This window comes from Streptomyces humidus, assembly GCF_014649655.1.
GTDB lineage: Bacteria > Actinomycetota > Actinomycetes > Streptomycetales > Streptomycetaceae > Streptomyces > Streptomyces humidus.
This window is the reverse complement of record NZ_BMTL01000026.1, coordinates 56,253-154,171: the sequence shown is the minus strand read 5'-3', so window position 1 is coordinate 154,171 and position 97,919 is coordinate 56,253. Positions and strand designations below refer to the sequence as shown.

Below are 97,919 nucleotides of genomic sequence, written 5' to 3'. Positions count from 1 at the left end.
GTACGGCGGCACGGTTCCGCTGGAGACGACCCTCTCCGGATCGGCGTACCAGCTCAAGGACCCCACGCGCGGCAACACCTACACCGGCGACGCGGCCGGCACGACCGACGTGACCCCGTTCACGGACGACGACAACCACTGGGGCACCGGCATGCCGGACGACCGCACGGCAGTCGCCGTCGACGCCCAGTACGGCAGCGACATGACCTGGGACTACTACAAGAACGTGCACGGCCGCAACGGCATCGGCAACGACGGCAAGGGCTCCTACAACCGCGTCCACTACGGCAACAAGCTGTCCAACGCCTTCTGGAACGACAGTTGCTACTGCATGACCTACGGCGACGGCGACGGTACCTACTTCGGGCCGATGGCCGGACTCGACGTGGCCGCCCACGAGATGTCCCACGGCGTGACCTCGAGAACCGCCGGACTGGTCTACTCGGGCGAGTCCGGCGGTCTGAACGAGGCGACGTCCGACATCCTCGGAACGCTGGTCGAGTTCTACGCGGCCAACGCGCAGGACGTCGGCGACTACCTGATCGGTGAGAAGGTCGTCCGCTCCGGCTTCGGCAAGGACGCCCTGCGCTATATGGACAAGCCCAGCAAGGACGGCAAGTCCGCCGACTACTGGAGCAGTTCGGTCGCCAACCTCAGCGTCCACTACTCCTCCGGCGTCGCCAACCACTTCGCGTACCTGCTGGCGGAGGGCAGCGGCACGAAGACGGTCAACGGGGTCACCTACAACTCCCCGACGTCCAACGGCTCGACGGTCACCGGCATCGGCCGCGACAAGCTCGGCGCGATCTGGTACCGCGCCCTGACGGTCTACATGACGTCCTCGACGAACTACGCCGGAGCGAGGGCTGCCACCCTGAGCGCGGCCAAGGACCTCTACGGCGCGGGCAGCACGGAGTACAACACGGTGGCGGCGGCCTGGAGCGCGGTCAACGTGAACTGAGCGTCACCCTGTGCCCGACGCGTCACGCGGCCGCTCCGCTCCCGAGTCCGGGAGCGGGGCGGCCTTCGACTGCTGGACCCCTTCGAGGGGCTCGGCCGGGCGGGTCGTCCGACGTGTCCCGCGGTAGCGCCCGCGGCGGGACGGGGCCGATCCTGCGGAGAGCTACGGCTTGGGCAGGGTGCACCCGGGGGCGGTCAGGTCGAGCCGGTTGCCGGTCGTGAAGCAGGCGGGTATCCGGTAGGTCTGCTGGCCGTAGTTGATGCCCCTGCGAACGGTGACGTTGCCCCGCTGGTCCACCTCGCAGGGATTGTCGCGTGTGCAGGACCCGCCGTTCTCGTTGCCGGTGTTGTGCACGGCGACGACCTCACCGGTGGACCGGTCGATCACCGGCGAGCCGGAGGTGCCGCTGCCGGTCTGGCAGGCGGCGGTGTAGCGGACCGAGTCCTTCCAGGTCCACTCGCCCTCCTTGAGGCGGTACACGAACCCGTCGACGTTGCAGTCGAAGAGCTTCTTCCAGGCGCCGGACGCCACGGTGACGGCGGTGCCGGCGGTCGGGTGCGTGTCCCGCACGGTCAGCGCCGACACCCCGTACGAGCTCCTGATCGCCGCGTAGGTGGTGGCGAGCTCGTAGATCGCCACGTCCGTGTCGGTCATCGTCGCGTATACGAGCTTGGGGGCGTTCAGCGTGGCGACCTGGGCGCCCGAGGCGTCGAGCAGGCCGACCGGCCGGTTGACCGGCCGGTCGGTGAGGACCTCGCCCGGGTTCATGAGACGGCTGCAGTGGCCGTTGGAGAGCACCAGCGCCGGGTCGCTGTCCACGGAGCCTGGGAAGCGGACCACCGAGCCGGAGCAGTTGCTGAGCGCTACGGTTCCGGCGAGGCTGACGGCCCCGACTTCCGGCTCGGCTGCCTTGACCGGGGGCTTGGCGTCGACGGGCGCCGCGACCGCGGGCGCCGCGCCCGCCCCTGCGACGGCCAGAGCGAAGATCGCGGCGACGAGAGGCTTTCTCACGTGGGGGGTCTCCTCTTATGACAAGGCGGCCGGAAACCTTCCGGCCGCCCACAGCATTGTCATGCGCATTGTTGACGTCGGGGTGTAAGAGATCAAGGGACGTCTTTCAGCCGCGAGAGCAGCGCGGACATCACGACATCGGCGGCCTTCGGACCCGGCTCGCGGGGAGCGCCCGCCTGCCGGCTCTCCAGGCGCCCCCAGGCGGACGGCGTCCGAGTCCAAAACCAGGTCGACGTGGATCAGTGCGGTACTCGATCATGTGTTCATGCCCCTGAGAGAGACCCTTGTCCGAGTCGACGCAGACCTGGCCGCCGGCCGGATTCCCGTCGCGCGCCAGCGTTTGCGTGGTCTCGTCTCGTCCTTCCCGTACGACCTGACGCTCCGTCGGCGTCTTGCCGAGGTGTACCGGCTGTACGGCGATGCCGCCGAGGCCGGACGCTGGATGTACCTCGAAGAGGACCGCAACCCCGACGAGACCGCCGCCTTCGAGGCGCGGTACGGGTCTCCCGGGTGGCGGATGAGGGCCCTCGCCTGGCAGGGACCAGAGGCGATGGCTGCCACCTCGTTCGCGGAGAGGCAACTGGTCGCGGTGCGGGCCGCCTGCGCCGAGGAGCTGGGGCACCCCGTCGACTGGGACGACCCCGCCTCCTACCGGGACGGCCCGGAGGAGGACGAGGCGCCCTCCGGGCCATGGACGGTCGGCGGTGCGCTGGCGGGCGTCGGCTGCCTGGTCGGAGTTCTTGCGTTCCTCGCGATCTGGGTGGCGGGACTCGTCGCCCTCTTGGACTGACCCGGGTCACCGGGGGCGGCGGGGAGCGCCGCTCGAAGTCCGGTGCTACGTCGAGAACCGCATCCCAGCCACTGGGGGATCGTTCCGTATGCCCGGGACAGCCCAGTGGGCAGTGGGCAGTGGGCAGCGGGCAGCGGGTCGGCTGGTCCTGGTCAGGCCGCCGCGGCGGTCAGGACGGTCTGGGCCGCCAGCCGCAGACTCCTGATCATCGGATTGGGGTCGTCCCTGCGGGCGGCCAGCACGACCTGGCTGGGGGGAGCGCCCTCGATCGGGACGGTGCGGAGGTCGGGCCGCAGTGAGCTACGCCGATCGCCGACCGGCAGCACGGCGATCGCCCTGCCACTCGCGACGAGTTCGAGTTTGTCCTCGTAGCTCTCGGTCGGCGGCACGCCGGCCCCGAGGATCCGGAGGGAAGTCCAGTCCGCGGTCTCGAACGCGCACGGCGCCGCCTCCTCGTCCGCCAGTTCTTCCGCGGTCACCGACGCGCGGTCGGCCAGGGGATGGCCGCGCGGGACCACGAGCATCCGGGGCTCCTGGTACAGCGGGGTGGTGAACACGTCGTCGGCGGCGAGCGGCAGCGGGGCCCGCGCGATCAGGGCGTCGACGCGCCTGTCGGACAACGCGCCGACGTCGCGGCAGCTCAGGTGGCGGGTGGCGATCTCGGCGTCCGGGTGACGGCGGCGCAGTTCCCGTACGGCGGCGGTGATCACCAGGTCTTCCACGTAGCCGATGGAGATCCGTCCGGTCTGTGCTTGTTCACGCACGGCCAGCTCGGCCTGGCGGGCGGCCTGCAGCAGGGCTTGGGCCCGGGGGAGGAACCTCTGGCCGGCCGGAGTGAGCCTGGCGCCCTGGGGCACGCGGTCCAGCAGTCGTTCGCCGAGATACCTCTCGAGCCGTTGGATCTGGCGGCTCAGCGCCGGCTGGGCCACGTGCAGGTCGGCGGCGGCCCGGCCGAAGTGCTGGTGCGCGGCCACCACGGTGAAGTAGCGCACCAGTCGCAGTTCCAGGTCCTGTCCGAGATCGTTCACCTTTCCAGCGTACGGGTCATGCCGTTTCGGAATGACGGGTTGCCGAACCGGTCTTGGACGGCCGTGCCGTCCCGGGCCTTGACTGAAGGAGCAACGTCTCCCCAGGAAAGCGACGGGCACGATGAAGGCGATCCAGTTCCACGAAGCGGGCGGGCGGAAGTTCTGCGGTACGACGAGGTGCCGGTTCCCGGGATCGGCCCGGGCGAGGTGCTCGTCCGGGTGCACGCGGTGGGCGTCAACCCGCCGGACCGGTACCTGCGTGAGGGGATGAAGGTCATGCCGGCGGAGATGAGGCCGGCGCTGGAGTTCCCCCTGATCCCCGGAACGGACATGTCGGGCGTGGTCCAGGCGGTCGCTCCGGACGTGCCGGGGTTCGCCGTCGGTGACGAGGTCTTCGGCATGCTGCGGTTTCCCGGCTTCGACGGCCGGACGTACGCCGAGTACGTGGCCGCGCCGGCCTCGGACCTGGCTCACAAGCCGGCCGGGATCGACCACGTGCAGGCGGCCGGGGCGCCGATGGCCGTGCTCACGGCCTGGCAGTACCTGATCGATCTCGGCCACGACGTGCCGTCCCCCTTCACCGGCCGGGTGCACCAGCCGGTGCCGATCACGTCCGGGACGACCGTGCTGGTCAACGGGGCCGCCGGTGGAGTGGGCCACTTCGCGGTCCAGCTGGCGAAATGGAAGGGGGCACACGTCATCGCGGTGGCCTCGGGCCGGCACGAACAGTTCCTGCGCAAGCTCGGCGCCGATGAGTTCATCGACTACACCAGGACGCGGGCGACGGACGTGGCCGGCGGTGTCGACCTGGTGATCGACACCGTCGGCGGTCCGGACAGCTCACGCTTCCTGACCGTGCTCAAGCGCGGTGGCACCATGCTTCCGGTGTTCTTCGCCCAGTTCGACCCGGAGGAGACGGCGCGTCTGGGCATCACGGTCTCGAACATCCAGGTGCGTTCCAACGGCCCCCAGCTCGCCGAGATCGGGGGCCTGTTCGACGCGGGCAGGCTCCAGGTCGGGGTGGACAGCACCTACCCGCTGCTCGAGGCGGGCAGCGCACACAGGCGAGCCGCGCTGGGCCACCTGCAGGGCAAGATCGTGCTGACGGTGCTCTCGTGATCGCCGAAGTCCAGCAGATCGGGGCCCTGGCCCCCGCACTCCTCGGCCCGAGGGTTCGGACCGGGCCCCGCGCCGCCGCGCGGGACCCGGGAGCGCCACGCCTCCCGTATCCCTCGGTGCGGCGGGCACTCGAACGGGAACGTGTCCCGAACCCTTACCTGCTCTTCGCCGGTAAGAGGGATGCCGGATGCACCCGGGAGGCCGACGTCGCCGGGAGGCGGGCGGACGCACGTCCGCTCGAAAGACGGCGGTGCGAGAGACGCTCCACGGGACACTCATGTCTTCATGAACGATCACAACGACGGCCCCGACCCTTCTCACCGCCGGCCGGACGGCGTGTCCGACACCACCGTGGAAGCCCTCGGGGCTCTGTCCAAGGCCCTGGAGACGACCGAACGCGCCCGCGGCCACCTGTACGCGTTCCATCAGCTGACCGGCGGCGCCGACCTAGAACTGGACCGCGCGGTCGCGCTGCTGGGCGAGGCCGGTCACGCGGACTGGGCCGGGCGCGTCCAGGAGGAGATCCTGGGCCGCAACGTCATCCCCGGGCACTGGACCTTCCAGATCGTCGAGGCCTACAACGACACCTACTACGAGCCGTTCAAAGCCCTCGAGAAGAAGGCCCGCCAGGAACTCGCCGGCGGCAGAGACCACCTTTACGAGGCGGAGCTGAAGGAGGCACGCCGGACCAGCGGACACCCGCACCACACTGCCGGGCCCGGCGCCTGCGAGTAGCGCGAACGAGGGGCCTCTCCGGCGCGTCCGACACATGGCTGCCGCCCTCGCCATGGACGACGCCGGCGTGGGGCAGCCGGTCGAGCGCGCCCCTGCGACCTGCGGCGCACCACGGCCCACCTGCCCGCCGAGGCCCTGGTGCGCGCGGCGGCGGCCGGGCAGGCTAGCTTGCTCGGATGAGTCTCCTTGATGATGTGGCCGAGCGTGACGGCTGGCGGTGCTGGGTGTGCGACGAACCGGTCGACCCCGACAAGTCGGTGAACGACCCGAGGGGGCCCAGTGTCGACAGCCGGACCGCCGACCGGAAGGCGAAGGTCGCCGAGCGGCTCGCGCACCGTGACTGCAACAGCCGCAAGGGCGCGGTGAAGGTCGTCATCGCCTGGCCGGACCACCTGTACGTGGTCGAACCCGCGCCGCTGATCACCGTTGCCGGGAGGCTGGAGCGCAAGGGGGGCCGCGAGATCGTGGGCCGCTGTCCGACCGCGCGGGACGCTCACGAGGCGGCGGAGTGGCTGGTGGACCGGTTCTCCCGACTGGTCCCGGGCCTTCCGGTGACCGCCGGTGTCGAGGCGGGCGGCGGCCAGTTCCTCGTCGTCCTGTCCACCGGCCGCCGCTGACCGGGGTTCGCCGGGGCGGGTGTGCGTGCGGAGGTTCCCGCAGGACGATCCGGTCCTGTCTGAGGGCCGCCGTCCTCCCCGCCCGCCCCGGTCCGGCCCGGGTTCCGGTCCACGGTGCACCTTCGTCCTGACGACGTGCCCGCGCAACGGCTGGGGTAAGGCGTGACTCGGTCGGCAAGAAGGTCCCCGACAAGAAGGTCCCCGACAAGAAGGTCCCCGACAAGCAGGTCCCCCACAAGAAGCTTCCCGACAGCGAGCCGAAGCCGCGGACGGGGTGCTTGCTGACGAGCCGCACGCGGCGGCGTGCCCGCCCGGATCCAGACCGGTACACCTCCAGGAGCCGGAAGAACTCCTCGACGGGTGTCGAGCCGTCCGGGGTCGTGCGCTCACCGGCCCAGGGCCGTCGACGGTCGACGAAGGTCGTCTCCCGCAACGACTTTCGGTGATCGGCACGGTGCCGCGCCGGTTCCTACCGTGTGCGAGGACAGCATCAAGACCGGTGGAGGGCGACCTGTATGACGGAGCGACGGAACGGGCGCGCATCGACGGCCGGCTCGGTGGCCCGACGCGGTACGAGACGCGTGCTGTGGGGAGCCGCCGTGGCGGCCGTCGGCACCGCGGCGATGACCGCCGTCACTCTGCCGTCCGACGCGACGGGCGCCGACCGTCCCGGGCGTACGGACGGCGCGTACCGGTCAACGCAGTCCGGCACACCCGCGCCCGGAGACAGGGCCGGGGCGGCCACCGCCGAACGCCCGGCTCCGGCAGGCGAGCAGCGGACCGGACGCGGGCCGTTGACCGAGACCGAGGTCGACCGGGCCAAGGCCCTGGCGCTGGGCCCCGGCCGGATGCCCGGCGCACGCGATGTCAGCGGCCGGAAGGGACCCGAGTACCTCGACACCGAACTGGCCGAGTCCGCCGTGCCCAGTGGTGACGAGGCCAGACGAGTCGACGTGCTCTTCTACGACTACGGTTCCGACCAACTGGTCAAGAAGACCGTCGACCTCACCTCCGGCACGGTGGAGAGCACCCGTACCGCCGGCGGGGTGCAACCGCCCCCCTCGGCCGACGAGACGATCCGCGCGGCCGAACTGCTGATCAGGAGCGGTCTCGGCGCGGGGCTGCGTAAGGACTTCAAGGCCGCCGCACGGGGCAGGGAACTCACCGGCGCCGCCCAGCTCACTCTTCAGGGAATCTCCTACAACACGGCCGAGCAGAGCGGTCCGGCCTCGTTGGCCGCCTGCGGCAGGCACCGCTGTGTGCGGCTCTTCACCCGGGTGAAGGGCGGTCCGTGGATCGACACGACCGATCTCGTGATCGATCTCAGCGACGGCAGCGTCCGCCGCATCCACGCCTGACGCACGTCCCCCGCATCTTCCCGCATCCGACGGAGAACTCACTCATGCGCACCCTCAGCGTGCGCCTGGCCGCCACCGCGGCCTCGGCGCTGCTCCTGCCTGCTTTCGTCCCCGGCGCCGGCGCGGTCGCCGCACCCCGCACCGCACCTCAGGCGGCCCCCGCGCCGTCCTGCGGGAACGGCGCCGCTGCCGTCGACCACCGGCTTCCCAACGGCACCACCTGGTCGATGTGCTGGCGCGTCAGCGACATCAAGGGCCTGGTGCTGGAGAACATCGCGTACCGGCCGAAGACGGAGGCGAACGCGCACAAGGTGCTCTCGTCGGCCGCTCTGGCACAGGTCAACGTGCCCTACGACTCCGGCACGACCGAGTACAACGACGTGTCCGACATCGGATTCGGCAACACCGCGATCGACATCGGGCCCGAGGAGTGTCCCGGCGGCACCATCAGCTCCGTCTACGTCCCGGGCAGCCGGCGTGTCGTCAAGGCGCTCTGTGTCATGACGAGGCCGCGCGGTTACGCGTACCGCAGCGACACGGGGGGCGAAGACGGCGAGAAGCAGGAGAAGTTCACGAAGCAGGGTGACGATCTGGTCGTCTTCTCCGTCTCCCAGCTCGGCTGGTACGAGTACGTCACGCAGTGGAACTTCTCCGACGACGGCACCATCACCGCCAAGATGGGCGCCACCGGGGACCTGTCACCCGGCGACTACAGCGGCGCGGGCACCGGATGGCCGATCGGCAAGGGCGACCGCGACCGTTCGACCAATCACTACCACTCCGTGCTGTGGCGGCTGAACTTCGGCCTCGACGGCTCCTCCAAGGCCGCCGTCGAGCAGTTCGACACCAAGGTCACCGGCCGCGGGTCGGGCTCCGCCGTTCTCACCACCACCAGGAAGTCCGTCACGAGGGAACTCGCCGCCAAGTCGGCCCCGCGGCGCTGGTGGCGCGTGGTCAGCACGACGGGGAAGAACGCCGACGGGCACCGGCGTTCCTGGCAGCTCGTCCAGGAAGCCTCCGACCCCTACGAGGCCCATGCCTACACCTCCAAGGACGTCTACTTCACCCAGTACCGCGGCTGCGAGCAGCTGGCCAGCGGAAACGTCGACCCCGCCTGTGCCTCCCGGGGCAAGTCGGTGGACAAGTGGGCCGACGGCGAGCGCCTCACCCAGCCCGTCATGTGGGTCAACGTGGGCTTCCACCACATACCCCGCGACGAGGACCAGACTCCGATGCCGATCCACTGGCAGGGCTTCCAGCTCGTGCCCCGCGATGTCACCGCGATGAGCCCGCTCACCCCGGAGGAGTTGTCCGGGCACAACGGTCGCGGGCACTGACCGACAGCAGGCTTCCCCACCGGCCGCGATCACGAGGAGCGCCTCATGGACCCCATCCGTCCTCTGCCCCGCCCTGCCGACGGCGAAGCGTCCGGGCCCAGCCGCACGGCTCCTGATCCGCCGCGTCGAAGGGCCGTCGTCAAGGCGGTGACGGCGGCCACGCTCACCCTGTGCGTCCCGACCGGCGTCGGCACGGCGTCACGGGCCGCCGCGGCGGTCGCCACCGGGCCGGCCGGAACCCAGGGGCCGTCCCGGGCGATCGTCACCGGCACCGACGCGGAGAAGCTGGTCCTGGAAGTGACCGCCGCCAACAAGGTGGTGGTGCGGCTGCCGAGGGTCGAGGTCGGCCAGGGCATCACCACCGCGGTCGCGATGATGATCGCCGAGGAACTGGACGCCCGCCTCGCCGACGTCGTCGTCCCGCTCGCCGACGCGCGGCCCGAACTGCCCGGTCAGTACACGGGCGGTTCCAGTTCGGTCCGCTCGTTGTACGACCCGGCCCGGTACCTGGCCGCCACCGCCAGGGCCCGGCTGGTGAACGCCGCGGCCCGGCGGTGGCACCTGCCCGCGCGGACGCTGCGCACGCGTGACACCACGGTGGTGGCACCGGACGGACGCACGGCCACCTTCGGATCCCTGACCGAGGCCGCCGCCCGGATCCGCACCCCGAGGCGTGCCACACCGAAGCCGGCGCGACTGCACCGGATCATCGGCCACCCGGCGACCCGCATCGACGCCCAGGACCTCGTCACGGGCAGGGCGAAGTACACCGGCGACCTCTCGGTGGCCGGGGCGAAGCCGACACTCGTCGCCCGGCCCCCGACGCTGCTCGGCAGTCCCGTATCGGTCGACGACTCGGCCGCCCGCGCCATGCCGGGCGTCCTGGCGGTCGTCAGGACCTCCCACGGTGTGGCCGTGGTCGCGGAGACGTTCCACCACGCCTTCCAGGCCCGTGACGCGCTGCGGATCACCTGGGCCCCGGGCCCCCTGGGCGCGCTGTCCGACAAGCACATCCGTGCCCGGCTGCGGGACGCGGTGCCGTCGCTCGGTGCTCCGCCGCGCGGATCGGTCCAGGTGACGGGCGAGTTCGAGTTCGCTTTCGTCAGCCATGCGCCGATGGAGGTGCTGACGGCGGTGGCGGACGTGCGCGCCGGCCGCGCCGAGATCTGGTTCTCCTCCCAGACCCCGGTCTTCGCGCAGGAGGAGATCGCGTCGGCTGTCGGGCTGCCCGCGGCGGCGGTCCGTGTGCACGTCGTCCGGGGTGGCGGCTCGTTCGGGCGCCGGCTGACCTGTGAGGCGGCCGTCGAGGCGGCCCGGATATCGAAAGCGGCCCGCCTGCCGGTGAAGCTGATGTGGAGCCGCAGCGACGACATCCGGCACGGCCGGATGCGGCCGGCCAGCCACCACAGGATCCGGGCCAGTCTCGCCGGAGGGAAGGTGGTGGCGTTCGCCCACCGGGTCGCCGAGGTCGGCGAGTCCTCCGAAGGCGCTCGGGCGACGACGCGGAGTCTTTCGGCGATCGCCGCGGGGCCCGCGGGCGCGGCGGCGACTGCGGCGGGTGACGAGGGTCTGTACGCCTTCGGCGCGCTGTCCGTGCGGTCGGGCGGGGTCGGGCTGCCGATCCCTGTCGGCGCATGGCGTGCGGTGTCCTCCGGAACGATGCGGACCGCCGAGGAGATCGTCGTCGACGAGATCGCCAGGCGACTGGGCGAGGACCCGGTCGCGTTCCGGTGCGCCACCCTCACCAGCAGGGCCGCGGTCCGGGTGCTGGGCAAGGTCGCCGCCGCCGGCCACTGGGGCCGGCCCTTGCCGGCCGGTGTCGCGCAGGGAGTCGCCGTCCACGAGGAATACGGATCCTGCGTCGCCTGTCTGGCCGAGATCGACGCCAGTGACCCGCGCCACCCCCGGGTACGGAGGGTGGTCATGGCCGCCGACGTCGGCACGGTCGTCAACCCGCGTGGTCTGCAGGCCCAGTTGATGGGCACCGCGATCGACGGGATCTCCACCGTCCTGAGCGCCGGCCTGCACATCGACCGGGGGGCGGTGCGCGAAGAGAGCTTCACCGACTTCCGCTACGCCCGCCAGCGGCACAGTCCGACGCACTTCGAGGCCCATGTCATGCCCTCCCACCGCAGCCCTGGCGGGGCCGGCGAACTGGGCGTGCCGGCGGCGGCCGGAGCCGTCGCCAACGCCTACGCCCGCGCCACCGGCACGCGCCCCCGCCGCTTTCCCGTCGACTTCTGAGAGAGGGCCGATGCCTCGCTACTCGTTCGTTCTCAACAAGCAACCGGTGACCGTCGAGGCGCCGGCCGACATGCCGCTGCTGTGGGTGCTGCGCGACGTGCTCGGCGTCACCGGCCCCAAGTACGGCTGTGGCATCGGGGTCTGCCGCGCCTGCACCAGCCATATGGACGGCTCTGAGATCCAGCCCTGTGTGGTGCCCGTCGCGGACTGCGCCGGACGCCGGGTCACCACCATCGAGGGACTGGCCGACGGCGACCGGCTGCACCCGGTGCAGAAGGCGTGGCTGGAGTGCGACGTCGCGCAGTGCGGCTTCTGCCAGCCCGGACAGATCATGGCCGCCGTGGCACTGCTCGACAGGACACCTCAGCCGACCGACGACGACATCGACCGGATCGAGAACGTCTGCCGCTGCGGCACCTACCCACGGATCCGGGAGGCGATCAGAAAGGCGTCCGCGGACGTCGCCTCCGCACCCGTCGCCCGGGAGTAGGAGGGCGGACCGATGAGAGAACTGGCTCCGCGGCTGGTGGAATGGGCCGCGGCCGGCGACACCTGTGCCGTGGCCAGCGTGATCGCGGTGACGGGCAGCGCCCCACGGCGACCGGGGGCCGCACTCGCCGTGGGACCTGACGGCGCGGTGGTGGGCAGCGTATCCGGAGGCTGTGTGGAAGGAGCGGTGTACGAACTCGCCCAGCGGGTGCTGGCCTGCGGGACACCGGAACTGGCGCATTTCGGCTACTCCGACGAGGAAGCCTTCGCCGTGGGGCTGACCTGCGGTGGCGAGCTGGAGGTGTTCGTCCAGGCCGTGCCCGCGTCGACGGGGCTCGCGCAGACTCTCGGCGTCGCGTGCCGGGCGGTGGCGGACGGTCGCCCGGCTGCCCTGGCCCGGGTCGTGTCGGGCCCCGAGCGGCTTCGGGGCCGGGCCGTCGCCCTGGCCGGCGGTGAAGCGTGTGGCACCACCGGGGATCTGTCGCTGGACGCCGCTGTCCTCGCGGACATCCGCGCGAGGCTGGACACGGGCCGCACCGATGTCTGCACCCACACGGCGCGCGACCCGTCCGGCGACCACCGTGTCAGGGTGCTGATCGAGTGCTGGCCGCCGTCCGCCCGGCTGCTGGTCTTCGGCTCGACCGACTACGCCGCGAAGGTAGCCGCGATCGGCTCGTTCCTCGGCTACCGGGTCACCGTCTGCGACGCACGCGCGGTCTTCACCACCGCCGGACGGTTCCCCACCGTGGACGAGCTGGTCGTCGACTGGCCCCACCGGTACCTGGCGGTGACGGAGACCGACCGGCGCACGGCCGTGGTCGTGGCCACGCACGACCCGAAGTTCGACATTCCGCTGCTTGCCGAGGCGCTGCGCAGACCGTTGGCGTACGTGGGGGCGCTCGGCTCCCGCCGCGTCCACGCGGACCGGGTACGCCGGCTGCGGGAGTCGGGGCTGACCGACGGGCAACTGGCAGGGCTGCGTTCCCCCATCGGCCTGGACATCGGGGCGCTCACCCCCGAGGAGACGGCGGTCGCGATCGCGGCCGAGCTCGTCGCCGCCCGGGGCGGCGGCAGCGGTCGGCCGCTGTCAGCGGTGGAAACCCCGATCCACCCGTCGGTCCTGAGCCGCCCGTGAGCGTGCGAGGTCCGTGACGCGGCCGGCCCGGCACGGCCCCCGCACGCTCACGGCCTCGTGGAGGGAGGGGAGACCGCGCGACCGGGCGGTGGAGGGGGTCACGGCCGCGCGGGGCAGGCGCGGGCCGGCCACCGGGCCGGCACCCGGCGGGCGGGCGCGCGATGCGCACGGCGCATGCTCTGCGCTGCCGACGGGCGACTCCGCGGGCAGGGCCGGGCCCCGTCGGCGGGCGCCCCGCGCCAGGGACACTCTCTCCGAAGCCGCGACGACCGCCGAAAGTCGCTGTGGCCGACGACTTCCGTCGACAGCCGTCGGCTCGCGGCGGCAACTATGGTGAGCGGGTGAGTGCGCTGTCCCGAGCCTTTCGTGCTCTGCCGTGGAGAAGGAGGAGGCTCGTCCCGACGTTCGGGAGCAGCGGGGTCCTGGAGATCGCGGCTGCGGTCCTGCTGGCGTCGGCCGAGACCTGGCTGGAGGCAATGAGCGACGACGACGGGCAGAGGTGGCTGGTCCTCCTGCCGCCGGCCGTCGCCTTGATCTTCCTCCTGCGGCGCCGGGCGCCCGCCGTCGCCCTGATCGCCGCGGCCGCGCTGTGCTCAGGCCTGGGCGTGGGCAGTGTGCTGCTCTTCGTCGTCAGCTGGTCGGCCGGGCAACGGATCCGCAGCGCGGCACGTGCCGCGGCTGCCTTCCTCGGGGCCTTCGTCGTGTACGCGGCCCTGAACCTGTGGTTGTGGTGGCCGCAACCGGTCGCGGAATACCTCATATTCGTCTGCCTCGCGTTTTCGGTGATCGCGGTCCTTCCGGGGATCGGGAACCACTACTGGACCCGGCGGTTCGCCGTCTACCGGGCCGTCGAGGATCACAGGGCGCGGTTGCTGAAGGAGGCGCAGACGCTGAGCGACCAGGTTCGGATGCGGGAGCGGCAGCGCATCGCCCGGGACATGCACGACAGCCTCGGTCATCAGCTCGCCCTGGTCGCCCTGCACACCGGTGCACTCGAAGTCGACCAGCAGCTGACGGAGTCTCAGCGTGAGGCGGTCATGGTGCTGCGGCAGGCGTCGACGGCCGCGATGCAGGAACTGCGCGCGGTCGTGGCGATTCTCAACGACGGGGCGAGCGACAGGGACCGGCCCGAGATCAAGGGAGTGGCGGGTATAGAGAGCCTGGTCCTGGCGGCAGCGGCGAACGGCGGACAGGTGCGCCTCTCGCGTTCCGGACCCTGCCGGCCCCTGGCGCCGGCGGCGGATCACGCAGCGTACCGGGTGGCGCAGGAGGGGCTGACCAACGCGTACAAACACGCGCCGGGAGCCCCGATCACCGTCAGTCTGCGCTACGAGCCGGACTCGTTGGTGGTGGAGGTGGCGAACGAGGCGAGGGCGCGGCGGACCGGTGGCCGCAGAGCCGTGGTCAGCGGTGGGCAGGGACTGTCGCGACTGCGGGAACGTGCCCTGCTGGTCGGCGGGATGCTGTACGCCGGTCCCACGGGGAGCGGAGGGTTTCGGATCGCGGGGATGTTTCCGTACGCTCCCGGGCGGTCCCCGAAGCCTCTCGCCGTCGGCCGGGAAGCCGAGCGCCCCGCCCCTCCCGGGGCCGCCGACAGTCAGGAGAACAGATGATCCGCGTGCTCATCGCCGACGACGAGCCCCTCATCCGGGCCGGCATCAGAATGATCCTGGCCTCGGCGCAGGACATCGAGATCGTCGCCGAGGCCGTCGACGGTCGGGAGGCGGTCGAACTCGCGGGCAGGCACAGGGTGGACGTGGCCCTGCTGGACATCCAGATGCCGCGCATGGACGGACTCGCCGCCCTCGCCGAACTGCGCCGGACCGTTCCCGCGGCACGCGTGCTGATCCTGACGACGTTCGGGCAGCGCGACAACGTGCTGCGTGCTCTGCAGGACGGCGGATCGGGGTTTCTCCTGAAGGACTCGGCCCCCTGCGAGCTGATCGGAGCGGTACGGGCTGCGGCGGCAGGCGCGGCGTTCCTGTCGCCGCAGGCCACGAGGCACGTGGCGGATTCGGTGAGGGAACAGGCTCCCACCCGCCGTGGAGAGGAGGCACGGCGCCGGGTGGCGGCCCTGACCGAACGGGAGAGGGACGTGCTGGCCCTCCTCGGGGAAGGCCTGTCCAACGCGGACACGGGTCGGCGTATCCACATGAGCGAAGCCACGGTGAAGACGTATGTGAGCCGCATACTCGCGAAACTGGGGTGCGAGAACCGTGTCCAGGCCGCGCTCGCGGCCCGCGACGCCGGTCTTGCCGCGCCGGCCGACGGCGAGGTGGCGGGGTGACCGCGCCGTTGACCGGAGCGGTCGACTCCGGCGGCTTCGGTCCGTGAGGGGCGTGCCTCGCCTCGCCGCAGCCTGGACCGCCGCGGCACGCGGCCCGGCGGGGGCGGGCGATCCGCCGCGGATCAGGGGCCGGATCAGGCCAGTAGTGGGCTCGGGCCACCGGCGGACCGCAGAAGCGTTAGCGTGTCATGTCTATGACAGCTTCATGGAGGTGACGTTGCCCATGAACCGATCCGCCCTCCACGCTTCGGCCCGTGCGGGCCTCGCGCTGGGTGCGGCCCTGGCGTCGACGCTGCTCTGCACCCCGGCGACCGCGGCCGCGCACGGTGAACGGGCCTGTCCCGTCGTGTACTTCGACCTGGGGGAGACCCTGGTGCACACCGCCGACGACGGCAGCACCACCTACCTGCCCGGGGCGGCCTCGTACCTGCGGACCCTGCGGGAGCGTCACATCAGGGTCGGCCTGATCACCAATGTCCCGCCTTCCTGGGGCGCGACCGACGCCGAGCGCGCCGCCCGGCTCCGGACGGAGGTCGACGCGGCGTGGCGAGGTCCGGCGGCTTTCGCCTGGGCGGACTTCGGCGACCGGATCCGTACGCCGCGCACCGAGTCCGAACGCAAGCCGTCCCCGGTCCTGTGGCAGCGCGCCAGATTGGACTCGGGCGGCTGCCGGGTCGCCTACCAGGCGGAGACGGCGCAGGAGGTGTCGGTGGCCTCCTCGCTGGGCTTCGTGTCGTACCAGGTCGGTCTGCCGCACCGGCCCGTGTTCCTGCCGGCGGGACTGGTCGATCTGCTCGGCCGTCGCCTCGGCTGAACGTCGCCTCAGCCGACGGTAGCCGTAGCCGTAGCCGTAGCCGTAGCCGTAGCCGTAGCCGTAGCCGTAGCCGTAGCCGTAGCCGTAGCCGTAGCCGTAGCCCTGGCCCTGGCCGGGCCCGTCCGTCGTCGTGCGACCTTGCTCTGGGGCGTACGACGACGGACCGGCTCCGACGCCACGGACACCGTTTCGGCGCCGGTGAAGGGCTGGCCCGCCGGTGGCCCCGCCGGTCCGGTGAGTCAGGTCGTTCGTGGCCCCCGTGCGGCCCGGTCCGGTTCGAGGGCCTCCTTGCCGTCGACGTCCCCCGCGTTCGCCAGGCCGGGCGCACCCTCGCCCGCCGCCGACGCGGTGCCGCCGGCTCCCGCGCGGCCGCTGCGGCCGCCCGCTCGGGGTTCCCGGCCGTCACGGGCGACCGCGCCGCTGCGCAGCAGCAGTTGGAAGCCCCCCAGCAGCACTGCCGTGGCCAGCGCGCTGTGCCAGAGCAACGCGTCCAGATGCCCGGCCGACAGGTACGCGCCCGCGGCGATCGCGGCCAGAGCGCACACCGCGCGGTCCACGATGCTCTCCACCGACAGCAGGGTCGCCCGCGGCGCGTGCGCGGGGATCGCGTCGTTGACCAGTTTGCGCTGGACGGGGAACGCGAACCCGGTCGCGGCGGCGAACAGGCAGAGGAGCACGACGACGACCCACGGCCCACCAAGGGTCATGGCCGCCAGGGTGCCCGCCAGCGCGAGGCTGAGGACGGACACCCAGGCGACCGGCGGCAGTCTGCGGCTGATCCATTGGGGCCGCGCGGACGCCACCGCCTCCGCCACGGTCATCGCGGCCAGCACCCCACCGTGCGAGGCCTCGCCGATGCCGTGGTCCAGCAGGATCGGCTGGAAGAGGTTGACCTGGCAGATGCGCGACAGCGTGAAGACCGCCACGCCCTGCACCATCACCAGGGCCAGCCACGGGGAGGAGGCGACGCAGCGCAGCGCGGTCCCCGCGTCCCGCAGGAAGGCGCCGCCCCGGCGCCCGCCGTCACCCCGGCCGGTGTCCGCTCCGGCTTCCGCCCCCGCGAGCCGGGGGAGCAGCAGGGCGCAGACGAGGGAGCCTGCCGCGCTCGCGGCGCTGAGCACGTACGGGGCGGGGTGCGCGAGGGCCGTCAAGGGCCCGACCAGCGGCCAGCACGCCACCTTCGCCGCCAGCCCCAGCGCCCGTGCGGTGCCCTCCGCCCGCAGGTAGTGCTCCTCGCAGCGTTCCGCCCGCAGCCCGTCGTACAGGTAGGCGCTCGCCGCGCCCGAGGTGAGCGACCGGCCGGCGGCGATGGCCAGGAAGTGGAGCAGGAACCCCGCGTAGGAGGCGCTGACCACCGGGGCCAGGTTCGCGGCCGTCATCACCACCGCGCCGGCCCGCAGGCAGTTGCGGGTGCCGATCCGGTCGGCGATCAGCCCGGTGGGGATCTCCAGCAGGCAGAAGGCCACGTAGTAGATGCTCTGGATGCCGAAGATCTGTCCGTCCGAGAGCCCGGCCTCCTTCTGGTAGGCGTAGAACACCGGCATCCACCACAACAGGTTGAACAGCAGCTGGAAGCCGTAGTTGAGCCGGATGATCCGGTGGGCGGCGCCGGTCAGGCCCCCTGCCGCTCCGGTGCCGGGGCGCGGCCGGCCAGGACGCGCCCTCACAGCGCGTAGGGGCGGATCTGGACCAGCCGGAAGTCGCCCCGCTCGGTCATCAGCCACTCGATGTCGAGGGGCTTGTCCACGTCGGCCTCGCTGAAGTGGGACTGCAGGAGCCGTCCGGTCAGGGACAGGTCGGCGAGCCGGGCGCGGACCGCGGCGGACAGCCCCTGGCCCCACGAACCCAGCGCGACGGTACGGCCGCCGCCCTCCACGGTGTTGTACAGGTACTGCTGCGGCAGCACCGTCCCGTCGACCACCTGCTCGGGCGAGCCCGGGGAACAGTTGAGGTAGACGTTGCGGAAGTCGTCCCGGCGGGTCGGGTTGCAGGTCACGAGGACGCCGCCCAGCGTGGCGGGCACGTACTCCTGGATGATCACACCCATGTAGGTGTCGTCGAGGGAGATGCCGACCTGGTGGCGCAGCCGTACGCTGCGGGGCGACACGAGGGAGGCCCACACCTGGCGTACGGCGTCGAGGAGTTCACCCGTGCCGTGGACGGTGGTGACGGAGTCGTAGACGCCCGCCGCGGAGAACCCGGGCAGGTCCTCGGCGTTGGAGGAGGAGCGCACCACCAGCCGTCCGCGCGAGGCCGCCGCCTCGGGGAAGGCCTGGTCGATCTGCCGGGTGACCGCCTCGGGGACCGGGGTGTGCCGGATCAGGTGCTGCAGGTGCAGGCACAGCGAGTCCAGGACGTCGGTGGCGTCGAGTTCGAGCGCCATCTTCAGCTTGCCGATGCCCTGCTGGAGGGCCGGCGAGGAGACGAGGAACCGCTGCTGGAGCGCGAAGGGGAGTGCGACGCCCTCGGGGGCGCCGACCGCCTCCGCGACGAACTCGGCTGCTCTGAAGCGAAGTTGCTCGGCGGTGTAGGCGGTGGAGGTGAGGCCGAGGCGCGCGGCGAGGTGGCCGAAGAGGTCCTCGCGCGGCGGACGGGGCCGGCCGTAGAAGGAGGTCAGGTCCACCGTGCGGCTGTCGAGGACGTGGTGCAGCTCGCCGAGGTTGGCCGCCTTCGTGCCGTAGCGGTCGCGGTCGGCACGGCGCAGCCGGTGCAGGGACAGCACGGGGGCGTCCTCGAGGAGCGGCGGTTCGAGGCGTATGCGCTGCTGGTGCCAGGCCGGCGCCCGCAGGCCGGGTTCGTGGTCGAGGCGCCGCAGGGATATGTCGTCCTCGTCGACCCGGTAGCGCACCCACGTGTCGTCGAGGCCCTCCTTCTCGACGAGTTGCTCCAGGTCCTGGACGATCGCGTTCGGGATGCCCCATCCGGACGCGAGGACGTTGGTGTGCGAAAGGGGCGTGATGGGCGCGGTGTTGATGAAGCCGGCGACCCGCGGCACGTCGTCGGGCAGGCAGGGCATCGCCACGATGTCCGCCCAGCCCAGCCCGGCCTCCGCCGCCGTGTACTCCTCGGCGGTCCGGAAGAACCGCAGCCGTCCGGTGGCCTCGCCGGGGTTCAGCGGAGTGCGCTCCCGGGAACCGAACAGCTCGTGGCTCAGGATGCGGGGCACGCGCTGTTCGCTGATCGCCGACAGCTCCTCCTCCTGCCCGTGGTTGGCGGGCTTGAGCAGCAGCGGCAGTCGGCTGTCGACCCTGACCCGCACGAACTCGTAGAAGTACGCGAGGAGTTCGCCATGCATGGTGTCGGCCTCGGTCGTCTCCAGGACGAGGAACGGCCGCTCCCTGCCCTCCTCCCGCTCGGTGTGCAGGGACAGCACACCGAGCAGGAACCGACGCTCGGGATCGGTGTAGACGGAGGCGTTGAACGCGTCCAGCTCCGCGTCCAGCGCGGCCAGATCCATCCCCAGCACCCGGGTGGCGACGTAGTCGACGTGGAAAGGGTGCGCGCCCGTGTCGAGCAGGTGCCAGGTGTTCTCCGCGCGGTCGACGACGACCTTGAGGTAGGGATGACCCGCCAGGACTCCCGACAGCGTCCGGAAGAGCGGCAGGGAGAGGTTCTCGCCGACGACCGTGCGGTCCGTGCCGGGCTCGGCGGCACCGGAGGCACCGGCGGTCAGGTGGGCGCTCATGCGGAAGCCTCCTCGCGCTGCGCGGCGGGCAGCACCCGGGGCAGCGCGTCCACCAGGGTTCGGAAGTCCCGCAGCACCGTCCGCGGGTCGGCGGCGGAGAGCAGGCACAGGGCCGCCATGGTGTTGGCGCCCCCGGCGGGGTCGTAGACCGGCACGACACTGCCTTCGGGCAGGGAACTCTCCGCCACCACCGACAGCTCGCTGTCCGGGCTCAGCGGCACGCCCGACGCCACCACGGGGAAGTCCCAGATCCTGCGGTCCTGCCAGGCCTCGCCGCGGCCGTCGACCGCGAGGACGACGAGGGAACCCGCCGCACCCCGGGCCTGCGCCGGTGTCAGAGCCTGCTCCGGCCAGGCGACAGGGCGTCCCAGGAGGTGGTCGACGAGCATGCCCACCAGGTCCGGTCCGAAGACCTCCTCGATCTGCGGCACCGTCATCGCGCCGCCGAACCGGGCGGCGGTCTCGATGAGCCACATACGGCCGTCCGGGCCGAGCTTGATCTCGGTGTGCGTCCCGCAGTCGCGCAGGCCCAGTGCGTCGACGGCGCGGCGCGCCAGGTCCACGACGCGGTCCTGCGCGTCGGGCGACAGCGGGGCGGGGGTGATGCCTGCGCGTTCGGTGAAGGGCTCGACGGTGGGCATCCGGCCGCTGAGGCAGACGGGACGGAAGACACCGTCCGCCACGACGCCCTCGACGCTGAGGTAGTCGCCCCAGCCCGGCTCGTCGAACCAGTCCGCCGCCGTGCCGCTGACGATCTCCTCGACGACGAAGTCGGCTTCCGCCTCGGCGACATGCAGCTCCGCGAATCCCAACTGGGCGGACTCCGCCATGACCTGGCGCGAGCGGGCCCAGGCGGCGGACACGTCGCCGGGGGAGCTGATGATCTGGTGGGCGGTGGATCCCGCGCTCCAGGCGGCCTTGAGCAGCAGCGGGCAGGACAGGGAGTCCACCGCCGCCCGCAGATCCGCCTCCGTGGCGACGGGACGGAAGGCGGGCTGCGGCAAGCCGCTGCGCTGCCAGGCGCCGCGCATCAGCCGCTTGTCGCGCGCCAGTGCGGCGGCCGCGCCCGCGCCCGGCAGGCCGAGCTTCTCGCAGGCCTCGGCGACGGCCACGACCGCGTACTCGGAGAAGGTGATCACGGCGTCCGCGCCCACCTCCCGGGCACGCGAGACGATCAGGGAGACCAGGTCGGAGCGGCCCGCGTCGCCCGGCGTCGTGACCGAGGCGCACAGTCTCCCGACGGAACCCGCCACGGCGGGGGGAAGAGCGCTGAGCGCCAGCAGGTGCACGTCCGCCCTCGCAGCCGTCCGGGACAGGACATGGCCGAGCGGTGGACCACCCTTGGCATGCACCAACAGCACCGTGCTCACAGAAATTCGTCTCCGTTCACCTGGTCGGCAGGGGCCGTCCGCGGCACCGTCGGTGCGGTGACGGGCCCGGGGATCGCATGCGGGGACGGCGTCCTGCGTGTCCGCTCGCCCGCACACTCCAGGGGACCAGGCTGTGACCGTCCACATCGCCGCAGAGGGCGCCCGCGACTCAGGCAAATGCCTGAGTCGCGGCGGTGAGCCGCAGACCGTCGGACCCGGAGCCGGGCCCGGGCGACAGGGCGAGCGGGGCCGCCGTCCCCTCCGGCAACTCGGCCGGGAATGGAGCTTGTGCCGTTCCGGGCGGGAAATCCGACCTCATGTGACTGTGCGTCAGTCAGTCGTACACGGACGGAGACCGTTGTGGGCGAGCCGAGCCTCAAGACACTGCTCGAGAACCTTCCCGTGTTCTGGAGGGAAGTCGACGAGCCGTGGCAGGCGGGGGAGGGGGACGCCGGCGGGACCCGGCAGGCAGGGGAGTCGCAGGCCGGCGGCCCCGCCGGCCCGGGCGGCTCACAACGGGCCCCGGACCGGCGGCAGCGGGAAGCGGGTCTCGCGGTGCCCCGCGACTACGCCGCCTTCGCGGACCTCGTGGACCTCGCCCCGGCGGCCGCCTTCATCCGGGACCGCGACGGACGCTACCTGTGGGCCAACCACGCCTACGCACACCTCTACGGCACCGTTCCGCAGCAACTGGTCGGCAGATACATCGAGGACTTCGACCCCCCTGCCGAGGCCGACCGGTTCCGTGCCCTTGACCAGCAGATACTCGCCCGGGGCACGCCCGTCCGGCACACTCTGCGCTACCTGCGTCAGGACGGCAGCACGGGCCGCGCGGTCGGCCACCGCTTCCCGGTGCGGGAACGGTCCCGCACGTGCGTCGCCGGCATCTACGTCGACATCACCGACCACCTGCGGGCCACCGAGCAGCGTCAGGAGGCCGAGGAGAACCTGAGCGCACTGCGTGACCACAGCGGGCTGCCGTGCGCCCTGTTGTCGGCGAACGGGCGGGTGATCGAGGCGAGCGTGGCGGCCGCCGAACTGTTCCACCTCGGCCTGCCCGACCTCGTGGGCCGCCGCGCCCACACGCTGCTGGCCCCCGGGCCGGGGCCCGACCTCGACCGGTTGCACCGCCGCTGGAACAGTCTGATAGCCCGCCGCACCCGACGTGTCGAGACCACCGCCGTGCTCGTCGACGCCCATGGACTGCAGCGGCGGGCGGAGCTCCACCTGACGACTATCGGCCATTCCGGCGGCCGGGCGCGGCACGTCTGGGCCGTGATCACCCATCAGAGCCTGGCCCACGAGGCCCACCCGCCGCTCACCGCCGCGCAGATCCGCATCCTGTCGCTGCTGGCGCAGGGCAGCAGCAACAGCGACATAGCCGCCTCGCTGAGACTGTCGCGGCAGACGCTCGACTACCACCTCAGCCGCCTGCGGCACCTGCTGGGCGCCGCGACCCGACCGGCCCTCGTCGCCCGCGCCTACGTCCTCGGCATACTGGCCCCCCACGCCTGGCCCCCACGCTCGGCCACGGCGGCGCATCCCCTCAGCACCGCCTGACGGGCATCTCGCCGACGACCGGTGACGTCGGTTCCGCCCGGTCGATCACCGCCTCGACCATCGGGCTCCTGTTCCGGAGCCCGATGGTCCGGGCGATGCGTTTCATGCGGTCTCTCCCTCCGCGGCCGGGGTGGTCCGGCCGGGCGTGGGGTCGAACGGTGTCCGGTAGCTCGGTGTGTTGGTGCGCAGGCGGAGCCGCAGGACGAGCCGGACGCGGGTGGACGCGGGCAGCCGCACGGTCAGGAAGTCGCTGTCGCAGGCCTGCTCCGTCTCGGTGACGACGGGCTCGGTGTGGCCGTAGTCGTACAGGTCCCCGATCCATCCGTCGTCCTCGCAGGTCGTGTACCGGACGGCGGCGATGGTGTGCTCGGCGAAGGCGCCGGCCTGGACGATCACCGTGCGATCCGTCTCGGGAGAGAGGTTGACCAGTTCGACGGTGGTCGCCTCGGGGTCGATGGAGGTGACCAGGGCGGCCACGTCCGGGGGCAGGCCGGCGCGGCGGGCCTCGGCGTCGTGATAGCGCAGCCGGGCCTGCTGCAGACCCCCGCCGTACAGCACTTGGGGACCGCCCCAGGTCAGCTGTACGAGGGCCTCGGTGACCACGGGGTTGCACAGCTGCCACACGTGGATGTCGGCCTCGTCCACGTCCAGGTCACGGTAGCGGTCCATGCGCCGCAGGCGGTGGTGGACCTGCGCCTGGGCCGCGGCGAGGATCCGCTCGGGATAGCCGGGGTCGTCGCCAGCCAGGAAGGCGAACCAGGCCTTCTCGTGTCCGGATTCCTCCTTGGAGCGGAAGGGCCGCACGGTGCGCCAGTCGATGCCGTCGGCCTCGCGCAGCCGCTCCAGCCGGGCGCGGTCGGCTTCGGAGGCCGTGTGGTGCCACAGGGCCACCGGGACGGGCGCGGTGGCCGGGTTGTGGTCGAACCAGCCCGAGTCGTTGTGGCGGAACGGCAGGTGCGGTGTGGGTGTGTGGACGTCCGGGCCGAGTTCGACCGCCCACTTGGAGGGGAGACTGGAGTCCGCCTCGGTGTGGGGCATCACCTTGGCGTGGCCGATGAGGGTGTCGAGCGAGGTCGTGACCATGGAGAGGTAGTCGTCGTCACCGGTGGCCGTGGCCGCCGCGAGCGCCGCCACACAGGCCGCGTGGCCCACGCTGTGCCAGCCGTGCGGCCAGGACCAGCCGTAGTGGCCGCCGTACCAGCGGCCCTCCAGCAGGCCTCCGACGACGCCGTCCGGGGCGACGTTGTCGGGGACGAGGCCGCCGTTCGCCTCGGTGCGCTCGCGCCACGCGCCCACGTACGCGACGATCCAGTCGCGGTAGCGATCCTCGCCGGAGAGGATCCAGGCGTTGAGGACCAGCCCGGCCGCGGCGAGGTTGACGGCGGTGTCGCCGACGCCCGTCCGATCACGCATCTGCGCGCCGAGACGCGGATCCTCGGAGAGGGGGTACGGGCCGCCGTCGGCCTCGGGGATCCAGTCGAGCGGGAACCCGTATGTCTGCGCTTCCTCGGGCAGCCACGGGTAGACGTCGCCGTCGAACAGGCCGGTGCGGTCGGGGTCGCTGCCGTTGTGCGGACGGGTGATGATGCGGTGCTCGGGGTCGTAGTTGCCCTTGGCGGGGTCGACGTACAGCTGGGCGAAGCGCAGGGCGCGTCCGGCCCAGCGGTCCGGAGCGGCCATGCACAGGAAGTACAGCAGCAGCAGGCTCTCGCCCTGGTGGAACCAGTCGTAGCCGCGCTCGTACTCGTCGCGCAGCATGCCGAGTTCGGTCAGCTGCCGGGTCACGCCCTCCCAGTGTTTCTCGCCGGCGGGCAGCAGGTCGTCGGCGCCGCCGAGGAGGTACAGCTGGGGCCAGTTGAAGAACACCTCGTAGAAGTCGTCCGCACCGTCACGGGTGGTCAGCGGTCCCGAGTAGTTCAGTCGTCCGTCGGGGCCGGTGAAGTCGCGGGCGAAGCGCCGCCAGGAGTGGTCGAGGAGGTCGAACAGCGCTCGCTGGGCCACGGCCCAGCCGGGTGGTTCGAGCAGCGGCACGCCTGCCTCGATCCCGGGCGGCGGGACCGGGTGGCCGCGGGGGGAGTCCTCGGCCGGGGTGACGTCGGGAGAGTCGGAGGGCATGGGGTCTCCGTTCGGGGTGGACGGCGGGACACCGTGCGCCGGGGACGGCGGCAGGGCCGGGCCGCTATTCCTTGGTGGCGCCGGCGAGCATCCCGCTGACCAGGAAGCGCTGGGCGAAGAGAAAGACGATCAGCACGGGTGTGATGGCCAGGAGCGTGGCCAGTGCGAGCTGCGGGCGCTCGATCGCGAGGGTGCCGACGGCCGGGTTGAAGGACGGCACATTGCTGAGCAGGCTTCCCACGCCGACCTGGACGGGCATCTGGTCGCTCTCGGGGAGCATCACGTACGGCAGGAAGTAGTTGGTCCAGTTGGCGACGAAGCTGAAGAAGCCCACGAGAGCGATGACCGGCGTCGCCAGCGGCAGAGCGATGTGCCGGAACACGCCGAACTCCGAACAGCCGTCCATCCGGGCCGCCGCCAGCAGGTCCCTCGGCACGGCGGTGCTGAAGTAGATGTACGTCAGGTACACCCCGAACGGGTAGAACGAGTACGGCAGGATGATCGACCACATCGTGCCGATCAGGTGCACCGCGTTGATCTCCAGGAACAACGGCACCACCAGTGTGGCGGTCGGCATGAGCATCACGACCAGGGTCGAGACCAGCAACGTGTGCCGTCCGCGGAACTCGGTCATGGCCAGGGCGTATCCCGCAGGCACGGCCACACACAGGGTGATGACCAGTGAGATCAGCGCGTACGAGGTGGAGTTGCCCAGCCACTGCAGGACGGCGTTGTCCTGGAACGCGGTGAGGCGGTCCCAGTTCGTCCTGAAGGCGTGCCAGGAGCCGAAGGACAGCGGGCTGCCGTGCACGAGCTGCTGGTCGGTCTTGGTCGCCGCGAGGACGAGCCACAGCACCGGCAGCACGAAGAACACCGTGAAGACGAGGAGTACGGAGCCGGTCAGCAGGCGGGGCACGAGGCGACGCGGGGCACGGGGGCGCCGCCGCTGACGGGCCTGGTGGTGGGCTCGGCTCATGGCGTTCGGTTCCCGTTCCGTGCGTGGCGGGGCGGCGGCCGGTCCGGCAGGGGTCTCAGTCGGCATCGAAGAACCTCGACCGCGCGACGAAGACGGCGGCGGCCGACACGCTGACGACCAGGAGCTCCACCGAGACCGCGGCGGCGCCGTTGACGTTGTTCATCTGAAAGGCGAAGTCGTAGGTCAGCTGGTTGAGCGAGTAGTCGCGTCCGGCCACGCCCACACTGGCGAGGGACAGCAACTGCGGCTCCACGAAGAGCTGGGCGCCGCCCGCGAAGGCCAGGATCACCATGTACACGATCCACTTGCGGAGCATGGGGATCTGGACGCGCCAGGCGGTCTGCCAGGCGCCCGCGCCGTCGATGCGCGCGGCTTCCATGACGTCCCGGGGAATGTTGTCGAGCGCCCCGTGGATGACGACGATCCAGCCGCCCGCGCCGGTCCAGAACGCGATGATCGTGAAGAGCAGGGGCAGGTTGCCGGGCGCGATCACCTCGCCGAAGGTGTGGAACCCCAGCATGCCCAGCAGCGAACTGACCGGGCTCACCGCCGGGTCGAGCATGAACAGCCACACCAGCACACTCGCGGCGCCGGCGAGTGCTCCGGGGATGTAGAAGAGGAAGCGCAGGGACTTGCTGACGGCGCCTGAGGCGAGACGGTGCAGCAGCAGCGCCAGGGCCACCACGAACACCACGAGTGAGACCAGCCAGAACAGGAGATAGAGCGCGACATGGCCGACGGCGTCCATGAAGCGGAAGTCCTGCGCCGTGTCGATGAAGTTGGCGAAGCCGGTGAACGTTCCCCCGGCGTCGGTGAAGGCGAAGTAGACGGCGTATCCGGTCGGCAGGATGCCGAACGCGATCAGCAGGAGCACGTAGGCGGCGACGAAGGCCGTGCCGGCCCGGCTCTGCCGGGCGGCGCCGCGACGGCGCCGGGCGGCAGAGCCGGCCGGGGAGTGGGTGAGGGTCACTGCGCGACCTTGTATCCGTTGGCCCGGGCGTACTTGACGATGGAGTCCTGCCAGGCCGGCAGCATCGAGACGATGGACTTGCCCTGGGTGATGCCGGGCTTGACGGTGGCGGCCCAGATCGCCTCCTGGCTGAACCGGCCCGAGCCCCACTCGGGCCAGACCTGGGAGGAGGCGGCCGCGAGCGCGCTCAGGTCGCCGGCGAAGTATCCGGAGGCCGCCTGTCCCTTCAGCCAGGCCTCGGACGCGGGCGCGTAGGCGGGGAAGCCGGGCGCCTTCTCCCCCTGGTAGGCGTTGTCGGTGGTGACCCACTTGAGGAATTCGGTGGCGGCCTTGATGTGGGTGGAGTGCCGGGACAGCAGCCAGGTACCGCCGCCGACGTTGCCCGTGGACGGAGCGTTCTCCCCCTGCCACTGCGGGACGGGAGCGGCCGCTATCTGCTTGGCCGGAACCTTGAGGGTGTCCTTGAAGACCGCGCCGCCGTACCAGGCCGGGCCCGGCATGAGCAGGACCTTGTCGGCCTGGTTCTTGCCGAAGTCGGTGCTGAAGACGCCGCTCGTGGACATGGACTTGTTCTTGATCAGCACGTCCAGGAGCCCGGCCATCCTGGTGCAGGCCTCGCTGGTGGTGTTCACCGAGACGGACTTGGGCCCGGTGATGTGGTTGGCGCCGCACTTGCCCGCCCACAGGTAGATCTCGGGGGTGAAGGAGTCGCCCGCGTCACCCACGAGATAGCCGGGGTGCTCCTCGGAAACCTTCTCGCCGAGTTGCCGGTACTCCTCCCAGGTCGTGGGCACCGTGTAGCCGAACTTCTTCAGCAGCGGGGCGTTGTACCAGAGCACCGCCTGGGAGAGGTCGTTGCGCAGACAGTAGAGGGTGCCGTCCACCGTGCAGACGTCGTTGGCGCCCTTCGAGAACCGGCCCAGGGTCGACTCGGGGATCAGGCCCTTGTCGAGCGGAGCGGCGAAGTCCGCGTCGACCGCCCAGGAGGCCTCGTTGTTCTGCGAACTGAAGACGACGTCCGGCCAGCCCTTGCCGGTGCGGTTGAAGAGCTGGACCTTGGTCTGGAGGTAGTTCGAGCCGTTGGCGTCGCCGTCGTAGCTGACGATGTCCAGTTTCACGTCCGGGTGCAGTCGCTGGTACTGCTCGGCGGCCTCCATGCGGGTCGCGTCCACCCAGACGGTCAGCGCACCGTCCTTCTGGGGAACCTGGGCGAAGCCGTCCTTGGTGGTCGTACTGGCGGTACCGCCCCCGCAGGCCGTCACGGTGAGCAACACGGTGGCCGCGCACCCGGCCAGTAATTCCGTATGCCGCTTGCCGAGCGTTCTCCTCGGGCTGGGCGAAAGCTTGCGGACGGTCATGAGTGACTCCACTGGGTTTGCGGGTGCCCCGAGCAGATGGGCAGGCGGCGCACGGATGGGGCGACGCCGGGGCCGTCCCGGGCGGGCGTCGGACGCTTGGAAGGCGGCTGATGTGCTGCGGACTCGGAAGAAATTAGCCGCCTTATCAAGGGGTGCGTCAAGAGTGTGTGCGACGTTCCTTGGGCAGGTCCGTAGCAGCACGAAGAGTTTTCGGTCGGTATCAAGAGAAAGATCCCTTTGTGTATCCGGGATTCTGAGTTTTTCCCCGCGAGGAGCGACTGAAATGAGTAGGACTTATCAGGGGGGCGTTACGATGCTCTCGGCTCCACAGCGATCAGTCGCGTCGGCCGCGGCCACCCGGGAGGCAACACAGATGGACGACACGTCAGCGATCGAAGTGGCCTTGCCGGCTCAGGGCCCTTCCGCTGCGTCCGCGGCGGCGAACGGCTCGGAGGAGAGCCGCGGCTACCGTCCGGGGTACGAGATCGTGGCTGAGCGGATCCTCGAGTACATCGCCGAGGAGCAGTTGGCGGTGGGTGACCGGCTGCCCACGGAGATCGACCTGGCTCAGAGGCTGGACACCAGCAGAGCTGTGGTGCGGGAGGCCGTGAAGATCCTTTCGGCGCTGGGCCGCGTGCGGGCCCACAAGGGCAGGGGCCTGTTCGTCGCGGACGACGAAGGCATGCTCGTCACCAGCCGTTGGGGAGGGTTCTTCCGTCCCGTCGACATCGACCACGTGCTGATGCTGTTCGAGTTCCGCCGTGTCCAGGAGATGTCCGCCAGCAGTCTCGCGGCCACCCGCGCCACACCTTCGGAACTGCGCACCATCGAGGTGGCCACGGAGCAGTGCCGGCACGGCTTCGTCCACGGCCTGGTCGAGGTGTTCAACCAGGCGGACGAGGACTTCCACGCGGCCGTGTCCGCGGCCTCGCACAACACCTTCCTCGTCAGCGCCGTGCGGGACGCACGCCGTCTCCAGCGCCAGTGCAGCGCCATCGGTATCCATGACAGGCTCGGTGAGAACACCGGGGCAGCCGTCGAGGAACACGAGGCGATCTTTCGCGCCATCCGTGACGGCCGCCCTGAGGAGGCCGCGAAGGCCACCGCGGCACACCTCGACAGAACCCTGGAGGACTACCGGCGCGAGATCCAGCGCCGCCTGTTCGGGTAGCGCCGTCGCGCCCGCACGCCCGGGGACCGCCGGGGCGGACTCGTGGACAGTCCGGGTGATGGTGGAGCGGTCCACCCCGTAGAGCAGGGCCGGAGCCGCGTGCGGGAGCCGGAATCGCAGGAGGCCACGGTGTTGCGTGACAGCAACACCCGACCGGTGCCGCCCTGTGCATGCCACGGCAGAAGCCTGATCGTGTCAGCACGCCGCTCCGTCGTGTTCCGGCCCCGGTTCAACCCGGGCCGGGGAGGCCGGAGAGCAGAGCCGCGGCAGCTCTGTCGAAGGGGGCGATGCTGCCCTCGGCGCGACACAGGATGTGGGCGCCTTCGAGTGTGACGATCATGAGGGTGGCCAGATCAGCGGCCTGGGACGTGCTCATTCCGGTGTCGGTGAGTTTTGCGGCGAGCTCGCCGCCCCAGCCGGTGAACGCTTCGGCCGCGACAGTGAGCAGGCTGCTCTGGTCGGCGATGGCCGCACCGCCGTCGACGGTGACCGCCGCGATTGCACAGCCGCCGCCCCCCGCGGACGCCTGTACCACGGGACGGACGCTGTCAAGGAACGCGTCCACGACGTCGCGTGACGTGCGGCCCGGCAGTTCGCGCAGGTGGCCGCGGACGTCTTCTGCGTTGCGGCGGGCTGCTTCGAGCGCGAGTTGCTGTTTGCCACCCGGGAAATGGTGATAGATCGCTCCGCGTGCGGCACCGCTCTCGGCCAGCACGTCGGTGAAGGACATCGCGGCCAGGCCGTGGCGCTGAAGCAGTCCGATCGCTGCGCTGATCATGCGGGACTTCGTGTCCGCGGCCACCGCCACCTCCTTGACTAGTACGGCCATCCTAGTGCATGCTCACCCCGTTATCACTAGTACGCACGTACTAGTGGCGTGGGGCTGGACAACCCCTGAACCGGAGGTTCGAGATGGGCAAGACGTTTCTCTACACAGAGATCCAGGCCGCAGTGCCGTTCGATCAGTTCGACTGGCACCAGATCAACGCGGCGCTGAAGACCGCACCCGGCCTGATCCGCAAGACGTGGCTGTCCGGTATCGGAACTCACACCGTCGGTGGCTTCTACGAGTTCGACAGCGCCCAGAACGCCCTGGCCTTCGCTCAGGGCCCCTTCGCCGAAGAGGCTCGCCGGACCGGAGCCCCGGCAACGACACGCCTGTTCGACGGCGACATCGTCAAGGACGCGAGTATCGACCTGAACTCGCCCTACTACGACTGACACCGCGGATTGCCGCCGAGCCGGCTCTGAACACGCCTCGCTCCGCCGCCGGGGCGGGGCGGCCTCAAGCGGAAAGTCATCTCGATGAACATCACGCGTCACCCCGAGAACACCGTGAGCTGGATCGACCTCGGCACCCCCGACATGGGGACGACGACGGCGTTCTACACCGCGCTGTTCGGCTGGACCGTCGCCCGGCCGGACTCCCACGGCTACCGGCTCTGCACGCTGCGCGGACATCTCGTCGCGGCCCTGGGGCCGGCCGAGGACGCAGGCGCACCCTACTGGACGACCAACGTCACCGTGTCGGACGTCCGAGCCACCGCCACCCGCTTCACGAACCTGGGCGCCCGGATCATCGTGGCACCGACCCAGGTCGGGACGCTCGGCCACGCTGCCGTCGTGATCGATCCCGTCGGCGCACCACTGTCACTCTGGCAGCCCGGAACACATGACGGCATGCAGCTGAACCGCGAACCGGGGACCTTCGGCCGCATCAGCCTTCTCACCGACCACTGCGCGGAGGCCGCCGCTTTCTACCGACCAGCACTGCGCTGGAACTCCGACCCCCAGCACACCGAGTTCCTGTTGCCGGACAACTCCGCCGCCCCCACCGGCAAGCCGCCAGGGAAACCGACGGCGCAGCGATCACTCTGGCTGGTCGGTTTCGCCAGCGACAGACCCGCCGCCGACGCCGAGCGGGCCCGACAGCTCGGTGCGACCGAAGTGCGCCGGAACTCCGACGGAGACCTCGTCATGCGCGATCCCACCGGCGCTCTGTTCGGCCTTGCCCAGCACGTCCGACAGTCCCGCCCCGCCCGCTCCGGGTGACGGCGCCCTGGGCGGCGACCGCGTCGTCCAGCACGGTGGAGTCCAGCGCCGGGCGGCTTCGACCGACCCGGCCGGGGGTCGGTCGAAGCCGCCGACGGCACGTGGTCGTTCCTGCTTCTCGCCGGAGGCGAAGCGGGAGTGACCAGGGCGACGATGATGATCGCGCAGTTGAGGAACTGGTTCCACAGGGTGAGGGACGGCGCCGGGGCCGCCGGTCATCGGGCGGCTTCCTTGACCTGCTGGCAGCGGGCGCAGTAGCGGGCCTGTGGCACGATCATCAGCCGCTCGCGGGCGATGGTGCCGCGGCACAGGTGGCAGGCGCCGTAGCGGCCCTGGTCCATCCGCTCGAGGGCCGCTTCGACGTCGTCCAGAACCATGCGGGCGGAGGCGGCGAGTTTGACGCGGACCTCGATCTGGGAGGCGGCCTGCCGGTCGAGGAACGCGTCGGCGCGGGCCGTGGCGGCGGCGGAGAGCTGGTGCAACTGCTCCTGGCGGAACAGACGCTGTTCGTTCAGGTTCTCGCGCAGTGCGGCGACGTCGTCGATCGACAGGTCGGCGTCGAGGTCGTCGATGATCCGGTGGTTCACCAAGGCACCCCCTGGGCGAGGCGGGAGAGGGACGTCGTACGGGTGGTCGTCAGGTGGCGTGGCGCTGGCAGGCGACGCAGAACGGTGTGTAGGGAAGGATCTCCAGGCGTTCGACCGGGATCGGCCTGGAGCAGGTGCGGCAGATGCCGTAGCTGCCGTCCCGGACGCGGGCGAAGGCTGCCTCGACCTCGGCGAGGACTCGCCGGACGGTGTCCTTGTGCAGGGACATCACCTGTCCCTCCGCGCCGGGCCCGGTCTCGCCGAGGGCCCGCAGCTGGGTGAGGCGGGAGGCACGTTCGTGTTCGAGCCGCTGGAGGGCCTCGCGTGCCGTCAGCCCTTCAGGGCGGGTTCCGGACCGGGGCGTATCGAGTGACATGGCGATTCCTTCATTCCACGTGAGGTGGGGTGCGTCGGGCGGGGCAGCCGTGGGGGCGAAGGCCGGGGGAGGGTCACGGCGGCTGGTTCACGGGCTGGTCCATGCCCCTACCGTGGCCGCTGTGCCGCACGAAGCCCATCGGGCGTGATACCCATCTGTGGCAGGGTGCGGGGCCCATCGAGAGGTGGGAGGGCCGGGAGCGGGAAATGGGCATCGGAGCCCATCGACGGCGGAGCCGGCAGCGGGCAGCCTGGAGGACAGGCCGGTCAGGACCACTGGACGCAGCTGAGGTTCGAGATGCTTGGTGACCGACGGTGAAGACAGAGTCGTGTCACATGGAGAGGCGTTGTTGCGGTGTCCCTGTTCTGGCGGATCTTCGCGCTGAACGCGGTCGTGCTGGGCAGCGCCACCGCGCTGCTGCTGTGGGCCCCGGTGACCGTCTCGGTGCCGGTGGTGCTGACCGAGGCGGGCATCCTTGTGGGCGGCCTGGTGGTCATGCTGGTCGCCAACGCCGCTCTGCTGCGGATCGGTCTGGCCCCGCTAGACCGTCTCACACGGCTGATGACCACCGTCGATCTGCTGCGGCCCGGGCAGCGGCTGCCGGAAGGGGGCCGTGGTGAGACCGCTGAACTGATCCGCACCTTCAACGCCATGCTGGAGCGTCTTGAGCACGAGCGGGCGTCCAGCAGTGCCCGCGCCCTGTTCGCGCAGGAGGCCGAGCGGCGCCGTATCGCACAGGAACTCCACGATGAGGTGGGTCAGAGCATGACGGCGGTCCTGTTGTCGCTGGAGCGGGCCGCTGACGAGGCGGACGAGCCCCTGCGCGGTGAGTTGCGGCAGGTGCAGGAGATCACCCGGGGGAGCCTGGACGAGGTGAGGCGTCTCGCGCGCCGGCTGCGGCCGGGTGTGCTGGAGGACCTCGGTCTGGTCAGCGCGCTGACCTCGCTGACGGGTGAGTTCGCGACCCACGTCGGGCTGCGGGTGGTGCGCGGCTTCGAGGCCGGCCTGCCGGTGCTGGACCAGCAGACGGAGCTGGTGCTCTATCGCGTCGCCCAGGAAGCCCTGACCAACGCGGCTCGTCATGCCGAGGCCGGCCAGGTCGAGGTGAGCCTGCGTCACACCGGCGAGGCGGTGGTGCTGGCGGTGGCCGACGACGGCCGCGGCACCGGAGCCGCCCGCGAAGGTGCGGGAATGCGCGGCATGCGTGAGCGGGCCCTGCTGATCGGGGCCACCCTGGACGTCATCTCCCAGCCGAAGGCCGGTACGACGGTCCGGCTGACCGTGCCTCTCCTCAGGAAGCAGCCATGACCACGCCTCACACATCCGTGATCCGCATCCTTCTCGCCGACGATCACGCGCTGGTCCGTCGCGGTGTGCGGCTCATCCTGGAACGGGAGCCGTACCTCGAGGTCGTCGCCGAGGCCGGGGACGGCGCCGAGGCCGTCGAGCTGGCCCGCACCCATGAGGTCGACCTGGCGGTGATGGACATCGCCATGCCCCGGATGACCGGCCTGCAGGCCACCCGGGAGCTCCTCGCGCTGAAGCCCGGGGTGCGGGTTCTGATGCTGACGATGCACGACAACGAGCAGTACTTCTTCCAGGCGCTGAAGGCCGGGGCCGGCGGATACGTGCTGAAGTCGGTGGCCGACCGCGACCTGGTGGCCGCGTGCAGGGCCGCCATGCGGGACGAGCCGTTCCTGTACCCGGGGGCGGTGACCGCGCTCATCCGCAACTACCTCGACCGGGTCCGTCACGGCGAGGAGCCGCCCGAGCAGGTGCTGACCGCGCGCGAGGAGGAGGTTCTCAAGCTCGTGGCCGAGGGCCACTCCTCCAAGGAGATCGCCGAGATCCTCTTCATCAGCATCAAGACCGTCCAGCGGCATCGGGAGAACCTGCTGCACAAGCTCGGCCTGCGTGACCGGCTGGAACTCACCCGTTACGCGATCCGCGCCGGACTCATCGAAGCCTGAGCCCGCTGACTCCTCGGGGATCCGGCCGCCCACTCCCCGGCCGGGGCCTCGATGCTCCCGCCCCTGCCGGCGGACCGCCGCCGACCGGGAAGGAAGAGCGGGGATGGCCTGCTTCGCGCCCACTGCTCCGCGCACGCGGGGCTGCGGCTCGGCAACGGTGTGGCCCGTGTTGCTCGCCGTGCTCGCCGTACTCGGCGTGCTCGCTCTTCTGCCCGGCTCGTCCGCCTCGGGCGGTGAGCACTCCCGTGCAGCGAGGGCCGCGGTGGCCGCCGCCGAGGCAGCGTCGTCGCACAGCGCGTCGTACGCGGACAGGGCGGACCCTGCGGTCTCCACCGTTTCCGTCCGAGGCCATCGGGCCGGCGCCGGCGAGCGTCATGCTCCGCCGGGTTCCGCCCCGGGCGCGTCACTCGCGCCGGCAGCCACCACCCTGCGGCTCGCGCTGTTCCCGCCCTCGGCGAGAGGCTTCCCCACATCGGAGCAACCGGCACATCTCCACGGGGTCCGGGCGCCACCCGCGCCCTCCGGCATCTGAACCCTCACCTCTTCATCCCTTCCCGACCGCGGTCGCTGTCCTGGCCGCGGTGTGCCCGCCGGAGGCCCGCTGTGCCCGCTGTGAACCGATCTCCGCACATCAGAGGGCTGATCGCCCTCGCCGTCGTCGCCCTGTCCCTGTACGTCGCGCTCACCGTGCCCGTCCACCTCGGACTGGACCTGCGAGGCGGTACCCAGATCACGCTGGAAACCCGCCCCGCCGGCGCCGCTGACGCCGACAGCGACGCCACGGACCGCACCGTGGAGGTGCTGCGCGGCCGCATCGACGCGCTCGGCGTCGCCGAACCCGCCATCGCCCGCTCCGGCGCGGACCGGATCGTCGTCGAACTGCCCGGACTGCAGGATCCCCGCAAGGCGGCCGACGTGCTCGGCCGCACCGCCCAGCTCACCTTCCACCAGGTGCTCGGCACGGCCGCCGAAGCCGACCAAGTGCCCGGGCCATCGCCCGAACGGTCCGGCGAGCGGGTGCTGGCCGACGAGTCCGGTCAACGCCTGCGTCTTCAGGCGGCTTCACTGACCGGCAAGGACGTCGAGAAGGCAGGCGCCCGCTTCGACCAGCAGACCGGCGCCGGATGGCACGTCACCGTCGACTTCAAGGGACCAGGCAAGCAGGGGTGGGCCCGCCTGACCGGCGAGGCCGCCTGCCGTGCGGCAGGAGATCCGGGCCGCCGGGTCGCCATCGTCCTGGACGACAAGATCATCTCTTCGCCGCGGGTCGATCCGTCCGTCGCCTGCCGGTCCGGCATCAGCGGCGGTTCCACCCAGATCACCGGCGCCTTCGACGACGCCGAGGCCAGGGAGCTGGCACTGCTCATCAACGGGGGCGCCCTTCCGGTACCGGTCGAGACCGTCGAGCAGCGCACCGTCGGACCCACCCTGGGCGCGCAGGCCATCACGGCCGGCGCCTGGGCCGCCGTCATCGGAACGGCTTCGACGTCGTTGTTCATCATCGTCGTCTACCGGATCATGGGAGTCCTGGCGACCGTCGCCCTGGCCTGCTACGGCCTCATCTCCTACGCGGCCCTCGCCGCGCTCGGCGCCACCCTCACGCTGCCCGGCCTCGCCGGTTTCGTCCTGGCCATCGGAATGGCGGTCGACGCCAACGTGCTGGTCTTCGAACGCGCCCGCGAGGAGTACGCCTCCCGTCCCCGCGCCACCCCACGGTCGTCCCTGGCCGCCGGATTCCGCAGGGCCTTCAGCGCGATCGCCGACTCCAACATCACCACCCTCATCGCCGCCGGTCTCCTGTTCTTCCTCGCCTCCGGCCCCGTGCGCGGGTTCGGCGTCACACTGGCCATCGGTGTCCTCGCCTCCATGGTCAGCGCCCTCGTCATCACCCGCGCCCTGACCGACTACGCGGTCGCCCGCCCTTTCCTGCGTCGCCGCCTCCGCTTCACCGGCATCGCCCACACCGGTGCCGTCCGCGACCGCCTCAGCCGCAGCAGGCCGAACCTTCTGCGGCACCCGCGCCGATGGCTGGCAGCCTCCGCCGCCGCCCTCGTCCTTGCCGCCGCCGGGATCGCCGTGCGAGGCCTCGACTTCGGGGTCGAATTCACCGGTGGCCGCCTCATCGAATACAGCACGGCCGCCCCCGTGGACGCCGACCGGGCCCGCGCCGCGCTCGCCGACGCCGGATTCCCCAGGGCCGTCGTGCAGACCTCCGGCGAGAACGGGTTCACCGTCCGCACCCACCACCTCAGCGAAGCCCAGGCGGCGACGCTCACCGACACCGTCACCGACCTGGCACGCGATGCCGACAAGGTCCGCGACGAGGCCATCGGGCCCAGCCTCGGCGAGGAGCTCCGCCGCGGCGCCCTCATCGCCCTGGTCGTCGCCCTCGGCGCGCAGCTGCTGTACCTGGCGGCACGCTTCCGCTGGCTGCTGGGAACGTCCGCGGTCGTCGCGCTCGCCCATGACGTCGTGATCCTCGTCGGCGTCTTCGCCTGGCTCGGCAAGCCCGTCGACGGCGTCTTCCTGGCCGCGCTGCTGACCGTCATCGGCTACTCCGTCAACGACTCCGTCGTCCTCTTCGACCGGATCAGGGAACTGGGCCGGAGCGACCGCGAGGAACCCTTCGCCCGCATCGCCGGCCAGGCACTGCTGCAGACCCTGCCCCGCACCGTCAGCACCGGCATGGGCGCCGCCCTCATCCTCACGGCACTGGCCGTCCTCGGCGGCGACACCCTGACCGACTTCGCACTCGCCCTCCTCATCGGCCTCGTGGTGGGCACCTACTCCTCGATGTTCACCGCCACACCGCTGGCCGTCGAACTGCACAAGCACGGCCGGGCCGGAGACGTCCCCGCGATCAGGGCAGCGCACGCGAACGACACCGCGGAGGGCCGGTCCTGTCACCCGTGACGCTCTCTCCGGTTGCTGGGTCCGAGCCGGTGTGATGCCCAGGAGTCCTGGAGCGCCGGGCGAGGGTCCGGGCGGCCGGCATGGATGCGTCGGAACTGCGCTCCGCCCGTTCCGGCAGAGCGCAGCCCCTCCGCGACGGCTCGACCGCTCGTGGGGAGAAGCGACGCGATCGTCGCGCCGGAAACGGTCGACTCAGGTGAGGGAGACGGCGGGGGGAAGGACGAGGACCTTGCCGGAGAGTGCGCCTTCTGCGGCCTCCGCATGCAGCGCCGGCAGCTCGGCCAGCGGCACCCGTCGAGCGATATCGACGTGCAGCGCTCCGGAGTCGACCAGCGTCACCAGCCTCGCCAGCTGCGCGGCGTCGCTGTTGACGAAGAGGTTGACGCCGTGCACGTCGCGTTCCTCGTCGGAAGGCGCGGGCATCCACACCGTCGTGTTCACCACGATGCCGCCGTCGCGGGCCACGGAGGTCAGCGCGGCCAATTGCATCGGTTCGACCGGCGCGAGGTTGAGCACGACGTCGACCAGCGCGGACAGTTCGGGGACCCCGTGGCCGAACACCTCGTCGGCACCCGCCGTCCTGACACGTTCACTGCTGCGCGGCCCGGCTGTGGCGATCACATGCGCGCCCGCGTGCTTGGCCAGCTGCACGGCGTAGCCGCCGACCGCGCCGCCCGCACCGTTGATCAGGATCCGCTGACCGGCAGTCAGCTTGGCGTGGTCGAAGAGGGCCTGCCAGGCGGTGAGCCCGACCAGCGGCAGCCCGCCCGCATCGGCAAGAGGGATGCTCGCGGGCGCCGTCGTCAGGAGGCCGGCCGGTGCGAGCACGTACTCCGCCGCCGCGCCGGCGCCGGTCATCGGCAGGAAGCCGACGACCTGGTCACCCGCCCTGACCCGGTCCGCGCCCTCGCCGAGCGCGTCGACCGTGCCCGCGACGTCGATGCCGGGGGTGTGCGGCAGGGTCACCGGGATGGGGCCCTGCATGAAGCCCGCGCGGATGTTGCCGTCGACCGGGTTGAACGACGTCGCGGCCACCCGGATCCGGACCTCCCCGGCAGCGGGGACCGGCTGTTCCACGTCCTCGTAGCGCAAGACGTCCGGAGCGCCGTACTCATGGAAACGCACTGCTTTCATGGCACATGCCACCTTTCAAGGTGAATCGATGATTCGAATTTGAAGCATTGTGAGGCCCGGGCACGCCTCGGATTCGAGACATGCCTTCAGGTGTGTGAGGGTTGACCCGCTAAGCGGCGGTCAGAAGCCGAAGCTTGCCGTGGCTCGGGGAACCGGGCACGGCGGTGAACACCAGCAGCGTCTGACACTGCTCCGGATCCAGCAGCATCTCGGCGTACAGCTCCAGCTCCCCCAACTCGGGGTGCAGGTAGCGCTTGAGGTCGTGATGATGGGTCACACCCACCTCGTGCAACCGCCAGATGTTCGCGAACTCGGAACTGACCTCCAACAGCGCCGCGACGATCTCCCCGGCCCTCCCGGTGGGATCCGCCGTGTACGCCTCCCTGATCTCCGCGGCGAAGACCCTGCCCCGAACCGGATGGTCCTCGACGGGGTACAGGCCACGGACCCGCGGATCACCGGTGAACCAGCGGTAGACCAGGTAACGGGACATGCCCGAGTACCGGGTGTAGTCACCGAGCAGGGCGACCGCCGGACGCGTCTGCAGCAACGCCTCGCCCAGCCGTGACAGCACGATCGCGGGCACGTCCGAGAGGCCGGCGACGATCCGCATCATCGTGGGACCGACGTAGTCGTCCCGCAGGATCCGCCGCGGCGCCGGTACCCCGCCCAGGACGAACAGATGGTCACGCTCGCTCTGGTTGAGGCGCAGCGCCCGAGCGAGCGCGACGAGCATCCGCTCCGACGGCGCCGGGCCTCGCTGCTGCTCGATTCGGCTGTAGTAGTCGGCAGACATCCCGGCCAGCGCCGCCACCTCCTCGCGCCGCAGCCCGCCGGTACGGCGCCGCTGCCCGCGGGGAAGCCCGACATCCTCCGGCTGCAACGCCTCCCGACGCGCTCGGAGGAAATCCGCCAGCAAGGCCCGGTCCATCGTCCTGTCTCCTCTGTTCGACAGGACAATCTTGACGCGAACGGGAAACCGGATGAAGGGCAGTTCCAACCGCGGACAAGTTGTCCCTGGCTGAGGGTCGAGTAACCGACAGTCAACTTTTTCCCGTCCTCGGCTATCCTGCGAAGGACTCCCCGCGGGCTGTGCAAGGCTCGCCGGAGCCGGCTTCGTCCGCGGGCCAGGCGACAACTCGTCTGACGGAGGCCCGTGTTCTCCTCCCGTACCCCGATCGTGCCCGATGGCCTTCCCGGATCCTGAAGGAGCATGAATTGCGTGTGAACGTGCGCGTCGGCCGGCGTCCGCAACTGACGGGGTTTCGCGCGGTGGCAACAGTCGCGGTGTCCGCCGCCCTCGTCGTGCCCCTCGCTGCTGCCCCGACGAGTGCGAACACGATCCATGAGAGTGCGGCGGTCCGCGAGAGTGTGGCGGTCCGCGACAGTGCGGCCGCCGGCCCGCGGACGCTCGCGGCGTCCCGACAGCAGCGCACTGTGGAGACACGCGCTCATCTGCGGCAGCTGGCGCGGAAGTTGGTGGCAGAAGGCGTGCCCGGGGTGATCGTGCGGGTGGACGACGGTCACGGCAGGCCCATCGAGATCTCCGAGCAGGCCGCCTGGACGAAGAAGGACCACCGGCTCCGGGCGGACGACGAGGTGCGGGAGGCGTCCAACACCAAGACGGTGATGGCCACCCTCGTCCTGCAACTGGTCGCCGAGCACAGACTCGCCCTCACCGACCCGGTCGACAAGTGGCTGCCCGGCAAGGTGCGCAACGGCGGAGCGATCACCCTGCGCATGCTGCTCAACCACACCAGTGGGCTGTTCGACTACACCGAGGACCCCGCCCTCGCACCGGCCCTCACCGGCCGCGACTCCCATGTGTGGACGTCGGCGGAGATCCTGAGCCTGGTGAGCGGACACCCGGCGCTGTTCGAACCCGGCGCCGAGTGGTCGTACAGCAACACCAACTACATCGCGATCGGCGCCGTCCTGGAGAAGGCCACCGGCAAGAACCTTGCGTCGCTGGTCCGGGACCGGATCACCGGACCCCTGGGCCTCCGGCACACGTTCTACGCCACCGGCTCCGCCTGGCACGACCGGCACGCGCACGGCTACGAACCTGACGCCGCCCACATGCCACCGGACGTCCCCGACGAGTTCAGGAACTACGCCGGACCGCAGCACGACGACCACGTGGACGTCACCGGCGACTACGGCACGGCCGCCGGCGCGGATGCCGCGATCGTGTCCACCGCCGGTGACTGGTCCCGTTTCTACGGCGCGCTGATGTCGGGCCGCCTGCTTCCCGCCGCCCAACTGGCCGAGATGCGCACCACCGTGCCGGAGGGCGGGCCGGGGGACCCGGACGAGCTCGGTTACGGGTTGGGCATCGAGACGGCGAAGACCGACTGCGGCACGGTCTGGGACCATGTCGGCGTCGTCCCGGGCTACGCGACCTACAACGTCACCGACGCCACCGGCCGTCGCACGGCAGCCTTCTTCTTCGCCACGTCCACTCTCGGCAGGCAGGCGCACCAGACCGGCGCGGCCCTGATGGACGCGGTCCACTGCGCCATGTTCGACTGACCCGCGCGCCTTCGTGGAAGCCGCCCCCGGCTCGCGACGTGAAGCGCCCGTCAAGGCGGTCTCAACTGGACTGATCGGGAACAGAGTCGGCACTCGACGCGGACTGCGCCTCCAGGACCGGAACCTCCGTGTCCGGGTGTCCGGTTCGGCGGGGGACTCATCCCCGTCGCCGGTGCCTGGCTTGCCGGCCCCGTGAGTCACAGGAACTCGCTTCGGTAGGCCGAGGCCAACTCGGCCGCGCGGCGACGGCGCTCGGCGAGCTCGTCCTGCGTCAGTCGGGGCGGCGGCGCGTCCTTGCCCTCGACGACATCGCCGATACGGGTGAAGTACTCGTCCTGGCCGGCAGGCGTGCACATGCACAGCATGCGCGCCGGCGCACCCGATGCGTTGCGGAAGTGGTGCGGCGCGTTGGCGGGGATGTTGATCGTGGACCCGGCCCGTACGCTGTGCTTCTCGCCCCGGAAGGTGAACTCGATCTCGCCCTCGAGGATCGTGAACATCTCCTCGAAGTCGTGCCGGTGCGGCGGCGGCCCGCCGCCGTCGGGGACGCGCATGTCGATCAGGCAGTACCGGCCGTTCGTCTGCCGGCCGGTGACCAGCATGGCGTAGGTGTTGCCCACCAGGGAGATGTACGTCGTGCTGGGGTCGTCGGGGTTCGCCACGGTCAGCGCGCGGGACGGGTCGTCGTCGGGGATCATCGGGTTCGTCTCCTTCAAAGGTCGGTCAGGTGAGGATCAGAGGGAGCCGTCGACCGTCGCGTCGACCTGCCGGGCGGACAGCCCGCGCGGCTCGGGCATCCGCCGCGGCCCCTCTGTCCGACAGGAAGATCCTGGCGCGAACCGGCGACCGGATGAAGGGCGACTTCATCCGCGGACACGTCGTCCCTGGCTCGGACCTGAAGGGTGCGGCCATCCAGGCGGGGCCCACTGCCCGAGGCGGCGGGCCTGTCGCTGGAACCCCCATCCGACGCCGCAGACGGTCCCGCGGCCCGGCCGACGGGTCGGGAACAGGAGGCTCGGCGGAGAAGACCGGATACGCGACGGTGAAGGCGTGGTGGGCGTGGTGGGCGTGGTGGGCGGGGTGCTGCCGGGGGTCCGGCCGTGCGCCGGCAGTGAAGCGCCGCCCCGCATGCTCGCGGGCCCGGCTCGCGGGACCGGCGTGTCCTCGTGCGACACTCGCTGCCATGTTCGGCGTCATCGATCTGCCCACCTATCTCGCAGGCCTCGTCCTGATCGTTCTGCTGCCCGGGCCGAACTCGCTGTACGTGCTGTCCGTCGCGGCCCGCCGGGGCGTCCGTACCGGTTATGCGGCCGCCGCGGGCGTGTGGTGCGGGGACGCCGTGCTGATGACGCTGTCGGCCGCCGGAGTGGCGTCGCTCCTGCAGGCGAACGCCCTGCTCTTCGGGATCGTGAAGTACGCCGGCGCCGGGTATCTGACCTGGCTGGCCGTCGGGATGCTCAGAGCCGCGCGGACGATGTGGCGGGCCCGGCGGGAGCCGGCCGCGCGGGATGCGCAGGCCGAGGCGCCCGCGGCGGTCGGGGAGAGGCCGTTCAGGCGCGCGCTCGTGATCAGTCTGTTCAACCCGAAGGCGATCCTGTTCTTCGTCGCGTTCTTCGTGCAGTTCGTGGACCCCGGGTATGCCTACCCGGCCCTCTCCTTCGTCGTGCTCGGCGCGTTCGCCCAGCTGGCGAGCTTCCTCTATCTGACCGCGCTGATCTTCAGCGGCACGCGACTGGCGGCAGCCTTCCACCGCCGGCGGCGCCTCTCCGCGGGCGCCACGACCGCCGCCGGCGTGCTCTTCCTCGGCTTCGCCGTCAAGCTCACCCTCGCGAGCGCCTGAGCCCACGGCTGCGGCGTACTCGTCCGACGGACGCCGCCCTTGATCCAGCCGCTCTGTATGCCTGCATCGCAGCAGGAGGCAGCCTGACCGCGGCCCTTCAGGCCGCGGCGGACGACGGGCGCGAGGACGACACGTGCGAGGAGCCGCGCATCGTGCTGCCCACGGATCCTTGACCCAGGGTCGGCGCTCCACCATGCTGTGTTGCGGTACATGCGATGAGTATCGCGATGTGAAACTCGAAGTCAGCTCTCGAACCAGCCGAGGAGTGGCCATGGCTCACCAGGTCCGCGGTGTCGTCGCGCGGGGCAAAGGCGCCCCCGTCAGCCTGGAAACGATCGTCGTGCCGGACCCGGGCCCGGGTGAGGCGCTGGTGAAGGTCGAGGCCTGCGGGGTCTGTCACACCGACCTGCACTACCGGGAGGGCGGCATCAACGACGACTTCCCCTTCCTGCTCGGCCACGAGGCGGCTGGTGTGGTGGAGTCCGTGGGCGAAGGGGTCACGGATGTCGCCCCGGGTGATTTCGTCATCCTCAACTGGCGTGCGGTGTGCGGTACGTGCCGAGCCTGTCGGCGCGGGCGCCCCTGGTACTGCTTCAGCACCCACAACGCCGTCCAGAAGATGACCCTGCTCGACGGCGCCGAGCTGTCTCCGGCGCTGGGCATCGGCGCGTTCGCGGAGAAGACGCTGGTCGCCGCCGGTCAGTGCACCAAGGTGGACCGGGCCGCGTCGGCGGCGGTCGCCGGCCTGCTGGGCTGCGGGGTGATGGCCGGCATCGGCGCCGCGATCAACACCGGGAACGTCGGCCGGGGCGACTCGGTCGCCGTCATCGGCTGCGGCGGGGTCGGGGCCGCCGCTGTCGCCGGATCCGAACTCGCGGGCGCGGCGAAGATCATCGCGGTGGACATCGACGACCTCAAGCTGGAGACCGCCCGGAAGCTGGGCGCGACCCACTCGGTCAACTCCCGTGAGACGGACCCGGTCGAGGCGATCCGTGAGCTGACGGGCGGCTTCGGCGCCGACGTCGTCATCGAGGCGGTGGGCCGCCCGGAGACGTACAGGCAGGCCTTCTACGCCCGCGACCTGGCCGGGACGGTCGTCCTGGTCGGCGTCCCCACCCCGGAGATGAAGCTCGAACTGCCCCTGCTCGACGTGTTCGGGCGCGGCGGCTCGCTGAAGTCCTCCTGGTACGGCGACTGCCTCCCCTCCCGCGACTTCCCCATGCTCATCGACCTCTACCTCCAGGACCGCCTGAACCTGGACGCCTTCGTGACGGAGACCATCCGGCTCGACGAGGTGGAGAAGGCCTTCGCGCGCATGCACCAGGGCGACGTCCTGCGTTCCGTCGTGGTCCTGTGACGGCTCACGTCCGACGGTTCACGTCCGGCGGCTGATGTCCGGCGGTTGATGTGCGACGGGGGTACGGGGACACGTGGGACCACGCCCCGGCACCCCGGCTTTGTCGTGCGGTACGCGACCTTCCGGAGTCCGTGAGGCGGCCCGCCGAGAGGCCGGGGCGCCGTTCGACGGAACGGCTCTGATTCCCCTACACCCGGAGTGGCGCTTCAGATGACTCGCAACGCACCTGCCGAGGACCCCGGAGACGCCCGGCTGCGGGTCGGTCCTCCGAAGGAGTACGCCGCCGGCCTCCCCGCGGTCACCTCGTCGCTCCGCCACGTCGGAGAGCAGATGGGGGCCCGCCGGGGCCTGCTCACCCTCCTCCGCGTCAACCAGAAGGAGGGCTTCGACTGCCCGGGCTGCGCCTGGCCCGAGCCGGAGCACCGGCACCGGGCGGAGTTCTGCGAGAACGGCGCCAAGGCGGTGGCCGAGGAGGCCACCGTGCGCCGGGTCACCCCGGACTTCTTCGCCCGGCACACCCTGGAGGACCTGCTCCCCGCCGGCGACTACTGGCTCGGCCAGCAGGGCCGTCTGACCCACCCCGTGTACCGCTCGGCCGGCGACGACCGCTACCGGCCGATCTCCTGGGACGAGGCGTTCGGCGTGATCGCCCGTGAACTCGCCGCGCTCGACCACCCCGACCAGGCGGCCTTCTACACCTCCGGCCGGGCCGGCAACGAGGCCGCGTTCGTCTACCAGCTCTTCGTCCGCATGCTCGGCACCAACAATCTGCCGGACTGCTCCAACATGTGCCACGAGTCCAGCGGTTCGGCACTGACGGAGACCATAGGGATCGGCAAGGGCAGCGTCACCCTGGACGATCTCCACGACGCCGACCTCGTCCTCGTGGTCGGTCAGAACCCCGGCACCAACCACCCCCGGATGCTCTCCTCGCTGGAGACCGCCAAGCGCCGAGGCGCCCGCATCATCGCGGTCAACCCTCTTCCCGAGGCCGGGCTGCTGCGGTTCAAGAACCCCCAGCGGCCGTCCGGCGTCCTCGGCGGCGGCACCCGCCTGGCCGACCGGTTCCTGCAGATCAGGCTGGGCGGGGACCAGGCGCTGTTCCAGGCCTTCAACCGCATGCTGCTGGAGGCGGAGGACGAGGCCCCGGGCACCTGTCTGGACACGCCCTTCATCGACCGGTACACCCACGGCTTCAAGGAGTTCGCCGAGCACGCCCGCAAGGCTTCGTGGGACGAGATCCTGACGGCCACCGGCCTGCCGGAGGAGGAGATCCGGGGCGCGTTCCGCGAGGTGCTCGCCGCTGAGAAGATCGTCGTCTGCTGGGCGATGGGCCTGACCCAGCACCGTCATTCGGTCCCCACCATCCGCGACGTCGTCAACTTTCTCCTGCTGCGTGGCAACATCGGCCGCCCGGGCGCCGGCCTCTGCCCGGTGCGCGGCCACTCCAACGTGCAGGGCGACCGCACGATGGGCATCCACGAGAAGCCGGACGACGCGTTCCTGGACGCGCTCGGCGCCGAGTTCGCTTTTCTGCCCCCCAGGCGCCACGGTCACGACGCCGTAGAGAGTATCCGCGCCATGCGCGACGGCGACGTACGGGTCTTCGTCGCCCTCGGCGGCAACTTCGTCGCCGCCGCCCCCGACACCGACCTCACCGAGCGGGCGCTGCGCAACTGCCGCCTCACCGTCCAGATCTCCACCAAGCTCAACCGCTCGCACGTCATCGCCGGGGAACAGGCGCTCATCCTCCCGTGTCTCGGCCGGACCGAGGCCGACCTGCGGCCGGCCGGGCCCCAGCTGGTCACCGTCGAGGACTCCATGGGCATGGTGCACCTCTCCCGAGGCCGACTGACCCCCGCCTCCGAGCACCTGATGAGCGAGGTCGCGATCATCTGCCGGATCGCGCGGGCCGCGCTCGGGGAAGCGGGCTCCCATGTGCCCTGGGAGGAGTTCGAGAGGGACTACGACAGCATTCGCGACCGCATCGCCCGGGTGATCCCCGGCTTCCAGGACTTCAACCGGCGGGTACGACGGCCGGGCGGGTTCGCGCTGCCCCACCCGCCCCGTGACGAACGCCGGTTCACCACCGCCACGGGGCTGGCCAACTTCACCGCCAACCCGCTGGAACGACCCCATGTGCCGCCCGGGCGGCTGCTGCTCCAGACGCTCCGCTCGCACGACCAGTACAACACCACCGTCTACGGCCTGGACGACCGCTACCGCGGCATCCACCAGGGCCGCCGGGTCCTCTTCGTGCACCCCGACGACCTCGCCGACCGGGGCCTGGCCGACGGGGACCTCGTCGACATCGTCAGCGAGTACGACGACGGCGTGGAGCGCCGGGCGCCGGCCTTCCGCGTGGTGCCCTACCCGACGCCCCGCGACTGCTGCGCCGCCTACTTCCCCGAGACCAACGTCCTGGTTCCCCTGGACTCCACGGCGGCGGTCAGCAACACCCCCACCTCGAAGTCGATCGTCGTCCGCCTGGAACCGGTCCCCGCTGCCTCGCCCGAGGGGATCTGAGGCCCGACGGGAGAACGGGGCGCCTCCTCGCCCCGCAGTCCGCCGCCCCGTCCCGCATCCTGTCCGCTCCGCCGCCCTGTCCGCTCCGCCGCCCGGTCCGGAGCGGGCCGGGACCTGCCCGGAGGCGAGCCGCGTGGGGCGGCGCGCGGTGACGCGCTCGGTCGCCCTGCCGGCAGTGGCGGCCGGGCTTCCGGCCGGGCCTTTCGCGGCCCTCTCCGGGCTCGCGTGCCTGTCCGCGCCGCGCGGTTGCCTCGAGGCGACCCGACACGCTTTCGTTGTTCTATGTGAGGTGAGTTTTGCATGTCGCAACGACTTGAGTCACTCAGAGGGGCCTCTGAATGCCTTGACAAGGGTTCTGGGCGACTCCAGACTGATGTTGCGCTTACCGCAAACCGTTTCGTTATACGCACCGAGGTGTCATGATGATTCCCGCGTGCCGTCTCGCGGATCTCCCGCGAGGCGAGGCCTTCCGGCTCGACGTCGACCCGCCGGTCTCGGTGTTCCACACCGACGACGGCGAGCTCTTCGCCATCGACGACACCTGCACCCACCAGGACGCCTCGCTCGCCGACGGCTGGCTGGAGGGCTGCGAGGTGGAATGCCCCCTGCATGCCTCCAAGTTCGACCTGCGCACCGGTGCGGTCGACTCGCCGCCGGCGAAGCTGCCGGTCCGCACGCACGAGGTCGCCGTCGAGAACGACATGATCTACGTCCGGCTCTCCACCGAGGCGCCGAACCTGCCGCCCTGCGTCTCCGCCCGGCTCGCCGGGGGTCCCGCGTGAGGACCGTCGCCGTGGTCGGCGCCTCCCTCGCCGGACTGTCGGCGGCGCGCTCGCTGCGCAAGCAGGGCTTCGACGGGCGCCTGGTCGTCATCGGGGACGAGCTGCACCGCCCTTACGACAGGCCCCCGCTGTCCAAGGAGTTCCTGGCGGGCGCCCTCGGCGAGGCCGAACTCGCCCTGGAGGCGGAGGGCGAGGACCTGGCGGCACAGTGGCTGCTCGGCGCCCGCGCCACCGGCCTCGACCACGTCGCGCGCGCCGTCCGTCTCGCCGACGGACGCGAGGTGCGCGCCGACGGCTTCGTCATCGCGACCGGCGCCGTGGCGCGCACCCTGCCCGGCTCCGCGGGCCTCGCCGGAGTGCACACCCTGCGCACCCTGGACGACGCCCGCGCCCTGCGGGACGAACTGGCCCGCGGCGGACGCCTGGTGGTGATAGGCGGCGGTTTCATCGGCGCCGAGGTCGCCTCCACCGCGTACGCCCTCGGTCTGGACGTGACCGTGGTGGAAGCGGCCCCGACCCCGCTCGCCGGGCCGCTCGGCGCGGCCATGGGCGCCGTGGTCTCCGGCCTCCACGCGGACCACGGTGTGCGGCTGTTGTGCGGCGTCGGGGTCAAAGGGCTGAGCGGGGAGAGCAGGGTCGACGCCGTTCTGCTGGAGGACGGCCGCTCGCTCCCCGCCGACCTCGTGGTCGTCGGCGTCGGCGCCCACCCGTGCGTCGGCTGGCTGGAGGGTTCCGGCATCGCCCTCGACAACGGCGTGAAGTGCGGCGCGGACGGCCGTACCAGCCTCGCCGGGGTGGTCGCGGTCGGCGACTGCGCCAACTGGTACGACCCCCGGGCCGGCCACCACCGCCGCGTGGAGCACTGGACCGGCGCGCGCGAGCGCCCGGAGGCGGCCGTCGCCACCCTGCTGGCGGGGGGTGCGGTCGAGCCCGGCGTACCCAGGCCGCCGTATTTCTGGTCGGACCAGTACGGCGTTCGCATCCAGTTCGCCGGCCACGCGGCCGAGGCCGACAGCGTCACCGTCGAGGCGGGCACGGCGGACGACCGCGACGTCCTCGCCGTCTACCGGCGCGACGGCCGTCCGGTCGCCGTGCTCGGGATGAACCAGCCGCGGCTGTTCATGCGGGCCCGCAAGCAACTGGCCGCCGCCGTGTCTTGACGGCGCCCCGGCGTCACCCCATGCTGCGGTAGCCCACAGCGCGCAGCGTTGCTCCATGCACAACGCCGCCCGGAGCCGTTCCTCCCGGCGTACGAATGACCCCTTCGCGACGTTCACCGAGGAGTGACACGTGACCTCGAGCAGCCTGCCCGACAGCCTGATCGCCACTCTTCCCGGCTCCTCCTACACCGATCCGGCGGTCTTCGCCCAGGAGCAGGAGCGCATCTTCGAGGCCATGTGGTTCTGTGTGGCCCGTGGTTCCGATCTGGCGAAGCCGGGTGCTTTCCGCACGTTTCAGGTCGGGCGGGAGAGTGTCCTTGTGACCCGGGCCCGGGACGGTTCGGTGCGTGCGTTCTTCAACGTCTGCCGGCACCGTGGGGCCAGGCTCTGCACGGAGGAGTCCGGTGAGGTCAAGCGGGCTTTCCAGTGTCCGTACCATGCCTGGACGTACGGTCTGGACGGCAGGCTGGTCGCTGCGCCGAACCTGACGTCGATGCCGGACGTCGACCGGACCGCGTACGGTCTGGCCGGCGTTCATGTGCGGGAGTGGCTCGGTTATGTGTGGGTGTGTCTGGCCGACGAGCCGCCGTCGTTCGAGGAGGAGGTGCAGGGCGCGGTCGTGGAGCGCCTGGGTGACGTCGAGTCGATCGAGCGGTACGGCGTCGGCGGTCTGTCGGTCGGGCGGCGGATCACGTACGACGTGAGGGCGAACTGGAAGCTCATCGTCGAGAACTTCATGGAGTGTTATCACTGTGCGACGATCCATCCTGAGCTGACCGAGGTGCTGCCGGAGTTCGCGGACGGGTATGCCGCTCAGTACTACGTGGGTCACGGGGCGGAGTTCGGTGAGGAGGTGCGGGGGTTCACGGTCGACGGTTCGGAGGGTCTGGACCGGATTCCGGGGGTGGCGGAGGAGCAGGACCGCCGTTATTACGCGATCACGGTGAAGCCGCAGGTGTTCGTCAACCTGGTGCCCGATCATGTGATCTTCCACCGGATGTATCCGATGGCGGCCGACCGTACGGTCGTCGAGTGTGACTGGCTGTATCTGCCGCACGTCGTGGAGAGCGGCAAGGACGTCAGCCGGTCCGTGGAGCTGTTCGACCGGGTCAACCGTCAGGACTTCGAGGCCTGTGAGCGCACCCAGCCCGGCATGAGCTCCCGGCTGTACACCGGGGGCGGCGTGCTGGTGCCCAGCGAGCACCACATCGGCGCCTTCCATGACTGGGTGAACGAGCGCCTCGGCACTCCTCAGGGGTGATTCAGCCGAGGAAACCCATGCGGTGACTGATCTCGGCCGCGCCCTCGACCAGCACCGGGGACAGTTCGTGCAGCCGCTCCTCGGTGAACCGGTAGGAGGGCCCGGAGGCGCTGAGGGCGGCGACGACCTCGCCGTCCCGGTTGCGCACCGGCGCGGCCATGGCGTGCAGGCCGATCTCGAACTCCTCCAGCGTGAAGGCGTAACCCCGCTCCCGGGCGGTGACGAGGCCCTTCTCCAGCTTCGTCCTCGCCGTGACGGTGTGCGGGGTGACCTTCTTCATGCCCGCGGCGGACAGCAGCTCGGCGCGCTCCTTCTCCGCGAGGTGGGCCAGCAGGATCTTGCCGCTCGACGTGGCGTGCAGTGGAGTCAACTGGCCCACCCAGTTGTGCGCGGTGACGGCCCCCGGCCCGCGCACCTGGTACAGGTTGATCGCGTACCGCTCCTGCATGACGGCGATGTTGACGGTCTCGCCGATCTCCTCGGCCAGCCGCTCGCACACGGGACGACCCTGCTGCGTGATGTCGATGCGGCCCGTGACCGCGCCGGCCAGGCGCACGATGCCGAACCCGAGCCGGTACTTGCCGCGCTCGCCGGCCTGCTCGACGAGGCCGCGCGCCTCCAGGGCGCCGAGCAGCCGGAAGGCCGTCGACTTGTGCACCTCGATCTCGGCAGCCACCTCGCTGACCCCGGCTTCGCCGCGCTGCGCGAGGATCTCGAGGACGCTGATGGCGCGGTCCACCGACTGCACCCCGCCCGTGGGTGAACCCGACGCTTCGGCGCCCACACTGTAGTTGCTCATAGTGCAACTATATGCGCAGTATACAACGCGGCTGTAATCGACCGGTCCGAAACGAAGTTCCATAAGTTGCGCCGTTCGCAACCTGGTGCGTATGGCGCTGCCAGGTCTAGCATGCCACGCATATCTACGGCGCGAGTGAGACGAGGCACCATGGCTCCTGTGCAGTACGACTTCGTCATCGTCGGTGGTGGTTCCGCGGGCAGTGCACTGGCAAACAGGCTGTCCGCCGACCCGGCGAACCGGGTTCTGGTCCTGGAGGCGGGCCGGTCGGACTTCCCGTGGGACGTCTTCATCCACATGCCCGCGGCGCTGACCTATCCGATCGGCAGCCGCTTCTACGACTGGAAGTACGAATCCGAGCCGGAGCCCCACATGGGCGGCCGGCGCGTCTATCACGCGCGCGGCAAGGTGCTGGGCGGGTCCAGCAGCATCAACGGCATGATCTTCCAGCGCGGCAACCCCATGGACTACGAGCGCTGGGCCGCCGACCCCGGGATGGAGACCTGGGACTACGCGCACTGTCTGCCGTACTTCCGGCGCATGGAGAACTGTCTCGCGGCCGAACCCGACGACGAATTCCGCGGCCACGACGGCCCCCTCGTCCTGGAACGCGGCCCGGCGACGAACCCGCTCTTCGGGGCCTTCCTCAAGGCCACCGAGGAGGCCGGCTACGCGCCCACCGACGACGTCAACGGCTTCAGGCAGGAAGGCTTCGCCAAGTTCGACCGCAACGTCCACCGCGGTCGCCGGCTCTCGGCCTCGAAGGCGTACCTGAAGCCCGTCCGCAGCCGGCCCAACCTCACCGTCACCACCCGCGCCCTCGTCACCCGTGTCCTCTTCGAGGGCAAGAGGGCCGTCGGCGTCGAATACCGGCGCGGCAAGGGCGCCCCCAAGCAGGTCCGGGCCACGGAGGTCATCCTCTGCGGCGGCGCGATCAACTCACCCCAGCTGCTCCAGCTCTCCGGCGTCGGCAACGCCGAAGAACTCAGGTCCCTCGGCATCGACGTCGTCCACGACCTCCCGGGCGTCGGCGAGAACATGCAGGACCACCTGGAGGTCTACATCCAGTACGCCTGCACGCAGCCCGTCTCCATGCAGCCCTACCTGGCGAAGTGGCGGGCGCCCTTCATCGGGCTGCAGTGGCTGTTCCGCAAGGGCCCGGCCGCCACCAACCACTTCGAGGCCGGCGGGTTCGCCCGCAGCAACGAGGACGTCGACTACCCCAACCTGATGTTCCACTTCCTGCCGATCGCGGTCCGCTACGACGGCTCCGTGCCCGCAGGCGGCCACGGCTATCAGGTGCATGTCGGACCCATGTACTCCGACGCCATCGGCTCGGTGAAGATCAAGAGCCGGGACCCGAGGGAGCACCCCGCCCTGCGCTTCAACTACCTCTCCACCGAGCAGGACCGCCGGGAGTGGGTCGAGGCGATCCGGGTGGCGCGCAAGCTCCTCAACCAGCCCGCGCTCGCCCCCTACAACGGCGGGGAGATCTCGCCCGGACCGTCCGTCGAGTCGGACGAGGAGATCCTGGCCTGGGTCGCCAAGGACGGTGAGACGGCCCTGCATCCGTCCTGCACCTGCAAGATGGGCACCGATGAGATGTCCGTCGTGGACCCCACCAGCATGCGTGTGCACGGCGTGGACGGGCTGCGGGTGGTCGACGCCTCCGTCATGCCGTACGTGACCAACGGCAACATCTACGCACCGGTGATGATGATCGCGGAGAAGGCCGCCGACCTGATCCTGGGCAAGCAGCCCCTGGCCGCCTCGAAGGCCGCGTACTACCGCCATCGTGACATCCAGAAGCAGGCGGAGTAGACGTTGGCCGCCGCAGGGCTGCGCGCGCTGCTGAGCACGGTCCGCTACGAGGTGCTGCCGGCGAGGGCCACCGAGGAGAAGGTCCTCGCCCACGTCCCGCGCGACGTCGTCGTCACCGTGACGGCGTCACCGGTCAAGGGCCTGGAACCGACCCTCGACCTCGCCGGCCGGCTGGCCGCGCACGGGTACCGTACGGTCCCGCACGTCCCCGCCCGGCTGCTGCGGGACGACCTGCACCTGAAGGAGGTCGTGGACCGGCTGCGCGAGGCGCGCGTCGACGACGTGTTCGTCCCCGCGGGCGACGCCGACCCGCCGGCCGGGCCCTACCACGGGTCGCTGCCGGTGCTGCGCCGGCTGAGCGAGCTGGGCGGGCCGTTCGCCCGGGTCGGGGTGACCGGATACCCCGAGAGCCATCCGCTCATCCACGACGACGTCACCGTCCAGGCGATGTGGGACAAGCGCGAGCACGCCACGTACATCGTGAGCAACCTCTGCTTCGACCCGCGGGTGCTCGGGGACTGGCTCCTGCGGGTGAGACGCCGGGGGGTGACTCTGCCGGTCCACGTAGGCGTCGCGGGGCCCGTGCAGCGGGCGAAGCTGCTCGCCATGGCGACGAAGATCGGGGTGGGGGAGTCGGCCCGCTTTCTGACCCGGCACCCGTCGTGGTTCCTGCGCTTCGCCGCTCCCGGCGGCTATGCGCCCGAAAAGCTGCTCAGCCGCGCGCGCGACGCCCTCGCCGACCCCGGGTCCCGGGTGGCGGGGCTGCACCTGTTCACCTTCAACCAGATCGCGGAGACGGAGCGGTGGCGGCGGGCCCTGCTGGACCGCCTGGAGGACTGAGCACACTCCCTCTCCCACGTCGCCGGACGCCGGACGCCGGACGGGCCCTCGGGCCCGTCCGGCGTTCGTATACGGACGTCGCGGTGTTCAGCGGAAGACGACGGTGCGGTTGCCCTCGACCATGACACGGTTCTCGCTGTGCCACTTCACCGCGTGCGCGAGCACCTGGGCCTCCACGTCCCGGCCGACCGTGACCAGCTCGCCGGGGTCCAGCGAGTGGTCCACCCGGACCACGTCCTGCTCGATGATCTGGCCCTCGTCGAGGTCGGACGTCACGTAGTGCGCCGTCGCGCCGACGAGCTTCACGCCGCGGTCGTAGGCCTGGTCGTAAGGGCGTGCACCCTTGAAACTGGGCAGGAAGGAGTGGTGGATGTTGATGGCGCGGCCGTCCAGCTCCTTGCACAGGTCGTCGGAGAGGATCTGCATGTAGCGGGCCAGCACCACCAGGTCGATGTCGAGGTCACGGACCAGTTCGAGCAGCCGCGCCTCGGCGTCCGGCTTGCTGTCCCGGGTCACCGGGACGTGGTGGAAGGGGACGTTGTACGTCTGCGCGAGCTTCTCGAAATCCCGGTGGTTGGAGACGATCGCGGGGATCTCGATGTTGAGCGCGCCCGCCCGTTGGCGGAAGAGAAGGTCGTTCAGGCAGTGCCCGAACTTGGACACCATGATCAGGGTCCGGGTCGGCGTGGAGGCGTCGCTGAGGGACCACGAGATGCCGTAGGCCTGGGCGACGGGGCCGAAGCGGTACCGCAGGCTCTCCAGGCCGACGTCCGGGTCGGAGACGTCGAAGTGGACCCGCATGAAGAACCGGCCCTGAAGTCGGTCGTCGAACTGCTGGCTTTCCAGGATGTTGCCGGAGTTCCTGACGAGGAAGCCGCTCACGGCGTGAACCAGCCCCGCGCTGTCGGGGCAGGAAAGCGTCAGGACGAACTCACGGCCAGGTTGCGGTCGAGGGGACATGGGCGGCCTCCGTCGGTGCGTATTGCACAACAAGGTGAGCGATACGCAACATGGTCGGCTCGGCGCCGCCTGCGGTCAAGGGTGGGCGGTCAAGTGGCCGCATGTCCAAATCGTCATCCCTGAACATCTTGACGTTCGCCTGGTCAGCCGACAGGGTGTTCCATCACAAGCAATCGGGTGCACGATGCGCAACGAATTTCAGTCGGAAGGCTCGGCGCGTGGCAGACCTGTATGTGAATGGCGAATGGCGGGCTCCGGTGGCCGGTGGTCACCGCGAGATCCGGTGTCCCGCTGACGGCACGCTCACGGCGACCGTCTCGGAAGGGACGCGACCCGACACCGAGGCGGCCATCGCCGCGGCCAGGGAGGCCTTCGACGCCGGCCCCTGGCCGGGCACCCCCGAGCGGGAGCGCGGCGCACTGCTGCTGCGCACCGCCGACATCATCGAGCGCGACGCCAAGGGCTTCGCCCGCGCGGAGTCGCTCGACACCGGCAAGCGGGTGGTGGAGAGCGAGTACGACATCGCCGACGTCGTCTCCTGTTTCCGCTACTACGGCGGTCTCGCGGGCACCGACGCCGGCCGGGTGATCGACACCGGCCGCGACGACGCCGTCAGCCGGGTCGTCTACGAGCCGATCGGGGTGTGTGCACTGATCACTCCCTGGAACTACCCGCTCCTGCAGGCGAGTTGGAAGGTCGCCCCGGCGCTGCTGGCCGGCAACACGATCGTCCTCAAACCCAGCGAGCTCACCCCCTCCACCTCCGTCCTGCTGATGCGGGCGCTGGAAGAGGCCGGGCTGCCGGCGGGCGCCGCCAACCTCGTGCTGGGCGCCGGGCCCGAGGTCGGCGCGCCGCTCTCCGAGCACCCGGACGTCGACATGGTCTCCTTCACCGGCGGTCTGGCCACCGGCAGGCACATCATGGCCACCGCCGCCGCGACCGTGAAGAAGGTCGCGCTCGAACTCGGCGGCAAGAACCCCAACGTCGTCTTCGCCGACGCCGACTTCGAGACGGCTGTGGACTTCGCCCTCACCGCGGTCTTCCTGCACTCGGGACAGGTGTGCTCGGCCGGCGCCCGCCTGATCGTCGAGGACGGCCTGCACGACCGTTTCGTCGACGAGGTCGTCCGGCGCGCCCGGCTCATCCGGCTCGGCGGCCCCTACGACCCCGAGGCCGAGACCGGTGCGCTGATCTCCGCGCAGCACCTGGACAAGGTCGAGGCGTATGTCGCGGCCGGCCTCGCCGAAGGCGCCGTCCTGCGCTGCGGCGGCGAACGCCCCGGCGACCCCGCGCTGGCGGGCGGCCACTACTACCTGCCCACCGTTCTCGACGAGTGCCGACAGGACATGCGTGTGGTGCACGAGGAGTCGTTCGGCCCGGTGCTCACCGTGGAGCGCTTCAGCGGCGAGGACGACGCCGTGCGCATCGCCAACGACACCGAGTACGGGTTGGCCGGCGCGGTGTGGACGCAGGACGCCGGCAAGGCGCAGCGGGTCGCCCGGCGGCTGCGGCACGGCACCGTGTGGATCAACGACTACCACCCCTATGTGCCGCAGGCGGAGTGGGGAGGTTTCGGGCATTCGGGTGTGGGCCGGGAGCTGGGACCGACCGGCCTGAACGAGTACCGAGAGCCCAAACACATCTGGCAGAACATCCAACCCCGGCCGCAGCGCTGGTTCCGCGGCTGACCGCCGAAAGAAGGCCGAACATGACCACCCAGACCGAGGTGCCGCCGCGGCGCGGCACGCCCCAGGACTCGGGTCCCACCCCGGTCATCTCCGTGCGCAGGCTGTGGAAGGTGTTCGGGCCGAAGGCCGACCGGGTGCCCGGGTCCGAGGAGTTGTGCGGGCTCACCCGCCGCGAGCTGATGGACCGCACCGGCTGCACCGCCGCCGTACGCGACGTGAACTTCGACGTGTCGCCCGGCGAGGTCTTCGTCGTCATGGGCCTGTCCGGCTCCGGCAAGTCCACCCTCGTGCGATGTCTGACCCGGCTGATCGAGCCCACCGCGGGCGAGATCGTCTTCGAGGGCGAGGACATCCGCCAGGCCGACGACAGGCGCCTGCGCGATCTGCGCCGCCGCAAGTTCTCCATGGTCTTCCAGCACTTCGGGCTGCTGCCGCACCGCCGGGTCGTCGACAACGTGGCCTTCGGCCTGGAGATCCGCGGCATGAGCAGGGCGGAGCGCGTCCGGCGGGCCCAGGAGGTCGTCGAACTCGTCGGCCTCGCCGGCTACGAGAAGTCCTACCCCGACCAGCTCTCCGGCGGCATGCAGCAGCGCGTCGGGCTGGCCCGCGCGCTGGCCGGCGAGCCGGACGTGCTCCTCTTCGACGAGCCGTTCTCGGCGCTCGACCCGCTGATCCGCCGTGACATGCAGAACGAGGTCATCCGGCTTCACCACGAGGTCGGCAAGACGATGGTCTTCATCACCCACGACCTCTCCGAGGCCCTCAAGCTGGGCGACCGCATCCTGATCATGCGCGACGGCAAGATGGTCCAGTGCGGCACGGGCGACGAACTCGTCGGCGCCCCCGCCGACGACTACGTCCGCGAGTTCGTCAAGGACGTGCCGCGCGGCGACGTGCTCACCCTGCGGTGGATCATGCGGCCCGCGGAGGACGGCGACGCCCTGGACGGCCCCGAGCTGGGCCCGGACGTCGTGGTCAAGGAAGCCACCCGGGCGGTGCTCGCGGCCGACAAGCCCGTCAAGGTCGTCGAGAACGGCAAACTGCTCGGCATCGTCGGCGACGAGGAGATCCTCGCCGTGGTCGCCGGACAGGAAGGCGGCGCCCGATGACCGTCGTCGTGGAGAAGACCGAGCCGCCGGGCAAACCGGAGGCGACCCGGCCGGGGCCGGAGCCGGCCCCGGCCGGGGAGGCCCGCAGGATCGGCCGCCCCCTGGTGATCGGCGCGATCCTGGTCGTCTGGCTGGTGCTCTTCGTCGTCCTGCGCGGCAGGCAGACCCTCGCGCTCGCGGCGGCCGACCTGACCGATCTGCACCGGTGGTTCAACGACGTCAACGACTCGATCGGCGCGAACCGCAACTCCAACCCCCTGTTCCTGTACTTCTTCAACGAGATCCGCCTGGTCATCGACCACCTGGTCACCTTCGTGCAGGAGTTGATCTCCCAGCCCTCCGCCGGCCGCCCCCTCCCGCAGATCGGCTGGCTCGGCGTCGTCGGCATCGCGGGTTACGTCTCCTGGGCCTTCGGCAACTGGCGGGTCGCCCTGCTGGCCGTGGCGGGCTTCACCTTCCTGGGCCTGCAGGGCCTGTGGCAGGAGAGCATGGACACCCTGGCGCTCACCGTCTCCGCGGTCCTCGTGGCGCTGTTGTTCGCGATCCCCCTGGGGGTGTGGGCGGGGCTGTCCGACCGGGTCAACCGGGTCGTCACCCCCCTGCTGGACTTCATGCAGACGATGCCGACCTTCGTCTATCTGGCCCCACTGACCCTGTTCTTCCTCATCGGCGGAGCCTCCGCCACCATCGCCACGGTGATCTACGCGGCGCCGCCGGCGATCAGGATCACCGCGCACGCCATCCGGACCGTGCCGGAGACGACGGTGGAGGCGGCCGACTCGCTCGGCGCGACCCGCCGGCAGGCCCTGCTGAAGGTCCTGCTGCCGATGTCCAAGCGGACCGTGGTGATGGGCGTCAACCAGACCATCATGGCCGCCCTGGCCATGGTGACCATCGCGGCCCTCATCGACGCTCCCGGCCTCGGCAAGACCGTCGTCCAGGCGCTGCAGTCGCTCGACGTGGGCACGGCCTTCAACGCGGGCCTGTCCATCGTCGTCATGGCGATCGTCCTCGACCGGGTGACGACCGCGGCCAGCACCCGCGAGGAGGAGGCCCGGCGTTCGAAGAACCGGTTCCTCGCCTGGCGGCGGCCGCTGCTCGGCGCGGGAGCGGTCCTCACGGCCGTCCTGGTCTTCATGTCGCACACCTATGTGTGGGCGGCCGAGTTCCCCGGCGAGGGAGGCTTGGGCAGCTCCATCGCGGGTGCGGCGGACACCTCGACGACCTGGGTGCAGGACAACCTCTCGGGCGTCACCAACACCGTCCGCGACCTGATCACCAACGGACTGCTCAACCCGTTCCAGTCGCTGCTCACGGACTCCCCCTGGTGGCTCGTCGGCGCCGTGCTGGTCGCGCTCGGCGTCGTCCTGGGCGGCCGCCGGGCCGGGATCACCACCGCGGTGTGCGTGGGACTGCTGGTCGCCACCGGGATGTGGTCGGACAGCATGACGACCCTGGCCTCGACCGTGGTCGCCACCATTCTCGTGATGCTGCTCGGCATCGGCTTCGGCGTCTGGATGGGCCGCAGCCGGCTGGTGGACCGCGTACTGCGGCCGAGCCTGGACGCGGCACAGGTCATGCCGCCGTTCGTCTATCTGGTGCCGTTCCTCGCGCTCTTCGGCGCGACCCGTTTCACGGCGATCGTCGCCGCGATCGTCTACGCGGCTCCCGTCGCAATAAAGATCATCGCGGACGGGGTGCGGAACGTGCCCGAGACCACCGTGGAGGCGGCCACCTCCGCCGGGTGCAACACCTGGCAGATCATCACCAAGGTCCAGCTGCCGATGGCGCGCGGCGCCCTGACTCTCGCCACGAACCAGGGCCTGATCTACGTGCTGTCGATGGTTGTGGTGGGCGGCCTGGTGGGCGCGGGCGCCCTCGGCTACGACGTCGTGGCCGGTTTCTCGCAGGGCCAACTGTTCGGAAAGGGGCTCGCCGCTGGGCTGGCCATCGTCCTTCTCGGAGTCATGTTCGACCGGATCACTCAAGCAGCGGCGCGGCGTGCCGGCGCATAAGGAGAAACTGATCATGGCAAGGCAAGCAAGACGATGGAGAGCCGGCGCGGCCGGCGCAGCGGTCCTCGGCCTCACCCTCACCGCCTGCGGCGGTGCGAAGGTCGGGAGCAGTTCCTCGGACGCCGGCGGTTCGAGCGGCTCGGGCAAGTGCGGCGCGTTCAACCTCGCGGTCAACCCGTGGGTGGGCTACGAGGCGGACGCGGCGGTCGTCGCGTACGTCGCGCAGCACGACCTGGGCTGCACGGTCACCAAGAAGGACCTGAAGGAGGAGATCGCCTGGCAGGGGTTCGGGACGGGCGAGGTGGACGCCGTCCTGGAGAACTGGGGTCACGACGACCTGAAGAAGAAGTACATCGACGGGCAGAAGACGGCCGTCCCCGCCGGTTCGACCGGCAACAAGGGCATCATCGGCTGGTACGTGCCGCCGTGGCTGGCGAAGGCCCACCCGGACATCACCGACTGGAAGAGCCTGAACAAGTACGCGGCCGAGTTCAAGACCTCCGAGTCGGGCGGCAAGGGCCAGCTCCTGGACGGCGACCCGTCGTACGTCACCAACGACGAGGCTCTGGTGAAGAACCTGAAGCTGGGCTTCAAGGTGGTGTACGCGGGCAGCGAGACGGCGCTCATCCAGGCCTACCGCAAGGCCGAGAAGAACAAGGAATGGGTGATCGGCTACTTCTACGAGCCGCAGTGGTTCCTGTCCGAGGTGCCGTTGGTGAAGGTGAACCTGCCCCCGTACAAGGCGGGTTGCGACGCCGACGCGGAGAAGGTCGCCTGTGACTACCCCGTGTACGACCTGGACAAGATCGTCAGCGCGAAGTTCGCCAAGTCCGGCAGTCCCGCCTACGACCTGGTGAAGAACTTCAACTGGACGAACGACGACCAGAACACGGTGGCCAAGTACATCGCGGTCGACAAGATGACCCCGGAGGCCGCGGCGAAGAAGTGGGTCGACGCCAACCGCGCCAAGGTGGACGCCTGGGTCAAGTAGGAGCGCGGACCGGAAGCGGGAATCCGGTCGGTTCATGCCCGGTGGGCGGTGTGCGCGGGATGCGCGCCGCCCACCGGGCATCGCCGTGTTCCGGCCTGTTTTCCCGAGGTCTCGGGACCCTTGACACCCACCTGCGCGGAAGGCACATTGAGTTGCGCAACCTGAACCGCGTTGCGTAAACAGCAACTCGATCGGCACGGCTGATCAACAGACGGAGGTGCGGCGATGGCGGGACCCCGAGTGGTCATCATCGGAGCGGGAGTCGTGGGCGCGGCTCTCGCGGACGAGATCTCCGCGCGAGGCTGGACCGAGGTGACCGTGGTCGACCAGGGCCCGCTGCCCGCCACCGGCGGCTCCACGTCACACGCCCCCGGCCTGGTCTTCCAGACGAACTCCTCCAAGACGATGACCGAACTGGCCCGGTACACCGTCGAGAAGTTCTGCTCCCTCGACGTGGACGGCAAGCCCTGCTTCCTCCAGGTCGGCGGTCTCGAAGTGGCCACCACCCCCGAGCGCCTGACCGAACTGCGCCGCCGGCACGGCTGGATCACCGCCTGGGGCATCGACGCCCGCCTGCTCACCGCGGACGAATGCCTGCAGCAGCACCCGCTGGTCAATCCCGCCAAGGTCCTCGGCGGCCTCCTCGTCCCCACCGACGGCCTCGCCAAGGCCGTCCTCGCCGTCGAGGCCCAGATCCGCCGGGCCACCGAGCGCGGCGTGACCTTCCTGGCCCGCCACGAGGTCCTCGACGTCCTGACGGCCGACGACGAGGTCACCGGCGTCCTGACCGACCAGGGCGAGATCCCGGCGGACATCGTCGTGTGCTGCGCCGGCATCTGGGGCCCGAAGATCGCCCGCATGGCCGGGATGAACCTCCCGCTGACTCCGCTCGCCCACCAGCTCGCCTGGACCGGCCCGATCCCGGCACTCGCCGGTCAGACCGAGGAGGCGGTCCGGCCGATCCTGCGCCACCAGGACGCCGACCTCTACTACCGCGACCGCTTCGACGGCATCGGCATCGGCTACTACGGCCACCGCCCGATGCCCGTCACCGCCGACGAGATCCTCTCCGTGGAGGAGGCCGACGGCATGCCGTCGGTCCTGAAGTTCACCGAGGACGACTTCGCGGACGCCTGGACCGAGACCCAGGCGCTCCTCCCCGCCACGAAGGAGGCGAAGGTCGAGGAGGGCATCAACGGCCTGTTCTCCTTCACCACCGACAACTTCCCGCTCCTCGGCGAGTCACGGGACGTCAAGGGCTTCTGGGTCGCCGAGGCCGTCTGGGTCACCCACTCCGCCGGCGTGGGACGCGCCATGGCCGAATGGCTGGTCGACGGCTACTGCTCCTCCTTCGACCTGCACGAGTGCGACCTCAACCGCTTCGAGCCGCACCAGCTGTCCCCGGAGTACGTCCTGGCCCGCGACTGCCAGAACTTCGTCGAGGTCTACGACATCATCCACCCCCTCCAGCCGCCCGGGGACCCGCGCCCGATCCGCACCAGCCCCTTCCACGCCCGCCAGCAGGAGCACGGCGCCGTCTTCCTGGAGGCGAACGGCTGGGAGCGTCCGCAGTGGTACGAGGCCAACGCCGGCCTCGTGGACGGCCGCAGCATCCCGACCCCGGGCGACTGGGCCGCGCGGTTCTGGTCGCCGATCGTCGGCGCCGAGGCCCAGGCCACCCGCGAGACCGTCGCGATGTACGACATGACGGCCCTCAAGCGCCTGGAGGTGAGCGGCCCCGGCGCCGCCGACCTCCTGGAGCGCCTGTGCACCGGCAAGGTCGCCAAATCCGTCGGCTCGGTGACCTACACGCTCTTCCTCGACCACGACGGCGGCATCCGCAGCGACGTCACCGTGGCCCGGCTGGCCCGCGACACCTTCCAGATCGGCGCCAACGGCAACCTCGACCTGGACTGGATCACCCGCCACCTCCCGGCCGACGGCACGGTCCAGGTCCGCGACATCACCCCCGGCACCTGCTGCATCGGCCTGTGGGGCCCGCTCGCCCGCAAGGTCCTGCAGCCTCTCACCGACGCCGACTTCTCGGGCGAAGGACTGAAGTACTTCCGGGCCAAGACCGCCTACATCGGCTCGGTGCCCGTCACCGCCATGCGCCTGAGCTACGTCGGCGAACTCGGCTGGGAGCTCTACACCACCGCCGACCAGGGCCGCAAGCTCTGGGACACCCTCTGGGAGGCGGCCCGGCCCCTCGGCGGCGTCATCGCCGGCCGTGGCGCCTTCAACAGCCTGCGCCTGGAGAAGGGCTACCGCTCCTTCGGCACCGACATGACCTACGAGCACGACCCCTACGAGGCCGGCGTCGGCTTCGCCGTCAAGCTCGACAAGGACGACTTCATCGGCAAGGCCGCGCTGCTGCGCCGCAAGGAGAACGTTCGCCGCAAGCTGTCCTGCCTCGTCGTCGACGACCCCCGCTCGGTCGTCCTGGGCAAGGAACCCGTCTTCGACGGCGAGCGGCCGGTCGGCTACGTCACCAGCGCCGCCTACGGCTACACCATCGGCAAGGGCATCGCCTACGCCTGGCTCCCGGCCGAGCTGACGTCCCCCGGAACTGTGCTGCACATCGGCTACTTCGACCAGCGCGTCGAGGCGGTCGTCACCGAGGAACCCCTGTTCGACCCCACCATGTCCCGCCTCCGTGGCTGATCCCCGGCCACGGCCGACGAGGGAAGGAACACCGCCGGTGAACGCACAGTTGCTCGACGGCAGGGCCACCGCCGCCGACATCCGCCGCGAACTCACGGAGCGCGTGGCCAAGTCGACCGCCACGTCCGGCCGCCCGCCCGGCCTCGGCACGGTGCTGGTCGGCGACGACCCCGGCAGCCGCGCCTACGTCGGCGGCAAGCACCGCGACTGCGCCCAGGTCGGCATCGCCTCCATCCGCCGCGACCTGCCCGCCGACGCCACGCAGCAGCAGGTCGAGGACGTCATCGACGAATTGAACGCCGACCCGGCCTGCACCGGCTACATCGTCCAGCTCCCGCTGCCCCGCCACCTCGACGCCAACGCCGTCCTGGAACGCATGGACCCGGCCAAGGACGCCGACGGACTGCACCCCGTCAACCTCGGCCGGCTCACCCTCGGCGTCGACGCCCCGCTGCCGTGCACCCCTCGCGGCATCGTCGAACTCCTGCGGCGCCACGGGGTACCGCTCGACGGCGCCCGGGTCTGCGTCGTCGGCCGCGGCATCACGGTCGGCCGCCCCATCGGCCTGCTCCTCACCCGCCGCTCCGAGAACGCCACCGTCACCTTGTGCCACACCGGCACCAAGGGCCTGGCCTGGCACACCCGCGAGGCCGACATCGTCATCGCGGCGGCCGGCTCGCCAGGGCTGATCACCAAGGACATGCTGCGCACCGGCGCGGCCGTCCTGGACGTCGGCATCACCCGCACCGAGCAGGGCCTGGTCGGCGATGTCCACCCGGACGCCGCCCAGGTCGCCGGCTGGATCGCGCCGATGCCCGGCGGGGTCGGTCCCATGACCCGCGCGATGCTGCTGGCCAACGTCGTCGAGGCCGCCGAGAGGAACGCCACCGCCCTATGAACGCGCACGTCCCCCAGCACCCGCAGTATCCGTACCTTTCGGAAGACGGAGACGTCCGATGAGCCCCCGCACCCCCGGCGCAGACCTCCCCGAACACCCCGACTGGCTGTGGCGCGACCCCGAGCCCAAGAAGTCGTACGACGTGGTCGTCGTCGGCGGCGGCGGACACGGCCTGGCCACCGCCCACTATCTGGCGAAGAACCACGGCATCACCAACGTCGCCGTGCTGGAGAAGGGCTGGCTCGGCGGCGGCAACATGGCCCGCAACACCACGATCATCCGCTCCAACTACCTGTGGGACGAGAGCGCCGGCATCTACGAGCACGCCCTCAGACTCTGGGAGGGACTGGAGGAGGAGCTCGACTACCCGATCCTCTTCTCCCAGCGCGGCGTGCTGAACCTCGCCCACAGCCTCCAGGACGTCCGCGACAGCGTGCGCCGCGTGGAGGCCAACCGCCTCAACGGCGTGGACGCGGAGTGGCTCGACGCCGACGGCGTCAAGGAAGTCTGCCCGATCGTCAACATCTCGCAGGACGTGCGCTACCCGGTCCTCGGCGCCACCTACCAGCCGCGCGCCGGCATCGCCAAGCACGACCACGTGGCCTGGGGCCTGGCCCGCTCCGCCGACGCGGCCGGCGTCGACATCATCCAGAACTGCGAGGTCACCGGCCTCGACGTGGTCGGCAACCGGGTCGTCGGCGTCCGCACGACCCGGGGCCGCATCGCGGCCGGCAAGGTCGCGCTGTGCTCTGCGGGACACACCTCGGTCCTCGCCGCCATGGCGGGCATCCGGCTCCCCGTCCAGTCCCACCCCCTGCAGGCCCTGGTCTCCGAGCTCCTGGAGCCGGTGCACCCGACGGTCGTGATGTCCAACGCCGTCCATGTGTACGTCAGCCAGGCGCACAAGGGCGAGCTGGTGATGGGCGCGGGCATCGACGCCTACAACTCGTACACCCAGCGCGGCGCGTTCCACATCATCGAGGAGCAGATGGCCGCGGCCCTGGAGCTCTTCCCGGTCTTCGCCCGCGCGCACGTCCTGCGCACCTGGGGCGGCATCGTCGACGTCAGCCCCGACGCCTCGCCGATCGTCGGGCTCAGCCCGGTCGACAACCTCTATCTCAACTGCGGCTGGGGAACGGGCGGTTTCAAGGCCACCCCGGGCGTCGGCTGGGTCTACGCCCACACCATCGCCCACGACACCCCGCACGCCCTCAACGCCCCCTTCTCGCTCGACCGTTTCACCACCGGCGCGCTCGTCGACGAGCACGGCGCGGCCGCGGTGGCCCACTAGGGAGCCCAACCATGCTGCTGATCCCCTGCCCGTGGTGCGGGCCCCGCGACGAGGCCGAGTTCCACTACGGCGGCCAGGCCCACGTGGCCTACCCCGAGACCCCCTCGGCCCTCACCGACGAGGAGTGGGCCCGCTACCTCTTCTTCCGCGAGAACACCAAGGGCCCGTTCGCCGAACGATGGAGCCACGCGGCGGGCTGCCGCCGCTGGTTCAACGCGGTCCGCGACACCTCGACGAACGAGATCCTGTCGGTGTACCGCACGGGCGAGGACCGCCCCGCGACCCCCGACGCGAAGCCCGCGCTCTCCGCCCGCCCGGCGTTCGGGGACGAGACCGTCCGGGCCGCGGGGGAGTCCGCGGGCGCGGCTCCGGCGATCGTGGCCGAAGGGGCGCAGCCCCTTCAGGACGGGGCGGGCGGGGGCGGGAGGATCCAGCCGTTCCGCCACCCCACCCGGGGCCGGATCGACCGCGACACCCTCCTGACCTTCACCTTCGACGGCACGCAGTACCAGGGCCACCGGGGCGACACCCTCGCCTCCGCCCTCCTCGCCAACGGCGTCATCCAGGCGGGCACCAGCATCAAGCTCGGCCGCCCACGGGGCGTCTTCTCCGCCGGCGTCGAGGAGCCCAACGCCGTCGTCCAGATCGAGGAACCCTTCCCCGAGCCGATGCTCCCCGCAACGACCGTCGAGCTCTACGACGGCCTGGTCGCCACGAGCCTCCCCGGTCAGGGCCGCCTCGCCACCGAACCCGACCCGGCCCGCTACGACGCCGTGCACGCGCACTGCGACCTCCTGGTCGTGGGCGCGGGTCCGGCCGGGCTCGCCGCCGCGGCCGCGGCGGCGAACAGCGGCGCCCGCGTCATCCTCGCCGACGACCAGCCGGAGCCCGGCGGCAGTCTTCTCGGCACGGCCGAACACCTCGACTGGGTGGGCGAGACCGCCGTCCTGCTCGACGCCGCCCCGGAGGTCCGGGTCCTGCGCCGCACGACCGTCTTCGGCTACTACGACGACAACCACCTCCTCGCCGTCGAGCGCCGCACCAACCACCTCGGCGGCGCGGCCCCCGAGAACGTCTCCCGCGAACGCGTCTGGCGCATCCGCGCCCGCCGCGTCGTCCTCGCGACCGGCGCCCACGAGCGCTCGCTGGCCTTCCCGGACAACGACCGCCCCGGCGTGATGCTGGCCTCCTCGGCCCGCACCCACGTCAACCGGCACGGCGCCCTGCCCGGTCGCCACGCGGTCGTGTTCACCACCAACGACAGCGCCTACGCGGCGGCCCTGGACCTCGTCTCGGCAGGCCTGGCCGTCGCGGCGATCGTCGACACCCGTGCCGAACCGGGGGAGTGGGCCGAGCACGCCAGGGCGGCCGGCATCGAGGTCCTGGCCGGTCACGCCGTCACCGGCACGGAGGGCGAGTCCCGCCTCACCGCCGTGACCGTCGCCCCGTACGGCGAGTCCGCCGGGCAGCGGGAGTTCGCCGCCGACCTGCTGCTGGTCTCCGGCGGCTGGAACCCGGCCGCGCACCTGTTCAGCCAGTCCGGCGGCAAGCTGCGCCACGACGAGACCCTGGGCTCCTTCGTGCCCGACACCGGTCGTCAGGCCGTCGAGGTCGTGGGCAGCGCGAGCGGTGTCCTCGACCCGGCCGCCGTCCTCGCCCAGGGCGCCGCCGCCGGCGCCCGCGCGATCGAGGCCGAGGGGTACACACCCGAGGCACCCCGCCTGCCCGCCGTGCCGGCACAGCCACGGCCGACCCCGGCGATGCACGTGTACGTCGTCCCGGGCGAGTCGGACGCCCCCCGGTTCGTCGACCTCCAGCGCGACGTCACGGTGGCCGACCTGGCCCGCGCGACCGGCGCCGGCCTGCGCTCGGTGGAGCACACCAAGCGGTACACCACGGCCGGCACCGCCAACGACCAGGGCAAGACCTCCGGCGTGCTGGCGAGCGGTGTCGTCGCCGAACTCCTCGGCGTGGACGTCTCGTCCCTCGGCACGACGACCTTCCGCCCGCCGTACACACCGGTCTCCTTCGCCGCCCTCGCCGGCCGTGACCGCGGCGTGCTCAGCGACCCGGTCCGCACGACCGCGCTCCACGAGTGGCATGTCGGGCAAGGGGCGCTCTTCGAGAACGTCGGCCAGTGGAAGCGCCCCTGGTACTACCCGCGGGACGGCGAGGACATGGAGGCCGCGGTGCTGCGCGAGTGCGCCGCGACCCGCGAGGGCGTGGGCTTCATGGACGCCTCCACCCTCGGCAAGATCGACGTGCAGGGGCCGGACGCCGGTGTCTTCCTCGACCTGCTCTACACGAACATGATGAGCACCCTGAAGGTCGGCATGATCCGCTACGGCGTCATGTGCCGCCCGGACGGCATGGTCTTCGACGACGGCACGGTCATCCGAGTCGACCGGGACCGCTTCCTGGTCACCACGACGACCGGCAACGCGGCCGCGGTGCTGGACTGGATGGAGGAGTGGCTCCAGACCGAGTGGCCCGAACTGAAGGTGCACTGCACCTCCGTGACCGAGCAGTGGGCCACGGTCGCCCTGGTCGGCCCGAGGTCGCGAGAGGTGATCGGCTCCCTCGCGCCCGAACTCGCCGTCGCGAACGAGGACTTCCCGTTCATGGCCTGGCGTGAGACGACCGTCGCGGGCGTCGGGGCCCGGGTCTGCCGGATCAGCTTCTCCGGCGAACTCGCATACGAGATCAACGTGTCGCCGTGGGAGGCGCTGACCGTCTGGGAGGCCCTGTACGAGGCCGGAGCCCCGTACGGCATCACCCCGTACGGCACCGAGACCATGCACGTCCTGCGCGCCGAGAAGGGCTACCCGATCATCGGCCAGGACACCGACGGCACGGTCACCCCGCAGGACCTCGGCATGGGCTGGGCGGTCTCCAAGAAGAAGCCGGACTTCATCGGCAAGCGCTCGTTCGCCCGCGCCGACACGGTGCGCCCCGACCGCAAGCACCTGGTCGGCCTCCTCCCCGAGGACCCGGCCGCCTTCCTGCCCGAGGGCACCCACCTGGTGGCCGACGTCGAACTGCCGGCCCCGCCCGTCCCGATGCTCGGCCACGTCACCTCCAGCTACCGCAGCGCCGCTCTCGGCCGGACCTTCGCGCTCGCCCTGGTCAAGGGCGGCCGGGACCGCATCGGCGAGCGGCTCTACGCCCCTGTGGGCGACCGAATGGTCCCCGTGACCGTCGCGAGCCCCGTCCTCTACGACCCCGAGGGAGCCCGCCGCGATGGCTGACACCGCCCTGACCTCCCGGCCCCGCAGCCCGCTGTCCCGGGTCGCCGACCGGCTGGCCGCCGCCACCCGCGCCTCCCGGGGCCTCATCCGGCTGGCCGAACTCCCCTTCCTCACACAGCTCGACGTGCGTGTCGACGCCAAGGGGGCCGCGGCCGACGCCATCGGCCTCGCGCTGGGCCTGCCCCTGCCGCTGGAGCCCGACACCGTCGCCCGCGCGGGGGAGCTGACCGCGCTCTGGCTCGGCCCCGACGAGTGGCTGCTCGTGGGACCGCCGGGCCGCGAGCGCGAACTGGAGAACCGGATCCGGGAGGCCGCGGGTGCGGAGCCGGTCTCGGTCACCGACGTCTCCGCGCAGCGCACCACGGTCCTCGTCGCCGGCGGAGGAGCCCGTGACCTGCTGGCCCACGGCTGCTCGCTGGACCTGCACCCGCGGGTCTTCGGTTCCGGCCGCTGCGCCCAGACCACCTTGGGGCGCACCCAGGTCGTCCTGGTCGCGCGCGAGGAGCCCGGCTCGGGTTTCTGGGTCCTGGTCCGTTCGTCGTTCGCCGGATATCTGGCGGACTGGCTGCTCGACGCGGCGACGGAGTACGTCTGAGTCACCCCGGCGGGGGCGACCCCGTCCCCCTGTGGGAGCTCCGGCGAGGGGCTCCCACAGGGCTGTGTGCGGCAGGGAGGCGACCACGTCCTGCCCGCGCGGTCCTGTCAGCGCGTCGAAAGCCGCACACCAGTGATCGTCACGGCCCCCGCCGTCGAGGCGCCATCGCATCCGGGAACTCCGGACCCGTGTCCGCAGGGGCTTCCCCGGCCCGGCCGGACGCCGGTCATGGGCGTCGTGAACGTCACGCCCGACTCGTTCTCCGAGGGCGGGCCGTCGTTCGCCGGACATGCCGTCGTGGCCCACGGGCTCGCCCTGTCGGAGCAGGCCGCGGATCCCGAGGCGTTCGCGAGGCGGGGCGGCGCCGGCGGGAACCGGTCGCCCGCACGGTCGCACGGCCGCTCCCGTCCGGGGGAGAGCGCGCCTCAGGAGGGGGAGCGGACAAGTCGGCGCGGCCGACCTCTTGACAGTGAGTGCCGCCAAGGAGACAGTTTGCTCATCGTTGCTCATGGCGATGATGGTTGCGCTATACGAAACTCAATGGCCGGTGAACGATGGCTCGGCCACGGTCTCCGGCCGGGCGCCGACGAAGACACTCCCGCCCTTCCTCGCCGGCAGCTCCGGGGAGCGACCGGCGTCCTCCCGCCCTCCCGCACATCCGGCCGAAGCACGGATTCGGCCGCCCCCCGACGAGGAGATCGACCGTGACACACGAGGTACGCGCCGTCGTCGCCCGCAAGAAGGGCGCCCCGGTCTCGGTCGAGACCGTCCTGGTGCCGGACCCCGGCCCCGGAGAGGCGCTGGTGCGGGTGCAGGCCTGCGGTGTCTGCCACACCGACCTGCACTACCGGGAGGGCGGGATCGGCGACGCGTTCCCGTTCCTGCTCGGCCACGAGGCCGCGGGCGTGGTGGAGTCGGTCGGGGAGGGCGTCACCGACGTCGCCCCCGGCGACTTCGTCATCCTCAACTGGCGAGCCGTCTGCGGCGACTGCCGTGCCTGCCGCAGAGGCAGGCCCTGGTACTGCTTCGCCACGCACAACGCCACCCGGCCGATGACCCTGGCCGACGGCACCCCGCTCTCCCCGGCCCTCGGCATCGGCGCCTTCGCAGAGAAGACCCTGGTCGCCGCCGGACAGTGCACCAAGGTGGACCCGATCGCCGCGCCCGCTGCCGCCGGCCTCCTCGGCTGCGGTGTGATGGCAGGGTTCGGCGCCGCGGTCAACACCGGCGGCGTAGGACGCGGTGACTCCCTCGCGGTGATCGGCTGCGGCGGGGTGGGCATGGCCGCGATCACGGGCGCCAAGGTCGCCGGCGCCGGCCGCATCATCGCCGTCGACGTCGACGAGCGGAAGCTGAAGTGGGCCGAGCGGTTCGGCGCCACCGACACCGTCGACTCCTCCAGGACCGACGCCGTCGAGGCGATCCGCGAACTCACCGGCGGCTTCGGCGCCGATGTCGTCGTGGACGCGGTGGGCCGCCCCGAGACCTTCAAACAGGCCTTCTACGCCCGCGACCTGGCCGGCACCGCCGTCCTGGTGGGCGTCCCCACTCCGGAGCTGACTCTCGAACTGCCCCTGCTCGACGTGTTCGGGCGCGGCGGCGCGCTGAAGTCCTCCTGGTACGGCGACTGCCTGCCCTCCCGCGACTTCCCCGCCCTGATCGACCTCTACCTCCAGGGCCGCTTCGACCTCGGCGGGTTCGTCACCGAGACCATCGGCCCGGACGACGTCGAGGCCGCGTTCACCAAGATGCACCACGGCGACGTCCTGCGCTCGGTGGTGGTCCTGTGAACGCCCGCGTCGAGCGCCTCGTCACCTCCGGCACCTTCGAACTGGACGGCGGCGCCTGGGAGGTCGACAACAACGTCTGGCTGATCGGCGACGACGAGGAGGTGCTCGTCGTCGACGCCGCGCACGACGCGGACGCGATCGCGGCCGCCGTGGGCGAGCGCCGCCTGGTCGCCGTCGTGTGCACGCACGCCCACAACGACCACGTCAACGCAGCCCCCGCCCTGGCCGCCCGCCACGGCGCGCCCATCCTGCTCCACCCGGCCGACACAGTGCTGTGGAAGATGGCGCACGGCGAGGAGGCGCCCGGCTTCCGGGAACTGCTCGCGGGCGAGACGCTGACGGTCGCCGGCGTCGAACTGACCGTGCTCCACACCCCCGGCCACTCGCCCGGCGCGGTCTGTCTCCACGCGCCCGAGCTGAACGCCCTGTTCTCCGGCGACACCCTCTTCCAGGGCGGTCCCGGAGCCACCGGCCGCTCCTTCTCGGACTTCGGCGACATCATCGCCTCCGTCCGGGACCGGCTGCTGAGGCTCCCCGCCGACACCACCGTCCACACCGGTCACGGCGAAACCACCACCATCGGGGCCGAGGCGCCCCACCTCGACGAGTGGATCGCCCGCGGCCACTGAACAGCCCGCCATCTCTTCCGAACACCCCGAAGGTGACCCGATGACCCTCACGAATCTGCCGCCCAGCCTGATCCCCACGCTGTCCGGCGAGTACTACACGGACCCCGCCGTCTTCGCCCAGGAGCAGGAACGGGTCTTCGAGGCCATGTGGTTCTGTGTGGCCCGTGGTTCCGATCTGGCGAAGCCGGGTGCTTTCCGCACGTTTCAGGTCGGGCGGGAGAGTGTCCTTGTGACCCGGGCCCGGGACGGTTCGGTGCGTGCGTTCTTCAACGTCTGCCGGCACCGTGGGGCCAGGCTCTGCACGGAGGAGTCCGGTGAGGTCAAGCGGGCTTTCCAGTGTCCGTACCACGCTTGGACGTACGGTCTGGACGGCAGGCTGGTCGCTGCGCCGAACCTGACGTCGATGCCGGACGTCGACCGGACCGCGTACGGTCTGGCCGGCGTTCATGTGCGGGAGTGGCTCGGTTATGTGTGGGTGTGTCTGGCCGACGAGCCGCCGTCGTTCGAGGAGGAGGTGCAGGGCGCGGTCGTGGAGCGCCTGGGTGACGTCGAGTCGATCGAGCGGTACGGCGTCGGCGGTCTGTCGGTCGGGCGGCGGATCACGTACGACGTGAGGGCGAACTGGAAGCTCATCGTCGAGAACTTCATGGAGTGTTATCACTGTGCGACGATCCATCCTGAGCTGACCGAGGTGCTGCCGGAGTTCGCGGACGGGTATGCCGCTCAGTACTACGTGGGTCACGGGGCGGAGTTCGGTGAGGAGGTGCGGGGGTTCACGGTCGACGGTTCGGAGGGTCTGGACCGGATTCCGGGGGTGGCGGAGGAGCAGGACCGCCGTTATTACGCGATCACGGTGAAGCCGCAGGTGTTCGTCAACCTGGTGCCCGATCATGTGATCTTCCACCGGATGTATCCGATGGCGGCCGACCGTACGGTCGTCGAGTGTGACTGGCTGTATCTGCCGCACGTCGTGGAGAGCGGCAAGGACGTCAGCCGGTCCGTGGAGCTGTTCGACCGGGTCAACCGTCAGGACTTCGAGGCCTGTGAGCGCACCCAGCCCGGCATGAGCTCCCGGCTGTACGCCGGGGGCGGCGTGCTGGTGCCCAGCGAGCACCACATCGGCGAGTTCCACACCTGGCTCCAGAACAAGCTCGACGTCGGACCCGCACGCTGACCCGTCCCCGCCCCTCGCACCCCCGTCCGCCTGCCGCTCCGGTCACCCGCACGCTCGTCCCCGCCGCCGCGGCCACCGTGTCCTGAGCGCCCGCTCGGGAGCGTCCCGCTTCTTCTCCTCCCTCCGCAACCCGCACAGGAGACCGCTGATGACCCTGCTCAACCAGTCCCTGCACGACCTCGACCCCGAGGTCGCCGCCGCCGTCGACGCCGAGCTGAACCGCCAGCAGTCCACCCTGGAGATGATCGCTTCGGAGAACTTCGCTCCGGTGGCGGTCATGGAGGCCCAGGGCACGGTCCTGACCAACAAGTACGCCGAGGGCTACCCGGGCCGTCGCTACTACGGCGGCTGCGAGCACGTCGACGTCATCGAACAGATCGCCATCGACCGCCTCAAGGACCTCTTCGGCGCCGAGTACGCCAACGTCCAGCCGCACTCGGGCGCGTCCGCGAACCAGGCGGCGCTGTTCGCCCTCGCCCAGCCGGGGGACACCATCCTCGGCCTGGACCTGGCTCACGGCGGCCACCTCACCCACGGCATGCGTATCAACTTCTCCGGCAAGCAGTTCGGCGTCGTCCCTTACCACGTCGACGACTCCGGTCTGGTCGACATGGACGAGGTCGAGCGGCTCGCCAAGGAGCACCGCCCGAAAGTGATCATCGCGGGCTGGTCCGCCTACCCGCGTCACCTCGACTTCGCCGCCTTCCGCCGGATCGCCGACGAGACCGGCGCGTACCTGTGGGTGGACATGGCCCACTTCGCCGGGCTGGTCGCGGCCGGACTGCACCCGAACCCGGTCGAGTACGCGGACGTGGTCACCTCCACCACTCACAAGACCCTGGGCGGCCCCCGCGGCGGCATCATCCTCGCCCGGGGCAAGGACTTCGCGAAGAAGCTCAACTCGTCGGTGTTCCCCGGCTTTCAGGGCGGTCCGCTGGAGCATGTCATCGCGGCCAAGGCGGTCTCCTTCAAGGTCGCGGCGAGCGAGGAGTTCAGGGAGCGCCAGCGGCGCACCGTCGAGGGCGCGAAGATCCTCGCCGAGCGGCTGACGGCGCCCGACGCCCGTGCGGCGGGCATCGACGTGCTGTCCGGCGGCACGGACGTGCACCTGATCCTGGTCGACCTGCGCGACTCCGAACTGGACGGACAGCAGGCCGAGGACCGCCTCCACGAGGTCGGCATCACCGTCAACCGCAACGCCGTCCCGAACGACCCGCGTCCGCCGATGGTGACCTCGGGCCTGCGCATCGGCACGCCGGCCCTGGCCACCCGCGGCTTCACCGCCGAGGACTTCACCGAGGTCGCCGACGTCATCTCCGAGGCGCTGAAGCCCTCGTACGAAGCCGAAGCCCTCAAGGCCCGGGTCACGGCACTGGCCGACAAGCACCCGCTCTACCCCTGCCTGTGACCGACCCTCCCGGAGGGCGTGCCGTCACCGACCGACGACCCCTCGCAGGGGGCGTTCCGTCACCGGCCGGCACACCCCCGCCGACTCCACGGAGCGTGGCGTGGCAATCAGCGTCTTCGACCTCTTCTCCACAGGCATCGGCCCGTCCAGCTCGCACACCGTGGGCCCGATGCGCGCCGCCGGGATGTTCGTCAGGCGGCTGAAGCAGGACGGGACACTGGCCCGGACCGCCGCCGTTCGGGCGGAGTTGTTCGGTTCCCTCGGCGCCACCGGACACGGCCACGGCACCCCCAAGGCGGTGCTGCTCGGCCTGGAGGGCAAGGAGCCGCACACGGTCGACGTGGCCCGGGCCGACCTGGACGTCGAGCGGATCCGCGCCACCGGACGCATCCGTCTGCTCGGCGAGGAGATCGGTCCCGCCCACGAGATCGGCTTCGACGCCTCGGCCGACCTGGTCCTGCACCGCAGACGGTCACTGCCGTACCACGCCAACGGCATGATCCTCTTCGCGTACGACGCCGACGGCGTCCCCCTGCTGGAGAAGACGTACTACTCCGTGGGCGGCGGCTTCGTCGTCGACGAGGAGGCCGCCGGCGCGGACCGCATCAAGCTCGACGACACCGTGCTGCCCCATCCGTTCAGCACCGGGGACGAACTGCTGCGGCTCGCCCGGGAGACCGGCCTGTCGGTCTCCGCGCTGATGCTGGAGAACGAGAGGGCCTGGCGCACCGAGGCGGAGATCCGCGCGGGCCTGCTGGAGATCTGGCGCGTCATGGACGCCTGCATCTCCCGGGGGCTCGGCCGCGAGGGCATCCTCCCCGGCGGCCTGAAGGTCCGCCGCCGGGCCGCGGCGGCCGCCCGCGCGCTGCGCAGCGAGGGCGACCCGCAGGCCCGCGCCATGGAGTGGATCACGCTGTACGCGATGGCGGTCAACGAGGAGAACGCGGCCGGTGGCCGGGTGGTGACGGCCCCCACGAACGGCGCGGCCGGCATCATCCCCGCGGTCCTGCGCTACTTCATCGAGTTCGTCCCGGGCGCCGACGACGACGGCATCGTCCGCTTCCTGCTCGCCGCCGGCGCCATCGGTCTGCTCTTCAAGGAGAACGCCTCCATCTCCGGCGCCGAGGTCGGATGCCAGGGCGAGGTCGGTTCCGCCTGCTCCATGGCCGCCGGGGGCCTCGCCGAGGTCATGGGCGGCAGCCCCGCGCAGGTCGAGAACGCGGCCGAGATCGGCATGGAGCACAACCTCGGCCTCACCTGCGACCCCGTGGGCGGCCTCGTCCAGATTCCCTGCATCGAACGCAACGGCATGGCCGCGGTGAAGGCCGTCACGGCCGCCCGTATGGCCCTGCGCGGCGACGGCCGCCACCATGTCTCCCTCGACAAGGTGATCAAGACCATGAAAGAGACCGGCGCCGACATGAAGGTCAAGTACAAGGAGACCGCCCGCGGCGGCCTCGCCGTCAACGTCATCGAGTGCTGAGCGCCGGAGGGCACCGGCTGAGGCCTCGACGACAGAACGGGGGAGCGAGGCCAGGGGCCGGTGCACCGCCCGCACGTCGTCGCGTTCACGCATGATGGAGCCGGCCGCGGGCGAAGAGCGGGTACAGGGGACGACGAGAGACCGGACCCGGCGTCCTGCCGGTCCCGGCCTCGGATCACGGCGCCGACGTCGCGCCGGACCCGTTACGGGCGGGAAAGGCCCGGACGCCTCCGAAGAGGCCGCCGCCACAGCCGGGTCGACGAGCTGATCTCACACGGTCGACTCGGACGCGTCAGCTGATCCTCACCCGCGCAACTCGTCGTCGATCAGACCGTTCTGGGCCTGCCTGCCTGCCTGCCTGCCTGCCTGCCTGCCTGCCTGCCTGCCTGCCGAGTCAGGGGAGGCGTCGCCGGACGCGTTCAGGACCACTCCGCACGTACGGAGCGCCGAGGACCCTTCCCCTCCTCGGCCATGAACACCGCGCCTTCCGAGCCGGCGAGCCTGGCGACCGCGAGACCGATGACCTGAAAGAAGCTGGAAATCCTTAAATCCGGAAATCCGGAAATACTGACGCCATGCAGGGAGAACGGTGAGAGGGAGGACCCTCCGCATCTGCTGACGTCGCTGACGAGCCGGGAAGCGCCATGTGTGCGGGAATGGATGTGGCCCTTCCCGGCCGCCGCCACATGATCGTCGCAAGGGCACCCCGTCGCGATAGGGGCGAACGGCCCATGTTTCAGCCTGCAGTCGGGACCGAACGGCCCTTCTTCGCGCCGCAGGCAGTTCGGCTTCGACGGAGGGCGACGCCCGGGTCGCGCGCTGCTGTCCACAGGCGGACCAGAAACTTCGACCACGAGGGGTCCGTGCCGGTGAGCTGGGCTCTCGAACGACACATGCCGCAACGGTGCGAGAGCACGTGCGCATGGCACACACCGGCGTATTCACCCGCTGCGGGCTGTCCTGAGAAGACCGGCCGGTCGATTTTACGAACCCATTGCGAATCCGAGAGAATTTTCTGAGGTCCGTATCCGTACTCCTGCGCGTGCGGGATCCGATTCGGATCAGGAGACACGGTGCTCGTTTCACGGAAGGTCGCGGGAACTCTCTTCCTCGGCGGTGGGATCGCCTTCACTCTCGGCTCACTCCTCTACCCCTCCATGCTCGGGGTCCAGAAGGTCAGCAGCGCACCCGACCGGGTCATCGCCCGCCCGGCGACCGGGCCGTTGACGGAAGCCGACCGGGACTTCGTGGTCGAGGTGCGGGCGGCCGGGCTGTGGGAGTACCCCGTCGGTCAGATGGCGGTACAGAAGGGCACGACCAAGGCGGTCAAGACCGCCGGGGAGCACCTGATCGCCGGGCACGGCTCGCTGGATGCCGCCTGCCGCGGCGTCGCCGGCGAGTTGGGCATCACGCTGCCCAACCAGCCCTCGCCGCAACAGCAGGGCTTCGTCGCCCAATTGAACGCCGACACCGGCAAGCAGTTCGACGCCGACATGGCCACCATCCTGCGCGCGACACAGGGCCAGATCCTCTCCACGATCGCGAGCGTCCGCACCACCACGAAGAACTCGCTGATCCGTGCCCTGGCCGACAAGACCAACGACACCCTCATGGACCACATCACGATCGTGGAGAAGACCGGCCTGGTCGACTTCGACAAGGCCCTCTCCCAGTCGGCCAACCCGCCCGGCCTCCCGGCCCAGGACACCACTCCACCGCCCCCGGTGGCGGGCCAGCCACAGGTCGTCCTCCCCCCGGCGGCGAACAGCAAGGTCTCGCCCGGGTCCGTCGGCGGGGAGTGAGGACACCGGCCGAACTTCCTGCTACCGAACTCTTGCCCAGTGCTCCACCCTTCAGGGCGGAGGTGTAGGGCATCCTGCCCCTGGCGGCCCGGAGGGCCGCAGATTCATGGCAGGATCGCCTTGTCCGACGACGTAGTTGTCGGATCTACCGCCGGACGGGCGGGATGTCAGGCCTGCGGAGGCCGTGTAAGACCGATCCTCACCGGTCGGCAGTGGCCCGTGAAACAGGAACCCGAGGTGGTACCGCGTAGCGGTACGGACCGGAATCTCCTGCCCTCGGGCAGGGGAGGGCGTCAAGGCCAGGCCGTCATGCCCGGCCCCAGCCGCCCGCCACGCTCCGGCGGCGCGCGGCTGATCAGTACCTCTCCGGGCGGCGCCACCGCCGTACCGGCGGTCCGCGAGCAAGCTGGTTGAGCGACTCGGCACCGGGGTCGCACTCACCGCCTGCGAAGAGCGGCTGTTCCTGCGCAGTGGCGACGCCGGGGGCCGCTCGGCGGGGAACCTGGAGATCTTCTTCGACCGGGAAGCACCGCAGAGCGTGGTCACTCTCTTCGATCGCTCCTGATGCCCCGGTCCGGTTTCGCGACCTTGTCGCGGACCCGGAGGGGTACAGGTACGGCCGTAGCGCGATCAGCGGGGGTGGCGTGCACTCCTGAACATCGTGCGGTGGCCGCACAAACACCGTTGCGGTACTGACCAACCTGGTATCGGCACGTGCGACGCTGCGATGCCGACGGTGACACGGCCGGAGTCCGAGGGGAGCATCGGGATGCCACGCGGGGAACGACCGCTGGACGACGACCGCGGTCCGCTGGTGGCTCTGGCCGGGGCGCTGCGGGAGTTACGGGTCGAGGCGGGCCGGCCGACGTACCCGGAGTCGGCACGACTGACAGGCTTCTCCTCCTCGACGCTGTCGGCCGCCGCGGCCGGCCGTCACCTGCCCAGCCTGCCGGTGCTGCTGGCCTTCGTCCGCGCCTGTGGTGCCGAACTCGGGCCGTGGGAGGAGCGCCGGCGTGCCAACAGCTCACGGCTGCGGTGGTCGGCACCGTGCGCGGGGGCCGCGGCCGCCCCGAGATCGACCTCACCGCGGTCGATCATGTCGGCGACGGTGTTGCGGCTGGCCTGCCGTACGGCGAGCCGGATGCCCGGCAGCCCCGCGGTGGCGGCCAGCAGGCGGGGCAGCAGCGCCGCTTCCAGATCATCGGACATGCCCAGAGTGAAGGTGCGCTGGGCGGTGGCCGCGTCGAATCGGTCCCGGTCGGTCACCGCACCGTGGATCAGCCCGAGGGCCGGCTCGATGCGGCGGGCGAGTTCGATGGCGCGCGGTGTGGGCACGATGCCGCTGCGAGTGCGGGTGAACAACTCGTCGCCGAAGAGTCCGCGCAGTCGGCCGAGGGCGGCGCTGGTGGCGCCCTGGCTCAGGTGCAGCGCGGCGGCCGCGCGGGTGACACTGCGCTCGCGCATCAGGGCGGCGAAGACGATCAGCAGGTTGAGGTCGGCCTTCCTGAATTCGGTTTCATAAATGTCGATCATCGCAAAGATTGGTTTGCCAGATGGTGTGCGGGGTTCCTACCGTCGACGGCATGACTTCTGCCTCTCCTCATGAGTCCCGCCGCACCGTGACCGTCGCCGTCGCCCAAGCGGCCGCTCCGTTGTTCGACACTGCGGCCGCAATGGCCCGGGCCGAAGAACTCATCCGCGAGGCCGCCCTCCGGGGCGCCGAAGTCGTCGTCCTTCCCGAGGCGTTCCTCGGGGGCTACCCGAAAGGACTGGACTTCGGCGTCACGGTCGGCAGCCGCACACCGGACGGCCGTGATCTCTTCCGCCGCTACCACGCAGCCGCCATCGAGGTCCCCGGCCCGGAGACCGAAACACTGGCCGTGCTCACCCGGGAGCTCGGATGCCACGCCGTGGTCGGCGCGGTCGAACGCCAGGGCGGCACCCTGTACTGCGTCGCGCTCTTCTTCGGCCCCGACGGCTACCTGGGCCTGCACCGCAAGCTGATGCCCACCGCCGCCGAGCGTTACCTGTGGGGGCAGGGCGACGGATCCACTCTCCCCGTCATCGACACCGGCACCGCCCGTATCGGCGCGGCGATCTGCTGGGAGAACTACATGCCGCTGCTGCGCACCGCGATGTATGCCAAGGGCGTGGATCTGTGGTGCGCGCCGACCGTCGACGACCGCGACGCCTGGCAGGCCACCATGCGGCACATCGCCCTGGAAGGCCGCTGTTTCGTCCTCAGCGCCAACCAGTACCTGCGGCGCGACGCTCTGCCGGCGGATCTCCACCCAGTCCAGGGCGACGGACGGGACACCGTCCTGATCGGTGGCGGCTCTGTCATCGTCTCCCCGCTCGGCGAGGTCCTGGCCGGGCCGCTGCGTGACGGCGAGGGAATCCTGACCGCGGAACTGGACCTCGACGACCTCACCCGCGCCCGCTTCGACCTTGACACCACCGGCCACTACGCCCGCCCCGACGTCTTCACCCTCCATGTCGATGAGTCCCCCCGCCCCACCGTCACCGCCAGTTGACCGCACCGGCAGCAGCGGGGAACCAGGGTGAGCAAGTCCGGGGACCCCCGAGCACAAGGTGAGGATATTCGACGAGCCCCATCACCTCCGGCTGGTCATCCCGTGAGTGCGGCGAAGCCACCCACGGGATGTGCTCACCTGGTGAACCGGGAGGCGCGATGCTGTTGCGTGGTCCGGGTGTCGGTCATGGTGCCGGGATCAGACGCCAGAGGGACGTGGTCTCGGCGCTTCGTGCTGTGTGGAGTGGGTCGGCGGCGCCCTTGGAGCGTGGGTGCCGGGGCTTGGTATCGATCTTTTCCACGACGCGAAGCTGTGCTGCTTGGATGGCGTCGAGCAGCTGCTGACGTGTCCGGAGGCTGAGGTGCTCTGCCAGGTCGGACAGGACGAACCGTCCCTCGCCGCCCGGTCGGAGGCGGGCGGACAGACCGGCAAGGAAGCTGTGAAGCATGGTGCTGTCCGGATCGTGGACGCCTTGTTCGACGGGGCCGGTCGGACGGGCGGGGAGCCAGGGCGGGTTGCAGACGATGAGGTCGGCGCGGCCTTCGGGGAACAGGCCGGGACCTGACACCTCAACACGCGGTCTGGACCACTTCGAGGGCCGCTCCTGGGTCGGATGGCATCACCACGTCACCCTGGTCACCGCCGCCCACGCATTCCTCACCGAGCAGCGCCTGGCCCCAAGCCGATACACCGGACTCACCCTCTACCAGATCCTCGACACCATCCAGAACCTGGTGAACTGCTGGACCGGCACCTGCCCCACCTGTCACCAGCCACCGCCCGGAACATCCACCACCAGTCAGAACCCGAGCGCCAGACAGACCTGACGGAGTCCTACCGGCTACGGCACTTGGGAGCGGGTGTGAGGCAGCGTCTCCGGCCCCGGAAACCCACACGCGGCTGCCGTGGGAGGCGTTCACCTCCGCTCGGCGACCATGCGCAGGGCCGGCTCACGGCGGAGCCTGATGAAGGTGACGGCCAGGGCGACAGCCTGGACGACGGCGCAGCCCAGCACCGCTCTGCCCAGATGCGCAGCCGGAATGAGCGCAACGAGGATGCCGGCGGCGGGGAAGGGCAGCAGCAGGATGAGCATGGTCAGCGAAAGCGTAGCCCCGAGCGCCGTCGACGGGATGACCATCGAGCGCACGGTGCGCAATACGACGGTGAGGCCGCCGTCACCCGCCATGAAGAGCGCGACCAGGATCGTGTAGGAGAGGAAGGACGACGCCTGCGGTACGCCCAGACAGGCCACTGAGGCGAGTATCGCGGATGCGGCCCCCACCGCCCACAGGTCGAACCGGCTCAGTACCAGTCGGCAGCACGTGATCGCCAGCAGAGTCGCCACCGCGGCGGCGGACCACATGGTGCCGACGCTGGCGGGCGAGCGGCCGAAGGTCTCCACGACGATGACCGGACTGGCGGACTGCAGCAGACCGAGGGCGAGGTTCGAGCAGGCCAGTCCCGCCACGAGCCACCCCAGCGCGGGCAGTCTCACCAGTGTGCGCAGGCCCGTGCGCAGCCCGCCGGCTCCTCCTGTCCCCTCCTTGGATGCGGCACGCAGCGGGGTCGGCGGGGTCTGAAGCGCGAGCACGGCAGCGGACAAGGACACCACGCTCAGACATCCGAGCATCCATCCCGGTCCGGCCAGGAGGAGGAAACCGGCGAGCAGCGGACCGATGACCGTGGCTGTCTGATCGATGCCGACCAGGACCGCCTGCATCCCATGCGGCCGGGCTTCCCTCCGCCGGATGACGACCGCTCCGACAGCCTCGTTGGCGACGAACCCGAACTGGGAGAGGATGCCGGTCAAGGCCACCAGCACCAGAAGGACCGACGTCTGCGTGGTGCCCCGTGGAAGCATCATCAGGGCGATCGCGGAGCCCGCCACCACGGTGGCGCGGCCGAGGGACGACAGGAAACCCACGATGGCTGCGCCGCGACGGTCCACGACGTTCCCGGCCAGGATGAACGCCGCGATCCGAGGTGTCCATTCCAACGCGAACGCGAGACCCGTCAATGAGGCGGAATTGGTGATCGTCAGGACCAGTAGCGGCATCGCGTACGTCGACATGGAGAATGCCAGCGCATCACCCGCACGCGGACCATAAATTCGCCGAAAGAGCCCGCCGGGGGGAAGGGCGGCATGTCGACCGGCAGGCCGGTCCTCGTGCACAGTGAGGGCCACGAACGGGAGGCTTTCGGAGAGGTGTGCTGAACGGGGCGGAGAACGAAGGGAATTATCCGCACTGAAAAGCGATGCGCGGAAGTCAGCTGTGCCGACAGCTGTGCGGAGTGACAGTTCTCGTAAATGCGGCAAGAACGATGAACTGACGCACCTTCGACGACAGTTGACGGATCAACCTTACCTCTCCGTACCGCTCCCACGTGTCGAGTTCCGCCCAACACGAGGGTATGAGGCGATTTCGATCGGATAGTGAACTCGGCCCGTCGAGGCCCGGAGTTCGATACGTAGCGCCAACAGCGGAATCGCGCCCTCCGTGGCAGAGCCGTTGAGGAACGCGGGCCCAGTCCAGCTCCACCGACCAGCCCAGGGAGTGTCCTGGCGATCATGAGCGGAGTCACCGAGCGCGCGGATGCGGCTGACCGGTCCCAGCGGGGTGGCAACGCCGTTGACGAAGACCGGTACGACAGGGACCTTGCCGATGCCGCCGAAGAGGACCGCCAAGGGCTGGACGAAGCCGTGGTCGACGGTCATCCGGGCCGACACGGTCAGGTCGATCCCCTGGTCGAGGACTGTGCGGGCGAGCGCGCGGGCAGCGTCCGTGTCGACCGAGAGGGACCGGCGGCGGAGCCGAAGTCGCCCACCGCGTTCGCGTCGGTCGCCACCGCAAAGTGCCCCCGCCCCAAGCCAACGTCGGCGGACGCAGCCTCTGGTCACGCCCCGTGGCCCAGGACTGGGCAGAACAACGCGACCGTTCCCCAGAGAGCGCGGCCGCTAAGCTCGACTCCGGGGACAACGACCTGTCGATCGGCCTGGTCGACCTGCGCCAGCGCCTGGCACGCCGGTTCTTCGGCACCCTGTGGGAGCGTCCCGACTGGCGCAAGCGCTGGGCCTTGCGCTTTCGCACCGCGAGCGCCGTCCAGGAGATCGCCGACGAACTCGCCCTGAGCGTGGCCGCCGACACCGACAGCATCATCGATGCCCACGACTTGGCCGCAACCGTTCTGCATGCCGTCCTCGACGAGTTCGCCTACGGCAAGGAACTCGACAGCTCCATCGACGGGCCGGCTACCTTCTACGGAATCACGACGCCGGTGACGAAGATGCTCGACTGGCTCATCCGCCACCACCCCCGCACAGCCCACCACCTCATCGGCGAGATCATCGGCGTCGCCGAACGCCGCCTGGAGATCCCTCGCCAGGTCAGCGCCGACTCCATCCGCACCGCCCTCGACAGCGCCCTGCCCCGCCAGGCCCGGCTCGACTTCCTGGAGCGCGCCCTCCCGGCTGTCTCACGTGGAGCGGACGACTGGCGTACAGGGGCCTTCGGTTGTGAGTGAGTGCGCGGGCGGGCACGACGACGCTCACGCCGATGGCGACCGGGTCTACGCCGCGGTCAAGAACGTCGTCGTGGAGGTGAAGTACCGTCCGTCGCATATCGAAGTGCCGCGTACCCGGTGGCGCTCAGGGGTTGAGCAACGCGGGGCTGTCCGGAGTCTCCCGGGCACCCCGCCCGGTGTGCGAGATTGCCGGTAGGGCAGCATCTGCTCAATCTGCTCGGCTATCGCCTGCCCGTGAGGGGTCGTCATGCGCTCGACCAGCCGCGCCGGTGGGCTCGCCCTGCTGGCCTGCCTGTTCCTGACGGGCTGTTCATCTGTCCCACTCGGCAGGCCGGAGGCGTCGCCGTCCGGCGTTGCGGCGCCGGCGGTGTCTGCGTCGGGTGCCGCGGGCGGGGCCCGGTCGATCGCGGTCGGGGCCGGCCCGCAGAAGCACTACACGGTCCAGCAGCAGCACGCGGCGGGCAGCTGCCACTACCGGTACGAGAAGGGGGAGCCGCTGGAGGACCCGAAGTGCACCCCGGGCGCGATCTCCCCCGCCGTCACGCAGGCCAATGTGAAGTCGACGATCTGCCGTAAGGGCGGCTACACCTCCGGTGTGCGCCCCTCCGCGTATGCGACCGGCAAGGAGAAGAGGCTCAACGCCGCCTCCTACGGCTACACCGGCAGCATGGGCGACGCCGAGTACGACCACCTGATCAGCCTGCAACTCGGCGGTGACCCCAACGACTACCGCAACTTGTGGGTCGAACCCGCAGACCCCGGCCACAAGAAGGGCGCCGGGGTCAACAACAAGAAAGACCCGGTCGAGACCAAGCTGCACACCGCGGTCTGCGCCGGCGAAGTCACCCTCGCACAAGCACAACAAGCCATCGTCACCGACTGGACCACCGCACTCACCACCCTCGGCCTCCACTGACCCCAGACCGCTCAGTGTGCCGCCCGTGAGGCTCGGGGCAGGGGTGTGCCGAGTCGGCCTGGGGACGAGCTCCTTCGCGGTCGGTCCCGCCGCCAAGACCGGCACCCCCTGTCGCCCGGATGGGCCCGTGACGGCGTGCCACGCGGGGAACTGGCGCCTACCGGCTGTCGTGCGAGTCCGAGCGCACGGTCGGCAGGCTGAGCTTGATGGTGGCGAGGCACTCCGCCGGGTCTGCGATCTCTACAACCGACCTCGTCAGATGGGATCCATCCTGCTCGCACGCCTTCACCAACGCGGACAACCAGGACGCGTTTGCCCTGCTGCGCGCCCCCATCTCCTGGCGTGACCCGACACCACAGATCAAGCATCAGATTCCGGGATGAAACATCGGGAGAAATCGGCCTCTGACGGCGCTCGCAGCCGCGCGCCCGGTCTGATGCCCCAGGGTTCTCCCGTGCCGCGGGGTACGGACCGACGCACCGGAGCGGCTGACCGGGAGAACCCTGGGGCACTTTCCGTCCGCCTCACACGTCCGGGTGCTTGGCGGCCAGCCGGTAGCTGCCGGAGTGGAAGACCAGCGGATCGCCGCCCGGCGCGTCGTACCGCTCGACCTCGCCGAGCATCACGAGGTGGTCGCCCGCGTCGAGGCACTGCAGCGTCCGGCACTGGAACCGGGCGACAGCCCCCTCCAGGAGCGGAGTGCCGCCCACCCCCTCGCCGGTGGGCGCGCCGGCGAACTTGTCGTCGGCCGGGGTGGCGAACTGGCGGGAGAGGTGGTGCTGGTCGGCGGCGAGGATGTTGACCGCGAAGTGCGTGGCCGACGTGAAGTCGGGCGTGCTCGGCTGGTTCTTGCCGGGGCACCACAGCACCAGGGGCGGGTCGAGGGAGACCGAGGTGAAGGAGTTCGCGGTCATGCCCACCTTGCGGCCGTCCGCCGCCCGCGCGGTGACCACCGTGACCCCGGTGGCGTACTGGCCGAGGGCCCGCCGCAGATCCCGTACGTCGAAGGCGCTGTCCGACTGTGCGCGCTTCTCGGCGAGCAGGCGGTCCGTCTCCGCGGGTTCGCTCCACCAGGGGTAGAGCGTCCGGGGATCGTCGAAGCCGTTCGCCAACGCGGCCGCGACGGCCGGGAGTTCGGCGGCCTCGGTGAGGAGCCGCAGTTGGTGCGGCTGGACGCCCGCCAGTAGCGAGTTGGTCCAGGCGACCGCCCACTGGGCCCAGCCGCGCCAGTAGCCGTCGAAGGTGCGCTGCATCCAGGCCGCGGTGAACTCCCCGGACCCGTGCCGCACGATGTTGTCCAGATAGTGCTCGGCCGCCTGGGCCGCGTTGTTGGAGCCCTGCCCGGTGATCGGGTCGCACAGGACGACCGCGTCCGCCATACCCAGCACCTGGCGCCCGGAGGGGAGCTGCGCCACCGGTTTGCGTACCGTAGGGGTGAGCCGGCCGCGCAGCACACCGCCGTCGTCGGTGAGGACCGCCGAGCGGCAGCGCTCGTACTCGTCCGGGAAGAAGCGCTGCAGCAGGTCGAGCGAGCGGGCCAGGTGCTCGTCGGGGGTGCGGACGTCGTCCCAGCAGTCCATCGGGCCGCCCGGTACGCCCTCGAACACCATGATCTCGCAGGGGCCGGAGACTGTGAACGCGGGGAAGGTGAAGTACTCGCCGACGCCCGGGACGATCCTCAGGTCCACCACCGCGTCACCGGGCCGGGGGAGCGCCCCGGTGACGTAGGTGAGGGCCAGCGCCCGCTGCGGCCGGTCGTACGGGGAGCGTTCGGTGTCGCGCTGGAAGATCCGGCCGAGTTCTCCCTTGCCGGTCGCGACGACGACCAGGTCGTGGGAGCGGGCGTACTCCTCCAGGTCGGTTACGGTCGCCGCCCGCACCACGAGCTTGCCGTCGGCGTCCTCGTACCGCTCCAGCCAGGCCGCGCACTTCACACGCTGGTCGACGGACCGGGCCGGGCCGTCCAGGGCCGCCGTCCACCCGATGCTGTCGCCGTCGCCCGCGAGGGACAGCGAGATGCCGGAGATCTGCGGGCACTGTTCCTGCCAGGCGTCCAGGCCGAGCGCGCGCTCGGTGCGCAGGGCCGTGTCGAACATGCACTGGCTGGACATGACCTGGCCGCGCCGGATCTCGTCCGGCCCCCGGTCGGTGACCAGCGTGACGTCGTAGCCCCGGTCCAGCAGGCCGAGGGCCAGCTGCGCCCCGGACTGTCCCGCGCCGATGATGGCGATGGTCCTCATGAGCTGCTCCTGATGGGGATGTCAGGCCGACACGGCCGCGAGGTAGTTCTCGGCCGAGGCCGGGTCCATGAACCAGTGGAAGAAGTCCCGCGGGTCGTCGAAGCCGTTGGTGAAACGGCGGGCGATACGGGGGCTGACGGCGGCCGTGCCGAGCAGCTTCAGCACATGCTCCGGCGGCGCGCCCAGCAGGGCGTTGGTCCAGGTGGCGACGTACTGCGCGTAGTCCCAGTACCGTTCGAAGGTCTCCTGCATGAACGCCCGGTCGAAGGGGTGCTCGCCGTGCTCCAGGATGCTGGAGAGGTACGACGCCGCGCACTTGCTCGCGTTGTTCGAACCCTGCCCGGTGATGGGGTCGTTGAGGACCACGACGTCGGCCAGGCCGAGGATCACGGCACCGGAGGGCAGCTGCCCGACGGGCTTGCGTACGGTGGGCGGGAAGCGGCCGGCGAGGATGCCGTTCGGGTCGGTCAGCCGGACCCCGTCGAGCCGCTCGGCCTCCCACGGCAGGTAGCTGCGGACGATCTCCAGGGAGTGCGCCAGGTGCTCCTCGGGCGAGGTGATGCCCTTCCACGAGTCGAGCGGGCCGCCGGGAACGCCCTCGAAGACCATGATGTCGCAGGGCCCGGTCGTGGTCAGGGCTGGGAAGGTGAAGTACTCGCCGATGCCGGGCAGCATGTTGAAGCTGACCGTGGAGTACTCGCCCCTGGGGGCCATGCCGGTGACGTAGGTGAGGGCGAGGGCGCGCTGCGGGGCGTCGAAGACCGACCGCTCGGCGTCGCGCTCGAACAGGCCCGCGATCTCGCCCTTGCCGGCGGCCACGATCACCAGGTCGGACTCCCGGGCGTAGTCCTCCAGGTCCGCCAGCCCCGCCTCGCGCAGTTCCACCTTGCCGCCGCGCTGCTCGAACTCCTCCAGCCAGGCCGGCATCTTCACCCGCTGGTCGACCGAGCGGGCGGGCGCGTCGAGCCGGGAGGCCCAGGAGAACGCCTTGCCGCCGGCGCCGTTCGGCACGGTGAAGGAGATGCCTTCGACCGGGGGGCAGTCCGCGTCCCAGAAGTCCAGACCCAGGTTGCGTTCGTGCGCCAGCGAGGTGCCGAACATGCACTGGCTGGACATGACCCGGCCCTCGCGGATCTGCTGACCGGTCCGGTTCGACACGATGGTGACGTCATAGCCGTGGTCCAGCAGCCCGATGCCGAGCTGCAGGCCTGACTGTCCGGCTCCGATGATGGTGATCTTGCGCATGCGGTGGACCTCCGGTCCTGAGGAAGGGGGGGTGCTACTCGGTGAGCTGGGGGATGGCAGGCACGAGACCCTCGGGGCCGATCGCCGAGTAGCCGCCGTCGACGGCCCAGTCGGCTCCGGTGACGAACGACGCCTCGTCGGAACAGAGGAAGACGACGACCCGGGCGACCTCCTCCGGGTCGCCGACGCGGCCCAGGGGATGGAAGGGGGCGGCCACCCGGTCGGTCTTCGCCCGGTCGCCACCGGTCAGCTGGTCCATCACCTTGGACCAGGTCCAGCCGAGGCTCACCGAGTTCACCCGGATGTTGTCCGCGGCCAGGTCCGCCGCCATGTTGCGGGTCAGCTGGACCAGGGCCGCCTTGCTCACCGGGTACAGCCAGCGTCCCGGCTGGGCGACCTTGCTGGAGATGGACGTGAAGTTGACGACGGCACCGCCGCCCTGCGCGACGAGGTGCGGATGCACCGCCCGGGCCAGCACCGCCGCGCTCGCCACGTTCACGTCCAGGGCCGTCAGCCACTGGTCACGCGTGGAGGGGAAGCCGTCGTCGACGTAGGAGCAGGCCAGGTTCACCAGGACGTCCAGCTGGCCGAAGGCGGACACCGCGCGGCCGACGCAGTCGGCGACCTGAGCATCGTCCGTGATGTCGGTCTGCACGAAAAGAACACGCTCCTCGAATTCCTTCATCAATTCGAGGCCGCCGTCCTCGTCGATATCCGCGACGACGACATTCGCGCCGGCCGCGTGGAATGCACGCACGACAGCCCTGCCGATAATCGTTGACCCGCCGGTAACGAGTACGGTCTTGACCGGCAATCCGCTCATGATGTCTCCTGGTATTCGTCGGGAGTTGCCGAAAAATTAGGCCTGGCGGGGCAGTGCCGCTATCCGCATCACGCAGCCCCCCGTCCAGATCGCGCTCCCCGATGGAGGCCCCGATGCCCAGCCCGCTCATCCCGCTCGGATCCCACGAGCGGTTCCACACCTCGGAGCTTGAAGTCGCACGGGCACAGGTGGGGCGCGCCTTCCGCGCGCACGACCTGCGGGTCGTCCAGCGGTCGGCACAGCTTGACGCGCGGATGCACGGCGTCACCTTCGGGGACGTCGGCCTGTACTACCTGGACTACGGCGCGGACGTGCTGATCACGCCGGGTGCGCTGGAGGACTTCTACCTGGTCCAGATGCCGCTCGCGGGATCCGCGGAGATCACCTGCGGCCGCCAGCAGGTCGTCTCCACGCCCCGACTGGCATCAGTGCCGTCCCCCACCGACCACCTGGCGATGCGCTGGCACGCGGGAAGTCCCCAACTGATCGTCTGGATACGCCGGTCCGCCTTGGAGGACCACCTCGGCAAACTGCTCGGCCGGCATCCCCGGGTGCCGGTCCGCTTCGACCTCGCCATGGACCTCACCACCCCCGGGGCCCGCTCCTGGCTGAACATCGTCGACCTGCTGCGGCGCGACGCGGACACCACCGGCGGAATGCTCGACCAGCCCCTGATCGTCAAACAGCTCGAACACCTTCTGAGCACCCAGCTCCTGCTCACCCAGCCGCACAACTACACGGCGGCCCTCCAGGGCGACCGGCCCCGCGTGGCGCCGCCGACCGTCCGCAGGGCCATGGACCTCATCGAGGGGCACGCGGCCGAGCCGCTGACCGTTGAGGACGTCGCCGAGGCCGTGGGGGTGAGCGTGCGGGCGCTCCAGGAGGGCTTCCGCCGGCATCTCGGGACGACGCCCGTGGCGTATCTGCGCGAGGTCCGCCTCGACCGGGTGAGGTCGGAGCTGATCTCCGCGCTGCCGGGCACCACGACGGTCACCGACGCCGCCTACCGCTGGGGCTTCTTCCATCCCGGACGCTTCGCGATCGCCTACCGCGAGCGGTTCGGGGAGCACCCCTCCCAGACGCTGCGCGGCACTCAGTAGGGCAGCGGGCGGGCGGCCGGGGCGTCGAACTCGGCCCACCGGACACTGCGCGGACCTTCGCGGTACGCGCCGCACTCGGTGGCCAGGGCGATCACGATGTCGCAGCCGCGGCCGTGCTCGTCGTCCTGGAGACCGAGGCCGTACACCTCGGCGGGGCCGCTGTCGCACAGTTCGACGCGCAGCCGGCGGCCGTACGAGATCCGCAGCTCTGCGGGCGGCAGGGCGTGCACCACCGCGTTCGTCGCCAGCTCGGACACGACCAGGACGACCGAGTCCAAGGTCGTTGCGGGCAGCTCCCAGTCCGTCAGGAGGGCGGCCACCCGGCGCCGGACCAGGGCCACGGCCTCGGGGGTGTGCGGGACCGGGCACACGTACGCATCACGCGCCGGCCCGGCGGCGACGGCCGTGCTCGCAGCGAGGGCAAGCGTTCCGGTCATCTCGATGCACCTCCAGCGGGCCTGGAGCCGTTCTCCGCGGCCCGATTCCTTTCCTTGTCTCCCAGGATGGGAAGGAAGGGTTCCGCCTCACAATCCGGCATGCGAGTGTTGGTATCCGGATAACGAAGCCCGTCCGAGCGAACCCGCCCGCCCTTGACCTGCCATTGCCGGCCTTGTCGGCACGCACCGGTCCAGCCCCGTCCGGCACACGCCTACGGCCACGGAGGCGGACCACCGTGGCCGTAGGCGCGGCACCGCAGCCGTGTGGGTCAGTGTTCGTCCGGGGTCACCAGCGCGAGGACACGGCACGGGGAGCCGGAGCCGCTGACGATCGGCAGCGGGGCCGCGATCAGTACCGCGCCGGTGACCGGCAGCCGGTCCAGGCCGCGCAGCTGGGTCAGCCCGTACTTGCCGGCGCCGAGCAGGAAGGAGTGGCACGGGAACGGCGGCTCGAACCCCATCGCCGCGCCCGCGTCGGTGCCGACGGTCTCCACGCCCATGCCCAGGATGCCGGTCTCCTCGGCCAGGTAGCGGGCCGCCGCCGGGGTCAGCCCCGGGGTCCGCGGGCCGTTCTCGCCCAGGTTGGCGTAGGCCGCCGGGTCGTCGGCGTACCGGGACCAGCCGGTGCGGTACAGCAGCCAGCCGCCCTCCGGCAGCGGCCCGTGCTCGTCCTGCCAGTCGTGCAGGTCGCCGACGTCGAGCAGGTAGGTCGGGTCGGCCGCGACCTCCGCTGTCCGGTCGATGACCACCGCGGGCCCGACCAGCCGCTGGGCCGGCACCTGGGAGACGTCGTCCAGGTCCTTGCCGCTGATCCAGTGGTTCGGCGCGTCGAAGTGGGTGCCGGTGTGTTCGCCGGTACGGAAGTTGTTCCAGTACCAGGCCGGACCCCGGTCGTCGAAGCGGCTGATCTCCTCCAGCTCGAAACGGGCGGTCTGCCCCATGGACTCGGGCAGCGTCAGGATCGGCGTGCCGGCGTGCAGGGGCGCGGTGAGGTCGACGACCTCTATCGCGCCCGAGGCGAGCTTTTCGGCCACCGCGGCCAGGTGCACAGCGGAGGTGATGACGTCGCTCATCGCGTGGTCCTTCCCCGGGAAGTGGTGTGGGTGGCGATGAGCATGACGTCCCCGCCGCCGGAATCGAAGACCCCGCCGCGCTCAGCGGATGGAACCCGCGCTGGACGGATAGCACCCGCGGCGCCGCGCTCCTAAGGTCGCCGGACATCACAGAAAAGTCCGCCCGATCCGGTTCGGTCACGGCGCGGCCAGACAGCGCAAGGAGGGAACGATGGCAGAGCGGTCTTTCGCCGCCGAGATCGGAAAGCTGCGGCAGGGCGCGGGAACCACGTTCAGCGGAGAGGGCATCCTCGCGGTGACCAAGGCGCTGCTTCAGTCGGGTGTCGCCTACGTCGGCGGCTACCAGGGTGCGCCGATCTCCCATCTGATGGACGTGCTCGGCGACGCCCGCGAGGTTCTCTCCGAACTCGACGTGTACTTCGAGAACAGCGCCTCCGAGGCGACCGCCGCGGCGATGCTCGCGGCCTCCGTCCACCAGCCGCTGCGCGGCGCGATCACCTTCAAGTCCACCGTCGGCACGAACGTCGCCTCCGACGCGCTGGCCAACCTCGCCAGCGGCGGAGTCACCGGCGGCGCGCTGATCATCGTCGGCGAGGACTACGGCGAGGGCTCCAGCATCATGCAGGAGCGGTCGCACGCCTTCGCGATGAAGTCCCAGATGTGGCTGCTCGACCCGCGCCCCAACCTGGAGGCCATCGTCAACGCGGTCGAGGCCGGCTTCGAACTCTCCGAGGTCTCCAGCACCCCGGTGATGCTCGAACTGCGGCTGCGCTCCTGCCACCTGCACGGCACCTTCACGGCGAAGGACAACCGGCGCCCGGAGATGACCGTCAAGGACGCCATCGAGAACCCGCGCCGCGACCTGAGCCGGGTCGTGCTGCCGCCCGCGACCTTCCTGCACGAGAAGGAGAAGCACGAGGACCGCTGGCCGGCCGCCGTCCGCTTCATCAAGGAACGCGGCCTGAACGAGGTCTTCGGCAACGGCCGGGCCGACGTCGGCATCATCGTCCAGGGCGGCCTCTACAACACCCTCAACCGGTCCCTCGAACTCCTCGGCGCCTCCGACCCGTACGGCCGCACCAGCGTGCCGCTGTACGTCATGAACGTCACCTATCCCGTCGTCGACGACGAGATCCTCGACTTCTGCGCCGACAAACAGGCCGTGCTGCTCCTGGAGGAGGGACAGCCCGACTACATCGAGCAGAACCTGCACGCGATCCTGCGGCGGGCCGGCAGCGACACCGCGCTGCACGGCAAGGACATGCTGCCCGCGGTCGGCGAGTACACCTCCACTGCGATGACCAAGGGCGTCGCCGAGTTCCTGCGCACCTACCTCCCCGAGGCGATCGCCCACGAACCGACGCTGCTGCTCCCCGACTCCGAACCCGAGAGCCCGTTCGCGCCGCGCGTCGCCGCCGCCGAGATGCGGCAGCGCCCGCCGGGCCTGTGCACCGGCTGCCCCGAGCGGCCGATCTTCAGCGCCCTGAAACTCGCCGAGCGCGAGACCGGCCAGCACCACATCAGCGCCGACATCGGCTGCCACCTTTTCGCCGTCAACGAACCGTTCAACCTCGGCGCGACCACGATGGGCTACGGCCTGGGATCCGCGGGCGCCTCCGCGCTCAACTCCAAGGAAGCCGACCGGCGCACGGTCGCGATCATGGGCGACGGCGGTTTCTGGCACAACGGCCTCACCAGCGGCGTCGGCAACGCCGTCTTCAACGAGAACGACCAACTGCTCGTCGTCGTCGACAACGCCTACAGCGCCGCCACCGGCGGCCAGGACGTGCTCTCCTCGCAGGCCGACAACCCGATCCGCTCTACGAAACACCCCATCGAGCGGGCCGTACGGGGAATCGGCGTGCGCTGGAGCCGCACCGTCGCCGACACCTACAAGGTCTCCGCCCTGCGCGACCTCTTCGTCGAGGCGCTGACCACCAAGGAACCCGGCCCCAAGGTCGTCGTCGCCCAGAGCGAGTGCCAGCTCAACCGGCAGCGCAGGGTGAAGAAACAGCAGGCCGCCGACCTCAAGGACGGCAAGCGGGTGGTCCGCGAACGCTTCGGCGTCGATCCGGAGACCTGCACCGGCGACCACGCCTGCATCCGGATCTCCGGATGCCCGTCCCTGACCATCACCGACAATCCCGACCCGCTGCGCACCGACCCCATCGCCACCGTGCTGGACAGCTGCGTCGGCTGCGGGGTCTGCGGCGCCAACGCGCACGCCGCGGTCCTGTGCCCGTCGTTCTACCGGACCGACGTGGTGCAGAACCCGACCCGCCGGGACCGCGTCCTGGCCAGGGTGCGGGGCCGCTGGATGGCCCTGGCGTCCAGGGGGCTGGAGAACCGCGCGGCACGATACGAGGTGGCAGCCCGATGACCACGACACAGTCCCGGAACGACCGCGGCACCAGCTGGCGCGGCGGACAGCGGCCGGTCACCCTGGCCATCCTCGCCATGGGCGGAGAGGGCGGCGGCGTCCTCGCCGACTGGATCGTAGAGGTCGGCGAACACGCCGGCTGGGCCGCACAGAACACCTCCGTCGCCGGCGTTGCACAGCGCACCGGCGCGACCGTCTACTACGTCGAACTCCTCCCGCCGCCCCCCGGCGGGATCCCGGCGGGCGGCCGCACCCAGCCGATCCTGAGCCTCTTCCCCACGCCCGGCGAGGTGGACATCGTCATCACCTCCGAACTCATGGAGTGCGGACGCGCCGTACAGCGCGGCTTCGCCACCCCCGACCGCACCACGCTGATCACCTCGACCAACCGGACCTACTCCGTCGACGAGAAGATCGCCCTCGGGGACGGACGGGTCGACAGCGACGAACTGTTCGCCGCCGCGCAGCGCGCCGCGAAGACCCTGGTGGCAGCCGACTTCGCGACCCTCGCCGAGAGCGCGGGCAGTGTCATCAGCGCCTCCCTGTACGGCGCGCTCGCCGGATCCGGCGCACTGCCCTTCACCCGGGAGCAGTTCGAGGCCCCGATCCGGGCCTTCCCCAAGGCGGCGGAGCGCTCCCTGAGGGCCTTCGCCCTCGCCTACGCGGAGGCCGCGAGCCAGGTCGCCGCCGGACAGCCCCAGGCCGCCCAGACACCGGCCGTCCCCCCGGCCGGCGCCGCCCGCTCGGGCGGACCGGTCCCGGTGACCATCGGGCTCCGCCGTCCCGAGACCGCCGAGGACCGCAAGCAGGCCGCCGAACGCGAGCGCGCCAAGATCGCCGCCACCGACCCGGTTTCCCTCGTCGGCCCGGCCCTGGCCGCCCACGCCCAGCGGGCCGCCGTACTCCCCGAGCCCGCCCGCTCGACGGCGCTGCACGGTGTCGTCCGCACGGCCGTCTACCAGAGCCCCGAGTACACCGACCGCTACCTGGACCGCGTCGCGGCGGTGGCCGCCGTGGACCCGGACCGCGACGGCGAGGCGGCCCTGACCCGCGAGGCCGCCCGGCACATCGCGCTGTGGATGTGCTACCAGGACACCATCCAGGTCGCCCAGCAGAAGACCCGCCGGCACCGGATGCAGCGGGTGCGCGAGGAGGCGAAGGCCGGCGGCCACCTGGCCCAGGTCCGCGAGTACCTGCACCCCCAGGTGGAGGAGATCACCGACACACTGCCCGCCGGCCTCGGCGCCCTGCTGCTGCGCTCGAAGCTGTTCGGGCGGCTCGTTCACGCCCTCACCCACCGCGGCATCGTCCTCAACACGACGTCCGTCACCGGCTACACCGCGCTCGCGGTGCTCGCCCGGATGCGCCCGCTGCGCCCCCGGTCGCTGCGGTTCGTGCGGGAACAGGAGGCCATCGACGCCTGGCTGGACCTCGCGCTCGCCACGGCCGCCCAGGACGGCCCCCTGGCGCGCGAGATCATCGAGTGCCAGCAGGTCCTGAAGGGCTACGGCGCCACCTACGCCCACGGCGGCGAGAGCTTCGAGCTGCTGATGACGGCCGCCCGCGCGCTGCCCGGCACGGACGGCGCCGCCGACCGGCTGAAGAAGCTGCGGGCCGCGGCGCTCGCGGACGAGGACGGCGTGAAACTCGGCGCCGAGCTGGCCGCGCTGCCCGTCCCGACCGGCTGACCCGCCCCGCCGGCGGCGCCGCGCGCTCACCCGCGCAGCGTCGCCGAGGGGCTCTCCCCGAAACGGGCCCGGTAGTCGGAGGCGAATCGGCCCATGTGCACGAAGCCGTGCTCCAGCGCAATGGCCGTCACAGACGTCCCGGACTCGGCGGCCCGCAGCGCGTCATGCACGACGTCGAGCCGGCAGGCCCGCAGATACGCCGTCGGGGTGCTGCCGAGTTCACGGCGGAAGCACTCCTGCAGCGTTCGCACGCCGACCCCGAGCGCCTCGGCGACATCGCCCACGGTGAGCGGCTCGTCGTGGTGGTCCCGGATCAGGGCGCAGGCCCGCCGGACCAGCCGGCTCGGCGGCCGACGTCCGGCCGTGGCGGCCAGTTCGTCGCTGTAGTTGTGCCGGTGGGCGATCAGCAGCTGCCCCACCAGCGCCTCCTCGAAGCGCTGGGCGACCGCCGGGTGGTCCAGCAGGGAGGACTCCCCGGCGCCCGCCAGCTCCTCGGCGAAGAAGTCGAGGCCGCGCCGCCACGCCCGCGCCTGCGGAGTGGTGGTGGACGCGCCGGGCTCGAACCGTACCGTCTCCTCGGGCGGGTGCCCGAGGAGCCGTCGCAGTTCCCGCTCGACACTGGTGCGCTGGACGTGGAAGATCCGGTGCGGCGTGCCCGCCGACCACTCCTTCTCGAACGGCTCCTGGGGGGAGATCACCACGGCCGTGTCGGCGCTCACGACGACGTCCCGGCCGGCGTGCCGGACCAGGCCCGTACCGCGGTAGGGCATCTGCACCAGGTAGAAGGGCAGCGGCTCCGGCTGGACCCGGACAGGGCTGCCGTAGTCGAGGTCGACCACGCCCAGCTCACCGAGCCGGTGCGCTGCCAGCCGCAGCTTCACCGAGCGCTCGGCCCGCGGTGTGAGGCGGTGAGGGCAGAAGAGCCGGCCGACCTCCACGCGCGCGCGTTCGACATCGGTCGTGTGGAACTCCACCGAATCCATGCTGTCTCCATGGGACGGCGCCCCAGAGGCGGCAAGCCGTAGGGCGATCAGGGCGAGGACCAGTGGCCGGCGGCGTGCGCCAGCGCCCGGCCCTCCAGGATCGTGACCATGCGCTCGAAGAGCTGGACCGCGGCGGGGCCGGACCAGTTCTGGGGCAGCACCTCGCGGGGCAGCCCGGGATCGCGGAACGGCAGCTTGCGCCAGTGGTCGATCACGGCGAGATACGTGACATACGCGTGCCGCCCGTCGATGACCGCGGCCTCGGTGAGGCGCTGTGCCTCATTCTCGTACTTGCTGATGAAATCCCGGTAACGCAGGTCGATCTCGTCCAGGTCCCAGCCGCCCCGGACCATGTCCGTCAGCGGCTGACCGGCGACGTAGTCGCCGACGAAGACGGCGCACTGCCCGGTGAGATCCAGCTCGGCGATGGCGCGCTGCGCGGCCGGCAGCATCCGGGCGGGGGCGATCCAGACCGCGGAGCCGATGTTGCCGAAACCGAGCGAGGTCAGGTGTCCGGTCAGCTTATGGCGCAGCGCGCGGGCGGACTCGGGCACGGAGAAGTTCACGAAGCACCAGCCGTCGCCCAGCTCGGCCGGCTGCCGGGCGTGCCAGATGACCTCGTCACCGGCGGCCAGCGCGGCCAGCGCGGCCGGGGTGAGCGCGTAGCCGCGCATCCCCGCGCGGCTCTCCGACTCCAGCCAGCCGCGCTTCTTGAGCCGGAAGACCGCCGTCCGGACACTCGCGGCGTCCAGACCCGACGCGGTCAGCAGCTCGACCGTGCCCGCGATGGGCATCCAGTTGCCCATCTTGCGCACGATCGCGCCGAGAAAACTCACGAGCACGGTCCGGGACCGGCGCGCCGCCGTGGTGGGCCGGTCGCCCTTGGTCTCGCTCATTCCCGTGAGTATGCCGGACCGGCATCGCATGATCCGACTGGCCCGGTCGAGGGGACCGGGCCGGTCAGCGCCGCGACCCACTCCGGCGGCCAGGGCACGCTGACGGCACCGCTCGTGTGGTCCCGGCCGATGTGCGCGGTCACATAACGGCCGCGCGCGGCCCGGCCGGCCGGACGGCCCCGGAACTCCTCGCCCCAGACCTCGAAGGCGAAGGTCATCGAGCTGGTGCCGATCCGCACCGGCTCCACGACCGTGCGCACGTCCTGGCCGAAGAACAGCGGCGACTCGAAATCCACCTCGTAGCGGACGCGGGGCGCCACCGGGAAGTAGCCGTGCAGGCCGAGCCCCGCCATCAGCGAGGCCTCCGCGGCCTCCACGAACCGTACGACCGTGCTGTTGTGGTAGATCCCGGCCGCGTCCGTGTCGATCCACTCGATGCGCGTGCGGTGCACGCCGACCGGGTGCGCGGCCGGGAGCGCGGCGGTCACGCCGGCACCGTGCTCGCGGCCGGGGTCCAGCGCAGGTGCACATCGCCGCCGGCGCCCTCGCGCAGCAGCGACAGCCGCGGCGGGACCTTGTCGGTACGGGAGGTGGGCGGCTTGCGCCGGCCCGCCGCCCACTGCACCGGCCACTGCGCACCGGCCCCGCGGTACTCCTGCTCCGCCGCGGACTGCAAGGTCCACTGCGGGTTGTAGAGGTGGGCACGGCCCAGGGCGCACAGGTCGGCCCGCCCGGCCAGCAGGATCGAGTTCACGTCGTCGTACGAGGAGATGGCGCCGACCGCGATCACCGGCACGCCCGCGGGACCGGCCACCCGGTGGCGGATCCGGTCGGCGAACGGCGTCTGGTAGGAGCGGCCGAACGCGGGCTTCTCCTCCTTGGCGACCTGGCCGGAGGAGACGTCGATGGCGGCGGCGCCGTGCTCGATGAAGGCGCGGGCGATGTCCACCGCGTCGTCGGCGGTGTTGCCGTCCGGCATCCAGTCGGTCGCCGAGATACGGACCGTGACCGGGATGCGGAGCGGGACGGCCCGGCGGACCGCGTCGAAGACCTCCAGCGGGAACCGCAGCCGGTTCTCCAGCGAGCCGCCGTACTCGTCGGTGCGCCGGTTGGCGACCGGGGACAGGAAGGAGGAGAGCAGGTAGCCGTGGGCGGCGTGCACCTCGATGAGGTCGAAGCCCGCCTCCGCGCCGCGCACGGCGGCGGCGGTGAAGTCGGCGATCACCTTGTCCAGGTCCGCGCGGGTGGCCTCACGGG

Annotated in this window: 78 protein-coding genes and 4 pseudogenes (1 of these 82 only partly in view); 52 read left to right on the top strand and 30 right to left on the bottom strand. The window is 70.9% G+C overall.

What is annotated here, in order from left to right; genetic code table 11:
* Positions 1-961: M4 family metallopeptidase (locus tag IE239_RS28270; RefSeq protein WP_190152233.1), on the top strand; the 961-nt coding region annotated here is incomplete at its 5' end.
* 162 nt (positions 962-1,123) lie between these two features.
* Here the strand turns inward: IE239_RS28270 and IE239_RS28265 are convergent.
* A complete protein-coding gene (locus tag IE239_RS28265) occupies positions 1,124-1,972 on the bottom strand; it encodes a S1 family peptidase (RefSeq protein ID WP_190152232.1) in 849 nt (282 codons plus the stop codon).
* A 265-nt stretch (positions 1,973-2,237) separates the two neighbouring features.
* Here IE239_RS28265 and IE239_RS28260 point away from each other — a divergent pair, with 265 nt between their 5' ends.
* Complete coding sequence (locus IE239_RS28260; protein ID WP_190152231.1) at positions 2,238-2,762, top strand: DUF6584 family protein; 525 nt, start codon at positions 2,238-2,240, stop codon at positions 2,760-2,762.
* Positions 2,763-2,914: 152 nt separating this feature from the next.
* Here the strand turns inward: IE239_RS28260 and IE239_RS28255 are convergent, their stop codons facing one another.
* Positions 2,915-3,790, bottom strand: a complete 876-nt coding sequence (locus tag IE239_RS28255) for a LysR family transcriptional regulator (protein WP_190152230.1) — start codon at positions 3,788-3,790, stop codon at positions 2,915-2,917.
* A 121-nt stretch (positions 3,791-3,911) separates the two neighbouring features.
* Here IE239_RS28255 and IE239_RS28250 point away from each other — a divergent pair.
* The 11 genes and pseudogenes from IE239_RS28250 (at position 3,912) to IE239_RS28200 (ending at position 15,925) form a co-directional block, all read left to right on the top strand.
* Positions 3,912-4,909: pseudogene (locus IE239_RS28250) on the top strand (NADP-dependent oxidoreductase).
* Between the two features lie 285 nt (positions 4,910-5,194).
* Positions 5,195-5,644 carry a hypothetical protein gene (locus tag IE239_RS28245; protein ID WP_190152229.1) on the top strand — a complete coding sequence of 150 codons (450 nt, stop codon included), beginning with the start codon at positions 5,195-5,197 and terminating at the stop codon, positions 5,642-5,644.
* A gap of 176 nt (positions 5,645-5,820) precedes the next feature.
* Positions 5,821-6,261: a hypothetical protein gene (locus tag IE239_RS28240; RefSeq protein WP_190152228.1), complete on the top strand. Its 441-nt coding sequence runs from the start codon at positions 5,821-5,823 to the stop codon at positions 6,259-6,261.
* A gap of 515 nt (positions 6,262-6,776) precedes the next feature.
* Positions 6,777-7,619: a Tat pathway signal sequence domain protein gene (locus IE239_RS28235; RefSeq protein ID WP_229878357.1), complete on the top strand. Its 843-nt coding sequence runs from the start codon at positions 6,777-6,779 to the stop codon at positions 7,617-7,619.
* A gap of 44 nt (positions 7,620-7,663) precedes the next feature.
* The gene (locus tag IE239_RS28230; RefSeq protein WP_190152227.1) at positions 7,664-8,956 is read left to right on the top strand and encodes a copper amine oxidase; all 1,293 of its coding nucleotides are present in this window, start codon (positions 7,664-7,666) and stop codon (positions 8,954-8,956) included.
* A gap of 45 nt (positions 8,957-9,001) precedes the next feature.
* A complete protein-coding gene (locus IE239_RS28225; protein WP_190152226.1) occupies positions 9,002-11,200 on the top strand; it encodes a molybdopterin cofactor-binding domain-containing protein in 2,199 nt (732 codons plus the stop codon).
* Positions 11,201-11,210: 10 nt separating this feature from the next.
* A complete protein-coding gene (locus IE239_RS28220) occupies positions 11,211-11,690 on the top strand; it encodes a (2Fe-2S)-binding protein (RefSeq protein WP_190152225.1) in 480 nt (159 codons plus the stop codon).
* Between the two features lie 12 nt (positions 11,691-11,702).
* The gene (locus tag IE239_RS28215) at positions 11,703-12,824 is read left to right on the top strand and encodes an XdhC family protein (RefSeq protein WP_190152224.1); all 1,122 of its coding nucleotides are present in this window, start codon (positions 11,703-11,705) and stop codon (positions 12,822-12,824) included.
* Between the two features lie 341 nt (positions 12,825-13,165).
* Entirely contained in the window at positions 13,166-14,437 is a 1,272-nt protein-coding gene (locus tag IE239_RS28210; protein ID WP_190152223.1) for a sensor histidine kinase, read from the top strand.
* Positions 14,434-15,111 (top strand): response regulator, encoded by a 678-nt coding sequence (locus tag IE239_RS28205; protein WP_190152222.1) that lies wholly within the window; start codon positions 14,434-14,436, stop codon positions 15,109-15,111. The genes IE239_RS28210 and IE239_RS28205 overlap by 4 nt, the downstream gene beginning before the upstream one ends.
* Positions 15,112-15,334: 223 nt before the next feature.
* Positions 15,335-15,925, top strand: coding sequence for an HAD family hydrolase (locus tag IE239_RS28200; RefSeq protein ID WP_190152221.1), 591 nt, complete (start codon positions 15,335-15,337; stop codon positions 15,923-15,925).
* Between the two features lie 239 nt (positions 15,926-16,164).
* Here IE239_RS28200 and IE239_RS28195 read toward each other — a convergent pair whose 3' ends face one another.
* From IE239_RS28195 to IE239_RS28185, 3 genes are read right to left on the bottom strand one after another with little or no spacing between them, the layout of a single operon-like run.
* Positions 16,165-17,592: an MFS transporter gene (locus tag IE239_RS28195; RefSeq protein ID WP_229878356.1), complete on the bottom strand. Its 1,428-nt coding sequence runs from the start codon at positions 17,590-17,592 to the stop codon at positions 16,165-16,167.
* Positions 17,589-19,610 (bottom strand): PEP/pyruvate-binding domain-containing protein, encoded by a 2,022-nt coding sequence (locus IE239_RS28190; RefSeq protein ID WP_190152219.1) that lies wholly within the window; start codon positions 19,608-19,610, stop codon positions 17,589-17,591. Before IE239_RS28190 ends, IE239_RS28195 begins: the two co-directional genes overlap by 4 nt.
* Positions 19,607-20,980, bottom strand: coding sequence for an ATP-grasp domain-containing protein (locus tag IE239_RS28185; RefSeq protein WP_190152218.1), 1,374 nt, complete (start codon positions 20,978-20,980; stop codon positions 19,607-19,609). The genes IE239_RS28190 and IE239_RS28185 overlap by 4 nt, the downstream gene beginning before the upstream one ends.
* Positions 20,981-21,340: 360 nt before the next feature.
* On the opposite strand from IE239_RS28185, the gene IE239_RS28180 reads away from it, so the two are divergent.
* Entirely contained in the window at positions 21,341-22,540 is a 1,200-nt protein-coding gene (locus tag IE239_RS28180) for a PAS domain-containing protein (protein WP_190152217.1), read from the top strand.
* Between the two features lie 102 nt (positions 22,541-22,642).
* Here the strand turns inward: IE239_RS28180 and IE239_RS28175 are convergent, their stop codons facing one another.
* From IE239_RS28175 to IE239_RS28160, 4 genes are all read right to left on the bottom strand, one after another.
* A complete protein-coding gene (locus IE239_RS28175) occupies positions 22,643-24,655 on the bottom strand; it encodes a DUF8034 domain-containing protein (RefSeq protein ID WP_190152216.1) in 2,013 nt (670 codons plus the stop codon).
* A 64-nt stretch (positions 24,656-24,719) separates the two neighbouring features.
* Positions 24,720-25,631, bottom strand: coding sequence for a carbohydrate ABC transporter permease (locus IE239_RS28170; protein WP_190152215.1), 912 nt, complete (start codon positions 25,629-25,631; stop codon positions 24,720-24,722).
* Between the two features lie 55 nt (positions 25,632-25,686).
* Positions 25,687-26,601, bottom strand: coding sequence for a carbohydrate ABC transporter permease (locus IE239_RS28165; protein WP_190152214.1), 915 nt, complete (start codon positions 26,599-26,601; stop codon positions 25,687-25,689).
* Positions 26,598-27,959, bottom strand: coding sequence for an ABC transporter substrate-binding protein (locus IE239_RS28160; RefSeq protein ID WP_190152213.1), 1,362 nt, complete (start codon positions 27,957-27,959; stop codon positions 26,598-26,600). Before IE239_RS28160 ends, IE239_RS28165 begins: the two co-directional genes overlap by 4 nt.
* A gap of 373 nt (positions 27,960-28,332) precedes the next feature.
* On the opposite strand from IE239_RS28160, the gene IE239_RS28155 reads away from it, so the two are divergent.
* Entirely contained in the window at positions 28,333-29,130 is a 798-nt protein-coding gene (locus IE239_RS28155) for a FadR/GntR family transcriptional regulator (protein ID WP_190152212.1), read from the top strand.
* Positions 29,131-29,359: 229 nt separating this feature from the next.
* On the opposite strand, the gene IE239_RS28150 is transcribed toward IE239_RS28155, so the two are convergent.
* The gene (locus IE239_RS28150) at positions 29,360-29,932 is read right to left on the bottom strand and encodes a TetR/AcrR family transcriptional regulator (RefSeq protein WP_190152211.1); all 573 of its coding nucleotides are present in this window, start codon (positions 29,930-29,932) and stop codon (positions 29,360-29,362) included.
* Positions 29,933-30,042: 110 nt separating this feature from the next.
* On the opposite strand from IE239_RS28150, the gene IE239_RS28145 reads away from it, so the two are divergent.
* The gene (locus IE239_RS28145; RefSeq protein ID WP_190152210.1) at positions 30,043-30,351 is read left to right on the top strand and encodes a hypothetical protein; all 309 of its coding nucleotides are present in this window, start codon (positions 30,043-30,045) and stop codon (positions 30,349-30,351) included.
* Between the two features lie 84 nt (positions 30,352-30,435).
* Complete coding sequence (locus tag IE239_RS28140) at positions 30,436-31,182, top strand: VOC family protein (protein ID WP_229878355.1); 747 nt, start codon at positions 30,436-30,438, stop codon at positions 31,180-31,182.
* 215 nt (positions 31,183-31,397) lie between these two features.
* Here the strand turns inward: IE239_RS28140 and IE239_RS28135 are convergent, their stop codons facing one another.
* A complete protein-coding gene (locus tag IE239_RS28135) occupies positions 31,398-31,772 on the bottom strand; it encodes a TraR/DksA family transcriptional regulator (protein WP_190152209.1) in 375 nt (124 codons plus the stop codon).
* Positions 31,773-31,818: 46 nt separating this feature from the next.
* Positions 31,819-32,145: a TraR/DksA family transcriptional regulator gene (locus IE239_RS28130; RefSeq protein ID WP_190152208.1), complete on the bottom strand. Its 327-nt coding sequence runs from the start codon at positions 32,143-32,145 to the stop codon at positions 31,819-31,821.
* A 354-nt stretch (positions 32,146-32,499) separates the two neighbouring features.
* Between IE239_RS28130 and IE239_RS28125 the strand changes: the two genes are divergently transcribed.
* From IE239_RS28125 to secD, 3 genes are all read left to right on the top strand, one after another.
* Positions 32,500-33,453, top strand: coding sequence for a HAMP domain-containing sensor histidine kinase (locus IE239_RS28125; RefSeq protein WP_190152207.1), 954 nt, complete (start codon positions 32,500-32,502; stop codon positions 33,451-33,453).
* Entirely contained in the window at positions 33,450-34,115 is a 666-nt protein-coding gene (locus IE239_RS28120; protein WP_190152206.1) for a response regulator, read from the top strand. Before IE239_RS28125 ends, IE239_RS28120 begins: the two co-directional genes overlap by 4 nt.
* Before the next feature lie 612 nt (positions 34,116-34,727).
* Entirely contained in the window at positions 34,728-37,028 is a 2,301-nt protein-coding gene (gene secD, locus IE239_RS28115; protein WP_190152205.1) for a protein translocase subunit SecD, read from the top strand.
* 192 nt (positions 37,029-37,220) lie between these two features.
* Here the strand turns inward: secD and IE239_RS28110 are convergent, their stop codons facing one another.
* Both IE239_RS28110 and IE239_RS28105 read right to left on the bottom strand, forming a co-directional pair.
* Entirely contained in the window at positions 37,221-38,162 is a 942-nt protein-coding gene (locus tag IE239_RS28110; RefSeq protein WP_190152204.1) for an NADP-dependent oxidoreductase, read from the bottom strand.
* Positions 38,163-38,271: 109 nt separating this feature from the next.
* Entirely contained in the window at positions 38,272-39,093 is an 822-nt protein-coding gene (locus IE239_RS28105) for a helix-turn-helix transcriptional regulator (protein ID WP_190152203.1), read from the bottom strand.
* 506 nt (positions 39,094-39,599) lie between these two features.
* Between IE239_RS28105 and IE239_RS28100 the strand changes: the two genes are divergently transcribed.
* Entirely contained in the window at positions 39,600-40,694 is a 1,095-nt protein-coding gene (locus IE239_RS28100; protein ID WP_229878354.1) for a serine hydrolase domain-containing protein, read from the top strand.
* Between the two features lie 197 nt (positions 40,695-40,891).
* On the opposite strand, the gene IE239_RS28095 is transcribed toward IE239_RS28100, so the two are convergent.
* Positions 40,892-41,392: a cupin domain-containing protein gene (locus IE239_RS28095; RefSeq protein WP_190152202.1), complete on the bottom strand. Its 501-nt coding sequence runs from the start codon at positions 41,390-41,392 to the stop codon at positions 40,892-40,894.
* A gap of 485 nt (positions 41,393-41,877) precedes the next feature.
* On the opposite strand from IE239_RS28095, the gene leuE reads away from it, so the two are divergent.
* The 6 genes from leuE (at position 41,878) to IE239_RS28065 (ending at position 49,620) form a co-directional block, all read left to right on the top strand.
* On the top strand, positions 41,878-42,534 hold the full coding sequence (gene leuE, locus IE239_RS28090; protein WP_190152201.1) for a leucine efflux protein LeuE: 657 nt from the start codon (positions 41,878-41,880) through the stop codon (positions 42,532-42,534).
* A 271-nt stretch (positions 42,535-42,805) separates the two neighbouring features.
* Positions 42,806-43,891 (top strand): S-(hydroxymethyl)mycothiol dehydrogenase, encoded by a 1,086-nt coding sequence (locus tag IE239_RS28085; protein ID WP_190152200.1) that lies wholly within the window; start codon positions 42,806-42,808, stop codon positions 43,889-43,891.
* Between the two features lie 210 nt (positions 43,892-44,101).
* Positions 44,102-46,417, top strand: a complete 2,316-nt coding sequence (locus tag IE239_RS28080; protein WP_190152199.1) for an FdhF/YdeP family oxidoreductase — start codon at positions 44,102-44,104, stop codon at positions 46,415-46,417.
* A 419-nt stretch (positions 46,418-46,836) separates the two neighbouring features.
* Positions 46,837-47,199: a bifunctional 3-phenylpropionate/cinnamic acid dioxygenase ferredoxin subunit gene (locus IE239_RS28075; RefSeq protein WP_190152198.1), complete on the top strand. Its 363-nt coding sequence runs from the start codon at positions 46,837-46,839 to the stop codon at positions 47,197-47,199.
* Complete coding sequence (locus IE239_RS28070) at positions 47,196-48,359, top strand: NAD(P)/FAD-dependent oxidoreductase (RefSeq protein ID WP_190152197.1); 1,164 nt, start codon at positions 47,196-47,198, stop codon at positions 48,357-48,359. Before IE239_RS28075 ends, IE239_RS28070 begins: the two co-directional genes overlap by 4 nt.
* Before the next feature lie 130 nt (positions 48,360-48,489).
* Entirely contained in the window at positions 48,490-49,620 is a 1,131-nt protein-coding gene (locus tag IE239_RS28065; protein WP_190152196.1) for an aromatic ring-hydroxylating oxygenase subunit alpha, read from the top strand.
* 1 nt (position 49,621) lies between these two features.
* Here the strand turns inward: IE239_RS28065 and IE239_RS28060 are convergent, their stop codons facing one another.
* Positions 49,622-50,419: an IclR family transcriptional regulator gene (locus IE239_RS28060; protein WP_190152195.1), complete on the bottom strand. Its 798-nt coding sequence runs from the start codon at positions 50,417-50,419 to the stop codon at positions 49,622-49,624.
* Between the two features lie 150 nt (positions 50,420-50,569).
* Between IE239_RS28060 and betA the strand changes: the two genes are divergently transcribed.
* Together betA and IE239_RS28050 are read left to right on the top strand one after the other, a co-directional pair.
* Positions 50,570-52,240 (top strand): choline dehydrogenase, encoded by a 1,671-nt coding sequence (betA, locus tag IE239_RS28055; protein WP_190152194.1) that lies wholly within the window; start codon positions 50,570-50,572, stop codon positions 52,238-52,240.
* A 3-nt stretch (positions 52,241-52,243) separates the two neighbouring features.
* Complete coding sequence (locus IE239_RS28050; RefSeq protein WP_190152193.1) at positions 52,244-53,080, top strand: methylenetetrahydrofolate reductase; 837 nt, start codon at positions 52,244-52,246, stop codon at positions 53,078-53,080.
* An 87-nt stretch (positions 53,081-53,167) separates the two neighbouring features.
* Here the strand turns inward: IE239_RS28050 and purU are convergent, their stop codons facing one another.
* Positions 53,168-54,040, bottom strand: a complete 873-nt coding sequence (gene purU, locus IE239_RS28045) for a formyltetrahydrofolate deformylase (RefSeq protein WP_190152192.1) — start codon at positions 54,038-54,040, stop codon at positions 53,168-53,170.
* Between the two features lie 218 nt (positions 54,041-54,258).
* Between purU and IE239_RS28040 the strand changes: the two genes are divergently transcribed.
* The 16 genes and pseudogenes from IE239_RS28040 to IE239_RS27965 form a co-directional block, all read left to right on the top strand.
* Positions 54,259-55,728, top strand: coding sequence for an aldehyde dehydrogenase family protein (locus IE239_RS28040; protein WP_190152191.1), 1,470 nt, complete (start codon positions 54,259-54,261; stop codon positions 55,726-55,728).
* Positions 55,729-55,748: 20 nt separating this feature from the next.
* Complete coding sequence (locus IE239_RS28035; RefSeq protein ID WP_190152190.1) at positions 55,749-56,837, top strand: quaternary amine ABC transporter ATP-binding protein; 1,089 nt, start codon at positions 55,749-55,751, stop codon at positions 56,835-56,837.
* On the top strand, positions 56,834-58,852 hold the full coding sequence (locus IE239_RS28030) for an ABC transporter permease (protein WP_190152189.1): 2,019 nt from the start codon (positions 56,834-56,836) through the stop codon (positions 58,850-58,852). The genes IE239_RS28035 and IE239_RS28030 overlap by 4 nt, the downstream gene beginning before the upstream one ends.
* 13 nt (positions 58,853-58,865) lie before the next feature.
* A complete protein-coding gene (locus IE239_RS28025) occupies positions 58,866-59,843 on the top strand; it encodes an ABC transporter substrate-binding protein (protein ID WP_190152188.1) in 978 nt (325 codons plus the stop codon).
* Positions 59,844-60,068: 225 nt separating this feature from the next.
* Positions 60,069-62,507 (top strand): GcvT family protein, encoded by a 2,439-nt coding sequence (locus IE239_RS28020; RefSeq protein ID WP_190152187.1) that lies wholly within the window; start codon positions 60,069-60,071, stop codon positions 62,505-62,507.
* Between the two features lie 37 nt (positions 62,508-62,544).
* Complete coding sequence (locus IE239_RS28015) at positions 62,545-63,405, top strand: bifunctional methylenetetrahydrofolate dehydrogenase/methenyltetrahydrofolate cyclohydrolase (RefSeq protein WP_190152186.1); 861 nt, start codon at positions 62,545-62,547, stop codon at positions 63,403-63,405.
* Positions 63,406-63,463: 58 nt separating this feature from the next.
* A complete protein-coding gene (locus tag IE239_RS28010) occupies positions 63,464-64,696 on the top strand; it encodes a sarcosine oxidase subunit beta family protein (RefSeq protein WP_190152185.1) in 1,233 nt (410 codons plus the stop codon).
* An 11-nt stretch (positions 64,697-64,707) separates the two neighbouring features.
* Positions 64,708-67,944, top strand: coding sequence for a sarcosine oxidase subunit delta family protein (locus IE239_RS28005; RefSeq protein WP_190152184.1), 3,237 nt, complete (start codon positions 64,708-64,710; stop codon positions 67,942-67,944).
* Positions 67,937-68,539, top strand: a complete 603-nt coding sequence (locus tag IE239_RS28000; RefSeq protein ID WP_190152183.1) for a sarcosine oxidase subunit gamma — start codon at positions 67,937-67,939, stop codon at positions 68,537-68,539. Before IE239_RS28005 ends, IE239_RS28000 begins: the two co-directional genes overlap by 8 nt.
* Before the next feature lie 704 nt (positions 68,540-69,243).
* The gene (locus IE239_RS27995) at positions 69,244-70,329 is read left to right on the top strand and encodes an S-(hydroxymethyl)mycothiol dehydrogenase (RefSeq protein WP_190152182.1); all 1,086 of its coding nucleotides are present in this window, start codon (positions 69,244-69,246) and stop codon (positions 70,327-70,329) included.
* Positions 70,326-70,958 carry an MBL fold metallo-hydrolase gene (locus IE239_RS27990; RefSeq protein ID WP_190152181.1) on the top strand — a complete coding sequence of 211 codons (633 nt, stop codon included), beginning with the start codon at positions 70,326-70,328 and terminating at the stop codon, positions 70,956-70,958. Before IE239_RS27995 ends, IE239_RS27990 begins: the two co-directional genes overlap by 4 nt.
* A 40-nt stretch (positions 70,959-70,998) precedes the next feature.
* Positions 70,999-72,132 carry an aromatic ring-hydroxylating oxygenase subunit alpha gene (locus IE239_RS27985; protein WP_190152180.1) on the top strand — a complete coding sequence of 378 codons (1,134 nt, stop codon included), beginning with the start codon at positions 70,999-71,001 and terminating at the stop codon, positions 72,130-72,132.
* Positions 72,133-72,280: 148 nt separating this feature from the next.
* On the top strand, positions 72,281-73,540 hold the full coding sequence (gene glyA / locus IE239_RS27980) for a serine hydroxymethyltransferase (RefSeq protein ID WP_190152179.1): 1,260 nt from the start codon (positions 72,281-72,283) through the stop codon (positions 73,538-73,540).
* Positions 73,541-73,640: 100 nt separating this feature from the next.
* Positions 73,641-75,023 carry an L-serine ammonia-lyase gene (locus IE239_RS27975; RefSeq protein WP_190152178.1) on the top strand — a complete coding sequence of 461 codons (1,383 nt, stop codon included), beginning with the start codon at positions 73,641-73,643 and terminating at the stop codon, positions 75,021-75,023.
* Between the two features lie 1,157 nt (positions 75,024-76,180).
* Positions 76,181-76,825, top strand: a complete 645-nt coding sequence (locus IE239_RS27970; RefSeq protein ID WP_190152240.1) for a DUF4142 domain-containing protein — start codon at positions 76,181-76,183, stop codon at positions 76,823-76,825.
* Positions 76,826-77,552: 727 nt separating this feature from the next.
* Positions 77,553-77,753, top strand: a pseudogene (locus IE239_RS27965) (hypothetical protein); the annotation flags it as partial.
* A 5-nt stretch (positions 77,754-77,758) separates the two neighbouring features.
* On the opposite strand, the gene IE239_RS27960 reads toward IE239_RS27965, so the two are convergent.
* Positions 77,759-78,358, bottom strand: a complete 600-nt coding sequence (locus IE239_RS27960) for a LysR family transcriptional regulator (RefSeq protein ID WP_190152177.1) — start codon at positions 78,356-78,358, stop codon at positions 77,759-77,761.
* Positions 78,359-78,408: 50 nt separating this feature from the next.
* Here IE239_RS27960 and IE239_RS27955 point away from each other — a divergent pair, with 50 nt between their 5' ends.
* Positions 78,409-79,359 carry a nitrilase-related carbon-nitrogen hydrolase gene (locus tag IE239_RS27955; protein ID WP_190152176.1) on the top strand — a complete coding sequence of 317 codons (951 nt, stop codon included), beginning with the start codon at positions 78,409-78,411 and terminating at the stop codon, positions 79,357-79,359.
* Between the two features lie 184 nt (positions 79,360-79,543).
* On the opposite strand, the pseudogene IE239_RS42430 reads toward IE239_RS27955, so the two are convergent.
* Positions 79,544-79,936 (bottom strand): annotated as a pseudogene (locus IE239_RS42430) (methyltransferase); the annotation flags it as partial.
* A 1-nt stretch (position 79,937) separates the two neighbouring features.
* On the opposite strand from IE239_RS42430, the pseudogene IE239_RS27950 reads away from it, so the two are divergent.
* Positions 79,938-80,097, top strand: a pseudogene (locus tag IE239_RS27950) (IS701 family transposase); the annotation flags it as partial.
* Positions 80,098-80,275: 178 nt separating this feature from the next.
* Here IE239_RS27950 and IE239_RS27945 read toward each other — a convergent pair.
* Together IE239_RS27945 and IE239_RS42425 are read right to left on the bottom strand one after the other, a co-directional pair.
* A complete protein-coding gene (locus IE239_RS27945; protein ID WP_190152175.1) occupies positions 80,276-81,544 on the bottom strand; it encodes an MFS transporter in 1,269 nt (422 codons plus the stop codon).
* Between the two features lie 177 nt (positions 81,545-81,721).
* On the bottom strand, positions 81,722-82,258 hold the full coding sequence (locus IE239_RS42425; protein WP_229878353.1) for a DODA-type extradiol aromatic ring-opening family dioxygenase: 537 nt from the start codon (positions 82,256-82,258) through the stop codon (positions 81,722-81,724).
* A gap of 5 nt (positions 82,259-82,263) precedes the next feature.
* Between IE239_RS42425 and IE239_RS27935 the strand changes: the two genes are divergently transcribed.
* A complete protein-coding gene (locus IE239_RS27935) occupies positions 82,264-82,881 on the top strand; it encodes a hypothetical protein (protein WP_190152174.1) in 618 nt (205 codons plus the stop codon).
* A 247-nt stretch (positions 82,882-83,128) separates the two neighbouring features.
* Complete coding sequence (locus tag IE239_RS27930; RefSeq protein WP_190152173.1) at positions 83,129-83,797, top strand: hypothetical protein; 669 nt, start codon at positions 83,129-83,131, stop codon at positions 83,795-83,797.
* Between the two features lie 524 nt (positions 83,798-84,321).
* Here IE239_RS27930 and IE239_RS27925 read toward each other — a convergent pair.
* From IE239_RS27925 to IE239_RS27915, 3 genes are read right to left on the bottom strand one after another with little or no spacing between them, the layout of a single operon-like run.
* On the bottom strand, positions 84,322-86,037 hold the full coding sequence (locus tag IE239_RS27925; RefSeq protein ID WP_190152172.1) for a styrene monooxygenase/indole monooxygenase family protein: 1,716 nt from the start codon (positions 86,035-86,037) through the stop codon (positions 84,322-84,324).
* 21 nt (positions 86,038-86,058) lie between these two features.
* Positions 86,059-87,282 carry a styrene monooxygenase/indole monooxygenase family protein gene (locus IE239_RS27920; protein WP_190152171.1) on the bottom strand — a complete coding sequence of 408 codons (1,224 nt, stop codon included), beginning with the start codon at positions 87,280-87,282 and terminating at the stop codon, positions 86,059-86,061.
* A gap of 34 nt (positions 87,283-87,316) precedes the next feature.
* Complete coding sequence (locus IE239_RS27915) at positions 87,317-88,105, bottom strand: SDR family oxidoreductase (protein WP_190152170.1); 789 nt, start codon at positions 88,103-88,105, stop codon at positions 87,317-87,319.
* Between the two features lie 113 nt (positions 88,106-88,218).
* Here IE239_RS27915 and IE239_RS27910 point away from each other — a divergent pair, with 113 nt between their 5' ends.
* Positions 88,219-89,205: an AraC family transcriptional regulator gene (locus IE239_RS27910; RefSeq protein WP_190152169.1), complete on the top strand. Its 987-nt coding sequence runs from the start codon at positions 88,219-88,221 to the stop codon at positions 89,203-89,205.
* On the opposite strand, the gene IE239_RS27905 is transcribed toward IE239_RS27910, so the two are convergent.
* Together IE239_RS27905 and IE239_RS27900 are read right to left on the bottom strand one after the other, a co-directional pair.
* Positions 89,199-89,642, bottom strand: coding sequence for an ATP-binding protein (locus IE239_RS27905; RefSeq protein ID WP_190152168.1), 444 nt, complete (start codon positions 89,640-89,642; stop codon positions 89,199-89,201). The genes IE239_RS27910 and IE239_RS27905 overlap by 7 nt on opposite strands.
* Before the next feature lie 269 nt (positions 89,643-89,911).
* Positions 89,912-90,715 (bottom strand): cyclase family protein, encoded by an 804-nt coding sequence (locus IE239_RS27900; protein WP_190152167.1) that lies wholly within the window; start codon positions 90,713-90,715, stop codon positions 89,912-89,914.
* A gap of 211 nt (positions 90,716-90,926) precedes the next feature.
* Between IE239_RS27900 and IE239_RS27895 the strand changes: the two genes are divergently transcribed.
* Both IE239_RS27895 and IE239_RS27890 read left to right on the top strand, forming a co-directional pair.
* Positions 90,927-93,095: a thiamine pyrophosphate-dependent enzyme gene (locus IE239_RS27895; RefSeq protein WP_190152166.1), complete on the top strand. Its 2,169-nt coding sequence runs from the start codon at positions 90,927-90,929 to the stop codon at positions 93,093-93,095.
* On the top strand, positions 93,092-94,783 hold the full coding sequence (locus IE239_RS27890) for an indolepyruvate oxidoreductase subunit beta family protein (RefSeq protein WP_190152165.1): 1,692 nt from the start codon (positions 93,092-93,094) through the stop codon (positions 94,781-94,783). Before IE239_RS27895 ends, IE239_RS27890 begins: the two co-directional genes overlap by 4 nt.
* 26 nt (positions 94,784-94,809) lie before the next feature.
* Here the strand turns inward: IE239_RS27890 and IE239_RS27885 are convergent, their stop codons facing one another.
* The 4 genes in view from IE239_RS27885 to IE239_RS27870 are tightly spaced (at most 47 nt apart) and all read right to left on the bottom strand, a layout consistent with a single transcriptional unit that may run on beyond the window.
* Positions 94,810-95,766, bottom strand: coding sequence for an AraC family transcriptional regulator (locus IE239_RS27885; protein WP_190152164.1), 957 nt, complete (start codon positions 95,764-95,766; stop codon positions 94,810-94,812).
* A 47-nt stretch (positions 95,767-95,813) separates the two neighbouring features.
* Positions 95,814-96,662, bottom strand: a complete 849-nt coding sequence (locus IE239_RS27880; protein WP_229878352.1) for a PaaX family transcriptional regulator — start codon at positions 96,660-96,662, stop codon at positions 95,814-95,816.
* Positions 96,659-97,150, bottom strand: coding sequence for an acyl-CoA thioesterase (locus tag IE239_RS27875; RefSeq protein ID WP_190152163.1), 492 nt, complete (start codon positions 97,148-97,150; stop codon positions 96,659-96,661). Before IE239_RS27875 ends, IE239_RS27880 begins: the two co-directional genes overlap by 4 nt.
* A protein-coding gene (locus IE239_RS27870) for a bifunctional salicylyl-CoA 5-hydroxylase/oxidoreductase (RefSeq protein WP_190152162.1) crosses the window boundary here: on the bottom strand, positions 97,147-97,919 show its 3' portion. It continues 1,603 nt past the right edge of the window; 773 of the gene's 2,376 nt are visible here — the last part of the coding sequence; its start codon lies off the right edge, out of view; the stop codon is at positions 97,147-97,149. Before IE239_RS27870 ends, IE239_RS27875 begins: the two co-directional genes overlap by 4 nt.

Coding starts and splice junctions, on each gene's coding strand:
- IE239_RS28130 (WP_190152208.1), bottom strand. CDS start 32,145: ATGTCACTCGATACGCCCCGGTCCGGAACCCGCCCTGAAGGGCTGACG.
- IE239_RS28260 (WP_190152231.1), top strand. CDS start 2,238: ATGCCCCTGAGAGAGACCCTTGTCCGAGTCGACGCAGACCTGGCCGCC.
- IE239_RS27955 (WP_190152176.1), top strand. CDS start 78,409: ATGACTTCTGCCTCTCCTCATGAGTCCCGCCGCACCGTGACCGTCGCC.
- IE239_RS28215 (WP_190152224.1), top strand. CDS start 11,703: ATGAGAGAACTGGCTCCGCGGCTGGTGGAATGGGCCGCGGCCGGCGAC.
- IE239_RS28110 (WP_190152204.1), bottom strand. CDS start 38,162: ATGAAAGCAGTGCGTTTCCATGAGTACGGCGCTCCGGACGTCTTGCGC.
- IE239_RS28225 (WP_190152226.1), top strand. CDS start 9,002: ATGGACCCCATCCGTCCTCTGCCCCGCCCTGCCGACGGCGAAGCGTCC.
- IE239_RS28145 (WP_190152210.1), top strand. CDS start 30,043: ATGGGCAAGACGTTTCTCTACACAGAGATCCAGGCCGCAGTGCCGTTC.
- IE239_RS28170 (WP_190152215.1), bottom strand. CDS start 25,631: ATGAGCCGAGCCCACCACCAGGCCCGTCAGCGGCGGCGCCCCCGTGCC.
- glyA (WP_190152179.1), top strand. CDS start 72,281: ATGACCCTGCTCAACCAGTCCCTGCACGACCTCGACCCCGAGGTCGCC.
- IE239_RS28075 (WP_190152198.1), top strand. CDS start 46,837: ATGATGATTCCCGCGTGCCGTCTCGCGGATCTCCCGCGAGGCGAGGCC.
- IE239_RS27890 (WP_190152165.1), top strand. CDS start 93,092: ATGACCACGACACAGTCCCGGAACGACCGCGGCACCAGCTGGCGCGGC.
- IE239_RS28200 (WP_190152221.1), top strand. CDS start 15,335: ATGAACCGATCCGCCCTCCACGCTTCGGCCCGTGCGGGCCTCGCGCTG.
- IE239_RS27920 (WP_190152171.1), bottom strand. CDS start 87,282: ATGCGCAAGATCACCATCATCGGAGCCGGACAGTCAGGCCTGCAGCTC.
- IE239_RS27930 (WP_190152173.1), top strand. CDS start 83,129: ATGCGCTCGACCAGCCGCGCCGGTGGGCTCGCCCTGCTGGCCTGCCTG.
- IE239_RS28085 (WP_190152200.1), top strand. CDS start 42,806: ATGGCTCACCAGGTCCGCGGTGTCGTCGCGCGGGGCAAAGGCGCCCCC.
- IE239_RS28000 (WP_190152183.1), top strand. CDS start 67,937: ATGGCTGACACCGCCCTGACCTCCCGGCCCCGCAGCCCGCTGTCCCGG.
- IE239_RS28035 (WP_190152190.1), top strand. CDS start 55,749: ATGACCACCCAGACCGAGGTGCCGCCGCGGCGCGGCACGCCCCAGGAC.
- IE239_RS27905 (WP_190152168.1), bottom strand. CDS start 89,642: ATGACCGGAACGCTTGCCCTCGCTGCGAGCACGGCCGTCGCCGCCGGG.
- IE239_RS28205 (WP_190152222.1), top strand. CDS start 14,434: ATGATCCGCGTGCTCATCGCCGACGACGAGCCCCTCATCCGGGCCGGC.
- IE239_RS27925 (WP_190152172.1), bottom strand. CDS start 86,037: ATGAGGACCATCGCCATCATCGGCGCGGGACAGTCCGGGGCGCAGCTG.
- IE239_RS27960 (WP_190152177.1), bottom strand. CDS start 78,358: ATGATCGACATTTATGAAACCGAATTCAGGAAGGCCGACCTCAACCTG.
- IE239_RS28010 (WP_190152185.1), top strand. CDS start 63,464: ATGAGCCCCCGCACCCCCGGCGCAGACCTCCCCGAACACCCCGACTGG.
- IE239_RS27915 (WP_190152170.1), bottom strand. CDS start 88,105: ATGAGCGGATTGCCGGTCAAGACCGTACTCGTTACCGGCGGGTCAACG.
- IE239_RS28230 (WP_190152227.1), top strand. CDS start 7,664: ATGCGCACCCTCAGCGTGCGCCTGGCCGCCACCGCGGCCTCGGCGCTG.
- IE239_RS28105 (WP_190152203.1), bottom strand. CDS start 39,093: ATGGACCGGGCCTTGCTGGCGGATTTCCTCCGAGCGCGTCGGGAGGCG.
- IE239_RS28095 (WP_190152202.1), bottom strand. CDS start 41,392: ATGATCCCCGACGACGACCCGTCCCGCGCGCTGACCGTGGCGAACCCC.
- purU (WP_190152192.1), bottom strand. CDS start 54,040: ATGTCCCCTCGACCGCAACCTGGCCGTGAGTTCGTCCTGACGCTTTCC.
- IE239_RS28175 (WP_190152216.1), bottom strand. CDS start 24,655: ATGCCCTCCGACTCTCCCGACGTCACCCCGGCCGAGGACTCCCCCCGC.
- IE239_RS28245 (WP_190152229.1), top strand. CDS start 5,195: ATGAACGATCACAACGACGGCCCCGACCCTTCTCACCGCCGGCCGGAC.
- IE239_RS28140 (WP_229878355.1), top strand. CDS start 30,436: ATGAACATCACGCGTCACCCCGAGAACACCGTGAGCTGGATCGACCTC.
- IE239_RS28240 (WP_190152228.1), top strand. CDS start 5,821: ATGAGTCTCCTTGATGATGTGGCCGAGCGTGACGGCTGGCGGTGCTGG.
- IE239_RS27985 (WP_190152180.1), top strand. CDS start 70,999: ATGACCCTCACGAATCTGCCGCCCAGCCTGATCCCCACGCTGTCCGGC.
- IE239_RS28020 (WP_190152187.1), top strand. CDS start 60,069: ATGGCGGGACCCCGAGTGGTCATCATCGGAGCGGGAGTCGTGGGCGCG.
- IE239_RS27900 (WP_190152167.1), bottom strand. CDS start 90,715: ATGAGCGACGTCATCACCTCCGCTGTGCACCTGGCCGCGGTGGCCGAA.
- IE239_RS28155 (WP_190152212.1), top strand. CDS start 28,333: ATGGACGACACGTCAGCGATCGAAGTGGCCTTGCCGGCTCAGGGCCCT.
- IE239_RS27910 (WP_190152169.1), top strand. CDS start 88,219: ATGCCCAGCCCGCTCATCCCGCTCGGATCCCACGAGCGGTTCCACACC.
- IE239_RS28220 (WP_190152225.1), top strand. CDS start 11,211: ATGCCTCGCTACTCGTTCGTTCTCAACAAGCAACCGGTGACCGTCGAG.
- IE239_RS28190 (WP_190152219.1), bottom strand. CDS start 19,610: ATGAGCGCCCACCTGACCGCCGGTGCCTCCGGTGCCGCCGAGCCCGGC.
- IE239_RS27970 (WP_190152240.1), top strand. CDS start 76,181: ATGCTCGGGGTCCAGAAGGTCAGCAGCGCACCCGACCGGGTCATCGCC.
- IE239_RS28025 (WP_190152188.1), top strand. CDS start 58,866: ATGGCAAGGCAAGCAAGACGATGGAGAGCCGGCGCGGCCGGCGCAGCG.
- leuE (WP_190152201.1), top strand. CDS start 41,878: ATGTTCGGCGTCATCGATCTGCCCACCTATCTCGCAGGCCTCGTCCTG.
- IE239_RS28005 (WP_190152184.1), top strand. CDS start 64,708: ATGCTGCTGATCCCCTGCCCGTGGTGCGGGCCCCGCGACGAGGCCGAG.
- IE239_RS27895 (WP_190152166.1), top strand. CDS start 90,927: ATGGCAGAGCGGTCTTTCGCCGCCGAGATCGGAAAGCTGCGGCAGGGC.
- IE239_RS28030 (WP_190152189.1), top strand. CDS start 56,834: ATGACCGTCGTCGTGGAGAAGACCGAGCCGCCGGGCAAACCGGAGGCG.
- betA (WP_190152194.1), top strand. CDS start 50,570: ATGGCTCCTGTGCAGTACGACTTCGTCATCGTCGGTGGTGGTTCCGCG.
- IE239_RS28060 (WP_190152195.1), bottom strand. CDS start 50,419: ATGAGCAACTACAGTGTGGGCGCCGAAGCGTCGGGTTCACCCACGGGC.
- IE239_RS28080 (WP_190152199.1), top strand. CDS start 44,102: ATGACTCGCAACGCACCTGCCGAGGACCCCGGAGACGCCCGGCTGCGG.
- IE239_RS28160 (WP_190152213.1), bottom strand. CDS start 27,959: ATGACCGTCCGCAAGCTTTCGCCCAGCCCGAGGAGAACGCTCGGCAAG.
- IE239_RS28120 (WP_190152206.1), top strand. CDS start 33,450: ATGACCACGCCTCACACATCCGTGATCCGCATCCTTCTCGCCGACGAT.
- IE239_RS28235 (WP_229878357.1), top strand. CDS start 6,777: ATGACGGAGCGACGGAACGGGCGCGCATCGACGGCCGGCTCGGTGGCC.
- IE239_RS27880 (WP_229878352.1), bottom strand. CDS start 96,662: ATGAGCGAGACCAAGGGCGACCGGCCCACCACGGCGGCGCGCCGGTCC.
- IE239_RS27885 (WP_190152164.1), bottom strand. CDS start 95,766: ATGGATTCGGTGGAGTTCCACACGACCGATGTCGAACGCGCGCGCGTG.